The organism is Prochlorococcus sp. MIT 0604 (assembly GCF_000757845.1).
Classification (GTDB): Bacteria; Cyanobacteriota; Cyanobacteriia; order PCC-6307; family Cyanobiaceae; genus Prochlorococcus_A.
In genome coordinates, this window is sequence record NZ_CP007753.1 from 1 (window position 1) to 115,343 (window position 115,343).

General features: G+C 31.1%; 114 protein-coding genes and 1 tRNA gene (1 of these 115 running past the window's edge). 61 read left to right on the plus strand and 54 right to left on the minus strand.

The features are described 5' to 3' along the window. Positions 1–168: 168 nt before the first annotated feature. The 4 genes from dnaN to purF are packed head-to-tail and all read left to right on the plus strand — an operon-like array spanning position 169 to position 5,886. A complete protein-coding gene (dnaN, locus tag EW14_RS00005) occupies positions 169–1,326 on the plus strand; it encodes a DNA polymerase III subunit beta (RefSeq protein ID WP_042849478.1) in 1,158 nt (385 codons plus the stop codon). Position 1,327: 1 nt separating this feature from the next. Continuing rightward, entirely contained in the window at positions 1,328–2,035 is a 708-nt protein-coding gene (locus EW14_RS00010) for a PRC-barrel domain-containing protein (RefSeq protein WP_042849479.1), read from the plus strand. A gap of 3 nt (positions 2,036–2,038) precedes the next feature. Continuing rightward, on the plus strand, positions 2,039–4,378 hold the full coding sequence (purL, locus tag EW14_RS00015) for a phosphoribosylformylglycinamidine synthase subunit PurL (RefSeq protein ID WP_042849480.1): 2,340 nt from the start codon (positions 2,039–2,041) through the stop codon (positions 4,376–4,378). 47 nt (positions 4,379–4,425) lie between these two features. Continuing rightward, complete coding sequence (gene purF / locus EW14_RS00020; RefSeq protein WP_042849481.1) at positions 4,426–5,886, plus strand: amidophosphoribosyltransferase; 1,461 nt, start codon at positions 4,426–4,428, stop codon at positions 5,884–5,886. Here the strand turns inward: purF and EW14_RS00025 are convergent. From EW14_RS00025 to queG, 3 genes are all read right to left on the minus strand, one after another. Further along, complete coding sequence (locus tag EW14_RS00025) at positions 5,883–8,324, minus strand: DNA topoisomerase (ATP-hydrolyzing) subunit A (protein WP_042849482.1); 2,442 nt, start codon at positions 8,322–8,324, stop codon at positions 5,883–5,885. The genes purF and EW14_RS00025 overlap by 4 nt on opposite strands. A 77-nt stretch (positions 8,325–8,401) precedes the next feature. Further along, on the minus strand, positions 8,402–9,265 hold the full coding sequence (locus EW14_RS00030; RefSeq protein WP_042849483.1) for a tetratricopeptide repeat protein: 864 nt from the start codon (positions 9,263–9,265) through the stop codon (positions 8,402–8,404). Further along, positions 9,262–10,218, minus strand: a complete 957-nt coding sequence (gene queG, locus EW14_RS00035; protein WP_042849484.1) for a tRNA epoxyqueuosine(34) reductase QueG — start codon at positions 10,216–10,218, stop codon at positions 9,262–9,264. Before queG ends, EW14_RS00030 begins: the two co-directional genes overlap by 4 nt. A 145-nt stretch (positions 10,219–10,363) precedes the next feature. Between queG and EW14_RS00040 the strand changes: the two genes are divergently transcribed. From EW14_RS00040 to EW14_RS00065, 6 genes are all read left to right on the plus strand, one after another. Then, on the plus strand, positions 10,364–11,098 hold the full coding sequence (locus tag EW14_RS00040; RefSeq protein WP_042849485.1) for a DUF502 domain-containing protein: 735 nt from the start codon (positions 10,364–10,366) through the stop codon (positions 11,096–11,098). Between the two features lie 3 nt (positions 11,099–11,101). Next, complete coding sequence (nusB, locus tag EW14_RS00045; protein WP_042849486.1) at positions 11,102–11,719, plus strand: transcription antitermination factor NusB; 618 nt, start codon at positions 11,102–11,104, stop codon at positions 11,717–11,719. Positions 11,720–11,785: 66 nt separating this feature from the next. After that, entirely contained in the window at positions 11,786–13,039 is a 1,254-nt protein-coding gene (ftsY, locus tag EW14_RS00050; RefSeq protein ID WP_042849487.1) for a signal recognition particle-docking protein FtsY, read from the plus strand. A 67-nt stretch (positions 13,040–13,106) separates the two neighbouring features. Beyond that, positions 13,107–14,450 carry a PP2C family protein-serine/threonine phosphatase gene (locus tag EW14_RS00055; protein ID WP_042849488.1) on the plus strand — a complete coding sequence of 448 codons (1,344 nt, stop codon included), beginning with the start codon at positions 13,107–13,109 and terminating at the stop codon, positions 14,448–14,450. Between the two features lie 62 nt (positions 14,451–14,512). Next, positions 14,513–15,892, plus strand: a complete 1,380-nt coding sequence (gene argH / locus EW14_RS00060) for an argininosuccinate lyase (RefSeq protein WP_042849489.1) — start codon at positions 14,513–14,515, stop codon at positions 15,890–15,892. A 113-nt stretch (positions 15,893–16,005) separates the two neighbouring features. Continuing rightward, the gene (locus EW14_RS00065) at positions 16,006–16,635 is read left to right on the plus strand and encodes an RNA-binding protein (RefSeq protein ID WP_042849490.1); all 630 of its coding nucleotides are present in this window, start codon (positions 16,006–16,008) and stop codon (positions 16,633–16,635) included. Here the strand turns inward: EW14_RS00065 and dusA are convergent. Next, positions 16,632–17,636 (minus strand): tRNA dihydrouridine(20/20a) synthase DusA, encoded by a 1,005-nt coding sequence (gene dusA / locus EW14_RS00070; protein ID WP_042849491.1) that lies wholly within the window; start codon positions 17,634–17,636, stop codon positions 16,632–16,634. The genes EW14_RS00065 and dusA overlap by 4 nt on opposite strands. 22 nt (positions 17,637–17,658) lie before the next feature. Here dusA and msrB point away from each other — a divergent pair, with 22 nt between their 5' ends. The 5 genes from msrB to rsgA all read left to right on the plus strand — a co-directional run bounded on the left by msrB (position 17,659) and on the right by rsgA (position 21,239). After that, complete coding sequence (msrB, locus tag EW14_RS00075; RefSeq protein WP_042851261.1) at positions 17,659–18,153, plus strand: peptide-methionine (R)-S-oxide reductase MsrB; 495 nt, start codon at positions 17,659–17,661, stop codon at positions 18,151–18,153. Positions 18,154–18,228: 75 nt separating this feature from the next. Next, on the plus strand, positions 18,229–18,948 hold the full coding sequence (gene grpE / locus EW14_RS00080) for a nucleotide exchange factor GrpE (protein ID WP_042849492.1): 720 nt from the start codon (positions 18,229–18,231) through the stop codon (positions 18,946–18,948). 29 nt (positions 18,949–18,977) lie between these two features. Beyond that, a complete protein-coding gene (gene dnaJ, locus EW14_RS00085) occupies positions 18,978–20,102 on the plus strand; it encodes a molecular chaperone DnaJ (protein WP_042849494.1) in 1,125 nt (374 codons plus the stop codon). After that, positions 20,102–20,332 (plus strand): sulfurtransferase TusA family protein, encoded by a 231-nt coding sequence (locus tag EW14_RS00090; RefSeq protein WP_042849496.1) that lies wholly within the window; start codon positions 20,102–20,104, stop codon positions 20,330–20,332. The genes dnaJ and EW14_RS00090 overlap by 1 nt, the downstream gene beginning before the upstream one ends. Beyond that, a complete protein-coding gene (gene rsgA / locus EW14_RS00095) occupies positions 20,322–21,239 on the plus strand; it encodes a ribosome small subunit-dependent GTPase A (protein ID WP_042849497.1) in 918 nt (305 codons plus the stop codon). The genes EW14_RS00090 and rsgA overlap by 11 nt, the downstream gene beginning before the upstream one ends. Here rsgA and EW14_RS00100 read toward each other — a convergent pair. From EW14_RS00100 to murC, 3 genes are read right to left on the minus strand one after another with little or no spacing between them, the layout of a single operon-like run. Beyond that, the gene (locus tag EW14_RS00100) at positions 21,205–21,555 is read right to left on the minus strand and encodes a YbaB/EbfC family nucleoid-associated protein (protein ID WP_042849498.1); all 351 of its coding nucleotides are present in this window, start codon (positions 21,553–21,555) and stop codon (positions 21,205–21,207) included. The two genes, rsgA and EW14_RS00100, sit on opposite strands and share 35 nt — an antisense overlap. Positions 21,556–21,572: 17 nt before the next feature. Beyond that, positions 21,573–22,466, minus strand: coding sequence for a UDP-N-acetylmuramate dehydrogenase (gene murB, locus EW14_RS00105; RefSeq protein WP_042851262.1), 894 nt, complete (start codon positions 22,464–22,466; stop codon positions 21,573–21,575). 16 nt (positions 22,467–22,482) lie between these two features. Further along, positions 22,483–23,892 (minus strand): UDP-N-acetylmuramate--L-alanine ligase, encoded by a 1,410-nt coding sequence (murC, locus tag EW14_RS00110; protein ID WP_042849499.1) that lies wholly within the window; start codon positions 23,890–23,892, stop codon positions 22,483–22,485. Between the two features lie 193 nt (positions 23,893–24,085). Between murC and gap the strand changes: the two genes are divergently transcribed. After that, a complete protein-coding gene (gene gap, locus EW14_RS00115) occupies positions 24,086–25,108 on the plus strand; it encodes a type I glyceraldehyde-3-phosphate dehydrogenase (protein ID WP_042849500.1) in 1,023 nt (340 codons plus the stop codon). Here gap and thiL read toward each other — a convergent pair whose 3' ends face one another. After that, positions 25,109–26,095: a thiamine-phosphate kinase gene (gene thiL / locus EW14_RS00120; protein WP_042849501.1), complete on the minus strand. Its 987-nt coding sequence runs from the start codon at positions 26,093–26,095 to the stop codon at positions 25,109–25,111. It abuts the gene before it with no gap. Continuing rightward, complete coding sequence (locus EW14_RS00125) at positions 26,088–27,179, minus strand: peptidylprolyl isomerase (RefSeq protein ID WP_042849502.1); 1,092 nt, start codon at positions 27,177–27,179, stop codon at positions 26,088–26,090. The genes thiL and EW14_RS00125 overlap by 8 nt, the downstream gene beginning before the upstream one ends. 44 nt (positions 27,180–27,223) lie before the next feature. Here EW14_RS00125 and efp point away from each other — a divergent pair, with 44 nt between their 5' ends. Beyond that, positions 27,224–27,784, plus strand: a complete 561-nt coding sequence (gene efp / locus EW14_RS00130; protein WP_025923778.1) for an elongation factor P — start codon at positions 27,224–27,226, stop codon at positions 27,782–27,784. Next, entirely contained in the window at positions 27,784–28,290 is a 507-nt protein-coding gene (gene accB, locus EW14_RS00135) for an acetyl-CoA carboxylase biotin carboxyl carrier protein (protein WP_042849503.1), read from the plus strand. Before efp ends, accB begins: the two co-directional genes overlap by 1 nt. Here accB and pdxA read toward each other — a convergent pair. The 5 genes from pdxA to EW14_RS00165 all read right to left on the minus strand — a co-directional run bounded on the left by pdxA (position 28,267) and on the right by EW14_RS00165 (position 32,067). Then, on the minus strand, positions 28,267–29,301 hold the full coding sequence (pdxA, locus tag EW14_RS00140; protein WP_042849505.1) for a 4-hydroxythreonine-4-phosphate dehydrogenase PdxA: 1,035 nt from the start codon (positions 29,299–29,301) through the stop codon (positions 28,267–28,269). The genes accB and pdxA overlap by 24 nt on opposite strands. A gap of 25 nt (positions 29,302–29,326) precedes the next feature. Further along, positions 29,327–30,205 (minus strand): oxidoreductase, encoded by an 879-nt coding sequence (locus EW14_RS00145; protein ID WP_042849506.1) that lies wholly within the window; start codon positions 30,203–30,205, stop codon positions 29,327–29,329. 263 nt (positions 30,206–30,468) lie between these two features. Then, on the minus strand, positions 30,469–30,870 hold the full coding sequence (locus tag EW14_RS00155) for an HNH endonuclease (protein WP_042849508.1): 402 nt from the start codon (positions 30,868–30,870) through the stop codon (positions 30,469–30,471). 163 nt (positions 30,871–31,033) lie between these two features. Further along, a complete protein-coding gene (locus tag EW14_RS00160) occupies positions 31,034–31,498 on the minus strand; it encodes a DUF6554 family protein (protein WP_042849510.1) in 465 nt (154 codons plus the stop codon). 56 nt (positions 31,499–31,554) lie between these two features. After that, positions 31,555–32,067 (minus strand): AbrB family transcriptional regulator, encoded by a 513-nt coding sequence (locus tag EW14_RS00165; RefSeq protein ID WP_042849511.1) that lies wholly within the window; start codon positions 32,065–32,067, stop codon positions 31,555–31,557. A gap of 134 nt (positions 32,068–32,201) precedes the next feature. Here EW14_RS00165 and EW14_RS00170 point away from each other — a divergent pair, with 134 nt between their 5' ends. Continuing rightward, a complete protein-coding gene (locus EW14_RS00170; protein WP_042849512.1) occupies positions 32,202–32,390 on the plus strand; it encodes a hypothetical protein in 189 nt (62 codons plus the stop codon). 1 nt (position 32,391) lies between these two features. Here the strand turns inward: EW14_RS00170 and EW14_RS00175 are convergent, their stop codons facing one another. Next, complete coding sequence (locus EW14_RS00175) at positions 32,392–33,528, minus strand: alanine--glyoxylate aminotransferase family protein (protein ID WP_042851263.1); 1,137 nt, start codon at positions 33,526–33,528, stop codon at positions 32,392–32,394. A gap of 87 nt (positions 33,529–33,615) precedes the next feature. Here EW14_RS00175 and cbiD point away from each other — a divergent pair, with 87 nt between their 5' ends. From cbiD to EW14_RS00190, 4 genes are all read left to right on the plus strand, one after another. Next, positions 33,616–34,728 (plus strand): cobalt-precorrin-5B (C(1))-methyltransferase CbiD, encoded by a 1,113-nt coding sequence (gene cbiD, locus EW14_RS00180; protein WP_042849513.1) that lies wholly within the window; start codon positions 33,616–33,618, stop codon positions 34,726–34,728. 54 nt (positions 34,729–34,782) lie between these two features. Then, complete coding sequence (gene guaA, locus EW14_RS00185; protein ID WP_042849514.1) at positions 34,783–36,369, plus strand: glutamine-hydrolyzing GMP synthase; 1,587 nt, start codon at positions 34,783–34,785, stop codon at positions 36,367–36,369. Positions 36,370–36,645: 276 nt separating this feature from the next. Further along, positions 36,646–36,783 carry a hypothetical protein gene (locus EW14_RS09975; protein ID WP_156095647.1) on the plus strand — a complete coding sequence of 46 codons (138 nt, stop codon included), beginning with the start codon at positions 36,646–36,648 and terminating at the stop codon, positions 36,781–36,783. 96 nt (positions 36,784–36,879) lie between these two features. After that, a complete protein-coding gene (locus EW14_RS00190; protein ID WP_197049593.1) occupies positions 36,880–40,143 on the plus strand; it encodes an N-6 DNA methylase in 3,264 nt (1,087 codons plus the stop codon). Positions 40,144–40,264: 121 nt separating this feature from the next. Here EW14_RS00190 and EW14_RS00195 read toward each other — a convergent pair whose 3' ends face one another. The 3 genes from EW14_RS00195 to EW14_RS00205 are packed head-to-tail and all read right to left on the minus strand — an operon-like array spanning position 40,265 to position 41,561. After that, positions 40,265–40,657, minus strand: coding sequence for a hypothetical protein (locus tag EW14_RS00195; protein ID WP_156095648.1), 393 nt, complete (start codon positions 40,655–40,657; stop codon positions 40,265–40,267). Then, complete coding sequence (locus EW14_RS00200) at positions 40,657–41,208, minus strand: hypothetical protein (protein ID WP_042849517.1); 552 nt, start codon at positions 41,206–41,208, stop codon at positions 40,657–40,659. The genes EW14_RS00195 and EW14_RS00200 overlap by 1 nt, the downstream gene beginning before the upstream one ends. Then, positions 41,205–41,561: a hypothetical protein gene (locus tag EW14_RS00205; RefSeq protein ID WP_042849518.1), complete on the minus strand. Its 357-nt coding sequence runs from the start codon at positions 41,559–41,561 to the stop codon at positions 41,205–41,207. The genes EW14_RS00200 and EW14_RS00205 overlap by 4 nt, the downstream gene beginning before the upstream one ends. 278 nt (positions 41,562–41,839) lie before the next feature. On the opposite strand from EW14_RS00205, the gene EW14_RS00210 reads away from it, so the two are divergent. The 3 genes from EW14_RS00210 (at position 41,840) to EW14_RS00220 (ending at position 43,475) form a co-directional block, all read left to right on the plus strand. Next, positions 41,840–42,022: a hypothetical protein gene (locus tag EW14_RS00210; RefSeq protein ID WP_042849519.1), complete on the plus strand. Its 183-nt coding sequence runs from the start codon at positions 41,840–41,842 to the stop codon at positions 42,020–42,022. 364 nt (positions 42,023–42,386) lie between these two features. After that, positions 42,387–42,911, plus strand: a complete 525-nt coding sequence (locus EW14_RS00215; RefSeq protein ID WP_042849520.1) for a hypothetical protein — start codon at positions 42,387–42,389, stop codon at positions 42,909–42,911. 108 nt (positions 42,912–43,019) lie between these two features. Next, positions 43,020–43,475 carry a hypothetical protein gene (locus EW14_RS00220; RefSeq protein WP_042849521.1) on the plus strand — a complete coding sequence of 152 codons (456 nt, stop codon included), beginning with the start codon at positions 43,020–43,022 and terminating at the stop codon, positions 43,473–43,475. A gap of 17 nt (positions 43,476–43,492) precedes the next feature. Here the strand turns inward: EW14_RS00220 and EW14_RS00225 are convergent, their stop codons facing one another. The 3 genes from EW14_RS00225 to EW14_RS00235 form a co-directional block, all read right to left on the minus strand. Further along, positions 43,493–46,792, minus strand: coding sequence for a DEAD/DEAH box helicase (locus EW14_RS00225; protein ID WP_071840786.1), 3,300 nt, complete (start codon positions 46,790–46,792; stop codon positions 43,493–43,495). Positions 46,793–47,220: 428 nt separating this feature from the next. After that, entirely contained in the window at positions 47,221–48,117 is an 897-nt protein-coding gene (locus tag EW14_RS00230) for a DnaB-like helicase C-terminal domain-containing protein (RefSeq protein WP_052044728.1), read from the minus strand. Positions 48,118–48,361: 244 nt separating this feature from the next. After that, a complete protein-coding gene (locus EW14_RS00235; RefSeq protein WP_042849522.1) occupies positions 48,362–49,840 on the minus strand; it encodes a sulfotransferase family protein in 1,479 nt (492 codons plus the stop codon). A gap of 181 nt (positions 49,841–50,021) precedes the next feature. Between EW14_RS00235 and EW14_RS00240 the strand changes: the two genes are divergently transcribed. From EW14_RS00240 to mrdA, 4 genes are all read left to right on the plus strand, one after another. Continuing rightward, on the plus strand, positions 50,022–50,735 hold the full coding sequence (locus tag EW14_RS00240) for a PD-(D/E)XK nuclease family protein (RefSeq protein ID WP_042849523.1): 714 nt from the start codon (positions 50,022–50,024) through the stop codon (positions 50,733–50,735). An 80-nt stretch (positions 50,736–50,815) separates the two neighbouring features. Further along, positions 50,816–51,424 (plus strand): hypothetical protein, encoded by a 609-nt coding sequence (locus EW14_RS00245; protein WP_042849524.1) that lies wholly within the window; start codon positions 50,816–50,818, stop codon positions 51,422–51,424. 107 nt (positions 51,425–51,531) lie between these two features. Continuing rightward, positions 51,532–51,675: a hypothetical protein gene (locus tag EW14_RS10145; protein ID WP_197049594.1), complete on the plus strand. Its 144-nt coding sequence runs from the start codon at positions 51,532–51,534 to the stop codon at positions 51,673–51,675. A gap of 11 nt (positions 51,676–51,686) precedes the next feature. Continuing rightward, positions 51,687–53,477 carry a penicillin-binding protein 2 gene (gene mrdA / locus EW14_RS00250; protein WP_071840787.1) on the plus strand — a complete coding sequence of 597 codons (1,791 nt, stop codon included), beginning with the start codon at positions 51,687–51,689 and terminating at the stop codon, positions 53,475–53,477. Positions 53,478–53,500: 23 nt separating this feature from the next. On the opposite strand, the gene EW14_RS00255 is transcribed toward mrdA, so the two are convergent. From EW14_RS00255 to EW14_RS00275, 5 genes are all read right to left on the minus strand, one after another. Continuing rightward, the gene (locus tag EW14_RS00255) at positions 53,501–54,025 is read right to left on the minus strand and encodes an NAD(P)H-dependent oxidoreductase (protein ID WP_042849525.1); all 525 of its coding nucleotides are present in this window, start codon (positions 54,023–54,025) and stop codon (positions 53,501–53,503) included. An 18-nt stretch (positions 54,026–54,043) separates the two neighbouring features. Beyond that, positions 54,044–55,846: a diflavin flavoprotein gene (locus EW14_RS00260; protein WP_042849526.1), complete on the minus strand. Its 1,803-nt coding sequence runs from the start codon at positions 55,844–55,846 to the stop codon at positions 54,044–54,046. Positions 55,847–56,093: 247 nt separating this feature from the next. Beyond that, positions 56,094–58,286: a hypothetical protein gene (locus EW14_RS00265; protein WP_042849527.1), complete on the minus strand. Its 2,193-nt coding sequence runs from the start codon at positions 58,284–58,286 to the stop codon at positions 56,094–56,096. Between the two features lie 126 nt (positions 58,287–58,412). Then, a complete protein-coding gene (locus EW14_RS00270; protein ID WP_042849528.1) occupies positions 58,413–58,637 on the minus strand; it encodes a hypothetical protein in 225 nt (74 codons plus the stop codon). A gap of 232 nt (positions 58,638–58,869) precedes the next feature. Next, a complete protein-coding gene (locus EW14_RS00275) occupies positions 58,870–60,645 on the minus strand; it encodes a diflavin flavoprotein (protein WP_042849529.1) in 1,776 nt (591 codons plus the stop codon). A gap of 119 nt (positions 60,646–60,764) precedes the next feature. On the opposite strand from EW14_RS00275, the gene alaS reads away from it, so the two are divergent. After that, positions 60,765–63,425 (plus strand): alanine--tRNA ligase, encoded by a 2,661-nt coding sequence (gene alaS / locus EW14_RS00280; RefSeq protein ID WP_042849530.1) that lies wholly within the window; start codon positions 60,765–60,767, stop codon positions 63,423–63,425. Here alaS and speA read toward each other — a convergent pair. Next, a complete protein-coding gene (gene speA / locus EW14_RS00285; RefSeq protein ID WP_042849532.1) occupies positions 63,410–65,356 on the minus strand; it encodes a biosynthetic arginine decarboxylase in 1,947 nt (648 codons plus the stop codon). The two genes, alaS and speA, sit on opposite strands and share 16 nt — an antisense overlap. A gap of 122 nt (positions 65,357–65,478) precedes the next feature. On the opposite strand from speA, the gene ndk reads away from it, so the two are divergent. Next, complete coding sequence (gene ndk, locus EW14_RS00290; RefSeq protein ID WP_042849533.1) at positions 65,479–65,937, plus strand: nucleoside-diphosphate kinase; 459 nt, start codon at positions 65,479–65,481, stop codon at positions 65,935–65,937. Positions 65,938–65,940: 3 nt separating this feature from the next. Here ndk and thiO read toward each other — a convergent pair whose 3' ends face one another. Then, the gene (thiO, locus tag EW14_RS00295) at positions 65,941–67,050 is read right to left on the minus strand and encodes a glycine oxidase ThiO (RefSeq protein ID WP_042849534.1); all 1,110 of its coding nucleotides are present in this window, start codon (positions 67,048–67,050) and stop codon (positions 65,941–65,943) included. 79 nt (positions 67,051–67,129) lie between these two features. Here thiO and gatB point away from each other — a divergent pair, with 79 nt between their 5' ends. Further along, the gene (gatB, locus tag EW14_RS00300) at positions 67,130–68,602 is read left to right on the plus strand and encodes an Asp-tRNA(Asn)/Glu-tRNA(Gln) amidotransferase subunit GatB (protein WP_042849535.1); all 1,473 of its coding nucleotides are present in this window, start codon (positions 67,130–67,132) and stop codon (positions 68,600–68,602) included. Positions 68,603–68,605: 3 nt separating this feature from the next. On the opposite strand, the gene coaE is transcribed toward gatB, so the two are convergent. Then, entirely contained in the window at positions 68,606–69,223 is a 618-nt protein-coding gene (gene coaE, locus EW14_RS00305; protein WP_042849536.1) for a dephospho-CoA kinase, read from the minus strand. Positions 69,224–69,299: 76 nt separating this feature from the next. Between coaE and argJ the strand changes: the two genes are divergently transcribed. Then, positions 69,300–70,538: a bifunctional glutamate N-acetyltransferase/amino-acid acetyltransferase ArgJ gene (argJ, locus tag EW14_RS00310; RefSeq protein WP_042849537.1), complete on the plus strand. Its 1,239-nt coding sequence runs from the start codon at positions 69,300–69,302 to the stop codon at positions 70,536–70,538. Positions 70,539–70,648: 110 nt separating this feature from the next. Here argJ and EW14_RS10150 read toward each other — a convergent pair whose 3' ends face one another. The 4 genes from EW14_RS10150 to EW14_RS00325 form a co-directional block, all read right to left on the minus strand. Continuing rightward, the gene (locus tag EW14_RS10150) at positions 70,649–70,816 is read right to left on the minus strand and encodes a hypothetical protein (RefSeq protein WP_197049595.1); all 168 of its coding nucleotides are present in this window, start codon (positions 70,814–70,816) and stop codon (positions 70,649–70,651) included. A gap of 38 nt (positions 70,817–70,854) precedes the next feature. Beyond that, positions 70,855–71,037 carry a hypothetical protein gene (locus EW14_RS00315; protein WP_025934672.1) on the minus strand — a complete coding sequence of 61 codons (183 nt, stop codon included), beginning with the start codon at positions 71,035–71,037 and terminating at the stop codon, positions 70,855–70,857. 233 nt (positions 71,038–71,270) lie between these two features. Then, positions 71,271–72,134, minus strand: a complete 864-nt coding sequence (locus EW14_RS00320; RefSeq protein WP_042849538.1) for a hypothetical protein — start codon at positions 72,132–72,134, stop codon at positions 71,271–71,273. A 350-nt stretch (positions 72,135–72,484) separates the two neighbouring features. Continuing rightward, a complete protein-coding gene (locus EW14_RS00325; protein WP_042849539.1) occupies positions 72,485–73,156 on the minus strand; it encodes a ParA family protein in 672 nt (223 codons plus the stop codon). Between the two features lie 150 nt (positions 73,157–73,306). Here EW14_RS00325 and EW14_RS00330 point away from each other — a divergent pair, with 150 nt between their 5' ends. Then, on the plus strand, positions 73,307–74,269 hold the full coding sequence (locus tag EW14_RS00330) for an aldo/keto reductase (RefSeq protein ID WP_042849540.1): 963 nt from the start codon (positions 73,307–73,309) through the stop codon (positions 74,267–74,269). An 8-nt stretch (positions 74,270–74,277) separates the two neighbouring features. On the opposite strand, the gene EW14_RS10155 is transcribed toward EW14_RS00330, so the two are convergent. Next, positions 74,278–74,415 carry a hypothetical protein gene (locus EW14_RS10155; protein WP_197049596.1) on the minus strand — a complete coding sequence of 46 codons (138 nt, stop codon included), beginning with the start codon at positions 74,413–74,415 and terminating at the stop codon, positions 74,278–74,280. A 481-nt stretch (positions 74,416–74,896) separates the two neighbouring features. Here EW14_RS10155 and EW14_RS00335 point away from each other — a divergent pair, with 481 nt between their 5' ends. Continuing rightward, positions 74,897–76,021, plus strand: a complete 1,125-nt coding sequence (locus EW14_RS00335) for a class I SAM-dependent RNA methyltransferase (protein WP_042849542.1) — start codon at positions 74,897–74,899, stop codon at positions 76,019–76,021. Between the two features lies 1 nt (position 76,022). On the opposite strand, the gene EW14_RS00340 is transcribed toward EW14_RS00335, so the two are convergent. Together EW14_RS00340 and EW14_RS00345 are read right to left on the minus strand one after the other, a co-directional pair. After that, complete coding sequence (locus tag EW14_RS00340) at positions 76,023–76,409, minus strand: phage holin family protein (RefSeq protein WP_025932891.1); 387 nt, start codon at positions 76,407–76,409, stop codon at positions 76,023–76,025. Position 76,410: 1 nt separating this feature from the next. Then, positions 76,411–76,872, minus strand: a complete 462-nt coding sequence (locus EW14_RS00345; RefSeq protein ID WP_042849543.1) for a DUF883 C-terminal domain-containing protein — start codon at positions 76,870–76,872, stop codon at positions 76,411–76,413. 187 nt (positions 76,873–77,059) lie between these two features. On the opposite strand from EW14_RS00345, the gene EW14_RS09985 reads away from it, so the two are divergent. The 4 genes from EW14_RS09985 to EW14_RS00360 all read left to right on the plus strand — a co-directional run bounded on the left by EW14_RS09985 (position 77,060) and on the right by EW14_RS00360 (position 82,410). Then, on the plus strand, positions 77,060–77,197 hold the full coding sequence (locus EW14_RS09985) for a hypothetical protein (protein ID WP_002806908.1): 138 nt from the start codon (positions 77,060–77,062) through the stop codon (positions 77,195–77,197). Between the two features lie 82 nt (positions 77,198–77,279). Continuing rightward, entirely contained in the window at positions 77,280–77,642 is a 363-nt protein-coding gene (locus EW14_RS00350) for a hypothetical protein (RefSeq protein WP_042849544.1), read from the plus strand. 76 nt (positions 77,643–77,718) lie between these two features. Further along, entirely contained in the window at positions 77,719–81,309 is a 3,591-nt protein-coding gene (gene smc / locus EW14_RS00355; RefSeq protein WP_042849545.1) for a chromosome segregation protein SMC, read from the plus strand. A 45-nt stretch (positions 81,310–81,354) separates the two neighbouring features. After that, the gene (locus EW14_RS00360; RefSeq protein ID WP_042849546.1) at positions 81,355–82,410 is read left to right on the plus strand and encodes a PRC-barrel domain-containing protein; all 1,056 of its coding nucleotides are present in this window, start codon (positions 81,355–81,357) and stop codon (positions 82,408–82,410) included. A gap of 3 nt (positions 82,411–82,413) precedes the next feature. Here EW14_RS00360 and EW14_RS00365 read toward each other — a convergent pair whose 3' ends face one another. Next, entirely contained in the window at positions 82,414–83,700 is a 1,287-nt protein-coding gene (locus tag EW14_RS00365) for a glycosyl transferase (protein WP_042849547.1), read from the minus strand. Between the two features lie 4 nt (positions 83,701–83,704). Then, positions 83,705–83,786 (minus strand) — tRNA-Leu (locus EW14_RS00370). 259 nt (positions 83,787–84,045) lie between these two features. On the opposite strand from EW14_RS00370, the gene accC reads away from it, so the two are divergent. Further along, positions 84,046–85,395 (plus strand): acetyl-CoA carboxylase biotin carboxylase subunit, encoded by a 1,350-nt coding sequence (gene accC / locus EW14_RS00375; RefSeq protein ID WP_025893889.1) that lies wholly within the window; start codon positions 84,046–84,048, stop codon positions 85,393–85,395. Positions 85,396–85,412: 17 nt separating this feature from the next. On the opposite strand, the gene EW14_RS00380 is transcribed toward accC, so the two are convergent. After that, on the minus strand, positions 85,413–85,718 hold the full coding sequence (locus EW14_RS00380; protein ID WP_042849549.1) for a YggT family protein: 306 nt from the start codon (positions 85,716–85,718) through the stop codon (positions 85,413–85,415). An 89-nt stretch (positions 85,719–85,807) separates the two neighbouring features. Between EW14_RS00380 and psbX the strand changes: the two genes are divergently transcribed. After that, positions 85,808–85,993: a photosystem II reaction center X protein gene (psbX, locus tag EW14_RS00385; protein WP_025905805.1), complete on the plus strand. Its 186-nt coding sequence runs from the start codon at positions 85,808–85,810 to the stop codon at positions 85,991–85,993. An 80-nt stretch (positions 85,994–86,073) separates the two neighbouring features. Beyond that, the gene (locus tag EW14_RS00390; RefSeq protein WP_042849550.1) at positions 86,074–87,003 is read left to right on the plus strand and encodes a Ycf66 family protein; all 930 of its coding nucleotides are present in this window, start codon (positions 86,074–86,076) and stop codon (positions 87,001–87,003) included. Here EW14_RS00390 and EW14_RS00395 read toward each other — a convergent pair whose 3' ends face one another. From EW14_RS00395 to def, 5 genes are read right to left on the minus strand one after another with little or no spacing between them, the layout of a single operon-like run. Then, positions 87,004–87,279, minus strand: coding sequence for a chlorophyll a/b-binding protein (locus EW14_RS00395; RefSeq protein WP_042849551.1), 276 nt, complete (start codon positions 87,277–87,279; stop codon positions 87,004–87,006). Positions 87,280–87,287: 8 nt separating this feature from the next. Then, positions 87,288–89,270: an ABC transporter ATP-binding protein/permease gene (locus EW14_RS00400; protein ID WP_042849552.1), complete on the minus strand. Its 1,983-nt coding sequence runs from the start codon at positions 89,268–89,270 to the stop codon at positions 87,288–87,290. Between the two features lie 42 nt (positions 89,271–89,312). Further along, complete coding sequence (locus EW14_RS00405) at positions 89,313–89,591, minus strand: hypothetical protein (RefSeq protein ID WP_042849553.1); 279 nt, start codon at positions 89,589–89,591, stop codon at positions 89,313–89,315. A 48-nt stretch (positions 89,592–89,639) separates the two neighbouring features. After that, the gene (locus tag EW14_RS00410; protein ID WP_042849554.1) at positions 89,640–89,981 is read right to left on the minus strand and encodes a histidine triad nucleotide-binding protein; all 342 of its coding nucleotides are present in this window, start codon (positions 89,979–89,981) and stop codon (positions 89,640–89,642) included. A gap of 4 nt (positions 89,982–89,985) precedes the next feature. Next, positions 89,986–90,591, minus strand: coding sequence for a peptide deformylase (def, locus tag EW14_RS00415; RefSeq protein ID WP_042849555.1), 606 nt, complete (start codon positions 90,589–90,591; stop codon positions 89,986–89,988). A 76-nt stretch (positions 90,592–90,667) separates the two neighbouring features. On the opposite strand from def, the gene EW14_RS00420 reads away from it, so the two are divergent. Beyond that, complete coding sequence (locus tag EW14_RS00420) at positions 90,668–92,593, plus strand: S9 family peptidase (RefSeq protein WP_042849556.1); 1,926 nt, start codon at positions 90,668–90,670, stop codon at positions 92,591–92,593. Here EW14_RS00420 and EW14_RS00425 read toward each other — a convergent pair. Genes EW14_RS00425 through sufB form a run of 4 tightly spaced genes read right to left on the minus strand, consistent with a single transcriptional unit; the run spans position 92,590 to position 97,314 of the window. Continuing rightward, positions 92,590–93,843 carry an aminotransferase class V-fold PLP-dependent enzyme gene (locus tag EW14_RS00425; protein ID WP_042849557.1) on the minus strand — a complete coding sequence of 418 codons (1,254 nt, stop codon included), beginning with the start codon at positions 93,841–93,843 and terminating at the stop codon, positions 92,590–92,592. The genes EW14_RS00420 and EW14_RS00425 overlap by 4 nt on opposite strands. After that, positions 93,843–95,060, minus strand: a complete 1,218-nt coding sequence (locus EW14_RS00430) for a SufD family Fe-S cluster assembly protein (RefSeq protein WP_042849558.1) — start codon at positions 95,058–95,060, stop codon at positions 93,843–93,845. Before EW14_RS00430 ends, EW14_RS00425 begins: the two co-directional genes overlap by 1 nt. A 4-nt stretch (positions 95,061–95,064) precedes the next feature. Then, positions 95,065–95,850 carry a Fe-S cluster assembly ATPase SufC gene (gene sufC, locus EW14_RS00435; protein WP_011817562.1) on the minus strand — a complete coding sequence of 262 codons (786 nt, stop codon included), beginning with the start codon at positions 95,848–95,850 and terminating at the stop codon, positions 95,065–95,067. Between the two features lie 21 nt (positions 95,851–95,871). After that, positions 95,872–97,314 carry a Fe-S cluster assembly protein SufB gene (gene sufB, locus EW14_RS00440; protein WP_042849559.1) on the minus strand — a complete coding sequence of 481 codons (1,443 nt, stop codon included), beginning with the start codon at positions 97,312–97,314 and terminating at the stop codon, positions 95,872–95,874. A 95-nt stretch (positions 97,315–97,409) separates the two neighbouring features. On the opposite strand from sufB, the gene EW14_RS00445 reads away from it, so the two are divergent. From EW14_RS00445 to EW14_RS00465, 5 genes are all read left to right on the plus strand, one after another. Further along, positions 97,410–97,763: a hypothetical protein gene (locus EW14_RS00445; RefSeq protein WP_042849560.1), complete on the plus strand. Its 354-nt coding sequence runs from the start codon at positions 97,410–97,412 to the stop codon at positions 97,761–97,763. 273 nt (positions 97,764–98,036) lie between these two features. Further along, on the plus strand, positions 98,037–99,137 hold the full coding sequence (locus EW14_RS00450) for a DUF4912 domain-containing protein (protein WP_042849561.1): 1,101 nt from the start codon (positions 98,037–98,039) through the stop codon (positions 99,135–99,137). Positions 99,138–99,149: 12 nt separating this feature from the next. Further along, positions 99,150–99,320 (plus strand): hypothetical protein, encoded by a 171-nt coding sequence (locus EW14_RS09990; protein WP_042849563.1) that lies wholly within the window; start codon positions 99,150–99,152, stop codon positions 99,318–99,320. 32 nt (positions 99,321–99,352) lie between these two features. Continuing rightward, a complete protein-coding gene (locus EW14_RS00460) occupies positions 99,353–100,990 on the plus strand; it encodes an alpha-D-glucose phosphate-specific phosphoglucomutase (protein ID WP_042849564.1) in 1,638 nt (545 codons plus the stop codon). A gap of 33 nt (positions 100,991–101,023) precedes the next feature. Beyond that, positions 101,024–102,313 carry an AAA family ATPase gene (locus EW14_RS00465; protein ID WP_042849565.1) on the plus strand — a complete coding sequence of 430 codons (1,290 nt, stop codon included), beginning with the start codon at positions 101,024–101,026 and terminating at the stop codon, positions 102,311–102,313. On the opposite strand, the gene EW14_RS00470 is transcribed toward EW14_RS00465, so the two are convergent. Further along, complete coding sequence (locus EW14_RS00470) at positions 102,310–102,903, minus strand: 4'-phosphopantetheinyl transferase superfamily protein (RefSeq protein ID WP_369794272.1); 594 nt, start codon at positions 102,901–102,903, stop codon at positions 102,310–102,312. The two genes, EW14_RS00465 and EW14_RS00470, sit on opposite strands and share 4 nt — an antisense overlap. A 62-nt stretch (positions 102,904–102,965) precedes the next feature. On the opposite strand from EW14_RS00470, the gene bcp reads away from it, so the two are divergent. Next, positions 102,966–103,433, plus strand: coding sequence for a thioredoxin-dependent thiol peroxidase (gene bcp, locus EW14_RS00475; protein ID WP_042849567.1), 468 nt, complete (start codon positions 102,966–102,968; stop codon positions 103,431–103,433). Here bcp and EW14_RS00480 read toward each other — a convergent pair. Together EW14_RS00480 and EW14_RS00485 are read right to left on the minus strand one after the other, a co-directional pair. Further along, positions 103,430–104,119 (minus strand): type III pantothenate kinase, encoded by a 690-nt coding sequence (locus EW14_RS00480; protein ID WP_042849568.1) that lies wholly within the window; start codon positions 104,117–104,119, stop codon positions 103,430–103,432. The two genes, bcp and EW14_RS00480, sit on opposite strands and share 4 nt — an antisense overlap. A 15-nt stretch (positions 104,120–104,134) precedes the next feature. Continuing rightward, positions 104,135–104,857, minus strand: a complete 723-nt coding sequence (locus EW14_RS00485; RefSeq protein ID WP_042849569.1) for a phosphoadenylyl-sulfate reductase — start codon at positions 104,855–104,857, stop codon at positions 104,135–104,137. A gap of 95 nt (positions 104,858–104,952) precedes the next feature. Between EW14_RS00485 and EW14_RS00490 the strand changes: the two genes are divergently transcribed. Genes EW14_RS00490 through EW14_RS00505 form a run of 4 tightly spaced genes read left to right on the plus strand, consistent with a single transcriptional unit; the run spans position 104,953 to position 110,135 of the window. Then, the gene (locus tag EW14_RS00490; RefSeq protein ID WP_042849570.1) at positions 104,953–106,146 is read left to right on the plus strand and encodes an NAD(P)/FAD-dependent oxidoreductase; all 1,194 of its coding nucleotides are present in this window, start codon (positions 104,953–104,955) and stop codon (positions 106,144–106,146) included. A gap of 49 nt (positions 106,147–106,195) precedes the next feature. Next, the gene (locus tag EW14_RS00495; protein ID WP_042849571.1) at positions 106,196–108,004 is read left to right on the plus strand and encodes an SLC13 family permease; all 1,809 of its coding nucleotides are present in this window, start codon (positions 106,196–106,198) and stop codon (positions 108,002–108,004) included. A gap of 4 nt (positions 108,005–108,008) precedes the next feature. Beyond that, on the plus strand, positions 108,009–109,412 hold the full coding sequence (locus EW14_RS00500) for a TrkH family potassium uptake protein (RefSeq protein ID WP_042849572.1): 1,404 nt from the start codon (positions 108,009–108,011) through the stop codon (positions 109,410–109,412). 18 nt (positions 109,413–109,430) lie between these two features. Further along, a complete protein-coding gene (locus EW14_RS00505) occupies positions 109,431–110,135 on the plus strand; it encodes a TrkA family potassium uptake protein (protein ID WP_042849573.1) in 705 nt (234 codons plus the stop codon). Positions 110,136–110,141: 6 nt separating this feature from the next. Here EW14_RS00505 and EW14_RS00510 read toward each other — a convergent pair whose 3' ends face one another. Beyond that, on the minus strand, positions 110,142–110,444 hold the full coding sequence (locus EW14_RS00510; protein WP_042849574.1) for a hypothetical protein: 303 nt from the start codon (positions 110,442–110,444) through the stop codon (positions 110,142–110,144). Between the two features lie 117 nt (positions 110,445–110,561). Here EW14_RS00510 and EW14_RS00515 point away from each other — a divergent pair, with 117 nt between their 5' ends. Beyond that, positions 110,562–110,900 carry a hypothetical protein gene (locus tag EW14_RS00515; RefSeq protein ID WP_042849575.1) on the plus strand — a complete coding sequence of 113 codons (339 nt, stop codon included), beginning with the start codon at positions 110,562–110,564 and terminating at the stop codon, positions 110,898–110,900. 34 nt (positions 110,901–110,934) lie between these two features. Next, a complete protein-coding gene (locus tag EW14_RS00520) occupies positions 110,935–111,165 on the plus strand; it encodes a hypothetical protein (protein WP_042849576.1) in 231 nt (76 codons plus the stop codon). Here the strand turns inward: EW14_RS00520 and EW14_RS10160 are convergent. Then, positions 111,143–111,319, minus strand: coding sequence for a hypothetical protein (locus tag EW14_RS10160; RefSeq protein WP_197049597.1), 177 nt, complete (start codon positions 111,317–111,319; stop codon positions 111,143–111,145). The genes EW14_RS00520 and EW14_RS10160 overlap by 23 nt on opposite strands. A 73-nt stretch (positions 111,320–111,392) precedes the next feature. Here EW14_RS10160 and EW14_RS00525 point away from each other — a divergent pair, with 73 nt between their 5' ends. Both EW14_RS00525 and EW14_RS10165 read left to right on the plus strand, forming a co-directional pair. Next, a complete protein-coding gene (locus EW14_RS00525) occupies positions 111,393–113,021 on the plus strand; it encodes an ABC-F family ATP-binding cassette domain-containing protein (protein ID WP_042849577.1) in 1,629 nt (542 codons plus the stop codon). A gap of 110 nt (positions 113,022–113,131) precedes the next feature. Continuing rightward, complete coding sequence (locus EW14_RS10165) at positions 113,132–113,275, plus strand: hypothetical protein (RefSeq protein WP_197049598.1); 144 nt, start codon at positions 113,132–113,134, stop codon at positions 113,273–113,275. Positions 113,276–113,280: 5 nt separating this feature from the next. On the opposite strand, the gene EW14_RS00530 is transcribed toward EW14_RS10165, so the two are convergent. Further along, positions 113,281–114,435: a trypsin-like peptidase domain-containing protein gene (locus tag EW14_RS00530; protein ID WP_042849578.1), complete on the minus strand. Its 1,155-nt coding sequence runs from the start codon at positions 114,433–114,435 to the stop codon at positions 113,281–113,283. Positions 114,436–114,577: 142 nt separating this feature from the next. Here EW14_RS00530 and EW14_RS00535 point away from each other — a divergent pair, with 142 nt between their 5' ends. The 3 genes from EW14_RS00535 to EW14_RS00545 form a co-directional block, all read left to right on the plus strand. Then, complete coding sequence (locus EW14_RS00535; RefSeq protein WP_042849579.1) at positions 114,578–114,841, plus strand: DUF2973 domain-containing protein; 264 nt, start codon at positions 114,578–114,580, stop codon at positions 114,839–114,841. Between the two features lie 24 nt (positions 114,842–114,865). Then, positions 114,866–115,249: a hypothetical protein gene (locus EW14_RS00540; protein ID WP_042849580.1), complete on the plus strand. Its 384-nt coding sequence runs from the start codon at positions 114,866–114,868 to the stop codon at positions 115,247–115,249. Positions 115,250–115,318: 69 nt separating this feature from the next. Further along, positions 115,319–115,343 carry the start of a high light inducible protein gene (locus tag EW14_RS00545; RefSeq protein WP_012006908.1) on the plus strand. The gene runs 122 nt beyond the window's last position, so 25 of the gene's 147 nt are visible here — the first part of the coding sequence; the start codon lies at positions 115,319–115,321; the stop codon falls past the right edge of the window.

Below are 115,343 nucleotides of genomic sequence, written 5' to 3' on the forward strand. Positions count from 1 at the left end.
TGTATACAACGTATTTTATATAAGAATTCCACAGTTCCCACAATAACTACTACTACTAAATTTTTTATTTTATTAATTATTTTTATATTAGAAAAAAGTAAAAAATTAATTTATTGAATTTAATTTACGAAAAAAGTATATTGTATTTGTAAAAAGTTCCAAATTAAGATGGAAATTATTTGTAATCAAAATGAATTAAATAATGCTATACAACTAGTGAGTAAAGCAGTTGCTTCAAGACCAACGCATCCAATTCTTGCAAATATACTTTTAACAGCTGACGAAGGAACAAATAAAGTTAGCATGACTGGATTTGACCTTAATTTAGGAATTCAAACTTCTTTCGATGGAACTGTTAAAAATAGTGGAGCTATTACTATACCCTCAAAACTTTTATCCGAAATAGTAAACAAACTACCTAATGAAACTCCTGTCTCTTTAGTAGTTGATGAGAATTCAGATAATATTCTCATAAAGAGTGACAGAGGTTCTTTTAACCTTAAAGGGATCCCCTCTGATGAATATCCTAATTTACCATTTGTTGAAAGTGGGACTTCTTTGAATATTGATCCTAGTTCTTTTTTAAAGGCTTTAAAATCCACCATTTTTGCTAGTAGTAATGATGATTCAAAGCAACTACTCACAGGTGTTAATTTTACCTTCAAAACAAATTATCTAGAGTCTGCTTCTACAGATGGCCATAGATTGGCTGTTGCTTTAATTGGTAATGAAGAACATATCGAAAATAAAGAAAACTTATCTTTAAAGGATGATAATTTTTCAGTAACTATCCCAACTAGATCATTAAGAGAAATTGAAAAACTAGTATCTTTGAGAAGCTCAGAAAATTCAATTAAGCTTTTCTATGATAAGGGTCAAGTAGTATTTATATCTTCCAATCAAATAATTACTACAAGGACCTTAGAAGGTACTTATCCTAATTATTCACAATTAATTCCTGATTCTTTTTCTAAAATTCTGAATTTTAATACGAAAAAATTAATTGATGCATTAGAAAGGATTGCTGTTTTGGCTGATCAGCAAAGTAGTGTTGTAAAGATTAAATTAGATGATACAGATTTAGCTTCAATCAGCGCAGATGCTCAAGATATTGGAAACGCAAATGAATCAATACCTGTTTCTTATTCTGGAGATAATTTTGATATTGCATTTAACGTAAGATATCTGTTAGAAGGTTTAAAAGTTATTGCTTCTGAAAATGTACTTTTAAAGTGCAATATTGCAACTACTCCAGCTGTTTTTGTGCCAGAAGATAATCTCAATTCTTTTACTTATTTAGTTATGCCTGTGCAGGTTCGTTCTTAATTTGAAATTACCTAGAGAAATTTTATTAAGTGAATTACTAAATTATAGTGTTAAGGGTAATATGGTCCTTAATTATGGAAATGGTGAAAATGTTTGGATGCACCCTCCAGTTCACCGGATTCTAGGATGGTATTCTCGTCCTTCAAATTTTGATTTAAAAAGAAATGTTTGGCGATTAAATCAAATTACTCAAATAATAGATAATGAAATTTATGTCAAAGGCGATCCAGCTATTTCGGATTTAGCAACTTTAAATAGGTTCCCAACTTTAGTAGAAGCTAATCTTATAAATATAAATGGATCAAAAATAGGAGTCATTGCAGATTTTTTATTTGAAATGAAAACGGGAAAAATTAAATATTACTTAGTTTCTAGATCTAGTCCTAAGATTCCAGGTTCTAGTAGATGGAAATTAACTATTGATAATATCAGTGATCAACAACCGGGATTGGTATTCTGTGAAATTAATTCTTTAGATGATTTATCTTTAATAAAATCAAGTATTAAAAATGAATTTATGCAAAAAGGGAAAAAAATTTTTGATAGATTTGATGATATGAAAAATATTGCTTCTAATAGATTAGAGGAATGGCTTGAAGAAGATGAAGATATTAGCCAAAACTTAGATTTTAAACAAAAAAGTTTTTATAATAATGACAGAACATCTATACCGTTTAGTGAAAAAAAAGAAGATGACCCTTGGATATAAATAATGATAAATCAAGAAAATAATGATCTATATGATCTTAATGAAGCACTACAAGTTGAAAATTTAACACTTAATGATTACGAAGAAATTTGCAAAAGATTAAAGAGAAAGCCTAATAGAACTGAATTGGGCATGTTTGGCGTTATGTGGTCCGAACATTGTTGTTATAGAAATTCAAAACCTTTACTATCTAAGTTTCCCACTAAAGGTAAAAATGTTTTAGTTGGACCTGGAGAAAATGCTGGCGTTATTGATGTTGGAAATAATCAAAAACTTGTTTTTAAAATAGAAAGTCATAATCATCCTTCAGCTATTGAACCTTTTCAAGGCGCAGCAACAGGTGTAGGAGGAATTTTAAGAGATATATTTACAATGGGTGCAAGGCCAATCGCAGTTTTGAATTCATTGAGATTCGGCAATCTTGATAAATCATCAAATATTGATTTACTACGAGGAGTTGTATCAGGTATCGCGCATTATGGAAATTGTGTAGGTGTGCCGACTGTTGGAGGTGAAATTGACTTCGATGATAGTTACTCTGGAAATCCTCTAGTGAATGTTATGGCTTTAGGACTTTTAGAGACTGACGAAATCGTTTGTTCTGGAGCTAAAAATGTAGGATCACCAGTGTTATATGTTGGTAATACTACTGGCAGAGATGGAGTTGGTGGTGCTAGTTTTGCTAGTTCAGAATTAACTACAACCTCACTAGATGATAGACCAGCAGTTCAGGTGGGTGATCCATTTATTGAGAAAAGTCTTATTGAAGCTTGTTTAGAGGCTTTTAAAACAGGAGATGTAATTGCAGCTCAAGATATGGGTGCTGCAGGTTTAACATGCAGTAGTGCAGAAATGGCTGCAAGTGGAAATTTAGGTATATCTATTGATTTAGATTTGGTTCCTTCTAGAGAAGATGATATGTCCTCATACCAATATTTATTATCTGAATCGCAAGAAAGAATGTTGTTTGTCGTTCAAGAAGAAAAAGTTAATGGACTTATCGAAAAGTTTAATAAATGGGGACTATATGCCAATGTAATTGGTCAAGTAATAGGAACTAATGAGGTAATTATTTCTCATAAAGGTGAAATTGTTGCGCAAATACCTACTTCTGCTTTATCTGATGATACCCCCGTAAATTTTCACAATGTGATGAAAAATCCACCTGATTACCTTTTAAAGAAATGGGAATGGAAAGAAAATAATTTACCAGATATTCATGAGCAAAAAATATTTTCATTTAAGGAAAATAAGAATTTCTCTTATTCAGAAATTATTTTAAAATTACTTTCTAATCCTTCAATAGCTTCTAAACGATGGATTTTTAAACAATATGACTCTCAAGTGCAGGCAAATACAGTTTTTAAACCTGGAAAATCAGATGCAGCTGTAATCAGACTAAGGGAACAAAATAAAAAAAATAAAAGTAAAGTATTTTCTGGTGTCGCTGCTTCAGTTGATTGCAATAGTAGATGGGTTTCGCTTGATCCTTTTAGAGGAGCTATCGCTGCCGTTGCAGAGTCCGCTAGAAATGTGAGTTGTGTTGGTGCTGAACCAGTAGCAATTACAAATAATTTAAATTTTTCTTCCCCTGAGAATGAAATAGGATATTGGCAACTTTCATCTTCATGTAATGGAATTGCTGAAGCCTGTAAAGCTTTAGAAACTCCTGTAACAGGAGGTAATGTATCTTTATATAATGAATCCAAAAATAATGATAATCTAATTACTCCTATCAATCCTACTCCTGTTATTGGAATGGTTGGAAAGATAGATAATGTCGAAAAAGCTATAAGTAGTGAATGGAAAAATATTGAAGATCAAATCTGGTTAATTGGTTCTTCCAAATCAGAAATAACAATTGCAGCTAGTTCTTATCTGGAATATTTTCATGGAGAAATTACAGGTCGGCCTCCAAAAATAGATTTGTTGGATGAAAAGTTTTGCCAGAGTTTTTTAAGAAATGCGATTTTAAACAGATTTGTAGTTTCTTCTCACGATATAAGTGACGGAGGTTTAGCTATAGCTTTAGCAGAGTCTTGTATCTTGTCTGCAAGGGGTGCCACTATAGAATTAGAGGAAGATTTAAATAGAGTTGATAATTTATTGTTTGCAGAAGGAGGTTCTAGAATTATTTTTTCAATTAGTAAAATGAAACAAAATGAATGGTTGAATTATTTAAAACAAAAGCAAATAAATTTCCCATCAAGTGTTTATGTAAAAAAAATAGGATACGTATCTAGTGACACGCTGAAGATAAAAATCAACGAAAAAAATATTTGCAAAATTAGGGTTGAGGAATTAACCGAAAAATTTAATAATAGTATTTCAGATTACTTTTAAATATGAAAAACATTTCTCAACTATTAATTATTTTAAGATATTAAGTTATGTGTGGAATAGTTGGAATCGTTTCTTCAAATGATGTAAATCAACAAATTTACGATAGTCTTTTGCTTTTGCAGCATAGAGGTCAAGACTCAACAGGTATAGCAACAATGGAAAATACTGTTTTTCATATACATAAGGTTAAAGGTCAGGTTAATACTGCTTATAGAACTAGAGATATGAGGAATTTAATTGGCAAAATTGGATTGGGTCATGTTAGGTATGCAACAAAGGGATCAGCAGAAAGTGTAGAAGAAGCACAGCCTTTTTATGTTAATGCTCCTTATGGAATTGTTTTGATACATAATGGAAATTTGACTAATACCAGAGATTTAGAAAAACAGTTATTTAATGTCGACAAACGGCATACAAATTCTTCAAGTGATACTGAAATGTTGTTAAATGTATTTGCGACAGAATTACAAGAACAAATTAATAATCAAGAATTAGAACCTGATATTATTTTTAATGCGGTCAAATCTTTACATAAAAGGATTCAGGGGTCATATGCTTCAATTGCGTTAATTTCAGGACATGGTTTATTAGCATTTAGAGATCCTTTTGGTATTAGGCCATTAGTCATAGGGAAAAGACTTTCATTAACCACAAAAAAAGAAGAATGGATGGTTGCAAGCGAATCTTTAGTACTTGAAAATAATGATTATGAAGTAGTGAGAGATGTAGATCCAGGAGAAGCTGTTTTTATAAATCTTGATGGGGAGTTTTTCTCGAAGCAATGTTCTGAAAATCCGATGTTATTTCCTTGTGCTTTTGAATATGTTTACTTAGCTAGGCCAGATTCAATTATGAATGGAATTTCAGTCTATAAAGCTCGTTTAAAGATGGGAGATTACTTAGCAGAAACAATAAAAGAAACAATCAATTCTGGAGATATTGATGTAGTTATGCCTATTCCTGATTCTTCTCGACCCGCGGCAATGCAAGTTGCAAGACAGTTAGGGATAGAATATAGGGAAGGTTTTTTTAAAAATAGATATGTTGGCAGAACATTCATAATGCCTGGTCAGCAGAAACGTAAGAAATCTGTAAGGCAAAAATTAAATGCCATGAGTGCAGAGTTTAAAAATAAAAATGTATTAATTGTTGATGACTCGATAGTAAGAGGTACTACTTCAAAAGAAATTGTCCAGATGGCTAAAGATGCAGGAGCAAATAAAGTTTTTTTTACATCAGCAGCGCCTCCTGTTCGTTATCCTCACGTTTATGGAATTAATATGCCTAATAGAGATGAATTAATAGCTCATAATAGGACAATAAGTGAAATCGCCGATAAACTGGAAATTGATAACCTTGTTTATCAAAGTGTTGAAAGTTTGCGTAAATCTATAATTGGTGATTCTCCCATTAAAGGTTTAGAGATGAGTTGTTTTACTGGTGATTATGTAACTGGAACAGTAAATCAAGAATACTTAAATTGGGTTGAAAATGAATATAAATCTTAGTCAAGAAAGTTTTCAAGTCGGAAACAATTTTCAAGGTATTCATCATAATCTAATTTTAAAAAATCAATTAAAAAGTTTGATTTATTGGATTTGAAATTTAATTTATTTAGGTCTAATCTTGCAGATTTATTTTTATTAGTTTCAATATCAAGGTAATGGTTACTTGCCATTATTTTGAGGAAGTAATCGTTTTTAAGTTGGATTTTTTCATTCAAATATCCCAAACTGTATTCATTTGAGCAGTAAATTTCATTACTATTTATGCAAAAGATTTTTCCTTGTTTAGATATTAAAAAAATATTTTCTCCATCATTAAATGTACAACAAGAAACGATTTTTTCAGATGGTAAAAGTTTTGCAATTATTAATCCTTGGGATTGTTTTGAAGTTGGAGTTAAAAATTTATTTGATAAATTAAATTTAAAAATTCTTCCTATCGAGGTTAATATTATTAAATCTTTGCTTTCATTAGAAATAAAAGAATCAATTGTTTTTAAATTATTTTTTAATTTTGTAATTGTGAAAGATCTATTGCTTTTAATCATATCTTCATCAAATAAAACTTTTTTAAATCTTCCATCTGAATTTAATATACATAAATAATTTCTAGTTTCTTTTTTAATTGAATGAAAATTTATTATTTCACTAGGATGAATATTTCCAAGGATTTTATTATCTAATTTATAGTCTTTATTAATATTTGATTCCCAATCAATATTAAATACTTTTCCCGTATTCGTGATTCCAATTAATTTTATATTTTTTTCAATATTACATATAAATTTTTGAATATTTTTATTATCTATAATTTTATTTACAACCTCAAACGATTTCTTGTAATTACCTAAAATCATCTTTTTTAAATAAAGTCTATTGTCTATGTATAATTTTGTTTTTTTATTTATAAGTTCTTCTAATATCTGATTATTAAGCGTTTCTAATTCTTCATTTTGATTTATATTTTTAATTATTTTTGTTTTACGTATAACATTGTATTTTTTCTTTAATATTAATAATTCTTCTATAAGTAATTCAAGTAATAATTCTCTTTCGTTCAATAATTTTTGAAAATAATTCTTTTTTCCTTCTAAATTTTTTATATCGTTATCAATTTGATTTTTTTCTAGATTTGTTAATTTTTTTAGTGGCATATCCAAAACTGAATTTGCCTGTTTTTCACTTAAGAAAAAATTTTCTACTAATTTTGATCTAGCTTGCACAGAATTTTCTGATTCTTCAATAATTGCGATAACTTTTTTTATGTTTTTTGTAGCTTTAGATAAACCTTCTGATATTTCTAATTTATCAAGAGTGTTTCTTAGAAAATAAAAAGTTCTTTTTCTAATAGTTTCTTCTCTAAATTCAAGAAAATAGTTAAGATATTTTTTCAGATTTAGTTGTACAGGTTTGCCTTTAATTAAAGCTAAGAATATTGCGCCAAAGTTTGTTTGGAGAGTTGTTTTTTTATATAAATTAGAAATAACAAGTTCAGAATTAGAATCTTTTTTTAGTTCTATTACAATTCTCATACCATCTCTATCGCTTTCATCTCTAATATCTGAGATCCCATCAATTTTTCCTGTATTAACAAGTTCTGCGAGTTTTTCAATCCAACCTGCTTTATTACTTTGGTAAGGAAGTTCAGTAATGATTAATGCATTTTTTTTATGTTTCCCTTTCCCTAAATTTACCTCTTCCGTATTTACAACTCCTCTCATCGTTATAGATCCTTTTCCAGTTTGATAAAGTTCTTCTATTGCTGGACTATAAATTAACTCTCCGCCTGTAGGAAAATCAGGACCTTTAATAATGGTAGAAAGTTTTTTATCACTAATATCATTATTTTTTACTAAAGCAATTAAACCATCTACAATTTCTCCTAGGTTGTGAGGAGGTATGTTTGTTGCCATTCCGACAGCAATACCTGATGAGCCGTTCAATAATAAAAATGGAAGTTGGGCCGGAAGAACATCTGGTTCTTGTTGAGAACCGTCAAAGTTATTTGAAAAGCTTACTGTTTCTGATCCAATTTCTTCAAGAAAACCTTTATGAGCTATCGGAGCTAATCTGGTTTCAGTATATCTCATTGCTGCTGGTGGATCATTATCTACAGATCCAAAATTTCCATGGCCGTCAAGAGCAGGATATTTTGTAGAAAAATTTTGTACTAGCCTTACTAATGCATCATATACTGCTTGATCGCCATGAGGATGGTACTTTCCAAGTACATCTCCCACAACTCTCGCACACTTTCTAAATGGTTTATCAGGTGTTAATCCTAATTCGTACATCGCAAAAAGTATTCTTCTTTGCACAGGCTTAAGACCGTCTCTTGCATCAGGTAGAGCACGTCCAACTATTACGCTCATTGCATACTCCAAATAAGAACGTTGCATTTCTTCTTGAAGTGAGATGGAAGTGAAGTTTTTCTTATCCATTAGAGCGCAAAATTAAAAAATTATTGATTAACTAAATTAAGACTAATAGGTAAAACAATATTTACCAGTATTGAAAATTAAGATGATTCAATTATTTTTGTTTTTGCCAGTATTACATCTTCTTTTAGTTTTTCATTTTGCAAAAGAATTTCTGTAGAGGTTTGTAATTTCTCTCCCCATAATTGTTCTTTTCTATAATCATAATTGACATATTTGGGATCTTTAGCCAAAGCTTTTTTTGCTAGCTTAATTGCTAACTCAGTATCATTAATTCTTATACAAGAGGCAAGTCCTAGTAATGGTTCAGCATTTTCCTGAATTGAGATTGCACTCTTAAAAAGTTTGATGGATAGATTTATATTGTTTTTTTCGAAATAAGCTAAACCTTGATTATTTATTGCTTGCCAGAAATTAGGTTTAATTTTTATTGATTTATCAAACAATTTGATAGCGCCCAAATAATTTTTTTCTATTAATAAGATATTTCCCAATTGAAAAATAGCTTTATGGTTATTAGGCTCAATCTTTAATCCTTTTTCTAAAGCAATCTTTGCTTTTGTTGGTTGGGAAATTCTTAAGTAAATATTACTTTTAGCAAAATATATTTCGCTAGTATTTGAATTGATCTGTTCTGCTTTATTTAGAGAATTTAATGCGTTTTTGTATTGATCGTTAGCTATTTGTGCTTCAGCTAAAATTAACCATAATTTTTCATCTCTTCCATTAATTTTTATAGCTAATTTTGCTAAGTTAAGGCTGTTTTCATATTGCCCAAAATAAAGCATTTGATATGCATTTTTTCCAATATATGAACTTTGCTTTTGTAAATTTTTTATTGTTGGGAAATAATAATAGGGTACTATTGCTTGAACTTTTTCTATTCGAAAAAAGTAAAAACCGATCAAGGAGATCCAGAGAATTTTTTTAAAAAACTGTTTCATATTTTAATTTTTTTATTCTTTAGATTTGCTTTTATGTTTCTTTTCCACATCCATGGCTTAATTCTTTTTAATGTAGTTCCTTTGAGTTTTTCCCCCCAAGTTTTATCGTCCCAATTTAGCGATTCACTATTAAGATTTTTAATCCATTCTTTCGGTGTCGTCTCATAATTATTGTTGTATGGCACTGATTTATTCCATGGGCATACATCCTGACAAATATCACATCCTGCTATCCATCCATCTAAATTTTTTTCTATTTTCTTTGGAATAGTTTTATCTCTGTTTTCTATTGTGTGATACGCAATGCATAGATCTGATTGTATTACAAAGGGTTCTACTATCGCATTTGTTGGACAATGTTCAATACACTTATCACATTTTCCACAAAGTGATTCATGAGGTTTATCTGGGATTAAATCCTTTGTAAGAATCATAAAACCCAAAGTAAAAAAAGAACCATTTTTTTTGCTTATTAAATTACTATTTTTACCTATCCAGCCAATCCCTGCTTCTTCAGCCCATGCTTTTTCGAGAAGTGGAGAGGTATCAACACATATTTTCCATTTGCAATCAGGAATTTCTAGGTTGATCCATTTACCAATATTCTTTAATTTTTTGTGAATAACTTTATGATAATCCTCCCCTTGGCCAAATTTAGCTACCTTGAGTAAACTATTGGTGTTGTTTTGTGAATTAATGTAAGCAAATCCAACGCTTAAAACACTTTTTGCATTTTCAAAAAGTAAACCTATATCTCTTCTTTTTTCTGCTTCCATCCATTTCATTTCAGCATGGTTATTATTTGATAACCATCTCTCTAAAGCATTAGTTCTTAATTTTATACGCGAACTTCCTGGAATTGAAGCTATTCCAGCAATTGTAAAGCCTTCAAAAATAGCTCTTTCTTTTAACTTTTTACTTAATTCTTTTTTTTCTTGTACTGTATTAATCATTTCTCAAATTTTATAGTACTTCTTTTAAAAGTTATTTTGAAGAATAAACTTATAAATAAAAAAAGATATATTTAAAAAAAATATATCCTAACTCATTAAAAACAGTTAAATTATAAGTAAAGTTAATATAGTTAGAAACGTTATTTTGGTTGAATCTAATCAAAATCAAGATTCCAATTTAGGATCTAGGCTTCAACAAGATCTAAAAAATGATCTTATAGCTGGCTTGTTAGTTGTTATACCCTTAGCAACAACAATCTGGCTGTCATCTTTAGTAAGTAAATTTGTTTTAACATTAGTTACTTCAGTTCCAAAGCAATTAAATCCCTTTATTACATTAAATCCTTTATTACAAGATTTAATAAATCTTACTTTAGGTTTAACTGTTCCTTTATTAGCTATTTTGCTTATAGGCTTGATGGCGAGAAATTTTGTAGGAAGATGGTTATTAGAATTTGGAGAAGGCACTTTATCAAAAATTCCAGTAGCTGGAGCTGTTTATAAAACTCTTAAACAATTGTTAGAAACTTTCTTAAGCAATAAATCTAATAGATTTAGAAGAGTTGTTTTAGTTGAATATCCTCGTGAGGGACTATACAGTGTAGGCTTTGTAACTGGAGATGTAGGTCCTTCTCTGCAGCCAGAATTAGAAGAAAAGTTACTTAGTGTTTTTATACCTACAGCACCAAATCCAACTACTGGGTGGTATACACTCGTTCCTGAGTCTTCTGTCAAAGATTTGGATATTTCTGTTGAAGATGCTTTTAGAACAATAATTTCAGCTGGTATAGTTAATCCAGATGAAAAAAATAATACAACAAATCCAACATTTTCAAAATTGTTTTCTCAATTACGATCTTCCAGTAATACTTCTTCTTAATTGATGCATAATAGATCCCTTTCTCGAGAATTATCTTTAATTTCTCTTGGCCTTATAAAAGATAAAGGTGATTTGCAATTAAATAAATTTCAGATAGAAGAAATTTTTGAATCTGCTTTGGATACTCTAATAAATCATTGCAGAGACGAATTAGATAATTGCGAGTCTGAGTTAGAAAATGCTTCACAAAATATATTAGATAGTGAATTGCAAGAAGGTTTTGATTTCTCTTATTCAAATGTGCGAGATGAGTTAAAAAACTCTCTGACAAAAATTGAAACTGTAATGAATACCCTCTCAGTTACTTTAGATTTTCCAAAATTAATTGTTTCTAGCGGCCAAATTGATATTAGAGAGGATGTTAATCAAAGGATTTGTAATATAATTAACAATCTTAAAAGTATTGATTCAGATATCGACGAAGTAATGGATGGATGGAGATTAAAAAGATTACCAAGAATTGATAGGGATATTCTGCGATTGGCCTACGTGGATATCAATTTTTTGAACACACCTGTAGCTGTCGCTTGTGATGAGGCAGTCAATCTAGCTAATAAATATAGTGATTTGCAAGGAAGAAAATTTATTAATGGAGTTTTAAGGAGATTACAAACAATTTAATTGTTATTATTATTTGATATAAATAAATAGTATTTTAAAAATTTTAATTTCGAATTACAAATAATAATGACCGATACTGATTCCGATAATTCTCGCGAGTGGGCTGCACAAGCATATGCACTTTTAAAAAAGCGTCAGGAAGAGCAAAAGCAAGAATTAGAAAAACAGGAAGAGCAAAAGCAAGAATTAGAAAAACAGGAAGAGCAAAAGCAAGAATTAGAAAAACAGGAAGAGCAAAAGCTTATTAATATTGCTAGTAAAAAAAATATTCTTCGAAAGTCTAAAACTATTTCTGAGCCTGAATTAGGAGAGTTTGATGATAATTTTACTTGGTCTGCAATGGTATTGGCTGCTCAAGGAAAAAAAATAAATCAAATATCGATTGATGAAATTGATTGGTTAACCAAATTGCGAAGAGGATTAGAAGAAACTCGAAAAGGATTTGTTACTGAATTATTGGATAGATTGGGAGATGATCCTCTTACTCCTGAATCTCTTGATGATTTAGAGACGCTTTTAATTAGAGCTGATGTAGGGATTGATTCGACCGATAAAGTAATAGATTCTCTCAGAAAAAAATTAAATGAGGAAGTCGTTGGTGGAGAAGAAGGAATAAAATTCTTGAAGAAGGAATTAAAATTAATTCTTGATAAACCAATAAAAAATTCGGGTAGAGATATTTTAGTTCCCCAAAAAGGGAAGTTAAATGTCTGGTTATTAGTAGGAGTTAATGGTGTTGGTAAAACTACTACGTTAGGAAAATTAGCATATTTGTCATCTAGAAGTAATTATAAAACATTGATAGCTGCTGCTGATACCTTTAGAGCGGCTGCAGTAGAACAACTCAAAGTATGGGGAGATAGAAGTAATGTTGACGTTATATCTAATCAATCAAAAAATGCTGATCCAGCTGCTGTAGTTTTTGACGCAATTAATTCTGCAAAAAAAAGAAATGTTGATTTATTACTTGTTGATACAGCGGGCAGACTGCAAACTAAAAATAATTTGATGGATGAATTAGCAAAAATAAAAAAAATTATTGATAAAAAGGTTCCAGATTCAATCGTTGAATCATTATTAGTTTTAGACGCAAGTCAGGGTCAAAATGGTTTAAAGCAAGCAAAAAGTTTCGCTAAATCAGCAGATTTGAGTGGTGCAATTATTACTAAATTAGATGGGACTTCTAGAGGAGGAGTATCTCTAGCCGTATCTGAAGAAGTAAATTTGCCTATAAGGTTTATTGGAGCTGGAGAAGGTATAAAAGATTTAAGACCATTCAATAGTTATGAATTTATAGAGGCTATGCTTGCAGATAAATAAAAATTAAATAATTTTTTTTTAAAAATTAAAATTTAATGTTAAAACATACTTATCTATTAAATTTGTTTTGACAAATAATCAAAGAGAAAAAATATTTTCGAACAAATTTATTAAAAATTTTTTAGAAAATCAATCTACAGTAACTTTAAAAAATAAATATAAATTTGCTGAAATTGCCTCTTCATTAGCATATTACTTAAAATCATTTTCCAACATAAATAAATTACTCGATTATGTATGCTTAATTTTTAAACATATTTTTTCAGAGAATATAATTTTAATTATTCCTTTAAATTATGAGGGCGGAATATGGCATGAAAATATAAAAATTTCTGCTAAAGAAGAATATTTAATAATACAAGAAGAAATTAATAGTTTTTTGAATAAATTTCAATTTTCAAAAAATTTTAAAATAAAAGAAATTCTAACCTTTGAAAATGCTTTAAAAAATGATTTTCAAGAATATAAAATTGAAACAAAAAAAATATTAACTAGAGGAAAATGTAGAGGATTTATTTACATTTTAAGTAAAGACATAACTAAGCAGTCGATTACTGAAGATAGTAATTTTAATTTTATTGCAAATTGTCTTGCTGTTGGATTAGAGAATTACTACTTATTAAAAACAAAGAAAAAGCATGAAAAAGTAGATAGAGAGATTTCGACTGGTGCCGAAATTCAATCTCAATTACTCCCTGATTATTGTCCAATTATTCATGGTATAGATCTAGCTGCACACTGTAGACCTGCTCTTCAGCTTGGAGGGGATTACTATGATTTTATTTGCTTAAAGACGAATATCTCTGAAAAACGAAAAGAAAAATCAAGATGGGCCTTTGTAATAGGTGATGTTATGGGTAAAGGGCTTCCAGCCGGTCTTTTAATGACTATGTTAAGAGGAATGTTACGAGCAGAAGTTCTTACAGGCCTGCCTCCAGATAGAATTTTGCATGATTTGAACCAACTAGCAATAAATGATTTAGATCAATCTCATAGATTTGTGACATTGTTTTATTCGGATTATGACCCTAGAACCAGAAAATTGAGATTCGCTAATGCAGCTCATAATCCTCCTCTGCTTTGGAAAAGTTTAGATCAGAAAATTATAAAATTAGATGCCGAAGGATTTGTTCTTGGACTACAAAAAGATGCTGAATATCATTGTGGTGAAATTAAGCTTAATGAGAATGATTTAGTTCTTTATTACACAGACGGAGTAATTGACACTTCTAACTCTCTAGGGCAAAGATTTGATGAGGAAAGGTTAATTAAAACTCTCACAAAATTATGCAAGCAATCTTATACATCCCAAGAAATTTTAAATAAAATATATAAAAAGTTAGACGATTTTACAGGGCAAAATAGACATCTGGAAGATGATGCATCGATGATTATTTTTCAATTGACATAGATATTTTTTGTCACTTATATAAAAAAATGCTTTATTAGAGATACTTAAAGCTAATAATTAATATGGCAAAAGTTTGGAGTAAAAGGTTTGATAATGCACTTGACCCTTTTATTGAAAAGTTTAATGCCTCTATTGGTTTTGATAGAAAGCTTATTTTAGAAGATTTAGATTGCTCTATTGCTCATGCGAAAATGCTTGGCAAAACGCAAGTTTTATCCTCTTCTGAAGCTTCGGAAATTGTTAATGGTCTAGAGTCAATAAAAGTTGATTATTTGGAGGGTAAGTTTTCTCCTAGTCCACCCTCTGAAGATATTCACTATTGTATAGAAGAAAAATTGATAGGTTTAATTGGCGAAACTGGAAAGAAATTACATACAGGCAGAAGTAGAAATGATCAAGTTGGTACAGATATAAGATTGTGGCTAAGAAAAGAGATTGATAATATAGAAATTTTAATAACCGATTTACAAAAATCCTTTTTAAATCTTGCGAAATCTAATATTTATACATTAATACCTGGATATACCCATATGCAGAGAGCTCAGCCACTATCTTTGGCTCATCATTTATTGGCTTACATAGAAATGCTCCAAAGAGACCGTGAGAGGTTTAAAGAAGTACGTTCAAGAGTTAATATTTCTCCTTTAGGAGCTGCAGCATTAGCAGGAACAAAAATAAAAATAGATAGGCATTTTACAGCTGCAGAATTGGGTTTTGAAAAGATTTATAAAAATAGTATTGATGCAGTTAGCGATAGAGATTTTTGTATAGAATTTGTTTCTGCTTCTGCCTTGTCAATGTCACATTTAAGTAAAATTTCAGAGGAAATAATTTTATGGGTAACTGATGAATTTTCTTTTGCAAAATTAACAGATAAATGTGCTACGGGAAGTAGTTTAATGCCTCAGAAAAAAAATCCTGATGTTCCAGAATTGATAAGAGGTAAGACAGGAAGAGTGTATGGACATCTTCAGGCATTGTTAACTATGGTCAAAGGGGTACCACTTTCATACAATAAGGATTTTCAAGAGGATAAAGAGCCAATATTTGATACTGTAGAAACAATATCTTCTTGTATGAAAGCAATGACTATTTTAATTAATGATGGCATTGAATTTAATATTAAAAATTTATCTGATTCTGTAGAAAATGACTTTTCTAACGCTACCGATTTGGCAGATTACTTAGTTGGTAAAGATGTTCCTTTTAGGACTGCTTATCAAGTTGTTGGTGAAATTGTTAAATATTGCCTGGAGAGAGAAATATTATTTAAAAATCTCAAAGTTGATGAATTTAAAAAATTTCATCCAGAATTTGATGAGGATGTTTTTTCAGATCTTAAACCTCTTAATGTCGTTAAATCAAGAAATAGCGAAGGCGGTACAGGTTTTGTTCAGGTAGAAAAAGAGCTAAATAATTGGCAAAAGAAATTGTTAATTTGAATCTCAATTATTTTCCTACAACATGGGTATGCTTTGAAGTAGAATGGTAAGGCAATATTATGGGACTACAAATTGTAGTTTTTTTAAGGTAAATTTTCTTTGTTGAGTTTAAAGTGAGTATTTTTGTTGGCAATTTGCCGTTCCGCGCAGAGCGTGAAGATGTGATACAGTTATTCGCACCTTTTGGTGAAGTTCTAAATTGCTCTCTTCCCTTGGAGAGAGATACTGGAAGGAAAAGAGGATTTGCATTTATTGAAATGGCAGATGAGGCGATTGAGTCTACCGCTATTGATGGTTTGCAAGGCACGGAACTTATGGGTAGGCCTTTAAGAATTAATAAAGCCGAACCAAGAGGTTCTGGCGGATCTCGTAGGGGAGGAAGAGGCGGCTACGGCGGCGGTGGTAATAATGGTGGTGGCTATGGTGGCGGTGGCTATGGCGGTGGTGGTAATAATGGCGGTGGCTACGGCGGTGGTAATAATGGCGGTCGCTACGGCGGTGGTGGCTATGGCGGTGGTGGTAATAATGGCGGTGGCTATGGCGGTGGTGGTAATAATGGCGGTGGCTATGGCGGCGGTAGTTTCGAATCTAATAGCTCTTACACTAATAAATCTTCTGGAGCAGAAGGTTGGGAAGATAGAAGTTATGGAAATTCTTCTGAAAACTCTGAATATGAAAGTGGCAGGAGCAGGAGAAAAAGGGGAATGTCCAATGAGAGCAATGCTTCAAACGAGACAAGTTAGAAACCCATTTCTTCAAGCTCTGTTGTTAATTTAAATAAGTATTCAATATTTAATTCTTTTCTTATAGATTTATTTGAAATTTGATTCCTCCAAATTTTAGCCTTTGGTATACCTTCAACTAAATTTATAAGATGTTTACAAATATCCCAAGATTTTCCTCCGTTACTTAAATGCGATTCTATGTATGGAATTAAGGAGAATATAACACCTGAAGCATTTTTAGGTTTTGTATTGATTCCATAAATTTTTTGATCAATTTCAGACCATCTTAAGGGATGTTTATATACTGACCTTCCTATCATGACTCCATCAAAATCATTTAGGGCTTCTAATGATTCGTCGATATTTGTTAAACCCCCATTAATTTCTATTAATAATTCTGGATTTGATTTTTTCAATTTTTTTACTATGTTGTAATTTAGTGGAGGTATCGTCCTGTTTTGTTTTGGATTTAGACCTTTTAATATTGCTTTTCTTGCATGAACTGTAAATCGGTCTGCGCCGGCATTTGCGATAATTCTTACGAAATTATTTAAATTAACGAAACTATCCTCGTTATCGACACCGATTCTGTGTTTGATAGTAACAGGTAAATGAGAATTATTTTTTAGTGATTCTATACATTTTGCTACTTTCTCAGGATCTTTCATAAGTGAAGCTCCAAAATTTCCAGAACAGACCCTTGGACTCGGACAGCCAACATTAAAGTTTATTTCGTCATAACCCCAATCTTGAGCCATTAGGGCAGCCTCTTTAAGGATTTCAGGGTCATCGCCACCTAATTGAATGGATATTGGGTGTTCTTCATCATTGAAATCCAGAAAATTTTCTTTTTTATTTGTATGAGCTAAAGTCTGGGCCACAATCATTTCTGTATATAAGAGAGCTTTAGAACTTATTTTTCTCATTATCATTCTGAAATGTTTATCAGTACAATCCATCATTGGAGCAATACTTAATTTATGAATATTTTTAATAGAATCAGAATGTATGGAACTCATTTCTTTTTATGTGAGTAAATATATGAATCAATTTTTATCAAGAAGAACTTTTATTCTAATTCCTACTATGTCAATACTAAAAACATTTTTTAAGCCTATGCAAGTTTTAGCTTCTTCGCTTGCTTCTAAAGAGGAGTGGAATTTATCAAAAGAAGAATGGAAATCCAGGCTAAGCCCAGAATCCTATTATATTTTGAGGGAGGAGGGAACTGAAAGAGCTTTCAGTAGCGAATTAAATAATGAAAAAAGAAAAGGGATTTTTCATTGCGCAGGATGTGATTTACCACTTTTTCTCTCAGATAAAAAATTTGATAGCGGCACTGGATGGCCAAGTTTTTGGGATCCAATCCAAGGATCAGTTGCAACAAAGGTTGATTTTAAGTTGATTGTCCCAAGAACCGAATATCACTGCTCTAGATGCGGAGGTCACCAAGGACACGTTTTTAATGATGGGCCACTTCCTACAGGCAAAAGATACTGTAATAACGGATTAGCATTAAGATTTGTTCCTGAGTAAAAATTTGTGCGGCCTTCCGCAACTTGTTTTGTGCATCACTTTATTGGAGAATAGTTTTATTAAATTTTTATAAAAATGATTGAAAATCAATCAGACAATATTGATATTAAAGAAGATGATGTTTCTAATCAGCATAATGTCCCTGAGGATACTTCATCTGCTGAAGATAAAATAATCGAAAATGATGAATTATCTTCAGAAAAAATAGAAAAATTAAATACCGAAGAATTAAAAAATACTATTTCCAATAATGATGCAAGGTTAGAACAGTTAGAAAAAGAGCACGAAACATTAAAAAATCAATATATAAGAATTTCAGCAGATTTTGATAATTTTAGAAAAAGGCAGTCTAGAGATCAGGATGATTTAAAAGTCCAACTTGTTTCTAAAACTTTAACTTCAATACTCCCAATTGTTGATAATTTTGAAAGAGCAAGACAACAACTAAAACCAGAAAGTGAAGAAGCTCAAGCTTTGCATAGAAGTTATCAAGGATTGTATAAACAATTGGTAGAAGTTCTAAAACAACAGGGGGTGTCACCTATGAGAGTTGTTGGTCAGCAATTTGATCCAAGCTTGCATGAAGCTGTATTAAGAGAGCCTAGTGAACAGTTTAATGAAGATTTCATTATTGAAGAATTGCAGCGAGGATATCATCTTGAAGGTAAGATTTTGAGACATGCTTTGGTTAAGGTTTCTATGGGACCTGGTAAACAAAATTCACAACAGGAAGTAGAAAAGGATACAGTTGAAGAGGGAACTGATTCAGAGGTAAATACATCTGAAGATGTATAAATTCCAAATTCTTATTTGAGCATTATCTAATGACTGATTTCTATCAAATACTTGGAGTTTCAAGAGATGCTGATGCGGATACCTTAAAAAAGGCTTACAGAAAATTAGCAAGGCAATATCATCCTGATGTCAATAAAGAACCTGGTGCTGAAGATAAATTTAAAGAAATTGGCAAGGCTTATGAAGCACTAGCTGATCCTGAAACTAGAGCTAGATATGATCAGTTTGGAGAGGCTGGCCTCGGAGGTGCGGCTGGCATGCCTGATATGGGGGATATGGGAGGTTTTGCAGATTTATTTGAAACCTTTTTTAATGGCTTTGGTGGACAAAATCCTCAGGGAGGAAGAACTCAAAGAAGAGGTCCTCAACAAGGAGATGATTTGCGGTATGACCTTAATGTTGACTTTAAAGATGCAATATTTGGTCAACAAAGAGAAATTAAAATTCCTCATCTGGAGACATGTGAAGTTTGTAGGGGAACAGGCTCCAAACCAGGAACCGGGCCAAAAACTTGTTCAACATGTGGAGGAAGTGGACAAGTTAGAAGAGCTACGAGAACACCTTTTGGTAATTTCACACAAGTAGCTGAATGTCCTTCATGTAATGGGGCTGGTCAGATAATTGCAGATCCATGTGTAAGTTGTGGAGGAAATGGAGTAAAGCAAGTCAGAAAAAAATTAAGAATTAATATTCCAGCAGGAGTCGACACTGGTACTAAGTTAAGAGTTTCGGGAGAGGGAAATGTTGGTTTAAAAGGAGGTCCACCTGGAGACCTTTATGTTTTTATCAAGGTTAAGAGTGATTCAAAACTTAAAAGAGATGGTGTGACTATTTACTCAGAAATAGCTGTAAGTTATTTACAAGCTATTTTAGGAGATACTGTTAAAATCACCACAGTTGATGGAAGCGTTGACTTAAAAATTCCTAGTGGTACCCAGCCAAATACAACTCTCTCACTTGAGAATAAAGGGGTTCCTAGACTTGGCAATCCAGTTGCTAGAGGAAATCATGAAGTCTTAGTTAAGGTAAAATTACCAACTCGTGTAACTGATGAAGAGCGACAGCTTTTAGAGGGTTTAGCTTCTCAATATTCAGATAAAAATATTAATTCTACTAGTGGACTTTTTAGCAAATTATTTGGAAATGAATCCTAATGACTTCTCTAAAGCATTTGGATCTTAAATCTGTTCCATGTCCTTTAAATGTCGTCAAAATCAAATTGGCTTTAGAGAAGTTGTCCAAAAATGAACAACTTATAGTTGAACTAGATAAAGGTGAACCAGAAGAAATGGTATTAAACAATTTAAAAGAGATGGGATGCTTGTTTCAACAAATTAAAGAAAATGAAAAATTTATAAAAATAAAAGTATTGAATGAAAACTAATAGTAAACATTTAGGATTAGTTACAAAAAAATTTAATGATTTTTTTTTAGTCGACTTAAAAGATCAAGAAAATCTAGGAAATAGTGAGAAATTCTTATGTAAGGTGAGGAAGTCTATAAATTTTAAGGATCAATTAATTTATGTTGGAGACGAAGTAGTAATTGATAATATTGATTTAAAAAGCAAACGCGCAGTAATAGCAAGTCTAAAAAAAAGAAAAAATTTACTTGTTAGACCCTCCGTTGCAAACATTTCTAACATATATATTACTTTTTCTGTTGAAGAGCCAGAGTTGAATTTATCTCAAGTTAATAGGTTTTTGATATCAGCAGAATCGATGGGAGTTGAAGTGTCATTAGTTTTGACAAAATGTGATTTAATCTCAGATACTAGAAGATCTTTTTTACTTGATAAATTTGGGAAATGGGGTTATCAAGCAATAACTTTAAATTTAGATAAATCTGATTACTTTAATAATTTACTAGCTGAGTTAAAGCAAAAAGAGTGTTCAATTTTCATGGGCCCATCTGGTGTTGGCAAAACTACTTTGCTTAATATGGTAATTCCAGGTCTTCAAAATAGTACTGCTCCAGTTTCCAATAAAATTAAGAGAGGGAAAAACACTACTCGAAATGTTGAGTTATTTTCTTTATCAAATCAAAGTTATATTGTGGACACTCCTGGTTTTAATATGCAACCTCTAGAGGTTGATATTGGGTTGTTGCCAAATCTTTATTCGGAAATATATAAACAAGTAATCTATAAAGAAATTAAATGTAAATATCGTAACTGCTTACATCTAAACGATGAAGGCTGTAATTTAGATAAATCCTTCGAAAGATATCCTTTTTATAAAGAAATGATCGAGTCTTCTAAGAGTCACTATTCTCAAAACCTGGAAGATTAAGGTTTAATCCACCAGTCAAATCATTCATTCTCTCTTTCATAGTTGTAGTAGATAATTCATGAGCTTTTTGAATAGCTTGTAAAATATTTTGCTCAATCTTTTCTTTATCTGCATTTAAAATATTTTCTTGTACTTCTACCTTTAAAGGAAGTTGGTTTCCACTTATCCAGACTTTGATCATTTCATCGTCACTTTTTCCTTCAATTTCCATATTTTCAAGCTCATCTTGTAATTTTTGAGCATCTTGCTGAATTTGTTTAGCTTTTTTAAAAGCTTCTGTAAGTTGTCCAAAGTTAGGAAGTCCAAAACCCGCCATTTTGTAAAAAAGTTTCTTTAGTTAGGATAGTCAAAACCAATCATTCTTACTTCCGGTTGCAAAAAAATTCCTTTGTTTTGTAGTACTTTTTGTTGAATCACTGTTATTAATTCATAAATATCTTTTGAACTTGCTGAAGAAGTATTAATAATAAAATTTGAATGCATTTTAGAAATTTCTGCACCGCCAATTTTAAATCCCTTTAAGCCCACATCATCAATTAATTTTGCTGCATAATTATTTTCAGGATTTTTAAAAACACTACCAAAACTTGGTTGATCATATGGCTGTGTTTCTGTTTTTAATTTAAGGTTATTTTTGGTTGTTTTAATTAATTGTTCGAGATTTCCATTTGGTTCAAAATGTAGTCTTGCACTAATAATTGTAAAATCATTTCTTTGAAAAGAACTAAATCTATACTCAAACTTGATATCTTTTTTTTCAATTTCAAGTTTTTCATGAGTTTTATTATTTATAACTTTTACGGAAATCAGATTTTTTGCTAACGATAAATTAGCTGTGCCAGCATTCATATAAATTGCTCCTCCCAATGTTCCTGGAATTCCAACAGCCCATTCACCTCCTTGCAATCCATTTTTAGCAAGAGAATTAGATAATGTTGGAAGCATGACACCTGCTTCCGCTTCAACAATTCCAGAATATGGCTCTATCGATAGTGATTTCATTTTTTTTGTACATATAACTAAACCTTTTATGAAAATATTATTTATTAAAAGATTGGAACCTGCGCCAATTATTTGGCATCTTTGTTTGTTTAAACTTGCCCATTTTACTAAATATGAAAATTCGTTTAAATTGCTTGGCTCAGCGAAATATTCAGCTGCTCCTCCCACTTTTATAGTTGTATAACTACTTAGATTATAGTTTTTAGAAAAAATCTTTTTATTCATAAATAAGTTATTTATTTTAATTGTTTTTTCCATTTAGAATTGACCAAAAATTATGACAATCTCCAGCCCCCATATTTAAAATTAAATCTCCTTTTTGAGTTAATTCGTAAAAGTTCTTTGTAATTTCATGATAATTATTTATATAACTAACATTTTTGTTTTGTTTATAAATCAGATCAGTGATAATTTTCGAAGTAATTCTATCTTCGTTCTCTTCTCCTGCTCCATAAATACTGGTTACGTAAATAACATCTGCTTTTGATAATTCTTTAGCGAATTCTTTAGAAAATTGTTTTACTCGAGAGTATCTATGAGGTTGGAATATAGCTATTAATCTACTCCTTTTACATTCATTATTATGTTTTTGCTTAATAAATAATCTTCCTAATTTAATAGTTTCTTTTATTTCATTTGGGTGATGTGCATAGTCATCATATAAACTTCTTTCTTCTATTTGGCCTCTGAATTCAAATCTTTTTCTTGGTAGTTTAAGATATTTTATATTTTTCTTAATTTCTATAAAATCTATACCTATCAATCTTGAAGCTGCTATTGCTGCGGTGATATTAGATAGATTGTGTAATCCTGGAATTGGAATATTTAAACTACTAATAAAATTTCCATTTTCATAATATTTTCCAATCGTATATTTTGAGTTCATTTGAGTAGGGATTATTGCATAAGCTACGTTTTTAGTTGTAGTGTTTGACCACTTACTATTAGATATAAAATTATTTCTTGTGGTTTCACAATCAAAATTTAATAATAATTTTTGTGAGTTTGTAGCAAAACTTTTAAAAGAAGATATGACTTCACTTAAATTAGAAAAGTGATCGCAATGATCAAAATCAATGTTATTGATTATTCCAATGTCAGCTTTATATTTATTAATTGTTCCATCAGATTCATCAACTTCAGCGACTAAGTATTTTGTATTTTCTAAATGACAATTAGAGTTGTAAATAGGAATTATTCCTCCAGTTATTGAAGAAGAATCATGTGTACATAACTCAAGTATTGTAGAAAGAAAAGTACTGGTTGATGTTTTTCCATGGCTGCCTGCTACTGCCAATACAGTGTAAGTACGCATTAGCATGGCAAGTATTTCTGAACGATGTTTTATTGATAAATTTTTTTCTCTGCAGTATGAAAATTCTTCATTTTCAGGCTTGATCGCAGAGCTTACAACAAAATTAATCAATTTGTTGGTAAATTTTGAAATTACAAATTCAATATTTTTTCGAACTTGAGAAGTAAAGATCACTGCACCTAATTGTTCTAATTTATTAGTTTCATTGTTTTTAACTAAATCAGATCCTGAAACTGAACAACCTTTTTTAAGCAAACCTATTGCTAATGCTGACATTCCAATACCTCCTATCCCAATAAAATGAAAATGACTTTTTAAGAGTAATTCTTTTTCCAATGTTTATCTTTTACTTAAATTAAAATAACTTCTCGGTAAAATTTTGCTAATTTTTCTTAAAAAAAAAGTTTTTTCCCCCTTGAATTAATACAAAACTAGACTTATTTGCTTAATAAATCAAAAAAACCTTACGTTATTGCACAAAATTCAGTATGATCAGCAACTTAGGTTAATCATTTAGAAATTATTTGTTATGACTTTGCGTGTTGCAATTAACGGCTTTGGCAGAATTGGTCGAAACTTTATGCGTTGTTGGCTTAGTAGAGGGGCTTACACCAATATTGAAGTGGTTGGAATTAACGTTACCTCTGATCCCAAGACTAATGCTCATCTATTAAAATACGACTCAGTCCTTGGTCAACTTGATGGTGTTGATATTCAGTATACCGATGATACTTTTGTAATTAATAACAAAACAATTAAGTGTTTCTCTGATAGAAATCCATTGAATCTCCCATGGAAGGACTGGGGTGTTGATTTGGTTATTGAATCTACTGGAGTTTTTAATACTGATGTAGGTGCGAGTAAGCACTTAGAGGTAGGAGCAAAAAAAGTTATCTTAACTGCTCCTGGTAAAGGCGATGGAGTTGGTACTTATGTGGTAGGAGTTAATGCCGATACATATACACACAAAGATTATGATATTTTAAGTAATGCCAGCTGTACAACCAACTGTCTAGCGCCAGTAGTTAAAGTTTTAGACCAAACTTTTGGTATTAACAAAGGTTTGATGACTACAATTCATAGTTATACAGGGGATCAAAGGATTTTAGATAATAGTCATAGAGATTTAAGAAGAGCTAGAGCCGCTGCTACAAATATTGTTCCTACTTCTACAGGTGCTGCAAAAGCAGTAGCACTAGTATACCCAGAAATGAAAGGCAAATTAACAGGAATTGCAATGAGAGTTCCAACTCCTAACGTTTCAGCAGTAGATTTCGTTTTTGAATCTTCTAAATCTGTCACAACCGAAGAAGTTAACAATGCTCTGAAGGAAGCATCTTTAGGCTCAATGAAAGGCATTATTAAGTATGGAGATGAACCATTAGTGTCTAGCGATTATGCAGGTACTAATGAATCATCAATCGTAGATAGTGACCTAACTATGTGTATTGGTGATAACCTTGTTAAGGTTCTTGCTTGGTATGATAACGAGTGGGGTTATAGCCAAAGGGTTGTAGATTTAGCAGAGATTGTTGCTAAAAATTGGGAATAATTAAAAGTGCTTGAAAGGTGTGTTCATCAATAATTGATTTTTATTTTTATCTTTAAAATCTATTGATGCTTCACCAGTAGTGAAATAACCGATCTCGTAAATATTTTTATCAAGTTTAGATAAATTTTCTGCCCATTTTTTGGGCAATGAGAAAACTAATTCATAATCTTCTCCTCCAAAAAAATAGTATTCGTCCCATTTATCTCCCTTAGGCCAATCCTTATCTTTAGGTATTTTTTCATAGTTTATGATCGCTTTGCAGTTGCTAGCTATTGCTAAATCTTGTAAGGCTTGAAATAGGCCATCACTGCTATCAGTACATCCTATTCTCCTTATATTTTTATTGGAGCGAGTTTTGAGGAGATTATTTAGAAAATTAGGGTAAACTCTAGGGCGACAAAAATGTTCAATAGACTTAATGATTAATCTTTCATTAAGAGAAAATTCATTATCGAAATTAATTTTATTTTGTATCAAAAATCCCAGCTTGCTAAGACCATGAATTCCTGTAGTTAAGATTATATCTCCTGGGTTACATGCGTTTCTTCTTAATTCAAGCTCACCTTGAATTCCAAAGGCCGTAATTGAAATGATTTTTTCGTTCCCCTTTGAGCAATCTCCTCCTAGAATCAATCCGCCATATTCTTTTAATGCTTTATTTATTCCTTTGTATACTTCTTCAACCCAAATCCACTCAGTTTTAACAGGTAGAACTAGGCTTATTGTAATACCAATAGTTTTCTTGCTTCCACTAGATAATAAGTCAGAGATGTTGCTTACAACTGCTTTCCACCCAAGGTCTTGAGGACAAATACTAGTGTCATTGAAATGAACATTTTCCACTAAAGAATCAGTATTAACAAGTAAATTTTCATTTTTAGTTTTGATTAAAGCGCAATCATCTGAAACTTGATTTTTAGGCATAAATTTTCCTAGCCTATTTATCAATTCTTTTTCTCCTATATCTTCTAATATTTCTTTATGCATTTATTTTGAGGTTTTCAATCCCTTCTAAAACATCAATCGAAATTATTGTGTCATCTTTAGTAAGCTCTTCTAATACATCAAATCCATCTACAACGTAACCAAAGGCAGCATTCCTCCCGTCAATTAAATTGCGACCCGCTGGATTTAATTCTGCTTCATATAAAAAGAAGAAAAATTGCGATGACCCATCATCAACTGCGGCATTCGAATGGGACCATCCTAAAGTTCCAAGTGTTGCAAAAGGTAATGTTGGCGTCTCTGTGTAAAGACCTAAATCTTCAAAAGTTTGATTGTAAAAAGTATCTTGTTCATCAGGAATTCTTATTTCTAAGGGAACGTGACGTTCTTCGTTTGTTTCAGGATCTATGTAACCAATATCATCACCAATTGGATCACCTGTTTGCAGTACAAAAAATTCTTCTGCTCTGTTAATGGGTAAATCTTTGTAGAAGTTTTTTGAAGATAAATCTATAAATGCTCCTGCTGTAAGAGGAGCGTTAAATCCATCAACAATTGCTTGCATATCTCCTTTGGAGGTTTTTATATTGACTTTTGCTCTGCCCAGTAATCTTGGTAAATTATCAAATTCATGGGGAATAGAGTATGGAAATTCTTTTGGTAGAAAATATTCTTCTAATCCACCTATTTTATCTAAAGCATTTCTTCGAGTAGCTATAAACGAGTATTTATCCTTTGATTTAGAGTAATCTTGAAGGCTATCAAAATTTTCTTTGAGTTCTAAAAATGTTTTTTCAGCAATCTTCTTTTTATCTTTTGGTAATTCTTGAATAATTTTACTTTGGTATTTTTTTAGCAAAGATTGACATTTTGTAACAGTTTTCGTAAGAGCGGGCCATCTTCCTCCTCTTACAAAGTCACTAGTTTCTTCCAATTTGTGTTGAATTTCTTGTAACTCAACTTGCTTTATAGGGAGTGCGTTTCTGAGGATTGCATTAGGGTCTTTTACTGCATTTCCAGTAGGTAAATCAGCTAATACTTGAATAGGTTTTAAAAGAAAAACCTGTAAAATTACAATCGATAGAATTAAGAAAAGTTTGTTCTGATTTGATAAGAATTTTTGCATAGAACTCTTGCAGGTTTATGATCCTGGGGGGATGTAATACAGGAATGATTTCCAGTAACGATTTTCGCACAGGTACTACCATCGAATTGGATGGACAAGTTTGGCGTGTTGTAGAATTTCTACATGTTAAGCCTGGTAAGGGTTCTGCTTTCGTACGAACAAAATTAAAATCAGTTCAAAGCGGCAACGTTGTTGAAAAAACTTTTCGAGCCGGAGAATCAGTACAGCAGGCTATCCTTGAGAAGTCTAACCTGCAGCATACTTATGTGGAGTCTGGTGATTATGTTTTTATGGATATGACAAGTTTTGAAGAGACAAGACTCACCTCTGAACAAATCGGTAAAGGCGCAAAGTATTTGAAAGAGGGAATGGAGGTTAATGTAATTTTCCATAATGGTAAAGTTTTAGAAGTAGAACTTCCAATATCTATTACTTTGAAAGTTACAGAGACTGATCCAGGAGTTAAAGGTGACACTGCTAGTGGGGGCACGAAACCAGCTATTCTAGAAACAGGTGCTCAAGTTATGGTTCCTTTATTTATTTCTGTGGGAGAAATGATTAAAGTTGATACTCGAAATGACACTTATCTTGGACGTGAAAATTAATGGCTATGAAATTAGATCATGATGACTTAGATCGCTTAATAGAGAAAATCTCTAAAAGTGATATACAAGAGTTCTCGCTAGAGGGAGAAGATTTTAAGCTCGAAATAAAAAGGAATGTATTTGATCAGAATCAAGTTATTAATAATTTAGTTTCTAATACTTCATTTGATAAGCAGACAATTGCTAATCAAAAAACTATTAATGATAATATCCCAGTTGTTAATGAGCCTGAAGCGCCTCAGGTGGCACCCCCAGGACGTTCTGACCTAACTGAAATTACTTCTCCTATGGTTGGTACATTTTATAGGGCTGCAGCGCCTGGTGAGGAGCCATTTGTTGAAGTAGGGAATAACGTTAAGGTTGGTCAAACTATTTGTATTTTGGAAGCAATGAAGTTAATGAATGAAATTGAATCTGAATTTAACGCTGAAATAGTAGAGATTCTCGTTGAAAATGGGACACCAGTTGAATTTGGTCAAGTTTTAATGCGTGTTAAGCAATCTTGAATTGTTAGTCATTTCTATAGCAGCTTTTATAGCTTCAATCATGCTTTGAGATTGAGCAATGCCTTTGCCAGCAATATCAAATCCCGTTCCATGATCCGGAGATGTTCTTATAAAAGGTAAACCGATTGTTGTATTAACAGAGTAATTAAGAGCTATCACTTTCATTGGTATTAAACCTTGATCATGATACATAGCAAGAATGCCATCGTGCTGATCAGCATCTTTTTCATTCCATGCTTTTACGGAAGAATTCCAGCAACTATCTGGTGACAAAGGTCCTAATAATTTAATATCTCTATTCTTTTCATTCCATGCAATCAATGCATCATTGAGCCAATCTTTTTCTTCACTACCCAAAATCCCCTCCTCGCCAGCATGAGGGTTTAATCCCGCTATTTTTAACTTGGGTTTATCAATATAGCTACTACAAAAATCTTTGAAAAGGTCTAATTTAGAATGGATCAAATTTGTAGTTAATTGCTTGGGAACCTCACAAAGAGGTATGTGAGTTGTAGCGAGAAGGGTATTGAATCTCCAACCTGTGATTGGTGATTTTGCTGTGAATAACATTCCAACATTTTTAATTCCACACGATTTTGCTAAAACTTCAGTTTGTCCAGAGAAGTGATGACCTGCTATTGACCATGATTTCTTGCAGATTGGTCCAGTTACAAGTGCTGAATTACGATTTTGTTTTACAATTTCAATAGCTTTTGTTAAGTAATAGAAACTTGAATCACCGTAACTTGATTTAGGGTTATTATTTGATGAAGCAATTTCGAGATCATAAATTTTTAGAGAATTTGGATTAGCTAGTTTTTCTAAACCAAGAGACTTGAGGTGATTATATGTATTTAATAGATTTTTTTTAGAACCTACCAATGTAAAGTCAATATTGTTAGGTATTTCATTAGAACAAAGTGCTTTTAAGATTATTTCGGGTCCAATACCTGACTCATCTCCGACGCTTATGACGACCTTCAATTCTTTATTTGTATTCTGAAAGTTCATAAAGAGTTTTTGATTTTATTTTTTTTTAACTATTTAAATAGCAATTTTTTAAGCCTATTTTATAGTTTTTATAAATTAGTTTATATCCAAGTGTTTCGCATAAAAGTTTATTCGAAACTCTTCTATTTTCCATCCAAAAAGATTGAGCGATAGGTGATAATTCCTCTTTTGCATCCTCAAATAAAATTGGCTTTGGCATTGTTAAACCAATTAAATCGTAGCAATACTGCATAACTTCTATTTGAGAACAGGGTTCATCATCTGCAATATTAATAATTTGGTAAAACTTTAAAGAATTTTTATTTTGTAAAAGATAGATAATTGCATTTGTTATGTCAGCAACATGGACTCTTGAGAATACCTGATTTTTTTTCGATATAACACGAATTTTTTTATTTTTTATTGCTTCAAAAGTGGATCTTCCGGGTCCATAAATACCAGGTAACCTAAAAATTTGTACAGGTAATCCAGATTCAATCCATTTTTTTTCACAATTTAATCTATTATGACTTCTTTTTTGAATAGGTTCAGGCTGATCTATCTCAGAAACCCAACCACCTTTTGTGTTCCCATATACTCCTGTGGTAGATAAATATCCAATCCATTCAAGGGGTAAATCTTGTAGTTTACTTTGAAGGCTTTCTAATACAGGATCCTTACCATTTTTGTCAGGAGGTATGCAACTAAGTATATGAGTGACTCCATCAAAAATTTTTGCATCAGGAACTACACAGGTTTCACTATTGAAAACAAAACTATTAGGATCTCTGCTTGTAGATCTTGAGCTTGTTAAAACAGTGCAACCGAGTTTTTTAATAGTTTTTGCAAAAAAACTACCGCTAAAACCACATCCTAAGATTAAAAATTTATTTTTATTTCCAAGTAAACTTGCAGGCTTCTTCATGCTGGGTTAAGGTAGTACATATGTATTAATTGATGATGAAGACAGCTTTTAAGCCAAATTTAAAAACAAAAACATTCTTTGTTAGCAAAAGTTATCCCCGTCTTAAAGAAAAAGAAGTTAGTTTAGTTAGTTTTAAATTCTACCAAAAATTATTTGTCTTTCTAATTGCTTTTTCGACAATTTTAATATTCCCAGAATCCCCAAAAGAATTGGAAAATATATGTGAGAGTTATAATACTAGAACAATATGTAATGTTTGGTAGTCAAGCTGCTTTATATTCTGATTCGTCTTTTTTGTAATTATTATTTTTTAGCTTAAAATTAGGATTAGCCCATTGCAGTAATCTAATAGCTAATCTTAAATCTCCTTCTAACCAAGCTCTTATAGCCATCGCTCTACGAGGGTCATAAAATTTTTGCCTTCTATACCAATACAAAGCATTTTCATCTGATTTATCCCCATTACAGGAAAGACATGCAGGCACGCAGTTTTCTGTTGTACTTAGGCCTCCTTGGCATCGTGGTATTACATGGTCAATAGATTCAGATGGTTTTCCGCAATATATGCAACTTTTTCCTGTAAACCTATGAATAGATTTTCGCCATTGTCTAAATCTGAACTTAGGACATAAGTCCTCTAAAAACACCGCATCATTAATATGCATTCAGAATATTTAGTTAAATAAATAATGGCTTGAATATATTAAAAGTCAATAATTATTGATGCTTTTTAGCCTAAATTTGCCATTAAAAATATTTTTTCGTGTGTTTAGATACAAAATAGTATTTAGTAAATTTCGAAAAATTATTATCTTTCAAAAAACTTGATTAATAACTATATCTATCAAGTGTTTCATCAGTAAATTCTTCAGAAATTTCTTTATTAGTTTCTTCTAATTCTTTTTCTAATTTTTTTCTTTTGTCTTCTCTATTCTTTGCTTCTGTTGCTTTTCTTTTTTCTTCTTTTTCTAAATCTCGTATTAGTTTTCTATTTGGATGAAGATTATCTAAATATTCAACGCAATAACTAAATTTTTCTCTTTCTCTTATAACTGTTTCCGTAATTTGCGCTGCTGCATTTTTAGGTGAAACTTTGAATAATCCTCCCTTTTGTTTTTTTATATATGTATAAGCTGCATCCCAGCTACTTTCATGGTCATTTCCGGCATCTCTCATAGCACAAAAAATTTCTGCCCCAAATGAACTTGCATTTACTTTTGGAGTAATAAGGGTTAGAGAAGTGAAAATTCCCAACGCTAAAAATATTAATTTTTTATTCTTAAATCTTTGCATAAGCCATTAATCTTCTATTTTAAAATATCTTTTTTTGTGAATATGTCTATAGAAATTTAAGATTTAATTACTCCAAATATATTCAAGCATTTCACAACTAAAGGAAGAATTAAAAGAACTGTAATCAATCTAACTGCGTGTAGAGTAGCTACTGCGGCCCCCACGCCGTATTCAGACCCCACAAGACTCATTCCGCTAATTCCTCCTGGTGCAGCGCCTAGAATTGTTGTTATCACATCTATATTAAGTAATCTGCTAGTCCATAATCCAATTGCTAAGCCTGTAAAAACTAAAGTAAAAGTTATTAATATTGCTGGTCTCCATAAATTTTGAATCTCAACCAATGCATCTTTAGTTAATGATGTTCCAATGACTGTTCCAATTCCGATTTCCAAAATTGTTCTTGTGCCAATTGGCCACTCTGCTATGTCGACTTTGCCACTGATGCTAAGTATGCTTGCGCCTATTAAAGCACCTGCAAGAGGAGCAGCAGGAATTCCGGTTTTTAAAGCTAAAGCTCCAAAAATACAACCAGCAATTAGGTAATAAATTAAATTTATGTTAATCATAAATTTTAAGGATGTTTGATCATAATATTAGAAAAAATTTTTTTTGTTTAAGTTTATAGTCAAATAATATTTTTGCTTTCTTCTCGTAATGTCCCCCTTTTGTTGGCATAATATTAACTAAAGCATGAATTTTTATGTCTTCACAAATTTCATATAAAAAACGTATAAAGAAAAAATTATCTTTTTTTGAGGGTGGCCACCAGCTTGAAAAATTAGAGTTTGCTCTTGCAATAGCTCAAACTAATGGTGATGAAAAAAAATCAATCGTTCTTAGGAAAAAGATTGTTGAGCTAGGCGGAAATGTTGAAGAGCCAGGCACTTAACTTAATTTCCCTCAAGATATTTGGACACCACAACTAATGCCTCACCAGCTTGTTGTGCTGTAATTTTACCGAGTTCGAGAAGCGTATTACTTATAGCAGAAACTACCGTAATAATATCTCTGTCATTTACATAACCTAAATGTCCGACTCTAAATATTTTTCCCTTCAAATGGTCTTGTCCACCAGCAAGTAAAATATCAAAATTATTCTTTATTGTTTTTCGAAATTCTTCAGCATCCATTCCCTCTGTTTTTATTGCAGTAATTGAAGGGCTTAAATATTTTTCATCAGCAAATAATTTTAGATTTAAAGCCTTTGCAGCATGGCTCATTGCTAATTTATGTTTATTGTGTCTCAGGAAAATATTATCTAGGCCTTCTTCTCTCATCATTTTTAAAGCTTCATCTAAAGCAAAAACCAAATTAACTGCTGGAGTATATGGATTACTGTTACTTAAAAGACTTTTTCTGTAGGATTGCAAATCTAAATAAAATTTTGGTAAGTTAGATTTTTCTGCAGCTCCCCATGCTTTTTGGCTCATTGCTATAAAACTAAGCCCCGGAGGGATCATATATCCCTTTTGTGAGCCTGAAGCAACGATATCTAATTCCCATTCATCTACTGGTACATTGCAAGCTCCAAGACTTGTAACGCAGTCAACAATCGATAAAGCTGTGTTGTGTTTGCGAATATATGAACTGATGGTTTCTAGATCATTAATTACACCTGTTGATGTTTCAGAATGAGTCAAAATAACCGCTTTTATTTCTTTTTGTTTATCTTCTTCTAATACCTTTTTGAATTCTTCAGGATTAAGTGGAGTACCCCATTCGGAATCAATTTTTATTACTTCTAGACCAAATTCTTTAGCAACTTTGACCCATCTTTCTCCAAATTTTCCATTTTCTCCACAAATTACTTTATCTCCTTTACTTAAGGTATTAATTATTCCAGCCTCCATTGCGGCAGTTCCACTACCAGTAATTGTTAGAACATCATTTTCAGTTTGATGCAGCCACTGTAAATTTTTAGTAGTACTTTCTACAAGATCTTGGAACTCTTTACTGCGATGACCTATTGGATGCTTACTTAATGCTTGTAAAACTTTTTCTGGAACTGGTGTGGGTCCAGGAATCATCAATGATAATTTTTTTTGTATGGCCACTTTTTGTTAAATAGGTCATTCTTAGATTAGTTCTCATTATATATTTTTCAATTACTTGATTTGAAAAAAGGATTTTCTTTACCTTTGTGGGTTGCTGGAGCTGCTAGGTCAGCATTAAAAAAACTAGTAGGGTTGCCATACGAGAATTATGAACTAATAAAAATTCCTAATGAAAAAAAAGAAATAAAAATTGAGATTCATTCTGTTGGTTTACTTAAAGATGACTCGCATGCATTAGGAATTTCCTTTGCAAAGTCTGGCTTAGATCTTGACATTACGCAAAATTTAGAAATATGGACAATAGTCTCTTTAGAAAAAATTTCTTTTAATGACCGTGTTCAAAGAATTCCAATAAATATTATTGCCGGATATGGTGTAGGAATAAAAGAGGATACATCAGAGATATGTATTTCTGATTTTGCAAAAGAGGTTTTATATGAAAATTTATTAGATTGTATTCCTGAGAGCTTTAATTTGAAATTAGAAATTATTTTTCCAAACGGGAAATTTTTAGCTGAAAGAACTAGTAATGAGTCATTTGGTATCGTTAATGGATTGTCTATTATTGGTACTTCTGCTGAGACTTATTCGAGTGCTTCACCTGATCAATTAGAAGAGGCTAAAACTAAGCTAGCCAACTTAATTCAAAATGGTTTTAAAGGAAAAGTTGTTTTCGTTATTGGAGAAAATGGTTTTAATTTGGCAAAAACTCATAATGTTAATTTGCCAATTATCAAAATTGGAAATTGGATAGGACCATTATTAGTTGATGCTGCAATAAAAAAAGTTAAAACTGTAATTCTTTTTGGTTATCACGGAAAGTTAATCAAATTAGCAGGTGGTATTTTTCATACACATAATCATTTAGCTGATTCAAGAATTGAGATTCTTGTTTATTTAGCCGTTCAAGAAAAGGTACCAACTGAAATAATAGAAGAATTATCTCAGTTAAATAATCTTGAGGATGCATTATTAATTCTTGAAAAATTTAATCAATCTTTAGCTGAAAGATTATTCAAGAATTTATCAAATAAGATTGAAAAGCGTTCTTTTGCTTATGTAAATAGGTATGTAAAAACTAATATGGAAATCGCATCAATCATTTTTGATAGAAAAAGGAAAATAAGGTGGTCTGGAATTCACGGTAATAAGTATATTTCTTATTTTCAATGAGATGAATTTGTAATTCATTATGCTTTTCTAAATAAATTGAGCTAATTTTTATACATGAGTCAAACATCTTTAAAAAAAGAACGAGATCCTTCAATTTTAATTTTAGATTTCGGATCTCAATATTCTGAATTGATTGCAAGAAGAATTAGAGAAACTAATGTTTTTTCTCTTGTAGTGAGCAATTGCATTTCAATTGAGGAAATAAATAATATTAATCCTAAAGGGATCATTTTGAGTGGAGGTCCAAATTCTGTATATGAACAAAATGCTCCAAAGTGTGATGAAAAAATTTTTAATTTAGGAATTCCTATTCTTGGCATATGCTATGGAATGCAATTAATGGTAAAGGAACTCGGAGGATCTGTTATTTCAGCAACTAAAAAAGCTGAATATGGTAGAGCACCAATAATTATAGATCAAGAATCTGAACTCCTTTTTGATGTAGAAGATAAATCAATTATGTGGATGAGTCATGGCGATTCTATTAATTCTCTGCCTGATGGATTTAGTAAAATTGCTCATACTGAGAATACTCTCCATGCAGCAATTTCAAATGATGTAAAGAAATTATTCGGTGTACAATTTCATCCTGAAGTTATTCATTCTGAGTTTGGGATTACTGTAATTAAAAATTTTGTTTATAAAATTTCTTGTTGTCCAGCTGATTGGACAACAGAAACCTATATAGAGGAAACTATTCCCAGAATAAGAGAGCAAGTTGGCAATAAAAAAGTTTTGCTCGCCTTATCTGGAGGAGTTGATTCTTCAACTCTTGCTTTTCTTCTAAATAAAGCAATTGGAAATCAGCTTACATGCATGTTTATAGACCAAGGTTTTATGAGAAAAGGTGAACCAGAATTTTTAATGAATTTTTTTGATAAGAAATTTCAAATAAAAGTTGAGTATATTAATGCAAGGAAAAGGTTTATTGCCAAATTAAAAGGGATTACTGATCCAGAACAAAAAAGGAAAATTATAGGTGAAGAATTTATTAGAGTATTCGAAGAAGAAAGTAATAGATTGGGACCATTTCAGTATTTAGCCCAAGGTACTCTCTATCCTGATGTTATTGAAAGTGCTGGTACTAATATTGATCCTAAGACTGGTGAAAGAATAGCTGTAAAAATAAAGAGTCATCATAACGTGGGTGGATTGCCAAAAGATTTACAATTTAAATTAGTCGAGCCTTTGAGAAAACTTTTTAAGGATGAAGTCCGAAAAGTGGGCGCTGCTTTAGGTTTGCCGGATCAAATCATAAAAAGGCATCCATTTCCAGGCCCTGGATTGGCTATAAGAATTTTGGGAGAAGTAAATAATGAAAAACTTGATTGTTTAAGGGATGCAGATTGGATAGTAAGAGACGAAATTAAAAAAGCTGGTCTTTACAATGATATTTGGCAAGCTTTTGCAGTATTGTTGCCTGTAAAGACTGTAGGCGTTATGGGCGATAAAAGGACTTATGCATGGCCAATAGTTTTACGTTGTGTATCTAGTGAAGATGGTATGACAGCCGATTGGTCAAAAATTCCTTTTCAGATTTTAGAGAGGATTGCAAATAGAATCGTAAATGAAGTAATTTCAGTTAATAGAGTTGTTTATGATATTACAAGTAAACCTCCTGGAACTATTGAGTGGGAATAGTAAATAGGGTTAAAGTCCAGTTATAGACACAAAAAAGAGGTTTCCCTCAGGTTTCCCTCAGAAATAGTGTATCCTGTTCGCAATGGTTTTCAGCATAGAGGTTTCCCTCAGGTTTCCCTCAGAAATAGTGTATCCTGTTCGCAATGGTTTTCAGCATAGAGGTTTCCCTCAGGTTTCCCTCAGACTAAAAATCTTGTCTCTATAGAGAAATCGTAGAGTTTTAAATTTCTCTACACCTAAAAGGATGTAAATACTGGATAAAAAGAAGAGAACTTTGTGAAGGTTGTTGTCTTAAAGTTGCATAAAAATATGGATGGAGAGAATTACAAAAAGATCAATTTAGTTCTTTTGTTAAAAGTAAAGATATCGCCATGGGGAATGGTTTTTATGAAGAAAAAATTGAAGTATGGATAGATAAGAATGAAGTGATTGATAAAATTTAATCTCAAAGTTAATGCATACTTTTCTCTGGAATTTTTAATCGCTAAGATAAAAAAAAATCCTTATTTTGTGAAAAGTGAAATAGATAATCAAATTCTTATTGCTTTTTACAATAAGAGAGTTTCTAGAGCAACAAATGAAGAGCAGGTCATCCAACTATGTAATGCATTGCTTGAAAAATTATTTAGTGATAGAGGATTTGATTCTTTTGAGCATGCAGTCTCTGCTGAAAGATCTGTTTTAAGAAAAAAAATTTCAGGTATCATTTCAAAAGGAAATGCTGACTGTTTGGGAGATAATCTTATTATTGAATATAAATATGATTTAAATAATAATAAACAAAAAGAAATAGCAGAAGAACAACTTTTAGAAAATATCGAATTTTTGAAAAGAGAAGGAGATAATGCTAAATACCTTTTAATAGCAACTGACGGTTTAAGGTGGATTAATTATGCTTATTTAAAAGATGAAAAAATAAAATTGAGAAAAGTTGAGGAAGTTGAATTTAATGGAAAAAATATTGATGATTTTATTTTTTATTTAAAAGGAATTGCCTTTCGAAGAAAAAATAAAGTTGTACCTACAAAAAAAAGAGTCGCTGCTGATTTAGGTTTAAAATCTCTTACATATTTGCATTCTTTAAATCTTTTAGAGAAATCATTTGAAAAAGGTAAAAATGAAAAAAAAGTTATCCAAACAAAATTTGATCTGTGGAAAAAACAAATTAGTATCGCATATGGGAGTGATCAAAGCGATAATAATTTATTTCTAAGGCACACTTACTTAACACTAGTTTCATATATATTTTCTGCAATCGTAATTGAATCAACCTATTCAATAAAAGATAATTTATTTGAAATACTTACTGGGGAATGGTTTAGAAAACATTACGTTAGAAATCTAGTTGAATCTGATTACTTTACATGGATTATAGATCTCTATTCAGAGAGAAACATAAAGGAAATCCTCTCAGAAATCACAAATATTTTGGAGACTTACGATACTGAAAATGTACCTGAAGATTTCCTTAAAGAACTTTATCAACAACTTGTAGATCCTCAAACAAGACATGATCTTGGAGAATTTTATACTCCGGAATGGTTAGCAGATGCAATTACAGAAAACTGTTTAAAAGAAGTCAATTTTGAGAATGAACTTCCCAAAATACTTGATCCTTCATGCGGTAGTGGAACATTCTTAAGATCTTCTGCTAAGTACATATTAGAAAAAGCAAATAAAAGGAAATATTCAATTCCAAAATTAATTGATTCAGTAGTGGGTATAGATATCCATCCCCTTGCAGTAATAACTGCTAAAACAAATCTTTTCATAACATGGAGAAAAAAGATAAAGGAATATGCTCAACCTATAAGTCTTCCAGTTTATTTAGCAAACACCCTTACTCATACCGTAAGTAATGCAGAGGATGCTCCTTTGATCAGAATGATGGAAGGAGATAGCAATAGATGGGAAATTGAATTGTTAGGAAATAATTTCTCATTTTCTGAAACATTGTTAGCAAGGCAGGGTTTTTTTAATAAAGTAATTGATGAAATAGAAGAAATATGTAACGAATTAGTCAAGAAATACAGTACTGAGAATAAAAATAACTTATCTAATGATGTAAAAAGTGTACTTAGTAATTACAAAGAAATTGAAAGAAAAGATAATGAGGAACTTCTTAAATATTCAAATTTTCTTCTTGAACAAAAATTTAAAAAGAATGACTCAGTTTACAGTTTTGTTTTAAGGAACCAAAGCATGCCAAAGGTTTTAGAAAATGAATTTGATTTTCTAATTGGTAATCCTCCTTGGTTAACAATAAAGGATATAAATAATTTGAAATATAAGGAACAAATTTTAAATCTCAATGAAAAATATGATTGTATGTCAAGGAATAGAGGCGAACAGTCAAGCACTGAAATTGCTGCTTTATTTATCCCTCTTGCAGCGAGATATTTTTTAAAAAATAAAAAATTTAGTGATAATAAATCTTACAAAAATATTGGATTTGTTTTACCAAGATCATTCATGACAGCAAAACAACATTCTCAACTCAGAAACGCGAATTATCATCCACATTTTTATTGTGCTGAAATATGGGATCTAAACGATGTTGATAATCTTTTTAATGTTCCTTCATGTGTGCTTTTTTTTAATCCACTTAACCCTTTAAAAGTAAACAATAAATTTATTACTTCTCCAGAAGCATTAAAAGCAGAAATTAATGGGAGAGTGTTTTCTGGAGATGGAGGAAATTTAATAATGTCAAAAAATGCAGAAGAAAAAATTGATTTCAAAGATTCAGTTTTTCATTATTTGAATATAAAAGACAAGATTTCTGCATATGTTGACATCAAAAATATTTCACAAGATTTTAAAAATTACCTAAAAAAAATAAATTATTTCAAAAAACAATTATCTGATGATTTTCAACAAGGTGGAATTTTCTATCCTCAACCATTGATGATTGTAGATATAGTTGAAAAATTAAGGCATCCCATAACAAGAATAAGAACAAATACAGATGCAAGAAAAAAAACAAAAAAAGAAAGTCTAAGGAATTTTAATTTAGATCAATTAGTGGATACTAAATCATTATTTTTAACTGCTGCAGGTGAACATATATACCCTTTTAGTTTAAAAGAAGATTCTCTGTGGCATGTTGTGCTCCCAGTGATACAACTACCTTCTGGAAATCTTTCTTTAAAATCATCGCAAGACTTAAGGAAAGAAGGATTGACTGAAACAGCAAAATACTGGTCTAAAGTTGAAGATGAATGGAATAAGTTAAAAAATAATAATGAGGAAGAACTTTTTAAAAGAATAGACTTTAATTCTAACTTAACTAATCAAAATCTACAGAAAAGATATCTCCTATTAGCAAATGCTAGTGGTTCTAGGCAATATGTTTCTTTTACTGATACTGAAACTTTACCTTTACCATTTATCGCAAGAGATAAAACATATCAATGGCGGACAAATGATAAAAATGAAGCGGGATATTATTTGGGAATTTTAAATTCGGACTTTATCAACTCTATAGTAGATCCATTTATTAATTTAGGATTGCTTGGTAAGCGTGATATAGGAACAAGAATGTTTTCTCTTCCTATTCCACCATATGATCAATCTCAAGTTCTTCAAACAGAAATCAGTACAAAGGCATTAAATCTATATTCCAAATCAAACAAATTGATTAGGGAATGTAATGACCAAAAAAGTTTAATTGCAAAAGATGTTGGAATTTTGCGCCGACAAATTAGAAATGCATTGCATAGAGAATCTGATGAATTAAATAATTTGATTATTCTGTACTTTAATTCTCATTGATGAAAATGTTTTTGGGATAATTTACGAACTTTTAAAATCATTTTTCTTGTATCTCAATGAGGTAACCATGCCTCATCAATCTTAAATTAGCATGCAATTTATTTTTTTGATTATTTCATCTTCAAAGAGTCTTATCTAACCACTCTAATCTACTTTTTTTAAGCATCATTTCACAATACTCATAATGAGGACCATATTTATTCCAAGTGCATTCGGTTTGATAATAAGTCTTAAACGCAGTTTGACTTCTCTTTAATTGGCAAGCATGTGATTCAAATCCTTCTTTATCGCAATCACCTCTAGAGGATATCTGCTTTTGAATTAAAGAATCAATTTTTTTTGATGCTTTTGTTGAGCATTCCCATACTAATGCATTATTCATTTTTTTAGGCAAAGCATCATCTAAACATTTTGAATAGAAATCATATTTGCCATATTCTTTTTTATCCTTTGTTTCAGAATTAACGGGACATAAAAAACTTAAAAATAAGATACCAAATAAAAGTTTTTTCATTAATCCCATCCATAAGGAAAGAATTTTCTGCACCCACCTGAATTAACAAAAAATCCTTCTGTCGCATCAATAATAGTTTTCATCTCTTTTGATAATTGCTGTCTTCCATACTGACCTTGCTCAGTAAAAGGAATCGAATAATAATAACCTTGGGCAAGTGATGGCATTAATGCTCTTAATTTGCCAGACTTCCTATCCTCTTTTGAAGTTGCTCTTCCTAATTGATTGCCTACAAAATTAATAAAAGGTCCTGTTCTTATCTCCTTTGTATTTTTTGTTCTTTCCTGATAGGTTTTTTCTTCCTTTAATAATTCAGGCGAATATGATCTTGCGGTGTAATACTGACCACCATATCCATTCCAAATACCTACATAGAAACCTAAAGAAGGTTGATTTTTATAATTTAGAGTTCCTATACCGCCACCTGAACCAGTATATTTCAAAGTTATCGTCACATCTGGTTCTACTTCACTTGTAAGAGTGCAAAGTGAATCTGCCTTAACTGATGAAATAAAACCGAATGAAAAGAATAAAAATAAAAAGTGTTTCATCTATATCTACCGTCACGATATTTTAATTTGGTAGTCTCTTCGCAAATATCAACATCTATCCATTCCATATTTGCAGTATGAGTTGGCATGTCTTCTTTTGCGGCAACTGTATATTTACATTCTCCTTTTTCCTTATAAACCCAATACCAAGGATACTTATAAAATTTATTGTCCTTAATTTTATCGGACAGTATCTTCCAATATTTGTCATTAACTAATTTAATTGCTGCTCTTTCTCCTTCAGTACATTCACCTTGCGATTCTGGGCAGGTATATTTGTGCCTTTTATATTGTTCTGAATTAGCAGAAGTATTAAAACCAAATATTAATAATAAAAGAATTAATTTTTTCAACGAATTTTTATTGTTAAATCAATTTTAAGGAATCTGTCAATTCGTTTCTAAAATGCTTTAAAAATAAAATAAGAGGGCATTTGTTTGCCCTCTTCGAGTCGTATGCACCTCGCTGTCCACAAAGTCGATGAAGTGCTTTTGACTCCTGAATTATTTCTACTCCTACTGAACCGAAAAAGATAGTCGTGACAACCACAAAGCACTTTTACTCGGGTAATAATACTCTATGAATTTCAGGTTAATAGGAGGACAATATAGATATAGATCTAGGAGGTCTTATGAAACTATTCAATCAATTTAACATTCTTCCAAGATACTTAACTGCGTTTAATTATGCAGGTTTAAATCTTAACGATACGCCAAAAGAACTTGAGAAATGTGCCCCTGAGTTTCAAAACTTTTGGGATAAAGAATGTAGGGAACATCCAACAAATCAAAATTGTCTAATTTACTGTGACTGAGTAATAATTTTTAAGTTTTTATTCAATAAACTCTTCTTAAAAAGAGGTTTCCCTCAGGTTTCCCTCAGGAAAATGTGTGTTATTATGGGTTCAAACATGTTGGTATCACTACGTTTATGACTGCCCTTTTTCTCGGTACTATAGAGTGGGAGTGATCGATAGGGTATAAACCCAGTTATAGTCTAAAAAAGTTGGTTACACGTGGGTTACACGTGAGAATTCTGTTAACCTATTTGCAATGGATCTCAACAGCGAGGTTACACGTGGGTTACACGTGAGGGTAAAATCTCATCTCTATAGAGAAATCGTATAAAAATAAATTTCTCTACACTTTCCACATTTTTATGGTTTTATTTTCTGAGTAATGGCAAAAGAAATTCCTCAAATTACACGCTATTACGACACTGTACCTCCTTATTGCCATGTGTTTAAAATTTCGGAAAGGAAATATGAAAGCGATACCGACAAGGATCATGATATTTCATATTCGAATGACCATTTTGAGTTAGAGAGTTCTAACCCTGCCGATACTGTTAAAGTGGCAACTTTTTTGAGAGAGAAGCAATACAAACCAAATGAAAATATTAAAAAAGATTTTTACTACGTTTGTGAATTTACATGGCAACCATATAGAAAGATTAAAGAATATAAGAATAGTGAAGATATTACATATGAAGGTGATGAGACTAAAGAAACAAGTCATTTGCTTTTCTGGATTTTTTGGGATGACGATTTTAGTTGTTGGCAGAGATCTCCCGCATTTGCTTGTAGGTATGCATCTTCACATCATGAGGCAGGAGATTGGATGATGAAAGAAATAACTGCTGCAGGGAGTGAAGCACATGATTCTGATTACTTCAAAAATGGAAAACTAGAAATATTAATTTGAATATTTCTCACCTACTTCAACTTTTCTTTTAAGTATTTTTTTTATTTGATATCAGAACTAAAATAAGAGTCATGAAACATTCTTTTTTTTTAGTTTAATTTTTGATTAATGGGAAAAGAAACTTATCTAATAGAAGAATATTGGCATGACGAGGTAACTGCTTTTGGTACGGCGTTCGGCATTTTAGGCGAGAGAGAAACACCAAAAGATGATTTCTGTGAATCAACTGACTTTAATAATCTAGAGAGTTCCTTACCTCCAGATACCATTAAAGTTGCAACTTTTGTGTACAAAGAATACTCCACAAAAAAAATAAATTTTTATGTTTGCTCATTCCCGGAACCACATCCACATTATTCATATTCTCTCTTCTCAATAATGTGGAGTAGAGATAATCTCTGGGAATTAAATCCTTGGTACTGTTGTTCTGTAAAATCTGATCAACCTCAACCATCTTTACATAAAGAAGCAGCAAATTGGATGTTAAAAGAAATGACTACTAAAGGTTGTGCTATTGCTCCGTTAGACGTCTTCAAAAAAGGAAAATTAGAGATATTGATTTAAGCATCTTTTATTAATTATTAATTTTTATATGACCATATCCACCCTTTAAGACTCTCGAGCATTTCAATTCTTTTTTTAGAAATTTTTTTATTTTTATATGCTGTTCGCTGGTTTTGGGACCATCTTCCAAGAGATGAATTCTTTGGAGGTTTTTTATCTCCATTTTTATTTTTATATTCTTTGAACTCATCAAATTTACTTTGCCATTGTTCCTCTAATCGATCCCAACTAAAACCAATACTTTCAAGTAAATCAGACTTTTCTTTAGACATTTTATTTTTGCTAAAAGATAGTCTTTGTGTACTAACCCAACTTCCTAATGGACCACTATTTGCAGAAGGATTTACATGTCCATTTTTTTTCTTATATTCCTTTAACTCATCAAATTTACTTTGCCATTCTTCCTCATAAGGATTCCATACGAAACCAATACCATCTAATAAATCTTTTCTATCTTTTGAAATTGATTTTTCTCTTCTTTGATTTAGAACCCAAACTCCTAAAGCACCAAAACTTTTTGGAGGATTTACATGTCCATTTTTTTTCTTATATTCCTTTAACTCTTCAAATTTTCTTTGCCATTCTTCTTCTTTTATATCCCAGATAAAACCAATACTATTTAATAACTTCACTCTATCTTTGGGCATAGATTTCTCTTTAAATATTCTTCTTTGCGTAGTAACCCAACCTCCAAGAGAACCAAATCTTACTGGAGGATTTAAATGTCCATTTTTTTTCTTATATTCCTTTAACTCCTCAAATTTACTTTGCCATTCTTCTTCTTTTATATCCCAGATAAAACCAATACTTTCAAGTAATTGTATTCTTGGATAAGACAGTTCTTTTTGTTGAAATGTATATCTTTGGGTTCCGACCCAACTTCCTAAAGCACCTGTTCTTCTAGGAGGATTTACATGTCCATTTTTTTTCTTATATTCCTTTAACTCTTCAAATTTTCTTTGCCATTCTTCTTCTTTTATATCCCAGATAAAACCAATACTATTTAATAAGTTTTCCCTATCTTTATTTAAGATACCTTGATTTAAATTGGTTCTTTGTGTCTTTGCCCATTTAATCAAAGAGGGATATTCCTTTTTAGGAGGATTTAAATGTCCATTGTTTTTCTTGTATTCCTTTAACTCTTCAAATTTACTGCGCCATGCTTCTTCGTAAGGGTCCCATACAAAACCAATACTATTTAATAAATTTATCCTTTCTCTTTTTAGTTGATGCCTTTTAAATTCCACTTTTTGTGTGCTTGTCCATTGACCCAGTGAAGAGTGATATGTGGGAGGATCCATATTATTATTTTGTTCTTTATAATTTTTTAGTTCACCAAATTTTTCTAACCAATCATCAGACGTATTTTGAATCAATATCGTTTGCAATTTGTTTATAAAATGTACAGAAACTTTTTTAGGTAAATCAATAATTATTTTTCTAATACCTTTGCTAATGGTTCCTCTAGTTGCTGCTTTTCCTAAATTGATACGAAGAGAATCAATCTCTTCCATTAGAGAATCATCTTGAGATTTCAAAGCAAGAATTATCTTCCATACGCTTGAGAACTTACTTGCAAGAACTTGGTCATTTATATTTTCATAAATCTGAGAAAGATAAACAGGAATCACGATTGTTCCAAAGGTTTTATTTTCACTTTTACGAATTGCTCTTCCTACTGCCTGAATAATATCTATCTGACTTTGTTTTGGATCAATAAAAGCAATCCCATCAAGATTAGGAACATCAACTCCTTCAGACAGACATCTTGCATTAGTCAGTATTATTCTTTCACCTTTGCTTAGATTTTTTAATCGATTGATCCTTTTATTTCTTTCTGAACTACTCATTTCACCTGAAACGTGTTCAGAACAAATTACTTGCGTAGATTGTCCTGCACTATGCATCCATTTATTTACTTTTTTATGGTCTTCAGCAAAGTATTTTGCACCTTTAACTAATCCATGAAAAGTAATTACTCTTTGCAGGTTATATTCATTAGTTGCTTTTGCAAGAGCAATATGAGAAGCAAGAGTTTCAGCATCTGTCTTTAATTCATTATTACCAATTTCTACAAGATCTCTATTCTCAATCTGATCTCTAATCATTTGATCATCTACACCGACAACCACGACCTGATAGTCAGAAAGTAAATCCTTTTTAATTGCTTCTGAAAATTTAATTTGATAAAGAACCTCTCCAAATACTGAATGGTCATCCATTGATGCCACTTCAATTTCTTTTTTGGATGCACTTTTCTTTAATTGTTTTGAGAGAACTCTTGGAGTAGCAGTCAAGAAGAGTCTTTTCTGGGATTTAATTTTGTTTTCATCAAGGACACATCCAAAAGCATCAGAAACTTTCCCTGCACATCTGTGTGCTTCATCGGCAATAACTAAGTCAAAAGGACTGGTATCGTGATGTTCCTGTGCTTCAACAATTAATGGTGCAGATTGATAAGTAGAAAAAACAACTTTTGAACCACTCTCATCTAAGAAATTTTTAATTTCTAAAGTTTCACTTGTAACTGGCACTCCAATTTCAGAAGTATTTGAGATCCATTCATCTTCAGATTTATCTTTTGCAACTGACTGATCGGAGCAAACACATATCCATTTGAAAGATTCATTTGCTTCTGCATTCCACTCTTTCAGAATTTGAGACAGAAGACTTAAAGATGGAACTAAAACTAAAACTTGTTCTGCATTTATTTTTTCTTTTATCCATAACGATGTAAGAGTTTTACCAGTTCCACATGCCATAAGAACTTGACCACGATCTGCCGTTTTTATTCCTTCAGATACTTTTTCGATTGCTTCGATTTGATGTGGTCTTGGTTTTTTCTTTTCTTTTCTTTTGCCTTGATTTAGATCATCCATCGAAGATGGAAATTCAATTTCAGATTGTCTGAACTGTTCTAGTAAAAAACAGACAACTTGCTTCTCCTGACGATTAATTACTTGTTGAGCATTCTTTCCAATTCCATCAGTACTTGCAATTAATAATCTCCCATCAATTTTTGAGTCACTCGATTCACTTAAAAAACTATCTATTTCTGATTTTTTAATATCATTATTTGGTGCAACACATTTAGATTGAACTGCCCAAGTCTTTCCGTTCTTATGAGTAAAAACTAAATCGATTCCGCAATCGGCACCCCATCTCCTTGGATAATCGTTCCACAACCAAACTTCATCAATCTGACTTGACCATGTTGGATCAGTCTTTAGAAACCACTTAATAAATTTTTCAAACTGCTTTCCTCTAACCCCGACATCAGGATCCAAAGAAGCATAAAATTCATCAAAGGTTGCCAAGATGTTTTAAGAGGAATTATCTTTCTGTCAATTTTAAATACCCTGTCAATTAATGATGATTTCTCTACAAAAATGTATTAAACTGCCAATATCCTCCAGATTGCCTGCTATGACTGGGTTACACGTGGGTTACACGTGAAGAAATCTGTCTTATTCTTCCCTCAAATCAACTGATATGACTATGTTTCTGGCAGTACAATTTCCTCGTACTATAGAGTGGGAATAAACGGATTTTAAGAACTCAGCTATAACTTGAATTTATCGGTTTTACGTGAGAATTAGTCAAGATGATGGTTATTTCATGGCAGTGCTTTTGGGCGATAAAATATAGGGCGGTTTTACGTGGGTTTTACGTTGCTTTTATTCTCCGTCTCTTAAGAGAAATCATAGAGTTTTAAATTTCTCTACACCTTGTATTCAAGATTTTATTAAGCAGCAAGATTTCTATACCTTGTAAATTGCGGTTCAAATAATAATTTAACTGTTCCTAAAGGACCATTTCTGTGCTTACAAGTAATTATTTCAGCAATTCCTCTATCTTCAGTTTCTGGATTGTAATATTCATCTCTATAGATCATGGTAATAATATCTGAATACACTTCAAGAGGTTCAAAGTCTCTGATATCACTAAGTATTGGTCTTTTATTTCTTCTTTTCTCTACATCCTTACTAAGTTGAGAAATAACAATGACAGGAACATTTAGTTCCTCTGCCATCTTCTTAAGACTCTTTGCTAATTTCAATAAATACTCTTGCCTATTAGAAACATCTGATAAAGGCAAGTAATCAAGTAATTGGACATAATCAAGAATTACAAGTCCCAAACTTTTTTTTGTCGATTCCTCTTTAATTTTTTGGCAGATTGATTGCATCTCTTGAATGGAACTTATTGGTTTATCGGTGATATGCAAAGGTAATTTACTCAAATAATTAATTCCTTCATCCAATGCAAACCATTCATCTTGTTGTAATCTGCCTGTTCTTAATCGCCCAGATTCAATTCCTAATTCCATTGACAAAAGTCGATTAGATATTTGTTCCTTACTAATTTCTAAATGAAAAAGGCAAATAGGAAGATTTTGAGTCTTAGCGACATTCAACGCGATATTTAAAGAAAATGATGTCTTGCCCATTGCAGGTCTTCCACCAAGAACGATCAGCCCCCCTCGGGGAAGTCCTTGAGTCATTGCATCGTAATCATTAAAAGATACTGGAATTCCAGAGTCACAAGTATTACCAAGAGCGAGATTTTTAATTTCTTCAAATTTGGTACTTAAAATATCTCCAATAACTTTTGTTCGATCATTAATGCTTTCTTCACTCATTCTTATTTTTTTAGGGAAACTTATATAAGCGAACTTAGAAGAAAATGCAAATTAAGTTTCTTAAAGAAATTTGATTTACTTTTAAATAAAACTTGTTATGGTCGTGTTTTAATTGTTTGTCGCAAATTTATCTTGGATAATAAAATAACTATGTTTGTTAAAGGTAGTTTGTTGTCAGTTTGTTTTGGCAATTATTTACTCTCTCTATAGAGAATTCGTAATCTGAATTTAAAAATTATTGCTTTTAGAGAATATCTTTGTATCTCTCATTTATTTTTAAAATTTTTATAGCAGGTGTAAGCATATCTTTGTAGTTCTGCCATCCTCCAATAGATTTAGAATTAATTGGTGAACGAATTTCAACATTACTTGCTGTTAGAACCGATCTTTTATTTAATTGAGGCGATAAGTAAGTTTCTTGCCATTCCCATTTTAACCAAGCGATCATATTTTTAATTATCTTTTTTGGATTAATTACTAATAAATCGTAATTCAAATCATAAATATTTGAACTAAACCTTTTTTTATATTCTTGCATTGTTAGTTCTTGGTCTAAATAAACTTTTGCGCAATCTTTTAATGATGAAGAATATGAGTTGCCTCTAGCAAAATTTGCTCTTGTAATAGAGAGAATATTATCTAGGGGATGTCTAAAACAATGAATAATTTTAGCGTTAGGCATATTATTCAAAATAACTCCCAAATATTGATAGTTATACAACCATTTATTAGTAGTAATTTTAAAATTCCCTTTAAGATTTTTTATTTCTTGAAAATATATTTCACTTAAAGATTTATTTTGATCTTTTTTTTTGTTGATAAGAAATGCTTTTTCGAGTAGGTTGATTTCTCCAAGATCTGTTACTTTATTATTCATACTCAAGATTGATTCAACTAATGTTGATCCGCACCTAGGCATACCTACTATGAAAATGCTTTCTGGACTTTTCACCTCTTGATTTTGTATTAATTTTTCTCTTTCAGATTCAATAAGCAAATTTTTAGATTTTGTGATTAAATATTCTGCGTTTGATTTATAAGTCTCAAGCTTTAAGTTATTCGCTAATTTAAGATTTTGAGTGCTTTTTTTGTAATTTTTTTCTCTATGTAATATGTTCGCTCTTGCGAAATAAATATCGATTTTTTCAATATTGTTTAACTTTTTTAAAATATTTTTTGAAAAAAGATTTTTTTTCCAATTTAAGTCTTTTTTTGAATATTTTAATGAAGAAAGAGAAAAATATGCTCTTGCAAAATTAGATTTTAGTTCAATTGCTTTTAGAAATGATAATTCTGCATCTTTCAGTTTTCCTAAGTCTTTTAGAATGCTGCCAAGATTAAAATGTAATTCGGCAAAATCAGGTTTTAGATCAATTGCCTTGCGATATGATAATTCTGTATCTTTCAGTTTTCCTAGATCTCTTAAAATAGTTCCATAGTTGGAGTGGAATTCCGCTACTTCAGGTTTGAGTTTTATTGCTTTTTGGTATGCCAATTCTGCATTTTTTAGTTTTCCTAAACCTTTTAATATATCCCCGTAATTTGCAAATAATTGTGGATCATTAAAACCGTTATTTAAAAGAAAATTGTAGTTTTTGATTGCATCAGAAATCTTTCCTGCAGAATGTAATTTTAATGCTTCATTAAAAACTGCCTTAAAAGACTGCATTGAATTTTTACTGTTACTTTTTTTTGATTTATCTTTATCTCCAAAACTATTCATTTTAAATATTGAGTTTATTATTTTTTATACTAGTATCATTAAAAATATAAATAAAATAATTTCATCAATATATCAAATTTATCAATGAGACTACTGAGTGAAAGTAAGTTAAAAAATTTTCAAAAAGATTTAAGACTTTTATTTTATGTAAGTAATATTTTTAAATGAGATATTAATCATAATGAGCAATATTATTAAATTAAGTAGATCTACTGTTGAGAAATATCTTAGTTGTCCGAGATGTTGTGTGCTCGACAAAAAATATCAAATAAAACCACCATCGCTTCCATTTACTTTAAATATAGCTGTTGATAATTTATGTAAAAATGAATTTGATTACTATAGAAAAATTCAAGAAGCGCATCCTTTATTTATTAAACATGGTATTAATGCTGTTCCTTTTAAACATAAAGACTTAGAACGTTGGAGAAGTAATTTTCAAGGGTTAAGATATCAGTCAATTGAACATAATTATGATTTTGGTGGAGCTGTGGATGATATTTGGCAGAAAAAAAATGGTGATCTTATTGTAGTTGATGTAAAAGCAACATCTAAGAATAATTTTGATTGGTCTGAGACTTTTAATAAATACGAATATGCAAAAGCTTATAAGAGACAATTAGAAATGTATCAGTGGTTATTAAAAAAAAACGGTTTTCAAGTAGCTAAAGAAGCTTATCTTTTATATTTCAATGGAAAGAAAAATGAGGAGTTATTTAATAATCAACTAAATTTTGATGTACATCTAATTAAATTAGATTGTTCTACTTCTTGGGTAGAAAATAAGATAATTGATACTGTCAATTTATTACGTTCGGATAATTTCCCCAAGCCTTCCTTAAATTGTGAATACTGTAATTATTTAAAGAAGCGTTGGCGGTTATCTAGAACTTAATATTCATAAGATAATTTTTTATATATCTGGAAAAATAGTCAATAAAAGATAATCTTTAATTAGATTATTAATTAAGGGCTTTGATAAAATCGAAAAATTCTGAAAGTAAGATAACTAATCATCTTCAACAAGATGTAGTAAAAGTATCTGGCAAAACAATTTTTATAAATCCTTTTTTATATTGGCGGAGATTTGACGAAAATACTAATAGATGGCTTAGAGAACCTGGTCAAATGTCAGAAGACCAAATTTCACCTAACAGGAAACGTTTTTTTCCAGAAATAGAGTGGGCTGATTTAAGTCATGAGCAAAAGCTGATAAAAGATGCAACTGTTGAGATGTTTTTAAAAACTCTTGAATTGATAAGTACATTTCATCCTTATCTAAGTGCAGGACAATTATTAGAAGTGGAGAGAAAAATGGCCATTACAAAAAAGATTCCTTTCGAAAAGTGGGTAACAAAAGCCTTCGCTAAAAAAACTAGATTATTAGAAAATGAAAAAAGAAAATTTCAAAGAGAGCGATTTATTAGTGGCTGGAGGGAATGGTTTAATCTTGTAAATACTCAACAAGCCATTTTGCCGCTAATAGTCACAATATTTATTTCTTCATTTATTGGATGGTCTTTAGGGATATCAAAGAATAGTTGTAATCCTTATTTTGAACAAAATATAGATCAATCAAATTAATTTTTTTGATATTTTTTTAGTATCTAAGTTAATATAATTTTGAAAAAATAAATTTCTTATCTAATATTATATTAGATGGAATAATTGCTTAAAAAAGTATAAGTTTTATGGGTGAAAATTTGAATTCAAAAAATATTGAAAATGATGAGTTTAATCTGAAAACTAACGATAATGATTATCAAGATTTAATTACTAGACTTAAAGAGATAAAATTAACCATTGCTCTATTGGAAAAAACAAAATTTAAATAATTTTTATATTTTTGATAAAAGCAAGTCTTAGTAAAAAAAATATTTCATTAAAAAGACAACCACTCGTCTTACTTATTTTTTCTTCTATTTCCTTTTTATTGATTCTATTTAGGTTAATTTTTTTACAACTTTTAAATAATGAATCTTTTAAAAAGATGTCAGATGAGAATAGGATTAGACTTATTGCTTCACAGCCAATACGCGGAAGAATACTAGATAAAAATGGTTATGTTTTAGCAGATAGTAGAGTTAAATATTCTTTAATAACAAAGCCCCAATCTGTTAACAAAAGTAATTGGGAAAAACATAAATCAAGCATTTCTAATTTGTTAAATATTGATAGTAATGTAATTCAAGAAAAATATGCTGATGGTCTAGAAAATCAAAAACTCTCAGTAACTATTCTTGATGATTTAAATGTAGGTCAATTAATAAAATTCAAGGAAAATGAAGGTAATTTAATTAGTTTTGAAATAGCAACCAAATTAATTAGAAATTATCCTTATAAATCCCTTGCTGCGCATGTAATTGGTTATACTCAGCCCATTACTGAATCAGAATATAAATTCTTATCTAAGAAGGGTTATAAATTAAATGATTTAATAGGAAGAACAGGAATTGAATATGTTTATGAAGATTTTATAAGAGGTGAATGGGGTGGAGAAATAGTTGAAGTCAATTCATTAGGAAAATTTCAAAGATCATTGGGTACAAGACCTCCAGCACAAGGTAAAGATATTGAACTAACAATCGATCTAAATCTGCAACTAGTTGCTGAGGAAGTTCTTAAAGACAAAAAAGCTGGAGCGATAATCGTTATGGATCCTAGAGATGGTGCAATAAGAGCAATGGTAAGTAGACCTAATTTTGATTTGAATTTTTTTTCAAAGGATTTTAAGCCTGAGAAAGAATACAATAATATATTTAATTCTGCTGAAAAACCTCTTTTTAATAGAGCATTAAATGCTTATGATCCAGGAAGTGTTTGGAAAATCGTAACTGCTTTAGCGGGGTTGGAAAGTGGGAAATTTCCTAGAGGTACCATGTTAGAGACGAAACCATGTATAACTTATGGGAGTCAATGTTTTAGAGAGCATAATGATTTAGGCTTTGGAGTAATAGGTTACGAAGATGCTTTAAGAGTTTCTAGTAATACATTTTTTTATCAAGTAGGTTATGGAGTAGGAGTTGATGAAATTCATAAGGTCTCTCGAAAACTTGGTTTTAATTCTTTATCTGGAATTGAAATTTCTGAACAAGAAAATATAGGATTAGTAGCTAGTAGTGAATGGGCTAAAGAAGGTCGAGGGTGGGGGCAACCGGGAAGAACACCTTGGGTTCCAGAAGATATTGCGAGTATGTCTATTGGACAATTTGTTGTACAAGTAACTCCAATTCAAATAGCTAGAGCATATGCAGCTATTGCTAATGGAGGTTACCTAGTTACTCCACATTTGACTAAAAAAAATGTAGAAAGTCGATTAGATAAAAAACGTATTTCAATTGAGATTGATCCACAAAATATTCAATTGATAAAAAATGGTCTCAGGAAAGTAGTAGAGTCTGGTACAGGAGTATCAATTAATTATGGAGTTTCAAATTTACCTCCAGTATCAGGTAAAACAGGAACTGCTGAAGATGGTGAAGGTGGCTCAGATCATGCTTGGTTCGTTTGCTTTGCCCCTTCGGAAAAGAGTGAGTTGCTTATAGTCGCTTTTGCACAAAATACTCCTGGTGGAGGTTCAGTTCATGCACTTCCTATGGCGAAAGAAATTCTAAAAGTTTGGAATAAAAATAATTGATAAGAAGTTTTAATTACAAATTCTTATGTTTTTATTTTTTTCATTTGCAGAAGTCTTTGAATAATATCTTGAATAGTTTTTGTATCTATAGGTTTGCTATATGAGGACAAAAGTTGTCTTCCTAATACTTGACTTCCTAAATGCACTAATTGAATGCGTAATGAGGTCAGCAGTTCTAACCCTATGCCTCCAGAAAATGTTGCAATTGCAATCGGTTGACCATTAAATAAATTCCTAAAGTCATCTCCCGAAATAGAAAGCCATGCTATAAAGTTGGAGAGAATGGGTGGTATTGATCCATTATATTCAGGTGCACAAATCACCCATCTTTCAATCTTGAAAAGCTTTTTTTTTAATTCTTTTATTTCATTTGGAATATTTTCTTTGCCGTGAATTCTTGGATTAAATAATGGAATATCAAGAGTGGTAAGATCTAAAATTTCAGCACTTATTTTAAGTTCATTACTTTTTTCAAGAAAATTTTCAGAAAGTTCTAGATTTTTACCACAACTAGCTGTAATGATTATAAGATCTTTTGTTTCAGTCATAAATTAGAAAAAATAAATTTAATAGTTAGCGCCTGTTTTGCGGTGATGAACTGCTGTTAGACTATCGGATTTTAGTATATTACCGTGTAGTACTTCGGCGTAAATTAGCCAATGATCTCCGCATTCCATTCTGTCTTTTACAGAAGCATCTAGCCATGCGAGTGACTCAGGAATGATTATCTGTTGATTAGGAGTTAATTCAATACTTATTCCTTCAAATCTATCTTCTCCAGGTGCAAAGGGCTTTGTAAATCTTTTTAAAGGTTCTTTAAAATCTTTTTCGCTAAGAATATTTAATGCAAATGAATCTCCTATTTGCAGAAGAGACTCTACCGATCTATCTTTGGCTACCGCAATACTCAGCCCGGGCGGAGAAAAACTTGCTTGACTAACCCAAGATGCAAGCATAGCTCCTTTAATATTATTCTCATCTTTGCCTTTAGAGGCTGTTAGGACACAAAGTGAACCAATTACTCTTCCAAGAGCTTGTAGCTTTGGATCCGTTTTGCTTGTAATCATTCCAGTATCAGATTGTCTGGGTTTTTTCTTTGCTTTTTTTATTATTTTTCTTCCAAAATGAGTTCCTATTTCTTCTAGCTCTTTAATTTTTGGTTTATTTGGGCTGAATTTAATCCTTATAGGGTCAAAACTAAACTTAAAACCACCGTCTTTTAATTTTGATTCAAGTAAATCTATAGCTTCGCCGCTCCAGCCAAAACTACCAAAAATTCCGACTGGCTTATCTCTATTACCTTCTGCTAACAATGTTCCTAGAGCACTAACTATTGGAGTTGGGGCGTGACCACCCAATGTGGGTGAGCCTATTAGATATCCATCAGCATTTTGTATAGATTTTACAAGTACATCATTTGGTGTAAATTCACAATTAATACTTTCAACTTCTACGGAGGTTCTATTAATCCCTTTAGCCAATGCATCTCCTATTGAGGCTGTGTTTCCATATGCACTTGCATATATCAGAGCGATCTTAGGATTATTTGTTGTGAGATTCTCTCCCCACCTAATATAGTCATTTAAAAAGCTTTTAAAGCTATATTCGATCGCGGGACCATGTAATGGTGCAATAGTTTTAATGTCATAGTCTGCAATTTTTTCAGTTATTGATACTACTTGGTTAGACATTGGTGCCATCAAGCAATCATAAAAATGTTTCCTATCAATTTCTGTACTAACTCGATTTGTTTCAGACCAATCAGCAGAAGCAATGTGAGCGGAGAAAATTTTTTCGCTAAGCAATATTTCTTGATTTCGTTCATAAATTATCAGGCCACCAGGCCAACGTGCTGTTGGAATAGGAATTAACTCTAGTGAAATGTTATCTAATTCTAAATTAAGTTCTTTTTTGATTATGTTGATTTCAGGTAATTGAATTTCAATAAAGTTTTCTAAGGTAGGATTTCTTTGATTCCAAAGTTCGCTAATAAGTTTATAACCTGGATTAGAGCAAGTGATAGTTGTATTGTGAAATTGGGTACTTATATTTTTTATAGTTTCAATAATTTGGGGATTAATATGACCAGAAATGAAGTTGATTTTATCTAATGTATATTGATCGCGAAACCTAGAAATTACTTTATTAAATGAATTTAAATATTGTTTCTCAGGTGGATGAATAATAAAAAGTTCCTCATGACTTCTAATGAAAAAAGTATTAAAAGAGGTTCCTCTTTCCAAGTTAAATTCAAGTTCAAATCTTTCTTTATTTTGGTCTAAGAATCTCACACAAGAAAAATTTCCGGTAATTTTAAATTCTGATAAGTTTTGATTTTCTGCAAGTAATCTTATATTAATATCTGACATTTTAAAGAATTATTTTCTAATAGTGGTTAGTGACTTTCTAGTGATACCAAGGGGTGATATGCACTTTCAACGGATTTTCAACTATCGACCAGAACATTTAATTCTTGGAAAACCGTTTTGTATCAGTTGATTATACCTAGTAATAAAGAATTATGGATAATTATATTTTTGCTCTATGGAATTTGTAGAAATTTGTTTATTTAAAATTAAATAGTGATTTAGATTACTAAATAATGATTTAAGTAGATTAGTAACTTAATTTGATTCTTTTTTTTGGACGAGATTGATATTCATAGATTGGCAAAATTCTAGTATTTGTAATCCACTCAATTGTTTTTAATCTTTTTCTTGATACTTTGTACCTCGAAATAGTTTCATCTCGATTTTTTGCTAACTCAATAACAAAATAAGGAACTGATTCATAGGTCCACGCTTCTAATTCATGGAGGAATTCTGTGTCAGATAATTCCTTATAATTTTCGTTAATTAATTCTACTAGAGAGTCTTCAATCTCAATTCCAAAGGGTATTCCATCTTTCTGCAAGTAATGAATAATTTCATGTGTTAAAGAAATACACATCGAATCAATATCATAAAAGTAATCTCCATTGATAATTATGTAATTATTTTTTTCGTTGTATTGAGCAACATATTTTTCAGACTCTGTTGTGTTTTTAATGATAAATAAGTCTATTTTCTTATCTATTATTAATTGCATTAATGCGCATAATTCTTCGAAAGTTCTATTGTTAGAAAATCTGGTAGTTTTTTTTAAATTTTCTAGAAGTTCAAAAAAATCCTGTAAATCTTTAATATGCCAATTTACCTTATCTTTAAATTTATTTAATTTGGTTTTTGACGAAAAATATCTACCACAAGATTGACTAAAAATATTTTCTAAATGATTAATTTGACTTCGTAATCCATATTCATCACTAATAAAATCTACTTTTTTAAAGTTAATAATCGCAGTCTTCTCAAAATCTTCAAATTTAAATTGACTAAACTTTTTTTCTAATAAAAATAAACGATTAATGTTTTGGTCGATAAATGGAAAGTTTGCGTTAGTTTTTTTTATTTTTTTAAAAATCCTAATGGCATCTTTAAACTGTTTTTTTGTTGTAAGAATCTCCCCTTGTAAAAATAAAAACTTTTCATCTTTATTTTTAATTTTTAAGGTTTTTTCAATTAGGTAATCGTATTCTTCTTGTTTCCCAAGGTAAGTTGCTAGATTTATTTGAATTTTAAAATATTCCGCATCTTCTGAAAAAATAAGAACTCCGATCATATATTTAAATGCTTCACTTAGTTGACCTTGGATTATTTTTAACTTTGCCAGATTAAAACAGATTTTCTCGTACTCTTTGTCATAGTATTCTGGATCCTGAATAAGATCCTTAAATTTAGTCCAGTATTGAATGGCAGATTTATAATCACCTACTTTTTCATATACTTTTGCTTGCAATTCAAGAATATCAAATTTTTTTTCTATAGATTCCTCTTTATCCCCTAAATTTAATCGGTTGAATTTATCTTCTAATTTTATTGAGAATGAAAGATCTTTAAGTGCATCATTACAATGGTTTAAATGATATTTGCATAGACCTCTGTAATAAAAAATACTAGAAAAATATTCAATACTTTCATCTTCATATTTCATATTTCGAGTTATTTTTTCGTATATTTCTAATGCTTTTTGATAATTTTTTTCTTCAATAAAAGCAAATCCTTGTTCTGATATTTCTAAAACTTTTTTAACCTGCGCAAAAGATCTGATCTTTAGTGAAGCACAAGTTTCTAAGTTTATTTGTTGCAATTTTTCTTGTTCTTCTATCCTTTTTTGCTTTACCTTTTCATATTCTTTTTGTTTGAAATTTTCAAATGCCTCTTTTGCATCTACAAAATCATAATAATAATAAATTGTTTTTTCATCGAAGTCTAATTCCATTGCTTTGCAAAGATCTTCATTCGCTTTATGTAAATTTCCAAGTTTTTCATGAATTCTTCCTCTTAACGCTAAATATTTACCGTTATTAGGATTCAAATTAATTGCTTGATTTATATTTTGAAAGCGTTCTTCTGCACTTAATTTCCAATACTTATCAAACTTTATTTCTGTTAATGAACACCAGTAATATAAAAAATCATTTCGAGGAAAAAATTTATTTTCAGTATTTAATTTAATTGCAGAATTAAAGTCTTGATATGCATCTCTGTAGTAATCATCTGCCCATTCTGGACTAACAGGACCTTTACTTTTTGTTTGAGTGACATGAAAAAAATTAGATAATCCTCGATAATAATGAGTCTTAAATTCAGAGGGATATAATTTCAGAGATTTTTCAAAGGAATTCATTGCTTCCCAAAATGACCCACTTTCAAATTCTTTCAAACCTTGCTCAAAGAAAAAGTCGTTTTCATTTTTAGATTTATTTACCATTCTTTTAAATTAAAATTTCGGAAATTTTGAAATTTATTAATCCCTTTTATTAAGTAAATTTGTTTTTATTAGTAGAAATTATAAAGAATTTTCCATTTCTTAGATATTTTAAAATCATAAAAGATTTTATTTAAAAAGTATCGGAATTATAAGTATTCCTAAACCGGCAACAAGAAAACCTAGAGGAGGAAAAATTGCAATAAGAAGACCGCAAAAAAGACAGAAAATCCAAAGTAGAATATTTCCAAACTTTTCTAATTTAGTAGATTCGTGTATGTGAATACTGGGTGGTTGAGGTTTTACGAATAAGTGATCTCTGTTAAAAGTTTTTTCATTTGAATTCCTAGACATTTAATTATCTATAAGTTAATAAACATTTTTTGAATTATAAGAAGTAAAAAATAAATGGCATTATTACATATCCATGTTGAGATCAATTTTCAACGGATTTTCAACTATAAATCAAAAAAAACTTAGTTATAACTTGAATCTATATTTTTTTCAACTGAATTTAAAAGTATAATTTTTTTATTTGAACTTAGTGATACCAATGGATTTTAAGTCTTTAGATGCTAAATCATTTCTAATAGTGATTAGCAACTTTTCTGTGATGAACTGCTGTCTTGCATGTTAAGTCAGAAACATTACCATTTTCAACAATTCCGTAAATTATCCAATGGTCTGGAGTTTCCAGTCTTGAACTGACTTTACAATCTAAAAAGGCGAGTGAATCTGAGAGGACTGGTCCTCCTTCAGCGATATTGCTAATTACATCTACATCTGCAAATCTATCAGCTCCAGGGGCAAATCTTTTTAAAAAATGTCTGAACATTTTTTGATAGTTATCTTCTCTCAAGATATTCACAACAAAACCTTTCCCAACTTGCATATATGATTCAATAGCTCTATCTTTTGCTACTGCAACTGTAATACCTGGCGGAGAAAAGCTTGCTTGACTAACCCAACTTGCGACCATTGCACTTTGTCTAAATGTCGAACCTTCCCCTTGGCTCGCTGTTACGACATACAATCCTCCACTTAATCTACCTAACGCTTTATCTAAATTAGAATCAAGGCTCTTCATAGAGGCAATATTTTTCTTTTTATTGATCAATTGACCTAAGTCAGTTCCAGCTTCTTCGAATTGTTGATAAACAATGGGATCTGGAATATTTTTGACTCTTAAGGGGGAGAAAGCTTCTTTTTGGCCAAGTTCTCTTAATTTATTTGCTAAGGAATCTATTGGTTCATCATTTCCACCAAATGCATCATAGACTGCTGTAAATTGTTTTGGTTTAAGTGCTGCAAATAAAGTACCGAGAGATTCTTTTAATTCATTATCTGAATCCACTGGCCATGTGGGAATTACTACTGCTTTTGATTCGGAAATTAAACTTGTTAATTCTTGCGGGTCAGAAGATCTTAAATCAATTAATTGAACCTGTGCATCTGCTTTACTTATTCCATGTGATATCGCTTGACTTAGTCGATCACAATAACCATAGTCGCTTATATAGCAGACTGATACAAAATCATTACCTTTGCTTTTATTGCTACTCCATTCTAGATATTTCCCTTTCCAAAAATTGACTTGATTATGTAACAAAGGCCCATGTCCAACAGCAATTGTTTTTAACTCAGGTAGTTTATCTATTCTTTTAATTGCCTGCATAACGCTTCTAGCGTTTGGACCCATAAGGCAATCGTAATAAAACCGGAAATCATCGTATATTTCTTTTTGATCGGTGTCAAAAAATTCTTCAGAACAATAATGGAGTCCAAATGCATCGCATGTGTAGAGAACATGTGTTCCGTGATCATATGAAAATATGGTATCTGGCCAATGTAAATTTGGTGCACTTATGAATTCAATATTATGTTCTAAACCACTATTAGGATTAGTTCCAAGATTTAAAAACTCTCCACTTTTAACCTCTAGACGCTTAAAGGGAATATGTATTTGGTCTTCAATAAATTTAAGGGCTAATTTTGATCCAACTACTGTGATATTTTCGTTTAATTCTAAAAGATTACCTATTAAACCAGAATGATCAGGTTCTGTATGGCTTGTAATTAAATAATCAACTTCTTGTGGATTTACCTTTTTCAGTAATTCTTCAAACCATAATTCTTCGAACTTTGCATGACTAGTATCAATTATTGCTAGTTTCTCGCCTTTAATAATAAAACTATTGTAAGTAGTTCCGTTTCTTAAACCAAATTCAATATCAAATCTACTGCGATCCCAATCCAAAGATCTTATGGCACAAGAATCATCGGAAAAGTTTTGAGATTGAACCGTCAACTTGTTTTTAGTTTGTGCCAATTTAGAATTACTTGTCTGGGCAGAGGCTATCATAGAATAATTAGCTTTATAAATTAACTTTAGTTATATAGAATATAAATTCGCGTGATTATTTTTGCGAAATAACCGAAATTACGCTTTTCTTTAATTTTTAATCTTCTTATTCTGGATAAATGACATCTCAACTAATTAAAAAAATAGTTACTGGAGATGAGATAAGAAATGCTTTTTTGCAATTTTACAGTCAAAAATTACATAAAATCATCCCAAGTGCATCTTTGATTCCAGATGACCCTACGGTTATGCTCACAATTGCAGGAATGCTACCTTTTAAACCAGTTTTTTTAGGTTTAAAAGAAAGACCATCAAAAAGGGCTACATCTAGCCAAAAGTGCATCAGAACAAACGATATAGAAAACGTTGGAGTTACAGCTAGACACCACACTTTTTTTGAAATGCTTGGTAATTTCTCTTTTGGAGATTATTTTAAACATGAGGCTATTAAATGGGCTTGGGAGTTAGTTACTAATATCTATCAACTTTCTGTTGAAAATATAATTGTGAGTGTTTTCCACGAAGACGAAGAGTCTGCAAAAATTTGGAGAGATGAAATTGGTATTCATCCAGATAGGATAGTGAAACTAGGTGATGAAGATAATTTTTGGTCATCTGGCAAAACAGGTCCATGTGGACCTTGTTCAGAACTTTATTATGATTTTCATCCTGAAAAGGGTCTGCACAATATTGATTTAGAAGATGGAGATCGTTTTATTGAATTTTATAATCTTGTTTTTATGCAATATAATCGTGATTCTAATGGAAAATTGACAGATTTAAAATTTAAAAATATTGATACAGGGATGGGTCTTGAAAGGATGGCTCAAATATTACAAAAAAAGCAAAATAATTATGAGACAGATTTAATTTTTCCTATTATTCAAAAAATTTGCGAGATTGCAAATATTGATTATTTTTCTTCAGATGATAAAAACAAAATTTCTTTAAAAATCATTGGTGATCATACAAGAGCTGTTATTCATTTAATTTCTGATGGCGTAGCAGCAAGTAATCTCGGCAGGGGATATATTTTAAGAAGGCTCATTAGAAGAATGGTCAGACATGGCAGATTATTAGGTATAACAAATGAATTTTTACCTAATATTGCTACTGTCGGAATCAATTTAATGCAAAATAATTATCCTGAGTTAAAAAATAATAATGATTTAATTTTGAATGAGATAAAAATTGAAGAAATAAGATTTAGGGAAACTCTTGAAAGAGGAGAGAAATTGCTAGATGAGTTAATTTCTTCAGGGCAGAAATTAATTTCTGGTTTTAAAGCTTTTGAACTTTATGATACTTACGGATTTCCTTTAGAACTTACTGTAGAAATTGCTGAAGAAAATAGTATCAGTGTTGATGTAAAGGGTTTTGAAGAAGAAATGAATGCACAAAAAGAGAGAGCTAAAGCTGCTTCAACTAACATTGATTTGACATTAGAGGGATCATTAGAGCGAGAAATAGATCTTTTTAACAAAACTGTTTTTAATGGTTATAATTCACTCCTTTCGGAAGCTGAAATCAAGGGTATATTCCTGGATTCAACATTAGTTAAGCAAGCAAGTGAAGGTCAGAAAGTTTTAATTGTTCTTGATCAGACAACTTTTTATGGAGAATCTGGCGGGCAAGTTGGTGATATTGGAACGATATTTTCAAAAGATGTAGAGGTTTTGGTTGATAATGTTATTCGAAAGAAAAATGTTTTTTTACATTATGGAACGATCAAAAAAGGAATATTAACTATTGGACAAAAAGTTAAGACTAATGTTAGCTCCTCTAACAGAGCTAAGGCTGCTGCAAATCATACAGCTACTCATTTATTACAATCTGCACTTAAATCAGTTGTTAATGAAAGTGTTGGACAAAAAGGTTCATTGGTAGCCTTTAATAAATTACGATTTGACTTTAATTCCTCTAATCCTATTTCTAAAGATCAAATTTCTAAGATTGAGACTTTAGTTAACTCTTGGATTATGGAAAATCATGCCCTAGAAATAAAAAATATGACTAAGAGTAAGGCTCTTGAAAAGGGCGCAGTCGCCATGTTTGGAGAAAAATATGATGATGTAGTCCGCGTTGTTAATGTACCTGGAGTTTCAATGGAACTTTGTGGTGGCACACATGTTAAAACTACATCTGAATTAGGTTCTTTCAAAATAATTAGTGAGGAAGGAATCTCAGCTGGAGTCAGAAGAATCGAAGCATTATCAGGTCAATCAGCATTAGACTATTTCAGTGATAGAAATGCTTTAGTAAATCAACTAAGTGATTTGTTAAAAGCAAATCCTAATCAACTTTTTGAAAGGGTTAATAATTTGCAAGCAGAGCTTATTAATAAGAATAAAGAGATACAAAAAATGAAAGATGAAATTGCATATTTTAAATACTCTTCTATAAAATCATCCGCAGAAATAGTAAATTCTTTTTCAATTTTGGTAAATCAGATTGATGGCTTAGATGGGAATTCTTTGCAATCTGCAGCACTTAATTTAACTTCTCATTTAGGAAATAAAGCAATAGTGATTCTTGGGGGAATACCAAATCCAGAAAATAGAAAGTTGTTATTTGTAGTTTCTTTAGGTGATGATGTAGTAAAAATAGGATTACATGCAGGTAAATTAATTAATGAGATTGCAAGAATTTGTTCGGGAGGTGGAGGAGGAAAGCCTAACTTTGCTCAAGCAGGTGCTAAAGATATTGATAAGTTAGGTGATGCTCTAGATTATGCTAAAAATTATTTGCAAAAAACATTAGATAGTTATTCTGATAAATAACTACTTTTTCTGAGACTAATTTCGATTTGATCCATTAATTTCCTTGCTTCTTCAATAGTTAATTTTTTTTGATCAATTGCTGATTCAGTATTAATTCTTATAGATTCAACCAAAGAAGCTGAGCTATAATCTAACAATTGTAAAATTTCAGATTTACTGTCCTCTTTAATAATATTTTTGACCTTGTATGAATCATCTTGATTTATGTCTATATAAACAACGTTTGTACTGCCAAATAAATTGTGCAAGTTTCCTAATGCTTCTTGATAGGCTCCAGTCATAAAAATTCCAACTAGATAATCTTTATCTTTCTCTGGCTTATGTAAATTTAGTAATGATTTAATTTTTCCATCATCAATAAAATTATTTAGTTTCCCATCTGAATCACAAGTTAAATCTGCAAAGTTGCCTTTGCAGAACGGCTCCTCTAAGTGCCTGTGTATTGGTACTATTGGAAAAATCTGATTTATTGCCCAGCTATCGGGAATAGATTTAAAGATAGATAAATTTGCATAATAAGTTGATGCAAGAGTTTCTGTAATTTCAGATAAATCAGGGTGATTGATTTCATCATTATTCAGGTTATTAGAAATTTCTTTTGCGCAAGCCCAAGTAATTTCTTCGGCATAAGCTCTTTCTGCCAAACTTAAAAATCCTAATCTAAAAGCTACTAAGCAATCTTCTTTAAACTTTTTTGCATCATTCCATAGTTCAATTATTTGAGATAAATTTATTTTTTTATCTTTAAGTTTTTTTAATTCATAGAAAGTTTCAAGTAAGTTTGAAATTATTAATTGTTGATTTTTGTTATCAAAAATTTGTAGTTTGGAACTGACATGGCTTGTTCCTAAGACATTAAAAATTAAAACTGAACAATGACTAATTATTGCTCTTCCACTTTCTGAGATTATGGTTGGATGCTTGATATTATTTAATTCACATGAATCCTTAATAGTTGCAATTACATCGTTAGCATAATTTTGCAAAGAATAATTAGTAGAGGTGTTTGAGGAGGTTTTAGTTCCATCAAAATCTATCCCTAATCCTCCCCCAACGTCGATATATTGCATAGGGGCTCCCAGTTTGCATAGTTCAACATATATTTGACTCGCTTCTTGTAATGCATCTTTGATCACAGCAATATCACTTATTTGACTGCCTATATGAAAATGGAGCAATTTCATTTCGTTGATAAGATTTGCTTCTTTTAGTTCTTTTATTGTCAACATAATTTCTGGGATTGATAATCCAAATTTGGAATTATCTCCAATAGATTTACCCCACCTACCACTACTTTTACTTGATAACTTTGCTCTAATTCCTATCAATGGAGTCGCGTTAAGTTCTTGAACTGCTTCAATAATTCTTTTTACCTCATCTCGTTGTTCAATAACTATTATTGGATTTTTGCCTAGTTTTCTGGCCAAAGTAGCAATCTCAATATATTTTTTATCTTTATATCCGTTGCATATTAATAATGAATTTTGGTTTTCAAGAAGTGCAAGGCCAATTAATAGTTCTGATTTACTTCCTACTTCTAAACCAAAATTCCATTGGCTACCAAACTCTATTATCTTTTCTAGAACATTTTTCTGTTGGTTACATTTGACAGGAAAAACGCCTTGATAAATGTTCTTATATTTATAGGTTTTTATTGCTTTTAAAAAAGAGTCATGTAATGCATTTATGCGATCTTTCAAGATATCATTAAATCTTATAATTAATGGAGGATTGATTTCTCTACTCTTAAGTTCTTTGACAAGCTTAAAAAGATCAATCTTATTTTCAGATTTTATATCTTTAGTTACTGATATATTTCCTTTGGAATTTATAGAAAAATATTTATCTCCCCATTTGTCTATGTTGTAAGTCGAAATACTATCTTCAATAGTCCAAATATTCTTTAATTTTTTCGGCTCAAAATTGGTCAATTTATTTCTTAGTGATTAATAAATGTTTTTGAAAATAACTCAAAACAATATCTCTTATTTTAATGATTACTTGCCAAGTTACCACCCAAAAGATGAATATACATAGAGTGATTATTAACTAAATGACCAAAGAGAGAACCTTTATTGCAATTAAACCAGATGGAGTTCAAAGAGGATATGTTGCTGAGATTATTGGCAGATTTGAAAAAAAAGGATTTAAATTGGTTGGATTAAAGCAATTAATTCCTTCAAAAGATCTTGCTCAAAATCATTATGGAGTACATAGAGAAAGACCTTTTTTTGGTGATTTAGTAGACTTTATTTCAAGTGGTCCTGTTGTAGCAATGGTGTGGGAAGGCGAAGGAGTTATTTTGAGTGCTAGAAAACTAATAGGTGCAACAAAACCTCTAGAAGCAGAACCTGGCACAATTAGAGGCGATTTAGCTATTGATATTGGGAGGAATATTATTCATGGTTCTGATGGAGAAGATACAGCAAAATTTGAAATTGATCTATGGTTTAACGAAGAGGAATTATGTGAGTGGGAAACATCTGATTCGAAATGGCGATCTGAAAATTAAAATTTAAATATCGAATCTATCTAAACTAAATTTCTCTAAAAAGATTTTTTCTATATCGCTGAGACATTTATTTTGAACTATTTTCAAAAGAAGATCACTTGTTAATGCAGAAAATAAAACTCCATTTCTGTAATGTCCTGTAGCTATAAAAAGGTTTTCAATTTTTGATTTTCCAATTATTGGTTTAATGTCTGGAGTGCACGGTCTAAATCCCCACCAATGTTCCATTTGTGGCCAATTAATAGCTTCTGGTAATAAGGAGCGAATACCTTCTTGCAGTTGTTTTATTCCATTAGGAGTATTGCCATGATTAAATTTTGAATCTTTTTCAACTGTAGCTCCAACGATAATAAGTCCGTCATCACGAGGAACAAGATAAGTTTTTGGTCCAAAAATAACTCTTTTCAAAAAATTTGTTGGACCTTGTATAGATAGCATTTGTCCCTTTACAGGAAAGACTGGAATCTTTTTAAAAATTTTTTTACTCCAAGCACCACTGCATATAATTGCTTTTTGGCAGTTAATTATTTTTAGTTCCCCAGTCGCACATAAAACTTTTGCACCAGTAATTTTGTTTTTTTCTAATTTTAAATCCTCTACTTCTGATCCTTCTTGAAATTCAACTCCATGCAATGAGCATGCTCTCTCAAGAGCGCGCATCAGTCTTCTTCTGTTATCTATTTGACCATCTTGTTCAAATAGTAAACCATGTTTCCAAATAGAATTCATTCCATTAATTTCTGTTTGAAGGTCTTTGTGATTTAAATATTTTCCATATTGATAAGTGGGAAACTTTTCAAGATCTTCTTTATTTTTAAAAGGAACTACTATGCCACATTTTTTTAAACCGCATTTAATATTACTATCTTGCTCAATACTTTTTATCCACTTTGGAATTAGACCTTGACTTTCTTGGCCAAATTTTAGTAACTCATCTTCGAGCCCTTCGGCATGAGTAGCTAACATTCCTGCAGCAACAAATCCAGCTGATTCATTTCTGTTTTTGCTTAAAACTAAAACTTTGAAATTATTTCTAGCAAATTCATAAGCAATAGATAAACCAACAAGTCCACCGCCAATAATTAATATTGAATTTTTTGTTTCTTGTGTCATTTAATAATTAATATTTTTATTTGTGTTTTGGTACTCTTTTCCTTTATATCCAATATTATTAATAAAGAGACTTTTGATAATGAACAATTTGGAATCTTGGGAAGCTGTGATTGGTTTGGAAACTCATGTACAGCTTAATACGAAAAGTAAAATATTCACATCTGCGTCAACAGCTTTTGGTGATGCACCTAATACGCATATAGATCCTGTAGTTTGTGGGTTACCAGGAACTCTTCCAGTTTTGAATGAGACTGTTCTTGAGTATGCTGTAAAAACTTCTTTAGCATTAAATTTAAATGTTGCAGAACATTGTAAATTTGATAGAAAACAATATTTTTATCCTGATCTGCCTAAAAATTATCAAATCTCACAATTTGATGAGCCACTAGCTGAAAATGGCTGGTTAGAGGTTGAAATAATTGAAAAAGACAAAGAACCTTATATCAAAAAAATTGGTATAGAAAGGCTTCATATGGAAGAAGACGCAGGAAAACTAGTTCATTCAGGTAGTGACAGATTAGCTGGTTCTAAGTATTCTTTAGTTGACTACAATCGCGCCGGAATAGCACTTTGTGAGATTGTAAGTAAACCAGATATTAGATCAGGTAAAGAGGCATCTGAATATGCTTCAGAGATTAGAAGAACAGTTAGATATTTAGGTGTATCAGACGGAAATATGCAAGAGGGTTCATTACGCTGTGATGTCAATATTTCAGTGAGAAAAGGACCTGATGCTCCTTTTGGTACCAAAGTGGAAATAAAAAATATGAATTCATTTTCTGCAATTCAAAAGGCTTGTGATTATGAAATAGCCAGACAAATAGAAGTTTATGAAAATGGAGGAAAAATTGTCCAAGAAACAAGGTTATGGGATGAAGCTAAGCAATTAACTAAAAGTATGAGATTAAAAGAAGGTAGCAGTGACTATAGATATTTTCCTGATCCTGACTTAGGGCCAATTGAAATAACAAAAGCCCAACAAGAAATATGGTTTAAAGAACTACCAGAATTACCCTCAATGAAAAGAAATAAATATGTCCTTCAATTTGGGTTATCTGCATATGATGCAAGGGTAATTTCTGATGAAATAAGCATGGCAAACTTTTTTGAAGAAACAGTAGCAAATGGCGCCGAGGCCAAACTAGCTTCAAATTGGGTAACAAGTGATATTGTGGGCTATTTAAAATCAAACAAACTAAGTTTTAGAGAATTAAAGCTTACTCCTGAAAATCTTGCTGAAATGATTAGCATGATTTCAAAAAATATAATTAGTGGAAAAATTGCAAAAGAAATTTTACCTGAACTTATTCAAAAAAATATTTCTCCGAAAAAATTAGTTGAAGAAAAAGGGTTGGCAATGATATCTGATTCTTCAAGTATTTTACCAATAATTGATGAACTTATAAATGAATATCCAAATGAAGTTCAAGCATTTAAAAATGGTAAATCTAAGTTACTCGGTTTTTTTGTTGGTCAACTTATGAAAAGAACTAAAGGTAAAGCTGACCCGAAACTTGCAAATAAACTTCTTATGGAAAAATTGAATAGCTGAAGCTTAAAGAAGTTCTTTTAACGTATTGATCCATTTATTTTGATCATCTGAATTATCTATAATAATATCTGATAATTTTCTTTTTTCTTCAAAACTTAATTGAAAATTTATCAATTCATATGCTTCTTTTTCGCTAATTTTATCTCTTTTGATAAGTCTTTTTTTTTGTAGTTCTTTAGAACATTTAACTAACCATATTTCAGTGCAAATATCTTCAAATTTTGCTTCAAATAATAATGGAATAACCAATACTATAGTTTGATTATTTGCGTATTGCCTACATTCTTCTATCATTTTTTCTTTAATTAAGGGGTGAAGCAGTTTTTCAATCCATTCTTTACTTTCTGAATGTTTAAAAATAATCTTCCTTAGAAGTTTTCTGTTTATTTCTCTTTCTGAATTATTGCTTTTATCAATAATTTTATTGCCAAAATAATCTAAAATTTTTTCATATCCATATGTGTTTGGCTTGATTAATTCTCTTGATAAATGATCTGCATCTAATATTGGAATGTTTTTATGTTTTTTAATATAATTAGTTATGGTTGTTTTCCCACTTGCAATACCACCTGTTAGACCAATTCTTCTTTGGTTGTTTTTTGATTTTTGAAGAATATCCATATAATTAATAATAATCTAATTTCTTAGTTTCATTAGCATTAAAGAGTAGTTAGTATAAATTAGAATACCAAAAAGTTTGAGCCAGTCAGATTCCAATTGGTCGTTTGTTGATGACAGTAAGGTAATACCTAAGGGGTTTCTTTTTGCTGGGATATCTGCTGGATTAAAAACCTCTAATAAAAAGGATTTAGCACTAATACTCGCTCCAGAAGGAAGTATTTTTAGTGGGATGTTTACTCAATCAATAGTTCGAGCTTCTTGTGTGGATATTTGTGAGGAAAGGATTAAAACAACTTCAGGTTTTTTACGAGCAATACTAATTAATTCTGGTCAAGCGAATGCATGTACAGGAAATCTTGGAATTCAACATTTTCAAATTGCTACAGGAAAGATTGCGGAACTTTTAGGAATAAAAGAAGAAGAAGTTTTAATGTGCTCAACTGGTGTCATTGGTGTTCCAATTCAAATAAATGATTTAATAAAAAATTTACCGAGTTTAGTAAGTAATTTGAATAGTAATAATTTTCAAAATGCAGCAGAAGCAATTTTAACTACTGATTTGACTTTGAAAAAGGTTTTAATAGAGACGACTATTCAAGGTAGAAAAATAAAAATAGCAGGATTTGCAAAAGGTTCAGGAATGATTTACCCCAACATGGCTACAATGCTTGCTTTTCTAACATGTGATGCTGGCATTCAAAAAGAAGTATGGGACAAAATGATTGCTATTGCGGTTAAAAAATCTTTTAATGCAATATCAGTTGATGGAGAGACAAGCACAAATGATTCTTTTGTTGGAATAAATGCAGGAGAGAAAATTGAAAAAAGGTTTTTTCCAATTATCCAGGAAGGTATTGATATTGTATGTCAAAACTTGGCAAAAAATATTGCAAGGGATGGAGAGGGAGCAAATTGTTTATTAGAAGTTATGGTTCAAGGAGCAAAAAAGACTGATGATGCAATTATGCTCGCGAAATCTATTTGTAATTCTGCCTTGGTAAAAACTGCGATACATGGTTGTGATCCTAATTGGGGAAGAATCATTTCTGCTGCAGGTAATTCTGGAGTTAAATTCAACTTAAACGACGTTGACTTGTATATAGGAAACACTCATATTTTGGAAAACGGTAATTTAAATAAATATGATTCACAAAAAGTCAAAGATTATATTAAGTCCAGAATGAAAGGTAGATATTTAGTAGATGATATTGTAAAAATTATGATTAATCTAAATTCTGGCGAATCGAAAGGCACAGCTTGGGGGTGCGATCTGTCTAAAAAGTATGTAGAAATAAACTCAGAATATACGACTTAACGTAAAAACGCAGTTATAGCAATAGATCTGAGGATTGTATATATGTTGCTTACAGTCTGCTTACATTAAATTAGGACTTATTATTACTAATTTAATTTAGTCGAAGTAGGTTAAACATATCCGTTAACTATGGTTGGATGTTCTTTGTTTTTGAACATTTTTCTATAATCATCATGCAATCTTTCAGTTGCCAATTTTCTTTTCTTCATGGCATCTCTGATTAGATCCATCTCATTGAATGTTCTATTGAGAATGGTGAATGGAGTAGTTAGTTTCATAAAACCTCCTTTTTTAATAAAGACTAAAAATTAATAACTCAGTCGCAGTAAATTAAACAATTTTGATTTGTTGGATGTTCTCTGCATTCTTTCTCCCAAAAGTTTTGAAACTCAGGGGTGCATTTCTCAAGTTCTTTTGGGGTTTCGTTTAGATTTAATCCTGCATAATTAAACGCAGTTAAGTATCTTGGAAGAATGTTAAATTGATTGAATAGTTTCATAAGACCTCCTAGATCTATATCTATATTGTCCTCTTATTAACTTTAAATTCATAGAGTATTATTACCCGAGTAGAAGTGCTTTGTGGTTGTCACGACTATCTTTTCTAGTTCAGTAGGAGTAGAAATAATTCAGGAGTCAAAAGCACTTCATCGACTTTGTGGACAGCGAGGTGCATACGACTCGAAGAGGGCAAACAAATGCCCTCTTATTTTATTTTTGGTCAATTTGATTTTTACCCAAATTTTTCTTTTGCATTAAAAATTAGTTGCTTAATCGTTTCCAATTTCTTATCTAATTCCCTTTCATTGATTTTTAAACGATAATTACCTCTAGCGTTGTCATAATCTAGAGTTGTAATCTCTGCCTGATTAATAATTTCATCATTTTCTTCGGTCTGGGGAAGTTTTATTGCTACCCCTAAAAAATTTTTTTTGGGTCTAAATATACTGTAATTTTTTGATCTACCATTGAACTTTAATCCAATATAAAACTTGTTGTAATTGAACTCTGCATCAGGATCAAACTCAATAATATTAGATAAAATTTTATCTGCCATTTCTACGGTTTTTGGAGTTCCACGCTTCAACCAATAATCTCTATCTGTTATTTCAGCAACTTCTTCATCCTCATCAACTAATCCAAGTTGCTGAACATCTAACACCTTTGTGAAGTGAAGACCCACCCCTTCTGCTGTTTGGATGGCACTAACTTGAATTGCCATTAATGGTATAGAACCATTAAATAAACTGATTACATTAAGAAATCGACTGGTAATATCTTCTGCAATTATCACAGCAGTGTGATTATACTGAGGATATCTTTTCCTTTCTATATCCCAATATTCAATACTTCTAATAATATGAGATTCGTCTGTTGCGCCTAGTTGTATTTCAACTTCATATCTATCAATTCCATCTGCATCTTGAAGTAAAAGATCTAATCTTCCTGCGTGATGATGAATTCTTTCTTTATCTTTTAATATGACATCTCCAATTCCGATAATAGAAGGATCATCAGCAATAATATCTTGCAACCATCTTTCATTTAATTCAGGATGGTTTTTTAGTTTAATAGTCTTTAATGGAACATGCTTCATATTTTTAAGACTCTTTTAATTAATTGTAGAACTAAAAGTGATTAGGAAATTTTAATGTTTTAGAAAGCATGTTCTGTTGCTTACACTTTGCTTACAGTAGTATTAATTTTGAAAAGTAAGTTATTGCAAGCAATTATAGAGATTTTCTTTATATAGCAATGAATAGCGAATATACTACTTAAGTTTTAGTAAATCTATTGGTAGATATTCATTTATATAAAGAAACAGTATTGTTAAAGTACCAATTACAGAACCTATAAAACCTCCAAAAAAATTAACTAATAATCCAGATGCTCTAATTATTGTTTCTTCGTTTTTTCCTTCTTCAAAATTAGGAGAATCAACAACTTTTAAGCGCTTATTGGTTGTTGGTTGTTTAAGTTGTTGGTGTCGGATGAGGGCTTCGAAATCAGGCATGGAATTTGTGAGGCAATTGAACAATAAGCAGACCAGCCCGTCATTCGACGAGGGTCTGATCTGCCTAAATCGTCTACAGCTTCAAATACAGCATTTCCAGAGGCTTCTGCTTTATCAAATGCTGAAAGTAAGGGTACAAATGTATCAAAAACATATAAACCAAAATTTTCTAGAGCTGCTTTGGCTTGTGCCGCTGCTTTCTGCTGTCTAAAATCAACTTTTACTATTACTACTGCATGGTTCACTTTTAAGTTACTTAATAAATTGGCTAGTTCAACAGTTAATTCCACTGATCTTGCTTTTGCAGTTGTAGGTAAGATAACTAAATCTGAACCATATGCTAAGTGTTTAAGTTCTTCTTGATCACTACTAGCCTGGCCATCAGTTATTACAATTTCTGATGATCTTGATGCTTTGGCAGCTGAACTGACTGGGAAAACTGGAAATGGAAGATTGCCTCTTGATGCGTATGCTAAGGCAGATCTATTCTTGTCGGCATCGACTATGCAAACTTTTTTACCTTCAGAATGCCAAACACTTGCAAGGTGAATACTTGTGCAGGTCTTGGCTACACCCCCTTTTTGTCCGCAAACGGTAATGAACAATTTTTTATTTTTATTTCTCTTACTTTGGAGAATAATTTCTTAATGTCAAGAGAAAATGATTTTTAATGCTTTAAAACTTATTTTTTGAAATATTTTAAAGAGGTTAATATTTTTAGATAACCTTATAAAGTTCCTTATTTAAATAGGCTGGTGAAGAAAAGAATTGGATTAGGTACTTGGTCTTGGGGAAATAAGATTTTTTGGAATTACCAATCTACAAATGACGATGACTTACGTGAGACATATGATGAAGCGTTAAAAAGAGGTTTTGATTTAATTGATACTGCAGATTCTTACGGTACTGGTAATCTTGAGGGTAGAAGTGAATTATTGATAGGCAAATTTTTACTAAATACTTCTTCAGCAAAGAAAAAAAGAATTCAAGTTGCAACTAAACTTGCACCTTATCCCTGGAGAATCGGTCACAGAGGTTTTAATAAACCTTTTTTGAAAAGTTTAGAGAGACTTAATAACAAATTAGATATAGTGCAATTACATTGGTCAACTGCAAAATACAATCCTTGGCAGGAATTAGGGCTTTTGAATAATCTTTGTGATTTAAAAGATCAAGGATTTGATTTTCAAATCGGCTTGTCAAATATAGGCCCTAAAAGATTGACGAAACTAATTAATTTCTTGGCAACAAGAGATCAGAGCCTAAAAAGTGTGCAGATACAGTTTTCTTTGCTTGCTCCGGATTTAGGAAAACAATATCAGGTAAAAAAAATTTGCGAAGAAAATAATATTGATTTCTTTGCTTATAGTCCTTTGTCTTTTGGAATACTTTGTATTGATCCAGATAAAGAAGAAAATAAAGAAAAAAGTTTTATTCGTAATTCATTATTTGAAAACTATAAAAAACCAACTTATGAATTGCGGAGGTGTCTAAAAAGAATTGCGCATCAAAGATCCGTTTCTCAAGCGCAAGTAGCAATTAATTGGTGTTGTTATCAAGGAACCATCCCACTCGTTGGGATGCGAAAAAAATCTCAAGTTATAGATATATCGAATGTATTTAATTGGAATTTAAAGAAAAATGAATTTAAAGTACTTCAGGAAGTTTCAAAAAAATGTTTAAAAAAAATGCCGAAAAATCCTTTTTCAAGTAATTAATAAAATTTTTAGCTAGATATTTTCTTATTTTTTTTTATTAGACAACCACTATTCCATAGTTCATTAGGAAATTTTTCACCAGTAAATCTAATCACTTTTGGTTTGAGATTTATTATCAAGTCATTTAGTTTTTTATTAGATTCCATTTTGCAAGATTGGATTCTTTAATAAGATAAATTAATTTAAAACTTATCTTCTCAGTATTTATACTTATAAAATTAAAAAAATTCTTTTTAATACAAGCGATTGGAGCAATATTTACAAACTAATAAATTATCTACTACAACTTCTAAGTTATTTTAAAAAGTGGAGTCCTTCCAGACTCCTTGTATCATTTGGTTGATAAGGCTGATATAACCCCATCTCCTTTAGGATCAAGCAGCAACTGGTGCTGTTTGACGGGAGAAACTAACGATTTTGTTAGCATTTGTGTTTTTACTCTAACCGAGCCGGCTTCAGTCACCTTCCTTATGCCCCGTCGAAACCATTACAACCCCAAATGGTGGAGTTGAGCGGAATCGAACCGCTGTCCGAAACATCGGTTGAGATCACCTAGTCCAATTGGACATTTATATTCTGACAGGCAAAATGGTTATTGAATAGTTTTTTCATTAAGTTTTATCGTATATGAATGTAGTGGCATCATCTCCGGAGGGACTAGAGAAATCTTTAGCTGAAGAAATTTCAAATTTAGGCGGCTTTAATATTAATACTTACAAAAGATTCATTAATTTTGAATGTGATTTTGAAACTTTTTATAGAGTTCATTTCTATTCCAGATTAGCTTTTCGTTTTTATAGAGAAATTGCAAGTTTTAATTGTTATGATAAGCAATCTTTATATGAGGGGGTTAGAGATTCATTTGATTGGTTAAATTGGTTGCACTTTGATAAAACGTTTAATGTTCAAGTAACTGGGAGAACATCTTCTTTAAGTCATACACATTTCACTGCTCTTGAAGTAAAAAATTCTATAACCGATTTGCAAAAGGCAGTTTGGAATAAAAGATCAAATATTTCTCTAGATAATCCTGATTTTATAATTCATCTGCATTTAAATAATAATAATGCAACTCTCAGTCTTCAAAGTAGCGTAGAAAGCTTACACAAAAGAGGCTATAGACCCGCAATTGGAAATGCTCCATTAAAAGAAAATTTAGCTTCTGGATTGATAAATATGACTCAATGGAATGGTAAAGTCCCATTAATAGATTTGATGTGTGGCTCAGGAACTTTTTTAATTGAGGCAGTAAACCAATTCCTTGGAGTTCCTATAAATATTGATCAAGTATATCTTTTTGAGAATTGGTTGGACTTTAGGAAAAATATTTATCTTAATGAAAAAAATAAGGCAAAAAATAAAATTATAAATTATGAAAAATTACCAACAATAATAGGCTGTGAAATTAATAAAAAGGTTTTTGAGCAGGCGAATATAAACATATCATTGGCTGGACTCGAAAATTATATTGAACTTATAAATAATGATTTTGCAGCACTCCAATTAAAATGCCCACCTGGGATAATCATATGTAATCCTCCATACGGCAAAAAATTGGGCGATACAAATGAATTGATTTGTTTATATGAACAAATGGGAATCTTTCTAAAGAAAAATTTTTCAGGCTGGGAATTTTGGCTGCTTAGTGGAAATCCAAAACTAACAAAATATTTGAAAATGAAATCTTCATTGAAAATTCCTATTAGTAATGGGGGGATAGATTGTAGATGGATAAAGTATTTAATTAGGTAATTTATTTTTTGCCTAAAACAGCCTTAGTTGTTTTGCCTAAACCCTCTAATGTTTGAGGAAGATATGGTCCTTTTGCTAATTTTCCTCCAAGTTTCAAACTTAAGCCTGCAAGAAATAAATCGATAAATATTATCAGTAATAAATTATATTCAATATTCCAGTTATTATATTTCGCTAGAAAAAGATAAAAAATAATATGGATGCAAATAAGTACTAATAATAATAGTGTGCTGCCAATTGCCAAAAATATTCCACCACTAATTAATCTTCTTTTTTCTCTATCTACTTCTTGAAGAGCTATTCTGACATGCAAATCCATCACTGAACTTGCGATGGCTGAAATTCTGGAGGCTGTATTTGCAAAGTTTTTATTTTTTGGTTTTTCCATATTATTTTCTGCCACTGTTTAGGAGACTTCCTATTAGTAAACCAATACCAGCTGCAATAGCAATAGATAATAGTGGTTTTTTTCTTATTGGACTTTCTATTTTTGGTCTAAGTGTATTGTTAAGCTCTTCTAATAATTCTTCTAATTGACTTTCAATAGGCTCAATTTTTTCTGATATTTCCCAATTGTTTTCCCTTATTGAATCAATGATTTCAAACAGTTGGCTTTTTATTCCAAATGCCGAGGTTCCACTATGGCTAGCTATTACTTCAACTAAATCATCAATACTCCCTTTTGTGGCTTCAAGGGTTTGTTGTGCAATGTTAGGCCATTTTTCTTTTATTAAAGGTATTAAACTATCAATTTTTTCAAGTAACCATTTTTCCAAGATAACTTCTTTTTCAGGAAGATCAGATTTATCTTCTTTTTCTTCTACTTCTTTGGGAGGATGGTAAGTCTCCATTATTAAAGCTAATTTATTTAAGATTAGACCCTATTTTCGTAATTTGGAACCCTTATCTAAAGAATTGTGCGATTTATATAGAATAAAAACATATAAAAGTTTATTTACATTTTATTTATCTACTCTGTTCTGTAAGAAGGTTTTGTTAAGCTATTACTGAATTTATTAAATGAGTTTAAATTTCATCATGGATATTACATTTGCATCATTAATTTTTGCATCTCGCACAATCCCTACAGATTTTGGATTAGTAGCTGCAGCTATCGCTGGAGCTGGAAGTTTGCTATTCATAGCTTTAAGATTTGTTCCTGATGCAAGTAATTAAATAAAAGGAAACATTTCTCTGAAAATATATCTTTACTAAACTTTGTTTTGAAAATAGATTCGATTTATTTATCAAATAGATAATGAATAAATGGGTTTTGCTTGAACATAAAGTTTATTTTGCTAACTCGTTCGATATTCATTATGATTTCCTTGTTGAAAATGGGATAGATTGTTTAACATGGAAATTTTTAAAACTACCTTTATTAAATCAAGCTTCTGTAGAAATTTCTAAGCAGCCAAATCATAGACTTTTATGGCTATCCAGGATTGAACATGAACTTTCTGATAATAGAGGGTTTGTAAAAAGAATTGATCATGGAATATTTAAAAACGTTTCTGATAAATTGGACTCTGAATATTATCGATTCATTTTGGATGGTGAACTTCTTTCTGGTTTGTTTGAAATTTCGGGAAATTCTTGTAGATTAAGCAAAAATTATTAATATTCATTTATAAATAAACGTAATATTTCTATTGAGAATTTTTGTAAATTAGTTATTCTTATTTAGCTGTTGAGACTTGAGATTGGTACATATCAATCAGGTCGAGTTTGAAAATTTTAAATCTTTTGGGGGAAATGTAAAAATTCCTCTTGAAGAAGGTTTCACGGTGGTTACCGGCCCTAACGGTTCTGGGAAAAGTAATATTTTAGATGGAATTCTATTCTGTTTAGGTCTAGCTAATAGTAGAGGGATGAGGGCTGAAAGATTACCAGATCTAATAAATAACTCCAAAGTTAAAGAGGGTAAGTCATCAGAAACATCTGTATCAGTAAAATTTAATATTCAGGATTGGTCTCCCAGAGAAGACCTTCCGCCTTTGGAACTAGAAGAAGAAGAAATTGCCCTTAATAAAGGTCAAAAAGAATGGTTAGTTTCTAGAAAATTAAGGCTTATGCCAGGTGGTTCTTATGCTTCTACTTATACTTCTGATGGCAAACAATGTACCTTGCAACAAATACAGAGAATATTAAGAGATATTAGTGTTGATCCTGAGGGTAGCAATGTTGTTATGCAGGGTGATGTAACAAGAATAGTATCAATGAATAATAAGGAGAGGAGAAATCTTATTGATGAATTAGCAGGAGTCGCACTTTTTGATACAAGAATAGAACAAACTAATGCAAAATTAAATGACGTTTTCGAAAGACAAGAAAGATGTGAAATTTTAGAAAATGAATTGCAATCTAGTAAAAATAAGCTTGAAAAAGAATGTGAAAAAGCAAAGCGATATAAAGATTTAAAGGCAAAACTATTACAAATAATGGAATTAGAGAAAGTTCTTATGTTTAAAAAACAAGTTAAACATGTTGAATCTATAGAAAAAAAAGAAAGTGAAATTGGAAAAAATAAAATTTTATTTAATAAACAAAAAGAATCTATTAGTAAAGAAATATCAGTCTTAGAAGATGCCTTGAAAATACTTGTTGATGAACTTAAGGAGAAAGGCGAGGATAAATTGATTAAAGTGAATTCTGATATTGGAAGTATTAATTCTAGCTTGAGAGAACTTGATAGGATATCAAGTCTGAATAAAGAAGAAGGTATTAAATTACAAAAGCAGAGAGATCAAATTTCAATTTCTAAAAGAAATATTGAGTCAGAAAAGATGAGACAAGAAAATTTCGATGATAATTTTTTAAATCAATTGAACTTGCAAATTGATGATCTCACTTTAAAACACAAACTTTCCAGAAAAAAACTTTCTGACGCAGCTGGAGAATCTGGAGAATTCTCAAAACAAAGTATCAAATTAAATACTGAGCTTGAAAGTATAAAAAATCACATTAATCCTTTGGAAATAAAAAAAAGGAAAATTGAAGAAGAAACTATTCAAAATAATATACAAAAAGATGAGATATTGTCTCAGATCGAATCCTTAGACTTAGAAAAGGAGAAGCTTTTTCAGGGAAATCAAAGCAAAAAAGAGACATCAGATACAAAGAATAAAAACCTGGCAAGTAACAGCGCAGAAATTAATTCTTTAAAAAATGAAATTGATTTATTAATTAAAACTAAATCAAGGCTAAACAATGAGCAATTAAGGCTTGAAAAGGATTTATCTAGATTCGAAAGTAGGAAGGAAGCTTTAAACGAATCTAGAGGTTCATATGCCCTCAGAATTCTCTTAGAGGCAGGGTTAGAGGGTATACATGGTTATGTAGCTCAACTTGGAGAGGTCAGTGAGAAAAATAGATATGCATTAGAAATTGCTGCTGGAAATAGGTTAGGACAAATTGTTGTAGATAATGATCATATTGCTGCTAAAGCAATTGAAATTCTTAAAAAGAAGAAAGCGGGAAGATTAACTTTTTTACCTTTAAATAGAATTAAAAGTCAAAAAAAGAATTATGCGATTTCAAGATTTGAAAATAACAGAGAGAATGGATTTATTGATAAAGCTATTAATCTAATTACTTTTGATGAAGTTTATTCAGATGTTTTTCGATATGTTTTTGGAGATACTTTGGTTTTTTCAGACTTATCTTCAGCTAGGTTGTCTACACAAAAAAATAGGTTGGTTACCTTAAGTGGTGAATTATTAGAAGCAAGTGGAGCTATTACAGGCGGTAGTAAGTTAAATAAAGATTTGGCTTATAGGTTTGGAATTAATAATGAAATTGATGATTCCAGTCCTATAAAAGAAAGATTATTAGTTATCGAAGAAGCTTTAAAAGAGTCAAATAATGATTTGATAATAAAAAATAATAGACTTAGTAAATTAAATTCTAACCGCAGTCAAATTATTGAGGATTGTGCCTCATTTAATAAAGAAATTGAAGTAAATCAAGATTCTCTTAAAGTTGTCTCGCAAAGAATTGAGGATTGTAAATCGAGATTAAATAAACTTGATACTGTTAATAATTTATTAGTTAACGAGTTAGGTCTTTTAAAAAATGAATTGCAGCCTTATCACGATAAGTTTAATCAACTACAAACCATTCAAAAGGCAAATTATGAAAAAAATCAAAAATCATCATTAATAGCTTTTAATGACGATTTTAATAATCTTGATAAAAAACTTGAATTACTTATTAAGGAGAGAAATACATTATTAGATAAAAAGAATCAATTTGCTTTAGATAAAGAGCGTATCAATAATTCATTAAAAATTACTTTAATACAAGAAAAAAACTTGCAGGAATCTATTAAACAACTAGCAATTGCTCATAATGAATGGGTAGAAAAAAGAGATCAATTTAAAAAAGAACTTGTAGATCTCGATAATCAAAAAAATTCTCTAGAGAGGGATTTAGGTTTATTGAGAAGGAAAAGAGATGAATTAAACTCTTCAATTTCAAACAAAAGGCAAGAATATAATAACTATCTGTTGAAGCTTGAATATCTTGAAAGGGATATGCATTCTCTTAAAGAAGAGATGAGGAGCGAGAAAATAAAATTAGAAAATTATAAAAAAGATTTACCTAATCCTTCCCCGGAGTTTGGAGAATATGAAGGGAAGAGTCTTGAATCTTTGCAATCAGAAATTTCGATCATAAATGCAAAACTGCAAAGCTTAGAACCTGTTAATATGTTGGCTCTTGATGAATTAGAAGAATTAATTGAGAGATTAAAAGGTTTGCGAGAAAAATTAGAAATTCTATCTAATGAAAGATCTGAATTATTGCTGAGAATAGAAACTGTATCTACGATGCGACAGGAGGCTTTTATGCAAGCATTTACAGAAGTTGATAAGCATTTTAGAGAAATTTTTGCAAATTTATCTGATGGAGATGGTTTTCTTCAACTTGAAAATCCTAATTCTCCTTTAGAAGGAGGATTAACTTTAGTGGCTCATCCTAAAGGGAAAAATGTCAGAAGATTAGCCTCTATGTCAGGTGGAGAAAAATCATTAACTGCTTTAAGTTTTTTATTCGCTTTGCAAAAGTATAAACCTTCACCTTTTTATGCATTAGATGAGGTTGATAGTTTCTTAGATGGTATAAATGTTGAAAGATTGTCAAAATTAATATCTAATCAGTCATCAAATGCTCAATTTATAGTCGTAAGTCATAGAAGGCCTATGATTAGTGCGTCTGAACGAACAATTGGGGTTGCGCAAGCAAGAGGTGCGAATACTCAAGTTCTTGGGTTACCAAATGCTGCATAAACACACTTTTTTAAATTTATACGTCAGAATGATAAAAAGAAATTTATGAGCTTGTCTAACACATCTGCTAATAAGAATCTCCCTAACTCTGTTCCTAGCGAACGTTTATGGTTAAGGTCAGAATTAATGGGAACTCAAGTGATAACCACTGATACTGGCAGGCGTCTAGGCGTAGTTGGCGAAGTTGTTGTTGATATCGATAGAAGAGAGGTGGTCGCTTTGGGACTAAGAGATAATCCACTTACAAGATTTTTACCAGGTTTGCCAAAATGGATGCCTTTAGAAAGTATAAAGCAAGTTGGAGATGTCATATTAGTTGACTCCCTAGATTCTTTGAGTGAGAGTTTTTCTCCAGAAAGATACGGGAAGGTGATTAATTGTCAAGTGATTACAGAATCTGGTCAACTTTTGGGAAGAGTTCTTGGCTTTTCTTTTGATATTGAGACTGGGGATTTGATATCTCTTGTTATGGGTGCTGTTGGTGTTCCGCTTTTAGGTGAGGGAGTTTTAAGTACTTGGGAAATACCTGTTGAGGAAATTGTAAGTAGTGGTACTGATAGGATTATTGTTTATGAGGGTGCTGAAGAAAAATTGAAGCAACTAAGTAGTGGACTACTTGAGAAACTTGGAGTCGGGGGTTCTTCTTGGGATGAAAGTGAAGCAAGTGGATACTCAGCAAATCTTGTACCTGTTGAGAATCAGTTACTTTCAGGTTCTGAATCAGAACAGCAAAACAATTTGGTTGAGGAATATGAAGAAGTTGTTGAACAAGATGATTATGAAGATGATTATGAAGATGATTATGAAGATGAACTTGAATATGTTGAAATAAAGGGTTCCTCAGAGGAAATAAATAACAGAAAAAAGCTATATATGGATAATGATTATTCTGATCAGATCGAGAATCAAAATAGTGTGAGTTCAATAGATGAAAAAAACAATATTGATCTTAAGCAAAAGAAAAAATCAACTACTAATTTAGCTTCGAAAAGACCAATTCAAAATGCTACTGAAACTTTAGATATTGAACCACTAGATGAACAAAATTTAGTTCAAGATAATAAAAAATTAGAAAAGTTTGAAATTGATGATCCCTGGTAATTGTTAAAGTTTTTCTATTGAATTAACAATTATAGAAGCAAGTTTTTTTGCTGCACCTTTATCGCCTCTTTCTTTTTGTAGATTATCTCTAATACTTTTTAATTGCTCTCTATTTTTAATAAGAAATAATACCTCACTTGCAATTTTTATTGGCGAAATATTACCTATCCTTTCAGGGACAATCATTCTTTTAGCTTTAATATTTGGCCAGGCAAAAAATTTCTTTTTTTTAAGATAGAAATTTTTAATTATAAAAGTTAGGAATCTATTAATGAATGAAATTTTTCCAATTACTCCAAAAATTCCATCCCATGCATTCATCATGTTTAAATGTTGAGTTGGTAGAACGACTAACATTGGAAGACTAATTGCTGCTAGTTCTGCAGTATTTGCTCCAACAGTTGTAATTGCAAGATCACATTCTTTTAAAATTTCATAGCAAGGATGTTTCTTGATTAGATAAATCTTTGTATTTTTTGATGTTTCAATTACATAATCAAAACGAGAGTCTTTGAAGTTTTTAATTGTTTTGATTTTTGATGAGTAATATTTAGCAATTGGATTTTTATTACTTTGAAAAAATAAATATTCACTTTTATCAGTAGTTGGGGCAATGGGAATTATAAAATTTATATTTTGATTTTCTTTAGCGATATGATCTGCAACTTCTAAGAAGAAAGGAATTCCAACAGAAAGCTTTGCTTTCTTAGAACCGGGCAACAATGCAATGTAGTGTTTTTCTTTATTTTTTAATGATATTTCGCTATTAAGTTTGATATCTGCCATCAAATCGCCAATGACTTTACATTTATATTCATATCTTTTAGGTATTAACTCTTTTACTTTTACATTCATAGCAGCAATTTCGTTGGTCCATTTAGGCCATCGCGAAACCCATTCAGCATATGTGATATTTATATAACCTAATCTTTTGGCTAATAAAATGCTCCAAAATTGATCCCCACCAAGGAAAATAACCACCCCTTTTTTTGGCCAATTAGCAAAAGAATGTGGCTTTATTAATAATTTCCAAAAACTTTTGGATTTTGTAATTAATTCGAATTTATTCCATGACTTTGCAACTAAAAACTCTTTACCAGTGGCATTTGGGCAAGGAACAAGGACTAACCTAAGGGTGAGATCGGGTTTATTTTCATCACATAGTGATTTATTTATTTTGTTAAGCTCATTCACTACAGGATTTACCCATGTAGTCAATTCACCTGGACCATTGGAAATTATAACTACTGCAACTGATTTTTTTTTCATTGCAGTTAAACCAGAATACATTAAATGCGGACGGCGAGACTTGAACTCGCAAGGCCGAAGCCACACGCTCCTTAGACGTGCGCGTCTACCAATTCCGCCACGTCCGCAAAGGGTTTTCAGCAACCGGGTGATGCCTAAACCTTAAAAATATCATACATTATTGGCTGAAATAAGCATTTAGTTCGAAAAGAGTTTTTTGAATATGATGAATAATTTTTCTATTGCATAAAACAAATATTTATACATATATAACGTTTTAGGTTGTATTGTAAAAAATGTCCTCTGATCACTAAAAAATTTTGTTTAATATTTTGGCAAATAATTTTTTATTTTAAGTCATTTCATTTCTTCAATTTTATTTTCATAATGGTTGAAAAAGTTTTAATTGCTAATCGTGGAGAAATAGCTTTACGAATTGTCAGAAGTTGTAGAGAATTAGGTATTGCAACCGTTGCAGTTTTTAGCACTGTAGATAAAAAAGCATTGCATGTTCAGCTTGCTGATGAGGCGGTTTGCGTCGGAGATTCATTAAGTAATAAGAGTTATTTAAATATTCCAAATATACTTGCTGCTGCTACATCGAGAGGAGTTGATGCTATTCATCCTGGTTATGGCTTTCTTGCGGAAAATGATAAATTTGCTGAGATGTGTAATGATCACGGCATAGTTTTTATTGGTCCATCTCCTAAAGCTATTAGATCTATGGGAGATAAATCTACAGCTAAAGAAACAATGGAAGCAGTTGGAGTTCCAACAGTACCTGGTAGTAAAGGCTTGTTATCAAATGTTGATGAGGCTTATAAATTGGCAGATGATATTGGCTATCCAGTAATTATTAAAGCGACTGCTGGAGGAGGTGGAAGAGGTATGAGGTTGGTTGAAAACTCTGATAATCTAGAAAAAATGTTTAAAGCAGCTCAAGGCGAAGCAGAAGCAGCTTTTGGTAACGATGGTTTATATATGGAGAAATTTATAAAGAAGCCAAGACATGTAGAAATTCAAATTTTGGCCGACAGGTCGGGTAATGTTGTTCATTTAGGAGAGCGAGATTGTTCAGTTCAAAGAAGACATCAGAAGTTGCTAGAAGAGTCTCCCAGTCCTGCAATTAACACTGAGCTAAGAAAAAAAATGGGGAACGCAGCTATTGCTGCTGCAAAAAGTATCGGCTACGAAGGAGCGGGGACAGTTGAATTTTTAGTTGATGATGATAATAATTTTTATTTTATGGAGATGAATACTAGGATTCAAGTTGAACATCCAGTTACTGAAATGGTTACAGGAGTTGATTTAATAGCAGAGCAAATTAAAATCGCAAGCGGAGCAAATTTGGAATTTAATCAGGATGATATCCATTTAAATGGTCATGCCATTGAATGTAGAATCAACGCTGAAGATCCTTCTCACAATTTCCGACCATCACCTGGAAAAATAACTGGGTGGCTTCCTCCCGGTGGCCCTGGTGTAAGGGTGGATAGTCATGTGTATACAGGCTATGAAATACCTCCTTTCTATGACTCATTAATTGGTAAATTAATAGTCTGGGGAAAAGATCGTAATACAGCAATTAAACGTATGAATAGGGCTTTAAATGAATGTGCGGTCACTGGTATTCCTACAACAATCAACTTTCATCTAACTTTACTGAATAAATCTAAATTTAAGCAGGGTAAAATACATACTAAATATGTAGAAGAAGAATTATTGCCAAATTACTGAGAAATAATTAATTATTTCTATGAAATATGAGAATGTAATGCAAGTTTTATAAGCCCTTGCTGACCGACTAAAATTTCTCTTAAAAAGCTTATAACTCCGATCCAAATTACGGGTCCAACATCAACACCTCCAATAGGAGGAATTAGTTTTCTTGTTAAATTAAGAATGGAGCTTGATGGTATTGAAATTAATAACCATAAACCTTTACTTAAATCAATTTTTGGGTACCAAGTAAGTATTAATCTTATTAGAAAAACTATAGTTAGATATGAGAGAGAAATTCCTAAACTAATATCTAAAATTTGAAGAGAGTTTACAAGCAAGAAATCACAATTATTTAACTCATCTTAATAAATAACCCATTGAAACGTATTTAATTCGTATTATAAATTGAGAATTTAATATTTAAAAAGTGTTTCAAATCTCAAATTTATTACTAGCCGCAGATTTTTCTGCTGAAGTCGCAAATAATTCAGCAGTTGGAATGATAGGTAGTTTTATTGCGGCTGCCTTACTTATCGTTATTCCAGCCACTGCATTTTTGATTTTTGTCAGCCAGAAAGATTCCCTCGATCGTACTTCTACTGGAAGACGCTAGTTTTTGTAGAAGTTTTAAGTACACTATATATATAGGGGATATAAGTAACCCTTTAAAAAATAAATTTTTGGAGAAAGAATGTGGTCAATGCTAGTCTCAATTGGGCCAGTATTGTTGGTATAGTTCTCGCGGTATGTGGAGGAGGCCTTTATTTCTTGAGGTCCTTTAAGCCTGCCTTGGCAAGGGATTATGATGTTTTCTTCGCAGCAATTGGACTTTTGTGCGGAGGAATATTATTTTTTCAAGGCTGGAGGTTAGATCCTATTCTTCAGTTTGGTCAGTTTTTACTTGCAGGAACTACAGTTTTTTTCGCATATGAAAGTGTGCGATTGAGGGGAGTTGCTACTGATCAAGCTCGAAGATCATCTTATTTTGATGATGATCCTATTTCTGATGGTCCCAGAAATTCTAGAGGCCGATTTAATGATGATTACGATAGGTTTGAAGAATCTGAAAGACCATCCAGAAGATTTAAACCTCAAGAAGATGAATTTGAAGAAGACTATATGGAGGGTAGATCTCGTAGGAGGAATGTTTCAAGAGCGATACCTTCTGCTGCAGCAAGTAGAAGTAGGCCATCTACAAGGGAAATAAGTCAGTTTGAAAATGACGAATCTATAAGAAGGAGAAGACAGACTTCTGAAGATAGAAATAGTAAACAACCCGAAACAAATAACTTTGGTCAAAGAAGAAATTTATCTCGCGATGAAGTTAAAACAGGGTCTAGACCCAGAATGAATCGTACAGTTTCTAGACAAGATAATATCTCTGCTCCTAATGATTCTTCTCCATTAAGAAAGAAACCTTCAAGATCCCCTATTAGGCAACAAACTTCAACTGCTCAAGTAGAAGATGCTTCTTTCAAAGATATTAATCAATCCAAAAAAACACGTGAGAGTCGAAGAGCAAGCTCCTCAGCTAGATCAAGTGCAAAAAATCAAACTGGTAGGTATAGCGTTGGAACAAACAAAAAGAAACCTAGAGATAATAGCTCTAGATTCGACGATTAATTATAAGATTCCTGCCCATTTTAAAAACGATTGTCGACTTAATAATTCAATTAATATTATTGCAAGGAAGCCAATCATTGCGAACCTTCCATTAGTTATTTCCGAATAACTACTCCATCCAAATTTATATTCATCTTTAATTTCTATGGATTTTTCATCTAATTTATTGTCCTCAATTTGTTCATTGATTTGATTCGGATCTTTTTGCTCTTCTATAAAACTCTTATTCTCTAAATTAGTGGCTTCTGAGTTAGTTTGTTCTTCTTTAGAATTCATTTTTTTTGCTAATCCTTAAAATTATACTTATCAGAAGTCAATAATTTCCAGTCTCCTTGTCCATTTAATTCTAAAATATTTTCATGAAAATCTTTTAAACTAGGTCTATGTCCAACACTAATAAGTGAAAGTTCTCGTTCCTTTAATAAACTATATAGTTTTTTTTCAGTGTCAATATCTAAAGCGCTTGTAGCTTCATCAAGTACTGCAAATCTTGGAGAGTTTAGTAAGAGTCTTGCAAAAGCCAATCTTTGTTGTTCCCCTAGAGAAAGAATTCGTGGCCAATCTTGTTTAATATCAAGATTAGGATACCGATCCACTAAAGTTTTTAAATTTACTTCATGAAGTACAGAAGTAAGATGTTCATCACTAAATTTCTTAACCTCTGTGGGATAACATAATTGTTCCCTTAAAGAACCTAGTAACATGTAAGGTTTTTGAGGTATGAATAATAATTCCCCAATTTTTGGTTTTTTAATTACTCCCTGATCGGGTTCCCACAAACCACTAATCATTCGCAATAATGATGTTTTTCCACATCCTGATGGTCCAACAACTAAAAGTGATTGATTATTGTCGATGCTCAAATTTAAGTTTTTAATTATTGTTTTATTTGATCCTGGTGGGCAAAGGTCAGCATTATTAATAAGAATTGAAGGAAAATCTGAAATAACGTTTTGATTGCTTGTGGGGTGAGCTTGACTAATAGATTCGACTTTTGATTGAAATCCTTCTAATCTCCCAATCCCAGCAGTAAATTTTGCTAGTTCTTCTATTTGATTAACAATGAAAAATAACGAACCTTCAACCATTCCAAATGCAAAACTTGCTTGGATAAAGCGCCCATAATCAATATCACCTTTAAAGTAAGGTATTGCCATTATTAAATATGGAAAGAAGTTTCCTGCATAATTAATGGATCTTCTCATAACGTCAATTATTACTCTCCATATAATTAGTAAATTAAAGTTTCTTACCACTTCTCCTAAGCGCCTTTCAGTTTCACTTCGCTCAGGATTCTCCCCAGAATAAAAGGCAATTGATTCAGCATTATCTCTAATATGAACTAAGCCATATCGAAAATCTGCTTCATATCTGAGTTGATCAAAGTCAATCTTTACAAGATTTTTTCCAGCAATTAAAAGGATAGAAGTTGCAAATGCAGCGTAGCCAAATAAAGAAAAAGTAAGTGTTGTACTAATACTCCATAAAATAAGGATATTAAGTGAAAATGTTAGTAGTGCATCAAAAATACCTAATGTGAAAGAAAGACTTTGCCCGGTAAAAGCTCTGGTATCATCTGTGATCCTTTGATCAGGATTATCTACATCAGTTTGCTCTTCGTCATTGGGATTTAGTTGGTAATACGCTTTATTAGTCATATAATCTTTGACTAAGCTTTTTGAAAGCCATTCTCTCCAAATTATTCCCAATTTATATGTAAAAAATATTTGGGATACACGAATTGGTAGAGCAACAGCGAAACAACATGCGTAAATCCCTAATATCCTATAAAATCCATCTTCTTGTTTTTCTACTAATGCATTTGTTAAATCTCTTGCTATAAATCCTATTCCAGCGTTTATTCCGTTTACAGCTAAAAGCATTAATACAATTATCGCAAGGAACAACCAATGCAACCATCTTCGATTTTTTAGTTGACGCCTTAAGCTAAAAAAGCTGCCAGACCCAATTAAAAATAAGGCAGAGAAAAGTAATCCCCAACTGCCAGACCAAATTGAATTGACTGTATTTACTACACCTCCGAAATACTTTTCGAGAAAAATTGGTTGAAAACTTTCAAAAAAACTGATTATTCCTGTAAGACCAACAAGTACTACTCCACCAACACAAAATAGAAGAGAAATCAAAAGCCATATGAATTGAAATCCATTGCATTGATCTATTGGTAGAAAAAACGGCTGGGATAGTTTTCTTAATTTTTGTAATTGGTACAGTATTTTCGATTTATTTTTGACGGCTTTATTCATTACGCGACGAGTTTTATAAAATCAATTATATCTTTTAAAAGTCTATTGACCAAAGCCAATAAATGAAAGTGCCCAGTCAGGTAAATTTAAGTAATTCAAGATTGTTGCATCAAATTCATGTACTTTAGAAAAAGATTTATCTAATGCCCACCATATTAGAAAAGGCAAATTAAATAAAATTTGTAACTGCCATTTATATGTTAAAACGTTCCATATTTTAATTAACTTATTTTTGAGTGAATCATCTAATTCTTCCCAATTTTTTAAAATTAAATTAAAGAAATTTTTTGATTCTGTATTTAAGGAATCTGGGGTATTCATTATGTGTTTTTCTTTATTTATAACCCATAAACATTTCTTTCGAGAGTTTTAACCTGGGGGCCAATTCATTTTTCTGCCAGATAAAAAATGAATATGTAAATAAAAAACTGTTTGTCCCGATTCTGCTCCAGTATTAATTACTGTTCTCCAATTAGTTAAATTTTTTGATTTAGCTATTTTGCTACCAACAAAAAGTAAATGCCCTAATAAATTTGCATCTTCTTCAATACAATCTAATAAACTTATAATTGGCTTTTTTGGAATCACTAAAAAATGTACTGGTGCTTGTGCCTGGATATCATTAAACGCAATACAAAAATCATCTTCATAAAGCTTATCGCAGGGTATTTCTTCATTAATTATTTTTTGAAATATTGTAGTTTCAGTCATTAGATTAATTAATAGAAATTACATCTTTTTCGTTGAACCCTTCCTTTACAAGTTCTTTGTTCAAATCATCTTTTGATGTAACTCTATCAACAAATAATATTCCGTTTAAGTGATCCATTTCGTGTTGAATACACCTCGCCAGAAGTCCATCTGCTTTCATTTTACGTGGTCTACCCATTTCATCTCTAAATTTTAATTTTATAGTTGATGGTCTTACTACATTCAAATATACGCCAGGTATACTTAAGCAGCCTTCTTCGTATGAATTAAGGGTTGTTCCAAAGTCTGTAATTTCTGGATTTATTAATATTAGAGGTTCTGCTGCTGAATCTTCAAAATTTACATCTATGACAAGAAGTTCTTTGTTGATACCAATTTGAGGTGCTGCAAGTCCAATTCCTTTAGCTGCGTACATGCTTTGAAGCATTTCTCTCGCAAGTTTTCTAATCGATTCGTCAACCTTAGTTATTCTTTTGGAATTTTGTCTTAATACATCATCACCAAGTTTATAAATATCTAGAGATGGCTTACCTGTTTGTTCTTTTGCAATTTTTTCTGAGCTTCCATTTGTTCTTGACTTTTTTGCAAGTTGTGAAAAATGGTTTGCCACGTTAAAAAGTTTTTAATTAAGAGTTTAGCTATAAAAATATTAGCACTTTAATTTGCTTTCTTTATATTTTTTTTAAATGAGTAATGATGATAAGTTAAAAGTTAGGCAAACTGAATCTAAAAAAATTGCTTTCAAGGAATTAACTATTATTAGGGATACCATTTTTTGGATTGATGTTGTTGGTGAAGGTCAAAATGAGAATGCTATTTTTGCAAGACCATTTAATAATAAAGAGGCTTTTCCTCAGAAATTAACAAGTAAAAAATATAATATTAAAAATAATTTTCATGGATATGGTGGTAAATCTTATAAATGTATAAATTTTAAAAATAATTTTTATTTGATATGGATAGATCAGATTACTAAGGCGGTATGGTTTCAAATTTTTAAAGAGGCAGCGAAAACTGATAGAAGCCAAAATAAATATCTCGTTTCAGTTCAAGGACCTAATCAACTATCTAAATCAATTGATGGAAATTTTGATTCTTCATTTGTCATTTCTGAAAAAAATTTATTGTATGGAATTTGCGAAATAAATAATAGAGATTATTTATTTTCTTTAAATTTAAAAAAAACTAAACAAGATATTTATCGAATAAAAAAATTTAAAAATTTTGCTGGAGAATTATCTTCTAATAGATCTGCTAACTTACTTTCCTGGATAGAGTGGGATTATCCATATATGCCCTGGGAGAAAAATGAGCTATTTTTTGCTCAAATAGATCAAGATGGTGAGATACAAAAAATAAAAGAATTCTCAAATAAGCTGATAAATTCCAAAAAAAACGTTTCTTTTTTTCAACCATATTGGATAAGTGAAACACATTTGGTATGTTCTGAAGATAGTTCTGGATGGTGGAACTTATTGTTTTTAGATGTTAGTGAAATTGAGAATATTTTTATTAAGAAAAGAGTAAAGAGACATTTGATTGAATATGGAGCACCACAATGGGTAACGGGAACAACATTTTTTTCAGGGAATAAAAAAAATTTATTTTGTGTAGCAAAAAAAGAAAATAGTTTAATATTGGAACAATATATAGATCTTGAATTTGTTAAAGAATTTTCTACTCCTTTTACCTCAATTAGTGATTTCAGTGTTTTTCGGAAAAAAGTCCTTTTAAAGGGTTATGGATCTGATTTTTTGGGAATTATATTTGAAATTGATTTTGCAAAAAAAGTTTTATCAAATTTTTCTGAGCAGATATTTTTTGATCATATAAAAGATTGTTCAAAACCTGAAACATTTTGGTTTAAAGGTTTTGAAGATAAATCAACTCATTGTTTTCTTTATAGACCGCTTGTTGAAAATTTTAAAAAGCCACCGCTCCTTGTTAGAGCACATAGCGGACCAACTTCATGTTTTGATGGATCATATAATTCTGAAGTTCAATATTGGACGTCGAAGGGATTTTTTGTTGCTGAAGTCAATTATGGAGGATCATCAGGATTTGGTAAAGCATATAGAGAGAGGTTGAATCATAAATGGGGTATTGTTGATTCTTACGATTGCAAAGAACTAGCTCTTGAATTGATTAAATCAAATCAAGTTGATAGTGAAAAAGTAGTGATTTTTGGGAATAGTGCTGGTGGGTTAACTGCCCTGAATTGTTTATTATATGGTTCTATTTTTAAAGCAGCAATTTGTAAATATCCTGTTATTGATTTGAAGGATATGCATTACAACACTCATAGGTTTGAAAAAGATTATTTAAATTCTTTGGTAGGAAATTATGCAAAAGACCTTGATGATTATATAAATAGATCACCGATAAATCATATTAACAAAATAAAAAAACCTATCTTATTGTTTCATGGGAAAAAAGATACAGTTATTTCTTATAAACAAACTTTAATAATTAAAGAAATTTTGATTCAGAATAATAAATATTCAGAAGTTATTTTTTTTGATAATGAAGGGCATGGTTTTAGAAATATTGAAAATAAAGAAGTTGTAATGCAAAAATCGCAGGAATTTTTAAAAAATGCTTTGAATATTTAAGAATTGATTTTCAGAAAATCAATAGTATCTTTTAATTTTTCTATAAACATATCAATTTCTTCCTTATTGGTTGTGAAATTCATACTGATTCTAGCTGTTGATTTAATTCCAATGTATCTGTGAAGAGGTTGGCAGCAATGATGTCCACTTCTGATGCAAATTCCTTTTGAATCAAGAATTTCAGCAATATCATTTGAATGTATATTTTTTATATAAAAGGTGGCAAGTGAGGCTCTGTCTGGATCTATCTCTGGTGATGGACCTATGATTTCAATATTTTCTATTTGATTTAATTTTTCAAATAAATATCTAGTAATAGTTTTTTCATATTTATGAATTTCATTCAATCCAATATTGTTAATATAATTAATTGCTTCTGCAAGACCTATTGCTTCTGCTATGGCTGGAGTTCCAGCTTCAAATTTGTGTGGCAGCTCTGCCCAAGTACTTGTCTCTTCAAAAACATCTTGAATCATTTCGCCACCTCCAAAGAGAGGAGGAATTTTTTCTAGGATTTCTTTTCTTGACCAGAGGAAACCAATACCTGTAGGACCGCATAATTTATGTCCTGATCCAGCTAAAAAATCTATATTAAGATCAATCACATCCAGTTTTTGATGAGCCAAACTTTGGCATGCATCTATTAACACTAAAGAACCTTTTTGTTTAGCTAATTTAGTTATTTCTTTGATTGGATTACAGCAACCTAGAGTATTACTAACATGAACTAGGCTAACAAGTTTAGTTCTAGATGTTAGTTTTGATTTAAAGTCGTCTATATCTAATTTCCCATCTTTATCTATACCTATAAATTTTAATTTGCATTTATTTTTTGCTGCAACCATTTGCCATGGAACAATATTGCTATGATGCTCCATTATTGATAAGAGAATTTCATCGTTTTCTTTTAATGAATATTCGCCCCATGATCTAGCTACTAGATTGATTGCCTCAGTAGCATTTCTTGTGAAAATAATTTCTTTTGCTGAATTCGCTTTTATATATTGGCTAATTAAATATCGTGCATTTTCAAATTCTTCTGTCGCTTTAGCACTTAATTGATGTGCGCCTCTATGTACATTGGCATTAAAATTTTTATAATATTCATTAATTTTTTCTAAGACTTGCTTTGGTTTTTGAGTGGTTGCTGCATGGTCTAAATAAATAATTTGCTCACTACTTTTTAAGTTCTTATTTAAAAGAGGAAAGTCTTTCTTCGTTATTTCAGGAAAATTTTGAATTGTTTCCATTAATTTTCATTTAAAAGTTTATCAAGCAAATCCCATCTATCTTTTGAAACGGGAATAAATGAAATTATTTCTTGAAAGTAAGAACTTAATTGTAGTTTACTTGCTTCTGTTAATGTGATCCCTCTTGTTCGCATATAAAAAAGTTCTTCTTCATTTAGTTGTGAAATTGTAGCTCCATGTTTGCATTTGACATCATCAGCAATTATTTCTAATTGAGGTTTGGTATCTATTTGTGCGAGATTTGATAAAAGTAAATTTCTGCTTAATTGAGAAGCATCAGTTCTCTGGGCAACTTTCGGGACTATTATTGAACCTTCAAATATTGCATGTGATTTATCGTCAGCAAGTGATTTATTAATTTGATCTAGAAATCCATTTGGGCCATTAAATTCTATTTTTGTATAGGTTGAAATTTGCTCATCTTTTTTTGTTATTTGCATACCTTTGATATTGGTCCTAGCGTTTCCTTCAGATTGTTTAATACGAATTTCAAATCTTGCATAATTAAATTTGAAATGTAAAGATCCTAAATTATATTCGCTATTTTTTTGTTGAATTACATTGAGAGAATTTAAGAGATTTGATTTATTTTCCCCGTAAGAAACAACACCATGGTTTACGGAACTATTTTCTTCTAAACATAAGAACGTTGATTGAGATAATGAAGAGTTGTCTTTACCAAGATTTACTTGTAATAAATCAATATCACAATTTTTTTCTAAAAATATTATTAGGGTTTTTGCGTTTAAAGAATTACTCGATGCGTGACTAAAGATTTCAATAGGAGGGATTTCTGATCCACTTACTTTAAATCCCAAGGTATTATTTGTACTGTTTAAAGATAGATTTAGTAAGTCACTCCAATTTTCGTTTTGATCAAAACAAGATATCTGTTCCTTGATATATTTAACTAATTTATCCTCACTTAGTTGATTGATTGAATAATTTTCCTCTACTAAATTAATTTGGCAATTATCACCAATTACTAGCCTAATTGTACTTGGAGAATTTTTCGGATATGGTATATCAAATTTTGAATCTTTTTCATTAACTGAGTAATCTAAAAGGGTTGACAATTTTGATTTATTTGAAAGTCTCCATTGCTCACTTTTGGGATTAGGAAGGGGATTTGATTGTAATTTATTTAGACAGATTTTTTGTATTTCTGTTTGATTATCAATCGATTTATTGGTTTTTATTTTTTCAATAATTTCCATTTATTTAGGTCTCTTTTATAAAGTTATCAGTCCATTCATATCCTTTTTTCTCAAGCTCTAGAGCAAGATCACTCTCACCAGTTTTTATGATTTGTCCGTCTGACATAACATGGACATAATTTGGTTCAATCTCATCTAATAATCTTTGATAGTGGGTAATAAGTATAATTCCAGTTTGTGCATTAGATATTTTTTTAATTCCTGATGCCACTATTCTTAGAGCATCAATATCTAGACCAGAATCGGTCTCATCTAATATTGCTATCTTGGGCTCGAGTAATGCCATTTGCAGAATTTCATTCCTTTTTTTCTCACCTCCGGAAAAGCCTTGATTTACACTCCTTGATAGGAATGCGTGATCCATTTTCACAATCTCTAATTTTTCTTTAACTAATTCTTCAAAATCAAAAGTATCTAATTCTTCTTTGTTGAGGAATTTCCTTCTAGCATTTGTTGAAACTCTAAGAAACTCAAGATTACTTACACCTGGAATCTCAATTGGATATTGGAAACCAAGAAAAATTCCTGATTGAGATCTCTCTTCAGGTTCTAAAGAGTTGATGTTTTCACCTAAAAATTTTATGTCGCCATTTGTAATATTATACGAGGGATGTCCTGCAATGATTTTCGAAAGAGTACTTTTCCCACATCCATTTCTACCCATGATGGCATGGATTTCTCCGGGATAGACAGTAAGTGAAACCCCTTTCAAAATTGGAAGATTATCAGTAGATGCAGAGAGATTTTCAACTTCTAAAATTGGATCTGATTCTTTCATTTTACTTTGCATATCAGTTTAGAAATTGATTAATTAACCTACTGATCCCTCTAGTTTAAGTGCTAGCAACTTATCTGCTTCAGCAGCAAATTCCATAGGTAATTGATTAAATACATCTCTGCAAAAACCGCTGACCATCATAGATACTGCCTCTTCAAATTCTATACCTCTGCTTTGGAGATAAAAAAGTTGGTCTTCTGAGATTCTACATGTGCTTGCTTCATGCTCAATTTCAGAATTGGGTTGTTGAGATTTGATGTAAGGGAATGTATTTGCAGAAGCTTGATCCCCTATTAACATTGAATCACATTGACTGTAATTTCTTGATCCTGTAGCTTTTGTTCCAATTTTGACGAGACCTCTGTAGCTATTTTTTGAGTTACCTGCACTAATACCTTTGCTAACAATAGTTGATTTGGTCTTAGGACCAATATGGATCATCTTTGTGCCGGTATCTGCTTGCTGAAGATTATTGGTGAGAGCCACTGAATAAAATTCTCCTACAGATTCTTCCCCTAAAAGAAGACAGCTAGGATATTTCCATGTAATTGCAGACCCTGTTTCAACTTGAGACCAGCTAATTTTACTTCTCTTACCTAAACATTTTCCTCTCTTGGTGACAAAATTAAAAATTCCGCCAATCCCTTCTTCATCTCCAGCATACCAATTTTGTACTGTTGAATATTTTATTGAGGCGTCGTCTAATGCTATAAGCTCTACAACTGCTGCATGTAGGGTATTTGTATCAAACATTGGAGCTGTACAACCTTCTAGATAACTTACAGAACTTGATTCTTCAGCAATGATAAGTGTTCTTTCGAATTGCCCTGAATCACCACTATTAATTCTGAAGTAGGAAGATAGATCCATAGGGCAGGTAACACCTTTTGGGATATAAACAAAAGAACCATCACTAAAAACAGCAGAATTTAGTGCTGCAAAATAATTATCACTAGCTGGAACTACTGTACCTAAATATTTTTCAATCAAATCCGCGTGATCTTTTACTGCTTCACTAATTGAGCAAAATATAACTCCATGTTCAGCAAGTTCTTCTCTAAAAGTTGTTGCAATAGAAACACTATCAAAGACAGCATCTACTGCTACATTTGTAAGTTTTTTTTGCTCAGTGAGGGGTATTCCTAATTTGTCAAAAGTCTCAAGAAGTTTGGGATCAACTTCATCTAAGCTAGAAATTTTCTCTTTTTGCTTAGGAGCAGAGTAATAAATAATATCTTGATAATCAATCTTTTTATATCCTAATGCTGCCCAATCAGGCTCTTTCATTTTTTGCCATTTTTTAAAGGCTTTTAATCTAAAATCAAGAAGAAATTTTGGCTCTTCTTTTTTCTGTGAAATTAATTTTATGATGTCTTCATTTAATCCTTTTTCTATTTTTTCAGTTTCAATATCAGTAACGAAACCGTATTTGTAAGGCTCTTTTACTACATCTTTAACTAAATTTTCGTTGACCATGTTATTAAAAATAACTTATTACAATTAGCTTTATATACTTTAACGAAAGATACCCCCAATATTGAGTTTTTTTCCTTTATTAAAACTAAAAATTAATGTCTAATCATCTTGATCCCTTATCTAACCTATTAAACATAGAAACTATTCAAGAAATTGATAATCTTGATCTACCTATAATGCAGAAACATCATTTAAGAATACTCGCTCATTGCCTTCAGATTTTAAAAATTATCAATTTAGATAATAGTTTGGAATATCAAAATAAAAATCCCCTGAGAGAATGGTGTGATAACCAATCCAAAAAATTTGATGATGAAAAATTTAGTGATCTTTTTTATGAGCAGCTAGAATCCGCTTCGAAAAAATTAAGTACTTTTTCAAAAAAAATTGGCAAAAGTATTGAGGATTTAGAGATAGATGATTTAGTACTTTTAGTTGAACAACGCTGAATTCTCTTTTACTTAACTGATCCCGAAGAAAAAATATATTTTTGTTGAGTCTTTAACAAATTCAGGTAATAAAATTTAAAAAAAAAGAAAATTAATTTACATTTAAAAAAGACCTGAAAATTAATTAATTTCATTGATACCAACAGTTTTGAAGAGAAATATCAATTTTGAGAATTTTTAAGTAGTCAGAGGATCCTGACGACAGGCTAAAAAGACACACAATTACTCAAAAAAAAGAACATACTGATCCCAAACAAAAACGGAGATTTTAAAGTGGCTGATGGGATCATGAATAAAGATCAATTACTCTCACTAACCCTCAGACAATTACGTCAAGAAGCAAGTAAATTATCGGTTCCGCTATACAGTCGCAAAACAAAAGCTGTTTTAGTTGATTTAATACTTAAATATCAAGAAAAATCTACAAAAAAAGCATATACTATATCTCCTGAGTCAAAACCTGAACAAACTTCTGAGTCCAATTCTTTCAACAATACTGAAAAAGTTAAAACTAATGTAGTTTTCTTACCCCGAGATCCAGATTGGGCTTATGTTTTTTGGCAAATATCTGATGCAGATAGAGAAAAAGCACAATCTTTGGGAGCCAATAGATTATGTTTACGATTATTTGATGCATCTGGTTCTGAAGGAAGCAACCTCAATCAAGGAACACTCAGGGAGATAGCAGTTGATAGTTACAGTACAGAGTGGTATTTGCCAATCCCATTAGCAGATAGAGATTATAAAGTTGAATTGGGTTACAAATATGGTTTTAACTGGATGTCATTGGCATTTTCTTCAGTTAGTCATGTGCCTGGCTCACATCCTTCTGAGCAAATTCTTGATAAATTTGTACCTTTTAATTTAGATTCTACTTTTGAGTCAATCCCAGATATTTCTAATCCTGTCGTTTCAGAACAAAATGGTATGCATGAAAGGTTATACCAGGCAGCAACAAACATTCCTCTCAGAAGAAAAGTTGGTTCTGAAGAATTTATGGAAAACGCAAATTCAACAAACATCGATGATAATCTTACAGACTCAGGGGCAGGTAAATGGTCCTCGGGTTTAAATGATTCTGGAAGCGGAATTGTTAAAAATAGATCTTTTTGGCTCGTTGCTGATGCTGAATTAATTGTTTATGGAGCTACAGAGCCTTCTGCAAAACTTACAATAGGCGGAGAAGATGTACCTCTTGCTGCAGATGGCACTTTTAGAATTCAAGTTCCATTTAGAGACGGGACTCAAAAATATGATATTAAAGCTGTTGATGTATCTGGTGAGCAAGAAAAAAGTATATCAATGAAATTTGATAGAAATACACCACTTGACGATACTAATGAAAAAGATAATGCTGAGACTGAATGGTTTTAATAAATTAAATTAATGCTGAAAAAAATTGTAGCTTTTACTCCATTATTAGGGGCATTAACGTTTCCACTAATTGTTCCAATTACAATTTCTAAATTTGGTGTTAACTATGGAATTCTTAGTGCATTATTAATTTCTTCATTATGGTTTATCGCTATGTTAAGAACTTCCGAAATGCCTCATTAATTTAGTTAGATTTTTGGAAGTTTCTAAAAAATATGAATCAAGTTAGTGTAATTAATATCAATTCTCCTTTTCTAGATCAAAAACCAGGTACCTCTGGATTAAGAAAAAGTACTTTAAAGTTTCAGGAAGAACATTATCTAGAAATTTTTATTGAAGCAATCTTGCAATCATTAGAAGATTTAAAAGGTTCAACATTAGTAGTTGGTGGTGATGGCAGATATGGCAATATTGAAGCAATAGAAAAAATTGTCCAAATATGCATTGCTCATAAAGTTCAAAAGGTTATTGTTCCAAAATACGGTTTATTATCTACTCCTGCGACATCACATTTAATTAGAAAAGAAAAAGCTATTGGTGGAATTATTCTTTCTGCAAGCCATAATCCTGGTGGGATTGATGGCGACTTTGGAGTGAAATTGAATATCTCTAATGGTGGCCCAGCTCCTGAGATAATTACTAATAAGATTTTCAAGGTTTCACAATTACTAACTAGTTATAAAATTTGTAAAATTCAATTACCTGATTTTAGTAAATATGGAACTTATCCTTACGACGAAACTACCTTAGAAATTATTGATGGATTAACAGATTATTCTAATTTGATGGAGAAAATTTTTGACTTTGATCAAATTAGTGATTTTTTAAAAAAAGACTTCTCGTTAATCTTTGATGCTATGAATGCGGTTACAGGCCCATATGCAAAAAATATTTTTGTTGAAAAAATGGGTCTTGAACCTAATTGTGTCATGAATGGTAACCCGTTAAAAGATTTTGGAGGTTTACATCCTGATCCTAATCTTACTTACGCATCACACTTGGCTGATTTGTTACTAAATAAAAAATCTTATAGTTTTGGAGCTGCATGCGATGGAGATGGAGATAGGAATATGATTTTAGGAAGTGGATGTTTTGTAAATCCTAGTGATAGCCTTGCAGTTATCACTGCTAACACAAAATGTGTTCCTGGTTATAAAGATGGTATTACAGGTGTGGCACGATCCATGCCAACCAGCTCAGCGGTTGATAATGTTGCTCGAGCATTAAATATACCTTGTTTCGAGACACCTACTGGCTGGAAGTTTTTTGGAAATCTTTTAGATTCTAATTTAATTACTTTATGTGGAGAAGAAAGTTTTGGAACAGGTAGTAATCATGTGAGAGAGAAAGATGGACTTTGGGCAGTTTTATATTGGTTACAAGTTTTAGCTGAGAAAAAATGTTCGGTAAGTGATTTGATGCAGAATCATTGGAAACAATTTGGTAGGAATTATTATTCAAGACATGATTATGAGGCAATCCCCTCAAATATTGCTAATCAAATCTTTGGCAATCTAACTTCTATGCTCGAAAATTTAAAAGGAAATAGTTTTGCTGGTCATTTAGTTAAAGTTGCAGATAACTTTTCATATTTAGATCCAGTTGATAATTCCATAAGTGAAAATCAAGGTTTAAGATTGGTCCTTGATGATAATTCTCGAGTAATTGTGCGCCTCTCTGGAACTGGAACTAAGGGTGCAACATTAAGACTTTACTTTGAGAAATTTTTCGATTCTCAACAGAATCTTTCGTTAAATCCTCAGATCGCTTTGAAACCTCTAATAAATGATTTAGATGCTTTATTAAACATTTCAAAACTTACTCACATGGAAACTCCTACAGTAATTACATAGAATTGAAAGTAATTATTTTTTGTTTTTATTTATATGCATCCAGAAAATTTATTTACTAATTATTCTCAAATAGAAAATAATGCACCTTTGGCAGATATATTAAGACCAAAGAATTTGGAAGATTTTTTTGGTCAACAACCAATCCTGAATGAGAATTCGCTTTTAAGAAGTGCAATATTAAACGATAAGATTAGTAATTTTATATTTTCTGGTCCTCCTGGTGTTGGAAAAACTACTCTAATTGAAATTATTTCCAATAATACGCGTTCAAAATTAATTAAGTTAAATGCAGTATTATCAAGTGTTAAAGAATTAAGAAATGAAATCGCTAATGCAAAAGAAAGATTAATAAATTCAAAAAGGAAAACAATTTTATTTATCGATGAGGTTCATAGATTTACATCTGTTCAGCAAGATGCTTTATTACCTTCAATAGAAAATGGAACTATAACTTTTATTGGTGCTACAACGGAAAACCCTTTCTTTGCAGTTAATAAAGCGCTTGTTAGTAGGTCTCGTATTTTTACACTACTTCCTTTGGCTGAAAATGATTTGCAGAAAATAATACAAAAAGTCATAAATTACTATTCTAAAAAAAAAGATTCAAAAAAGGTTGATTTAACTCAAGATGCTATAACTCATTTAATTAAATTTTCTGGCGGTGATGCAAGAACATTAATAAATGCGCTAGAGCTGGCCATAGAAACAATTGCTGAAAATCATTCTAGAGAAATCAATATTAATCTCTCAATAGCAGAGGATGCAATTCAAAAGAAAAATATTGTTTACGATAAAAATGGTCAAAATCATTACGATGTAATAAGTGCCTTTATCAAGTCCATAAGAGGTTCTGATCCAGATGCCACTTTATTCTGGCTTGCGAATATGCTTGAGGCTGGTGAAGATCATAATTTTATTTTTAGAAGATTACTTATATCTGCCAGTGAAGATATTGGCATAGCTGATCCTAATGCCATAGTAGTTGTACAATCTTGTTGTAATGCTTTTGATAGAGTTGGTTTTCCAGAAGGATTATATTTTTTAACGCAGGCTTCTTTATATTTAGCTATGTCTCCAAAAAGTAATAGTACGAAAAGTATTTTTAAAGCAATTGAAACAATCAAATCTACCAATGCTTTTGATGTCCCACTTCATTTAAAAAATAATTCTAATAGTTATGTCAATCCTCATAACTATCCAGGTAATTGGGTCTCACAAGAATATCTTCCTAAATCTTTAAGAGGTGCAAAAATATGGGAACCAAATAATAATGGATGGGAAAAAACTCAATATGAAGAACTTCTTAGAAGAAAAGAAAACTAAAAAATTTTCGAACAACAAATAATTTCAGGATTAAAAGAAGTTTTTTCTTCGTAGGCTAAAGAGATAGTCCAATTGTGGAAGTTAATCTGTGAATAATTTAAATGTATGTTTCTCTTCTTATGAATTAACTCTTTTGGCTTTTCAAAAAATTGCCAATGGTTAATGTCTTTAGCTAATTTTCCATGATCCCATTTTATAGCCGCTTCAACAGCACACCATTGATTTAATATCATATTTTTTGTCAAATAATTATTATGATTTGATTTGTTGGTGTGAAAAAAATATTTTTCTGCAAATTTTATATGGTTAAAATCTCTATCTGTTCTCTCAATATCAATCCCTATTTTGCTTTCATGCCAAACTACAGTAATGGCATCTTTACAATGACTTAAACTGATATTTCCCATGCCAGAGGGTAAGCTTGGAGGTTCACCAGGATGAGCATTAATTGGAATTTCTAGGGGGTCTAAATCAAAAAGTGTTGAAAGTGATTGTCGCAAATAAGCTCTTGTTTCTAAAAAAAGCTTTGATCTTGAACTTGTTAGGTTTTTTGCAGTTTTAATTTCTTCTTTGGTTGCGATATCTTGCACACCTTTAATCTCATAAAACCAAATTTTTGGTATTTTATATTTATACTCATTTAATAATTTCAATGGCTCTTAAGGTTGGCGACAAAGCACCAGAATTTAAATTAAAAGATTCTTTTGAGAAAGAAGTTTCTCTTAGTGATTTTAAAGGTAAAAGAATAATACTATATTTTTATCCAAAAGATAATACTCCAGGATGTACTAAAGAAGCATGTAATTTCAAAGAGAATTGGGATTTACTCCAAAAAAATAATATTGTTGTACTTGGTATTAGTAAAGATAATGCATCTTCCCATCAGAGGTTTATAGAAAAATTTAATTTGCCTTTTATTCTTTTAACTGATCCTGAACCTTTTAAAGTTTCTTTTGATTACGATAGCTATGGACTTAAGAAATTCATGGGAAAAGAATATATGGGAATGATGAGAAATACTTTTTTGATCGATACTGATGGTAAAATCGAAAAAATTTACTTAAAGGTAAAAGCAGCAATAATGGCTGATCATATAATTGCAGATCTTGGGTTAAACTAATTTTTTACAGACAGGTGGTGAAGAATCATCCCCTCCATAACTAAATTAGGAGTATTTATAATGTTTTCTTTCGGAGTCTTTAGAGATTTTGTGAGTAATTGAGAGTCTCCTCCACAGATGATTAAAATATCCTTTGTGGGATTAAATAAACTATTAATCACGCCAGTAAGAGAGTTAATTACTCCTTTTAAAATTGCTTCTTCTGTATTAATTAAAAAATCTTTGATAGGAATATCATATTTTTTGGGAACTCTAAGATTTTTTGTATTTTGTTCCATTGATTTTAATTGTGTTAGAAAACCTGGAAGAAGTTGCCCTCCAACAATAGATCCATTTGAATTCAATTTTGTTATTGATAAGATTGTTCCACAATCTGCAATTAGCAAATCTTTTTTGAAAGGGTTTTCAACAATTTTTAAAGCGGCAATACAGGCAAGAGCTCTATCAACTCCAAAATAATCAGGAAGATTTGATAACTGAATATCTTTAGTTTTTATTTCATTTTCTTTTTTCAGTAAAAAATTTGGTAGTTTTCCTACAGAAGCCCAAATTAATTGATCAAGATCTATATTTTCGGGGACTTTTTGCCCTTTTTCGGTATGGAAGAATTTAGATTGATTTTTAGAATATTTTGCCCAATGAAGCCTACTATTGCCTACTAATAAAAAATTTAAATCTGAGACCATTGTTCTATGATCAATTTAATTATTAGTATGTATTCCACATTCTTGTTTAATCCCCCCAAATCTTGTATTTCTGCCTTTTGTTTGAATACCATCTGGACTGCTTGAATGCCAATCTCCTACAGAAGAATAACCTTTGAAAAAAAGTGGATGGGCAGGTAAATTATTCTCTTCCATATAATAAAAAATATCTTTATTTGTCCAATTTAATAAAGGTCTTAAAGAGAGTCTTTGACGAATTACGTCTAGGAATTTCATTTTGTTTCTATTTTCTGTTTGACTTGATCTAACACCGCTTGCCCAGCAGAAAATATCATATTTTTCTAAACCATTTTCTAAAGGTTTTATCTTTCTCAATTCATGATACTTATCTAAATCACTCTCTTTATTTGTTTCCCAAAGTTTTCCGTATTTGGCCTCCATTCTTGCTGGAGATAATTCACTTTGCAGAACTTCAACTTCTAAGGACAAATTATCAATAAGCTTTTCAGCATAATGGTATGTTTCTGGAGGAAGGTAACCTGTATCTATCCAAAATATTTTGATTTTTTTTTGTAGACATAATTTACTGACCATATTTAAAAGTACTGATGACTGTATACCAAAACTTGTTGTAATACCAAATTGATTATCAAACTTTTCATAACCCCATGTAAGCATTTCTTGAGGATTCATATCTACTAACTCTTGATTATATTTTCTCAGGTTAGTTTGAATATCTTTGTCAATTTTTTCAATCATTCTTCAGTTTGGTTATGAGTTTAATTTTATTTCGCTCAATTTAAAAATTATTCGTATAGTTTAATAATACATTTACGCATAACAATATTTCTCTAATGGAATCGATACAAAAACCAATAGTAATAGTTGGAGCAGGTTTTGCAGGTATGACATTTGCTTTGAATTTAAAGAATCTTAATCCTTCTTTACCGATTATTGTTGTTGATTCTGAAACTAATTTTATATTTAAGCCTTTAATGTACGAAGTTTTAAGTAAAGAAATTAGAAGTTGGGAAGCCAATCCAAAATTTGCAAATATTTTTTCTGATGCGGGTATAACTTTTTTAAGAAATTGTTTAACCAGGATTTCCTTCAAAGAAAATATTCTTGAATTTAGTGACGATTTAAAATTAAGTTATCAGTATCTGGTTATATGTACAGGATCTATTCCAAATAGTTTTTTTATAAAAGGTGTAGATGAAAATTGTTATTTTTTTAATGATGTTCAGGATTTAAACAAATTAAATTCTTTTTTAAAAAAATCACAAGATACTGCTTTGCATAAAAAGTTATTCATAGTTGGAGGTGGTCCCTCTGGCATCGAGTTGGCATGCAAAATTAAAGATATATTTACAGATCAATTTGAAATTAATGTTATTGAAAAATCAAACGAAATCCTCAATAAAAACAAAATTTTTAATAGAGAACAAGCAGAGAAGGCATTAGAAAAAAGAAAAATCAACGTTCTTTTGAATTCTACCGTTAAAGAAGTCTTAGAAACTAAGATTAGTATTTCTAGTGAGGTTGGGATAACTTCATTGGATAAAGATATTGTTATTTGGACTGCAGGTGTTAAACCTAATTTGTCTTTCTTAGAAACTGATCAAATAACAAAAAGATTTGGACGAATTTTAGTTAATAATCATTTGCAAATAGAAAAATATAAAAACTGTTTTGCTATTGGTGATGTCTCAGTTATTGAAGGAATGGAGGATTTACCTGTAACTGCTCAGGTAGCTATGCAGGAAGGAAATCATCTGGCTAATAATTTAGAACTTTTAATTCAAGGAAAGGATCTTTTATCCTTTGAATTTAAAGACAATGGTGAAATGATTAGCTTAGGAATAGGAGACGCTTCACTTTCTGGGCTTGGGGTTACTTTATCTGGTAAATTGGCATTTGAGGCAAGAAGACTTATATATGCTTCCAAGTTGCCTGATATTACTGAAAGCTTAAAATCTGCATCTTCATGGATATTCCAAAAAAAATCTATTTTTAAAAAGTTTCTTAAAAAAGATAATTTCAATTAAACTTTTTTGAAATATTGTTTTTGGGTATATTGAGTTAAATAAGTTTCGTATGAATTTAATTGCAGTAGTTAGTAATAATTTTGATGCGTTTATAACGGTAGTTGTTTTAATAATGTCAATAATTTTGTTTATTAAAAATACTATTGCGCCAGAATTGACTGGTTTGTTATGTGTTGGAATATTTATAGCTACAGGGGTTCTTTCTCCTGAAAAAGCTTTAGCTGGATTTGGTAGCCCATCCTTAATTACTCTTATGGGTTTGTTTGCAGTTTCTTCTGCATTATTTAAAAGTGGTGCTTTAGACAGAGTAAGAGAATTGATTTCCTCTGAAAGTATTAGAACGCCTAGGAAATTAATTTCTTTAATAGCTTTTTTGATTGCCCCAATATCTGGAATTGTACCTAATACGCCAGTAGTAGCATCTTTGTTACCCTTAATTGAAGGTTGGTGCGAGCGGAGAAATATATCACCATCAAAAGTTTTATTACCTCTTTCTTTTGCTACTTTGTTAGGTGGAACCCTGACATTATTGGGCAGCTCAGTAAATCTTCTTGTAAGTGATATTAGTCAACAATTAGGTTATGGAGCTTTGGAATTATTTAGTTTGACGTCAATCGGAATTCCTGTATGGCTTATAGGTACAACCTATATGATTGTAGTTTCTGATGTGCTTTTACCAGATAGAGGAAGAGATAAAGAATTTATTAAAAATGGTGATATGAATATATACTTTACTGAAGTTACTATTCCTTCTACTTCAGAATTAGTTGGACAATCTGTCAGAAATAGTAGATTGCAAAGACGATTTGACGTTGATGTTCTGGAATTGCAAAGAAATGGAAAAGTTATTCTTCCTCCTTTGGCGGATAGAAAGATTGAACCGGATGATAGATTAATAATCCGCGTTACGAGGGCAGACTTATTTAGGCTACAACAGGAACATACCATTTTGTTAGGCGAAAATAAAACTTCGTTCGATGGAGCTAATGTTTTCTCAGATGATGAAGGTACTAAGACCTTTGAAGCCTTGTTACCAGCTGGCTCAACTCTAGCTGGTGCAAGTTTGAGAGAATTAAGATTTAGGCAGCGTCATAATGCAACAGTTTTGGCACTACGAAGAGGTCAACAAACTGTTCAGGAGAGATTAGGGCAAGCTGTTTTAAGGGCTGGAGATGTTTTATTATTGCAAGCACCGTTAGATTCAATAAGAGGTTTGCAAGCTAGTAATGATTTGCTCATTTTAGATCAATTCGAAGATGATTTACCTTTCTTGATAAAAAAACCGATATCAATTGGAATTGCAATAGGAATGGTGGTTTTGCCTTCGGTTTCCAATATTCCATTAGTAGGTTCGGTTCTTTTAGCAGTCATTGCCATGGTTGCTTGTGGATGTTTAAGACCTGCAGAGATACAAAAATCAATCAGGTTAGATGTCGTTTTATTGTTGGGATCTTTATCATGCTTTAGTGTAGCTATGCAGGTAACAGGATTAGCAGATTTAATTGCAGTCAATCTAAATTTTGCCATTAATGGAATGCCTCTTTATTTTTCACTAGTTGTAATTTTTGTATCTACAATTATTCTCACACAATTTATAAGTAATGCTGCTTCGGTTGCTTTAATTTTGCCTGTAGCTATTGAATTCTCAAATGTTTTAGAAATTTCACCAAGCGCTTTAATAATGCTTGTTTTATTCGGTGCAAGTCAATCTTTCTTGACGCCAATGGGTTATCAAACAAACTTAATGGTTTATGGTCCTGGAAGATATAGATTTTTTGATATCGCAAAATATGGAGCTGGATTAACACTTATAATGTCATTTACAGTGCCAGCATTAATAATTTTAAATTACGGTTAATATCGTGAAATTCAAAAGTAAGGTTTATAAGTTAAAAGATGCTTACAAAAAGCTATCTGTACCTCAATTTACAATTGTTACAGGCTTTTTTATTATTTGCCTTGGAACTTTAATTTTGAGTTCTCCATTATGTTCGTCTTCAAAGGTTGGTTTGTGGGAAGCATTTTTTACATCAACTTCTGCTATAACTGTAACTGGCTTAACCATAATAGATATTGGTGTTGATTTAAATTTCTTTGGCCAAGTTTTCTTGGCTTTTATGCTTTTATCAGGAGGTCTAGGATTAATGGCCATAACAACATTTTTACAAGGATTTGTTGTGAAGGGGACAAAGCTCAGAACTAGATTAGATAAAGGAAAGACTCTTGATGAATTTGGAGTTGGCGGAATTGGTCGAACTTTTCAAAGCATTGCTATTACAGCGATTAGTATCATATCTTTGGGCGCAATTGTTTTATATTCTTTTGGATTTGTAGACATTCAAAATAATTGGGAAAGACTATGGTCTTCGATTTTTCACAGTATATCTGCATATAACAATGCAGGATTTTCTTTAATGTCAAATAGCATTCAAGACTATAGAACAAATTATTTGGTGAATATTGTTTTTGTTTTTCTCATTGTTATGGGTGGATTGGGTTGGCGGGTTATTGATGACATTTGGAGTAACAAAACAAATCTTTCTTATAAAAAATTAAGCCTTCATTCCAGACTAGTTATTAGGACAAGTTTGTCTCTAATATTGTTCGGATCGTTAGGATTTTTTATCACTGAATCATTGCTTAATAGTCAATTTTTTAATGATTTGAATTTGTTTGAACGGTTATTGTCATCAATTTTTGAAACAGTAAGTGCAAGAACTGCAGGCTTTACAAATTATCCAATCTCCTTGAACTCCATATCAGATACTGGCCTCTTGTTATTAATGACTTTGATGTTTATTGGAGCAAGTACCGGAGGTACTGGTGGAGGCATAAAAACAACTACATTTATTGCTTTAATGGCTGCAACGAGATCAACTTTAAGAGGTCAAAAAGATGTAATTATTAGCAATAGACTAATTTCAGATAAAGTTATTCTAAAGGCAGTTGGAATTACAGTTGGATCTTTACTTTTTGTTCTTTTAATGGCAATGTTGCTAAGTACGACAAATACTTTTGTTAAGAAAGAATCTTTCACATTCCTAGAAATTCTGTTCACCTGCATATCTGCATTTGCAACTGTTGGTTTTGATATTGGCTTAACTGCAAAATTAAATCATTTCGGCCAATTTATTCTAATTGTCGGAATGTTTGTGGGCAGACTTGGTATCCTTTTGCTTTTAAGTGCACTTTGGCAGGCTCTTTATAAGAGTAGAATAGATAGACAAAAGAGAATTGGCTATCCTAGGGCTGATCTTTATGTTTAGGATTGACTGAGTTTTATTATGGCTGATTGGTGGCAGTGGTCTCAAAAGAGAGAAAAAGAAGCACTCACATTTGCAGTTGTTGGCGTTGGAAGATTTGGAACCGCTGTTTGTAGAGAACTTATTTGTAATGGTGCAGATGTTCTGGCCGCAGATTATTCGGAAAAAGCTATTGATGATTTGAGACAATTGGAACCTTCCATAGAGGCTAGAGTTGTAGATTGTACTGATGAAGAGTCTATGAAGGAATCTGGAATACTTGAAATGAATACTGTTGTAGTGGGTATTAGTGAACCTATTGAAGCAAGTATAACTACTACACTTATCGCTAAAGATAGTGAAGGTAGCAAAGTAAAAAGAGTAATAGCAAGAGCTACGAGTGACTTGCATGAAAAAATGTTAAAAAGAGTAGGTGCAGACAAAGTTGTCTTCCCTTCAAGAATGCAAGGAGAGAGATTAGGTTTAGAACTAGTGAGACCAAATCTAATTGAAAGATTGGAACTCGATAATCAAACTGGTATAGATGAAATAACTGTTCCAGAGGAATTTATTGGAAGATCTTTGAGAGATTTGAATTTGAGGAAGAATTATTTAGTTAATGTTCTTGCCGCAGGACCTGCTGAAGAGTTAACAGTTAATCCTCCCGCAAAATATATCTTAGAAAGAGGAAATATTTTGGTAGTAATGGGAAAAACTGTAGATTTACAGAAATTGCCTCAGAATTAATTATTTTTAATCAGATTTTTTATAGTATCTAATCTTTTGAGGAGGTTTTTTTAATCTTCTGACGCTTTGTTTTTCAAGTTCGTCTCTAAATTTATCGGTATTTAAATTATTTTCTGATAAAAATGATTTACCCTCCTTCTCGAAGTATTTTTTTATACCCTCTTGTATTAACACTTTTGCCATATTACTAACTGTCCTAGATTCTGTATTGGCTAAAATAGTTAATTGCTCGCATATTAACTCCGGAAGAACCACTTGAATTCTGGGGGATTTAGGCTTCCCATTAGTTGAGTTTTGACGGGTAGCCATGAGTCAAAGTTGATAACTGTTACTTATAAGTATACACAGTTAGTCAAGGATACTATCTTTGTGTATATTATTAGTAAGGAAATTTATGTCCGTATCAATTAATTGTTTTATTGCCCCATGAAAAATTCAAGAAAACTTGATTCTCCTAAAAGGTCGATAATTGATAAAAAGAAAAAAAGATTAGTTAATTCTGATTATCACGATAATGAAAATAGTGATGTTTTGGTATCAGCTGTAATTAGTCCATATTTGTTAACTCATCTTCACCATATTCTCCAGCAGTCTGAGTACTATGCTCAAAAAGATGGTAGAAAATCTCACGCAGCTAATTTTGCGAAATTAAGAAAAGTTTTATGTTTAGATGCAAGAAGTATGGCAGATGCCTCTGCAAAAGAAATAAAAGATACTGATAATGATTTATCTATTAATAAATATAATGAACAAAATGTAGCTTGAAGTAATAATCTATTAATAAATAGATTTTAAAAACATGTCCAGTAACGCTGAAAAGCTCTATAAGTTAATAGCCAACGACTCCAAAAAGAAACAAAGTTTGTTTATGACTGCTTTAACTAATCCTAAAAAAGCCTTAGACAAAATATGTGATATTGGCAACGAGTTAGATATTTCTGTGACTAAAGAAGAGGTTATTGATTATTTAAGTACTATTGATGATGAGGCAACTAAAATGTGGTTAATCAAGGCTCGGGGAGGTCTTTAGGTAAAGGTTTCGAATAATTATTATTTGGATTAGTAATAGGTTTTATCCTCTTGTTGTAGCCACCTCCACCAGCTAAAGTCCAAAAAAACCAGTAACTTGGAATTGCAAGAGCTGCAGCTATGAAAATCACTACAATTTGTTCTATTCTTTTCATGATTTAATTTTATTCCACAAAATATTTTTTTAGTAAATAAGCCACAGATTTTGTAAATTCTATTTTTAAAAAAGTGATTAGATTTGAAGGTATAAGCAAAATTTATTCTACAGATGTTGTTTTAAAAAATATTAATTGGGAAATTAAGAAAGGGGAAAAAGTTGGCCTAGTAGGTTCTAATGGTGCAGGTAAGTCAACACAATTTAAGATTTTAATTGGAGAGGAAGAGCAAACAAGTGGAACGATTATTAAAGAGGGAAATCCTAAAATTGCTCATTTAAAGCAAGAGTTTGATTGTAATTTGAATTTTTCAGTGCGACAAGAATTAGAAAGTTCTTTTAAAGAAATACAAATTGTTGCCATTAAACTTTTAGAAATTGAGAATAAAATGAAATCATTGGATATAAAAAAACATTCTGGTGAACTTGAGATATTTGTAAATCAACTCGCAAAGTATCAGGCAAAATTTGAAGCTTTAGGTGGTTATAAAATGCAATCTGATGTAGAAAAAATATTGCCAAAATTAGGTTTTTCAATGGAAGATGCTGATAAATTAGTTGGTAATTTTTCAGGAGGTTGGCAGATGAAAGTTGCACTTGGAAAAATAATCTTACAAAAACCTGATTTACTTTTACTGGATGAACCAACCAATCATTTAGATTTAGATACTATTTTCTGGTTGGAAGAATATCTATCTTCGCTTAAGATTGCTGTTGTTATAATCAGCCATGATAGATATTTTTTAGACAAATTATGTAAAAAAATAATTTTTGTGGATAGAGGAACATCTGAAATATATAATGGAAACTATTCTTTTTTTATCGAGCAGAAATCTTTAAATGAAGAATCACAAAATAAGGCATATCAATTACAACAAAAAGAAATTGAGATACAGAAGAGGTATATAGATAGATTTAGAGCTAGTGCAACTAGAAGTTCTCAAGCAAAGAGTAGAGAAAAACAATTAACAAAGATTTCTAAAATTGAGGCTCCAAGAGCTAACTCAAAAAGTCCTGTTTTTAATTTTCCAGAGTGCCCTCGCTCAGGAAGATTAGTTCTAAATATCAAAAATTTGTGTCATAGTTTTGAGGATAAAATTCTTTTTTTAGATGTTAATTTAAAGATTTCTTCTGGAGAAAAAATAGCAATATTAGGACCTAATGGTTGCGGTAAATCTACATTGCTTAAAATTATTATGAAAAAAATATCTCCTGAAGTTGGAGAAATTAATCTTGGCAAACATAATATAATTCCTAGCTATTATGAGCAGAATCAGGCTGAAGCACTTTCATTAGAAGAAAGGGTTATTGACTTAATATTTGCAAAGTCTCCAGAATGGTCCCAAAAAAAAGTAAGAACATTCTTAGGAGGTTTTGGTTTTCAAAATGAAACTGTTTTTAAGTATATTAAACAACTCAGTGGAGGAGAAAAGGCAAGATTAGCATTGGCGCTCATGATTATTAATCCTAGTAATTTTCTTCTTTTGGACGAACCTACTAATCATTTGGATCTGCAATCTAAGGAAAACTTAGAATTAGCAATAAAAAATTATAAAGGTTCGTCATTAATTATTTCGCATGATCGGTATTTTATTTCAAAGGTTGCAAATAGAATTGTTGAAATTAAAGATTCCAATTTATTTTCATATGATGGTAATTACGAATATTTTTTAGAAAAAACTCAAAGCCATAAAAAAGTTTGATTACTTTCAAAAAGTTTACATTTGGCTAAGTAAGATCACTCATTTAACTTTACATAGTTCACTGTCCTTGATTAATCTTAAAAATACAGAAATAAGTTTCAATAATACAAATGAAAAATTTTGACTTCCAAGAAAAACAATTGCAAATTTCTGATCCCATTGAAAGTTATTTTGAATGCATTACTACCTGTGATATAAGGGATGGTAGATGTATTTCTAGGTGTGTGGAAATACTTAAAAAGAATGACAATTAAATCTTTTATTTATTTTGTAGATTAGTTATATCAGTTGGTATTACTTTTAATTTAATAAGTTTATTTCTGCGCTTCAAAAATATATTGACTTGTTTATAGATACCATTTTTACTTATTTGATCTATAACATCTGATGCGGATTCAATATCTTTATTACCTACTTTAATTAAAATATCATCTACCTTGATTCCACTTTTTTCAGCTGGACTGTTCGGTACTACATATCCCACTTTTACGACATTATTTTTTCTATCAGAATTACTTTCTTCTATTAGGCTAATCCCAATCATAGGATGTATTACTTTTCCATTTTTTATAAGTTGATAGGCAATTCCCTTGGCTTTATTAATTGGGATTGCGAAACTCAAACCCGCCCCAGGACCTGATCTTATCAAGGTATTAATACCAATTACTTCTCCATCTCTATTCAATAGTGGACCTCCAGAATTACCAGGATTAATAGCAGCGTCTGTTTGAATCAGTTCAAGTTTTTTATCGTATATTCCTAATTGAGTGACGTTTCTATTTAAATTACTAATAATTCCGAGGGTGACTGTGTTTTCCAGTCCGAACGGATTTCCAACTGCTATAGCCCAATCACCGACTTTAATCTTTGCCGAATCGCCCAATTTTGCTTTTGGCCAAGGTCCTTCCCCTTCAATCTTTAGCACAGCTAAATCAGTAAAGAAGTCTTGCCCTATAAGTTTTGCATTTAATTTTTTTCCATTGGTTAAACCAACAGTTACCTTATCTGATCCATTTACCACATGTGCATTGGTCATTACAAGTCCATCTGCAAATATAAATCCACTTCCTTGGTTTTGCTCTATCCTTGGTCGATTGTCATTAGGTAAATCTAATCCAAAAAATCTTTCAAAATATGGGTCAAGAAATAGTTGAGAATTTCTTGGTAATTTTCTTTTTTTAACATACCTTTGAGTATCAATTGTCACCACAGCTGCACCGGTTCTCTCTACAGCTTTTGTTATGAAAGATTTGTTTGAATATAAATTAACTTCACTAAAACTTGGTTTATTAGTGAATGGTTGGGATATCAAATTTGAGGGACATAGTATACCAATAGCAAAAAATGAGTAGAAAAGAATTTGCTTTTGGCTATAAATTTTCCATTTTAATTTTTTTATTTTCGTCGGATACATTAAATACACATTATGTGCAGAATAAACTAATTATAAAAAAAATATAATACTTTAGAGAAAAAAATTAATTAATTAAAAATAGCTAAATTGCTTTTTTTCGGGCTATGATATTAAAAATATAAATAATTAATTTATAAGTTTGATGACCATTCTATTTCCGATCATATATTCCGCGGCCTTAACTTATTTAGTCTGGAAAGCATTTAAAGTTATGTCTAATGGTTGGGGTATTTCCGATAATCAAAAAAAAAGTTTCGGTACTTCCAGTTTTAAACAAAAAAAGTACACAATACATCCAGAACTTTTAGATAAATCAGGAAACATAACAGAAGAGGAGCTATTAACAGTAAGATTTTCGAATGATAATGACTCTACATTAGAAGAAAAAGGTTCAACAACTGATTAATCAAATTACATCTAAGGAAAAAAATTGGAATTAAGAACTAAAATTGTTTCATCTGTAATAAGATCCCTCAAGTTACCACCAAGATTTCGTTTAAAAATGGTTAAAGAAGATCCTGTAAGACTTGAACTAAGTCTTACTCCTTCTTACGGTAAAAATCCAGTTATTGTTGGTTTAGTTGAATCTTTAGATTTAGTCGCTCGAAGAGATAGAGAAGGTAGATTACCCAGAGATCTTCAAGGGACTTGGGACTGGACTGTAAGACATGGAAAAGTTAGTACTGGAGGTTGGAATCCAATGTTAAAAGATGCATTGCAAACAATGTTTGATACAGGATTGCCAGCTATCGTTTATGAAGAATTGACTGGAGATGAGTATCGACCTGTTGACGGTGTAAGACACATTAAATAAATAATTTATTATTTATCATAAATTCTTCCTTAAAACGTTAAAATGATTTGATGTACGATTCAGTTAATTATGAATAATGACAATCAACCAAGAT

Excerpts from the sequence above, each read along its gene's own strand:
- dnaN (WP_042849478.1), top strand. The coding sequence starts at position 169 with ATGGAAATTATTTGTAATCAAAATGAATTAAATAATGCTATACAACTA.
- purL (WP_042849480.1), top strand. The coding sequence starts at position 2,039 with ATGATAAATCAAGAAAATAATGATCTATATGATCTTAATGAAGCACTA.
- purF (WP_042849481.1), top strand. The coding sequence starts at position 4,426 with ATGTGTGGAATAGTTGGAATCGTTTCTTCAAATGATGTAAATCAACAA.
- EW14_RS00025 (WP_042849482.1), bottom strand. The coding sequence starts at position 8,324 with ATGGATAAGAAAAACTTCACTTCCATCTCACTTCAAGAAGAAATGCAA.
- EW14_RS00030 (WP_042849483.1), bottom strand. The coding sequence starts at position 9,265 with ATGAAACAGTTTTTTAAAAAAATTCTCTGGATCTCCTTGATCGGTTTT.
- queG (WP_042849484.1), bottom strand. The coding sequence starts at position 10,218 with ATGATTAATACAGTACAAGAAAAAAAAGAATTAAGTAAAAAGTTAAAA.
- nusB (WP_042849486.1), top strand. The coding sequence starts at position 11,102 with ATGCATAATAGATCCCTTTCTCGAGAATTATCTTTAATTTCTCTTGGC.
- ftsY (WP_042849487.1), top strand. The coding sequence starts at position 11,786 with ATGACCGATACTGATTCCGATAATTCTCGCGAGTGGGCTGCACAAGCA.
- argH (WP_042849489.1), top strand. The coding sequence starts at position 14,513 with ATGGCAAAAGTTTGGAGTAAAAGGTTTGATAATGCACTTGACCCTTTT.
- dusA (WP_042849491.1), bottom strand. The coding sequence starts at position 17,636 with ATGAGTTCCATACATTCTGATTCTATTAAAAATATTCATAAATTAAGT.
- msrB (WP_042851261.1), top strand. The coding sequence starts at position 17,659 with ATGAATCAATTTTTATCAAGAAGAACTTTTATTCTAATTCCTACTATG.
- grpE (WP_042849492.1), top strand. The coding sequence starts at position 18,229 with ATGATTGAAAATCAATCAGACAATATTGATATTAAAGAAGATGATGTT.
- dnaJ (WP_042849494.1), top strand. The coding sequence starts at position 18,978 with ATGACTGATTTCTATCAAATACTTGGAGTTTCAAGAGATGCTGATGCG.
- EW14_RS00090 (WP_042849496.1), top strand. The coding sequence starts at position 20,102 with ATGACTTCTCTAAAGCATTTGGATCTTAAATCTGTTCCATGTCCTTTA.
- rsgA (WP_042849497.1), top strand. The coding sequence starts at position 20,322 with ATGAAAACTAATAGTAAACATTTAGGATTAGTTACAAAAAAATTTAAT.
- EW14_RS00100 (WP_042849498.1), bottom strand. The coding sequence starts at position 21,555 with ATGGCGGGTTTTGGACTTCCTAACTTTGGACAACTTACAGAAGCTTTT.
- murB (WP_042851262.1), bottom strand. The coding sequence starts at position 22,466 with ATGAATAAAAAGATTTTTTCTAAAAACTATAATCTAAGTAGTTATACA.
- gap (WP_042849500.1), top strand. The coding sequence starts at position 24,086 with ATGACTTTGCGTGTTGCAATTAACGGCTTTGGCAGAATTGGTCGAAAC.
- thiL (WP_042849501.1), bottom strand. The coding sequence starts at position 26,095 with ATGCATAAAGAAATATTAGAAGATATAGGAGAAAAAGAATTGATAAAT.
- EW14_RS00125 (WP_042849502.1), bottom strand. The coding sequence starts at position 27,179 with ATGCAAAAATTCTTATCAAATCAGAACAAACTTTTCTTAATTCTATCG.
- efp (WP_025923778.1), top strand. The coding sequence starts at position 27,224 with ATGATTTCCAGTAACGATTTTCGCACAGGTACTACCATCGAATTGGAT.
- accB (WP_042849503.1), top strand. The coding sequence starts at position 27,784 with ATGGCTATGAAATTAGATCATGATGACTTAGATCGCTTAATAGAGAAA.
- pdxA (WP_042849505.1), bottom strand. The coding sequence starts at position 29,301 with ATGAACTTTCAGAATACAAATAAAGAATTGAAGGTCGTCATAAGCGTC.
- EW14_RS00145 (WP_042849506.1), bottom strand. The coding sequence starts at position 30,205 with ATGAAGAAGCCTGCAAGTTTACTTGGAAATAAAAATAAATTTTTAATC.
- EW14_RS00155 (WP_042849508.1), bottom strand. The coding sequence starts at position 30,870 with ATGCATATTAATGATGCGGTGTTTTTAGAGGACTTATGTCCTAAGTTC.
- EW14_RS00160 (WP_042849510.1), bottom strand. The coding sequence starts at position 31,498 with ATGCAAAGATTTAAGAATAAAAAATTAATATTTTTAGCGTTGGGAATT.
- EW14_RS00165 (WP_042849511.1), bottom strand. The coding sequence starts at position 32,067 with ATGATTAACATAAATTTAATTTATTACCTAATTGCTGGTTGTATTTTT.
- EW14_RS00170 (WP_042849512.1), top strand. The coding sequence starts at position 32,202 with ATGTCTTCACAAATTTCATATAAAAAACGTATAAAGAAAAAATTATCT.
- EW14_RS00175 (WP_042851263.1), bottom strand. The coding sequence starts at position 33,528 with ATGATTCCTGGACCCACACCAGTTCCAGAAAAAGTTTTACAAGCATTA.
- guaA (WP_042849514.1), top strand. The coding sequence starts at position 34,783 with ATGAGTCAAACATCTTTAAAAAAAGAACGAGATCCTTCAATTTTAATT.
- EW14_RS00195 (WP_156095648.1), bottom strand. The coding sequence starts at position 40,657 with ATGAAAAAACTTTTATTTGGTATCTTATTTTTAAGTTTTTTATGTCCC.
- EW14_RS00200 (WP_042849517.1), bottom strand. The coding sequence starts at position 41,208 with ATGAAACACTTTTTATTTTTATTCTTTTCATTCGGTTTTATTTCATCA.
- EW14_RS00210 (WP_042849519.1), top strand. The coding sequence starts at position 41,840 with ATGAAACTATTCAATCAATTTAACATTCTTCCAAGATACTTAACTGCG.
- EW14_RS00215 (WP_042849520.1), top strand. The coding sequence starts at position 42,387 with ATGGCAAAAGAAATTCCTCAAATTACACGCTATTACGACACTGTACCT.
- EW14_RS00220 (WP_042849521.1), top strand. The coding sequence starts at position 43,020 with ATGGGAAAAGAAACTTATCTAATAGAAGAATATTGGCATGACGAGGTA.
- EW14_RS00230 (WP_052044728.1), bottom strand. The coding sequence starts at position 48,117 with ATGAGTGAAGAAAGCATTAATGATCGAACAAAAGTTATTGGAGATATT.
- EW14_RS00235 (WP_042849522.1), bottom strand. The coding sequence starts at position 49,840 with ATGAATAGTTTTGGAGATAAAGATAAATCAAAAAAAAGTAACAGTAAA.
- EW14_RS00240 (WP_042849523.1), top strand. The coding sequence starts at position 50,022 with ATGAGCAATATTATTAAATTAAGTAGATCTACTGTTGAGAAATATCTT.
- EW14_RS10145 (WP_197049594.1), top strand. The coding sequence starts at position 51,532 with ATGGGTGAAAATTTGAATTCAAAAAATATTGAAAATGATGAGTTTAAT.
- EW14_RS00255 (WP_042849525.1), bottom strand. The coding sequence starts at position 54,025 with ATGACTGAAACAAAAGATCTTATAATCATTACAGCTAGTTGTGGTAAA.
- EW14_RS00260 (WP_042849526.1), bottom strand. The coding sequence starts at position 55,846 with ATGTCAGATATTAATATAAGATTACTTGCAGAAAATCAAAACTTATCA.
- EW14_RS00265 (WP_042849527.1), bottom strand. The coding sequence starts at position 58,286 with ATGGTAAATAAATCTAAAAATGAAAACGACTTTTTCTTTGAGCAAGGT.
- EW14_RS00270 (WP_042849528.1), bottom strand. The coding sequence starts at position 58,637 with ATGTCTAGGAATTCAAATGAAAAAACTTTTAACAGAGATCACTTATTC.
- EW14_RS00275 (WP_042849529.1), bottom strand. The coding sequence starts at position 60,645 with ATGATAGCCTCTGCCCAGACAAGTAATTCTAAATTGGCACAAACTAAA.
- alaS (WP_042849530.1), top strand. The coding sequence starts at position 60,765 with ATGACATCTCAACTAATTAAAAAAATAGTTACTGGAGATGAGATAAGA.
- ndk (WP_042849533.1), top strand. The coding sequence starts at position 65,479 with ATGACCAAAGAGAGAACCTTTATTGCAATTAAACCAGATGGAGTTCAA.
- thiO (WP_042849534.1), bottom strand. The coding sequence starts at position 67,050 with ATGACACAAGAAACAAAAAATTCAATATTAATTATTGGCGGTGGACTT.
- gatB (WP_042849535.1), top strand. The coding sequence starts at position 67,130 with ATGAACAATTTGGAATCTTGGGAAGCTGTGATTGGTTTGGAAACTCAT.
- coaE (WP_042849536.1), bottom strand. The coding sequence starts at position 69,223 with ATGGATATTCTTCAAAAATCAAAAAACAACCAAAGAAGAATTGGTCTA.
- EW14_RS10150 (WP_197049595.1), bottom strand. The coding sequence starts at position 70,816 with ATGAAACTAACTACTCCATTCACCATTCTCAATAGAACATTCAATGAG.
- EW14_RS00315 (WP_025934672.1), bottom strand. The coding sequence starts at position 71,037 with ATGAAACTATTCAATCAATTTAACATTCTTCCAAGATACTTAACTGCG.
- EW14_RS00320 (WP_042849538.1), bottom strand. The coding sequence starts at position 72,134 with ATGAAGCATGTTCCATTAAAGACTATTAAACTAAAAAACCATCCTGAA.
- EW14_RS10155 (WP_197049596.1), bottom strand. The coding sequence starts at position 74,415 with ATGGAATCTAATAAAAAACTAAATGACTTGATAATAAATCTCAAACCA.
- EW14_RS00335 (WP_042849542.1), top strand. The coding sequence starts at position 74,897 with ATGAATGTAGTGGCATCATCTCCGGAGGGACTAGAGAAATCTTTAGCT.
- EW14_RS00340 (WP_025932891.1), bottom strand. The coding sequence starts at position 76,409 with ATGGAAAAACCAAAAAATAAAAACTTTGCAAATACAGCCTCCAGAATT.
- EW14_RS00345 (WP_042849543.1), bottom strand. The coding sequence starts at position 76,872 with ATGGAGACTTACCATCCTCCCAAAGAAGTAGAAGAAAAAGAAGATAAA.
- EW14_RS09985 (WP_002806908.1), top strand. The coding sequence starts at position 77,060 with ATGGATATTACATTTGCATCATTAATTTTTGCATCTCGCACAATCCCT.
- EW14_RS00350 (WP_042849544.1), top strand. The coding sequence starts at position 77,280 with ATGAATAAATGGGTTTTGCTTGAACATAAAGTTTATTTTGCTAACTCG.
- EW14_RS00360 (WP_042849546.1), top strand. The coding sequence starts at position 81,355 with ATGAGCTTGTCTAACACATCTGCTAATAAGAATCTCCCTAACTCTGTT.
- EW14_RS00365 (WP_042849547.1), bottom strand. The coding sequence starts at position 83,700 with ATGTATTCTGGTTTAACTGCAATGAAAAAAAAATCAGTTGCAGTAGTT.
- accC (WP_025893889.1), top strand. The coding sequence starts at position 84,046 with ATGGTTGAAAAAGTTTTAATTGCTAATCGTGGAGAAATAGCTTTACGA.
- EW14_RS00395 (WP_042849551.1), bottom strand. The coding sequence starts at position 87,279 with ATGAATTCTAAAGAAGAACAAACTAACTCAGAAGCCACTAATTTAGAG.
- EW14_RS00400 (WP_042849552.1), bottom strand. The coding sequence starts at position 89,270 with ATGAATAAAGCCGTCAAAAATAAATCGAAAATACTGTACCAATTACAA.
- EW14_RS00405 (WP_042849553.1), bottom strand. The coding sequence starts at position 89,591 with ATGAATACCCCAGATTCCTTAAATACAGAATCAAAAAATTTCTTTAAT.
- EW14_RS00410 (WP_042849554.1), bottom strand. The coding sequence starts at position 89,981 with ATGACTGAAACTACAATATTTCAAAAAATAATTAATGAAGAAATACCC.
- EW14_RS00420 (WP_042849556.1), top strand. The coding sequence starts at position 90,668 with ATGAGTAATGATGATAAGTTAAAAGTTAGGCAAACTGAATCTAAAAAA.
- EW14_RS00425 (WP_042849557.1), bottom strand. The coding sequence starts at position 93,843 with ATGGAAACAATTCAAAATTTTCCTGAAATAACGAAGAAAGACTTTCCT.
- EW14_RS00430 (WP_042849558.1), bottom strand. The coding sequence starts at position 95,060 with ATGGAAATTATTGAAAAAATAAAAACCAATAAATCGATTGATAATCAA.
- sufC (WP_011817562.1), bottom strand. The coding sequence starts at position 95,850 with ATGCAAAGTAAAATGAAAGAATCAGATCCAATTTTAGAAGTTGAAAAT.
- sufB (WP_042849559.1), bottom strand. The coding sequence starts at position 97,314 with ATGGTCAACGAAAATTTAGTTAAAGATGTAGTAAAAGAGCCTTACAAA.
- EW14_RS00445 (WP_042849560.1), top strand. The coding sequence starts at position 97,410 with ATGTCTAATCATCTTGATCCCTTATCTAACCTATTAAACATAGAAACT.
- EW14_RS09990 (WP_042849563.1), top strand. The coding sequence starts at position 99,150 with ATGCTGAAAAAAATTGTAGCTTTTACTCCATTATTAGGGGCATTAACG.
- EW14_RS00460 (WP_042849564.1), top strand. The coding sequence starts at position 99,353 with ATGAATCAAGTTAGTGTAATTAATATCAATTCTCCTTTTCTAGATCAA.
- EW14_RS00465 (WP_042849565.1), top strand. The coding sequence starts at position 101,024 with ATGCATCCAGAAAATTTATTTACTAATTATTCTCAAATAGAAAATAAT.
- bcp (WP_042849567.1), top strand. The coding sequence starts at position 102,966 with ATGGCTCTTAAGGTTGGCGACAAAGCACCAGAATTTAAATTAAAAGAT.
- EW14_RS00480 (WP_042849568.1), bottom strand. The coding sequence starts at position 104,119 with ATGGTCTCAGATTTAAATTTTTTATTAGTAGGCAATAGTAGGCTTCAT.
- EW14_RS00485 (WP_042849569.1), bottom strand. The coding sequence starts at position 104,857 with ATGATTGAAAAAATTGACAAAGATATTCAAACTAACCTGAGAAAATAT.
- EW14_RS00490 (WP_042849570.1), top strand. The coding sequence starts at position 104,953 with ATGGAATCGATACAAAAACCAATAGTAATAGTTGGAGCAGGTTTTGCA.
- EW14_RS00495 (WP_042849571.1), top strand. The coding sequence starts at position 106,196 with ATGAATTTAATTGCAGTAGTTAGTAATAATTTTGATGCGTTTATAACG.
- EW14_RS00505 (WP_042849573.1), top strand. The coding sequence starts at position 109,431 with ATGGCTGATTGGTGGCAGTGGTCTCAAAAGAGAGAAAAAGAAGCACTC.
- EW14_RS00510 (WP_042849574.1), bottom strand. The coding sequence starts at position 110,444 with ATGGCTACCCGTCAAAACTCAACTAATGGGAAGCCTAAATCCCCCAGA.
- EW14_RS00515 (WP_042849575.1), top strand. The coding sequence starts at position 110,562 with ATGAAAAATTCAAGAAAACTTGATTCTCCTAAAAGGTCGATAATTGAT.
- EW14_RS00520 (WP_042849576.1), top strand. The coding sequence starts at position 110,935 with ATGTCCAGTAACGCTGAAAAGCTCTATAAGTTAATAGCCAACGACTCC.
- EW14_RS10160 (WP_197049597.1), bottom strand. The coding sequence starts at position 111,319 with ATGAAAAGAATAGAACAAATTGTAGTGATTTTCATAGCTGCAGCTCTT.
- EW14_RS10165 (WP_197049598.1), top strand. The coding sequence starts at position 113,132 with ATGAAAAATTTTGACTTCCAAGAAAAACAATTGCAAATTTCTGATCCC.
- EW14_RS00530 (WP_042849578.1), bottom strand. The coding sequence starts at position 114,435 with ATGTATCCGACGAAAATAAAAAAATTAAAATGGAAAATTTATAGCCAA.
- EW14_RS00535 (WP_042849579.1), top strand. The coding sequence starts at position 114,578 with ATGACCATTCTATTTCCGATCATATATTCCGCGGCCTTAACTTATTTA.